A 113,230-nucleotide genomic window follows, 5' to 3' on the forward strand; every position below is an offset into this window, starting at 1 on the left:
GGAGAAGTTGAGGTGCACCTCGTAGCCGGCGGCCACGAAGTCGTCGATGGCGGCGATGCGCTCCGCGATGGGGCTGGTGCGCACGTCCAGCAGCTTCGCCGGCGCGTGCGGCATCAGGCTGAAGCGGACGCGCGTCTTCCCCTTCGGCTCGTAGGTGAGCAGCTCACGGTTCACCAGCTTGGTGGCGAAGCTGGCCTTGGCGTTGGGCAGCGTGGTGAACAGCCGCACCAGGTCCCGCACGTTGTCGCTGATGGCCGCGTCCGCGGCGCAGTCGCTGTTGCACCCGATGTCGTAGACCCACGCGTGCGGATCCACCGTGTTGGGCTCCCGCTTGGGCCCGCGCTTGTGCGCGTGCTTGCGGATGGCGTCCTGGATGCGGTCGATGTTCACGAACACCGTGACCGGGTTCGCGTAGCCCTTGTTGCGCGGCACGTAGCAGTACGCGCACGCCATCACGCAGCCGTTCGCCGTGGAGGGCGCGATGAAGTCCGAGCTGCGGTCATTGGCGATGAAGGACAGCGTCTTCTTCACGCCCAGCACCAGGGTGCTGCCCTTGATGCGGTTCCAGGCCTCCACGTTGCCTTCGTTGCCGAAGAGCCCGGGGATGTGCTGGTGCGAGGCCACCTCCACCCGCTCCGCATCCGGGTATCGCGCCAGAATCTCCCGGCCGCGCGCATGCTCCTGCACGGCGGGCTCCAGGTAGATGCGCGACACCTTCAGCAGCCGGTCGAGCGGGCCGGGGCCCGCCGGGACGGCGGCCGGGCGCGGGGCGGGGTCCGGGAGGAAGAGGTCCAGGTTCGTCACCTGGCGGATGTAACCGGCTTCCGTCTCCCATGCACCCGCGGTGGCCCACCCTGACGCCGGGCGGGCCACCGGACAGGGGCCTGCTGTCAGCGCTCGGACGGAACGGCGGGGCCCGTGGTGACCGGAGGCGGCGCGTCCAGCTGCTTCCACAGGGCCTCAGGCAGCGGGGCCCGTTTCTCCATCGCCGCCGCCACGCTCGCGGTGGGCGCGTAGACGCGGTGGTTGTTCACGCGGAAGTCGCTGTCCGTCACGACGGAGATGACCGCGACGCGGCCCAGGTCGTCGATGGGCGGCCCATCCGCCCGGAACGCGACCCGGTCCACGAGCTGCACCTCCGCGGCCCCGGGCGGCGTCACCCAGACGGAGTAGCGCTTCGCGAGCAGGTCCACGTTCATGCGGAAGTGGTACGTCTGGCCGCGCACGTACGGCACCCGGCGGATCCACGAGTAGCCCGCGCCGTTGCGCACCTGGAAGATGCCGTCCTCGCTCATGCGCAGGGCCATGTTCAGCCGGTTGAAGGCGGTCACCTCCGTGGAGCTGTCCGTCCAGCCCACCACGCCGCCGCCCAGGTTGTCCGCCAATGGCGTGAGGTCGAACTCCACGATGCGCGTGCCCGTGTTGGTGGTGCCCAGCAGGTGCTGCCCGCGCGGCAGGTCCAGCTTCGAGTACCAGGGGTAATTGGGGCGCGGGTTGAAGCGCAGCAGCGCCTCGAGGAAGTAGTAGTCGCCGTAGATGAGGCTGACGTTGATCTCCTGCCCGGCCGGGAAGTTGCCCACGCCGTGCAGCAGGAGGCCCGGGCTGTTGGTGCCCTGCGCGAAGTACGCGGGCGACGCCAGCGAGTCGAGCATGGCCAGCGCGGCGTTGCGGTAGTTCGTGCGCCGCGTGGCGTCCGTCTCCAGGGTGCTCAGCTCCAGCAGGGCGGACGCGACGATGGCCGCGGAGGAGGAGTCCTTGGACTGGCTGGGCGCGTTGAAGTCCCAGTTGGGCACGCGGTCCGCGGGCAGGTTCGCCAGGTAGTAGTCCGTCACCCGGCGGGCCGCGGTGAGGAAGCGCGCGTCCTGCGTGTAGCGGTACACCATCGTGTAGCCGTAGATGAGCCACGCCTGCCCGCGCGCCCAGGTGGAGCTGGCGGAGTAGCCCTGGAAGGTGCCCCGCGAACGGATGGTGCCGTTGTTGTTGTAGTCCACGTAGTGGAACGAGCTGCCATTGGCGCGCACCGCGTCCTGGAGCGTCCGGAGCGCGTGGTTCACCGCCATGGTGCGCCAGATGGCGGGGCCGCCGTTCTGGGCGCCCCAGAGCAGCAGCTCGATGTCCACCATGGTGTCGGTGACGAGCGGGATGTTCCAGGCCGAGTTCCAATCACAACAATCGATGATGCCCACGGTGCTGTTGTAGCGCGTGGCCAGCGACGCGGCGGAGGTGAGCAGCACGTCCCGGTAGTAGGGATTGCCCGTCAACCGATAGGCATTGCCGAAGCTGTTGTACATCTTGAAGCCCAGGTCGTGCGTCTCCGTGTTGGTCTTCTGGACCTCCAGGGGGCGCGTCCACAGGTCCGCGCGGTCACGCCAGTAGGGCTCGTTGGCGACCTGGAACATGTACCACATGCTCCCGGGGAAGAAGCCCTGCGTCCACGCGATGCGGTCCGTGTTGGCCACCGTGGTCCACGTCCCGCTGGACGTGGAGGCCTTGGGCGAGCGGTTCACGCCAGGCATCTCCGCGACGGTGTCCGCGAGCTGCGCCCGGGCGAAGGTGAACACGCGCACCGCGTCCGCGTCCGTGAAGGCATTCGCCACCGGCGCCACCAGCAGCGCCAACATCCACCACAACTTCACTCCCGGCTTTGGCAATCCCATACACCCTCCCCTGTCTGACCGGCGCGGAAGGTGTCGGTGTGCCACCCCGGGGACCAGCGGCCCCGGGGTCTCAAGCGGGCCGGCCCCCCCACCCTGGCGGAGGGACCGGATGTGCCCTACCCGACCCGGGGCGCGACTCCCGTGAACACGGGCTGTGAATAGCCCACGGGCTTGTCCCCCACCGGGGCGTTGCCGTGCAGGTTCAGCTGGTAGGGATTGGAGAACATGCCGTGGGGGAACGGCACGGGCGGAGCGCTGGCCTCGTCCAGCTGGCGGCGCAGCTCGGCGGGGATGCGGAAGTCGAGCGCGGCGAGGTTGCCGTCCAGCTGCTTGGGATTCGTGGCGCCGATGATGACCGAGCCCACCCCGGGCTGCGTGGCCACCCAGTTCAGCGCCACCTGGGACATGTCCCGGCCCAGCTCCCTGGACACCTGCTCCAGCGCGGAGACGATGCGCCAGTTGCGTTCCGTGAACATGCCCAACTGGTGTCCGCCGATGGCGGAGTTGAGGCGGCCCTCGCCCTGGGCACCGGCCTCGCTCGGCCGGTACTTGCCGGAGAGCAGCCCCGCGCCCAGCGGGCTCCAGGTGGTGATGCCCATGCCCAGGGTCTGGGCCAGCGGCACGTATTCGTGCTCCAGGCTGCGCTCCACCAGCGAGTACTGGAGCTGCAGGTTGATGAGCGGCGTGAGCGCGTGCGCCTCCGCCCAGGTCTGCGCGCGCGCCGCGTACCACGACGGCACGTCGGACAGGCCCGCGTAGCGGATCTTCCCCGCGCGCACCAGGTCATCGAACGTGCGGACCACCTCCTCCGCCGGGGTGAGGCGGTCCCAGGTGTGCAGCAGGTACAGGTCGATGTAGTCCGTGCGCAGCCGCTTCAGCGACGCCTCCACCGCGCGCAGCATGTTCTTGCGGCTGTTGCCGCCCGCGTTCGGGTCCCCCGGGCGGGTGGCGTTGTACGTGTACTTGGTGGCCAGGACGACGCGGTCCCGGTCGCCGCGCTCCTCCAAGAACCTCCCGATGAGCGTCTCGCTGGTGCCGTGCGTGTACAGGTCGGCGGTGTCCACGAAGTTGCCGCCCGCGTCCAGGTAGCGGTTGAACAGCGTCCGGGACACGTCCTCCGTGGAGCCCCAGGGCCCGCCGTAGGTCCCCTCCTTCCCGAACGTCATCGTGCCCAGCGACAGCGGGCTGACGCGCAGCCCCGAACGGCCCAGCAGGTAGTAGCGATCCATCGACATGGTGTGACTCCCTTCCAGCGGCTTATCTGGACTGAACAATCCAGATACAGACATGCGAAGACGGCGCGGGGAGCTTCCCGCGACCCAAAAGGACAGCGGGGTGGGTTACTGGGCCCTGAGGCCCGCCATCGCGAAGTCCACGACGTCGCGCAGGGCTTCCGGCGGGGTGCCGGCCTTGGCGCTCAGGCGCAGCCCGCCGATGGTGGCCAGGAGGAAGCTGGCGGCGACGCCCGGGTCCACCCTGGGATTGAGCTCGCCCTTGCGTTGGGCATCCTTCACCACGCGCTCCAGCGCGCCCTGGCCCAGGGCGCCTCCCGTCTTGAGCAGCGTGGCGACCTCCGCGTCCACGTGCGCGAGCTCCGCGGTGGCGTTCACGAAGAGGCAGCCCTTGGCGCGCACCTTCTGGGTGCCGTTGGGGATGGAGAGGAGATACTCGCGGATGGCGCCCAGGGGCGACGGGTGGGAGCGCAGGCAGTCCACCAGGTTGGCGCTGTACTCCGCCTGGTAGGCGCGCAGGGCCTCCAGGTAGAGGCCGTGCTTGTCCCCGAAGGTGTCGTACATGCTCTGCCGGCCAATGCCCATGGCGCGCAGCAGGTCGTCCGTGGAGGTGGCCTCATAGCCCTGCTCCCAGAAGACCTGCATCGCCCGGCGCACCGCCTCGTCCCGGTCGAACTCCTTCGTGCGTGCCATGCCCCCTACGTAATGATTCTGGACTGACCTGTCAAAACAATCGGTCCGGCGCCTAGAAGCCGGGAGGGCGCTCGCCGGCGACGCCGGAGGCCCGCTCCAGCGCGATGCCCACGCGGCCCAGGGTGCCCTCGTCGAAGAGCTGACCGATGAGCGTCACGCCGTGGGGGACGCGGCGCGGGGGGGTGAAGGTGGGCATGGGGCGCTTGGGGTCCGGGGCCCAGTCGCTGCGGGCCTTGGACACCTCCACGAAGCCGGTGCGCAGCGTGAGCGACGGGTGGCCCGTGTGGTTGGTGATGGTGAGGGCTTCATCGCGCAGCGAGGGCACGAGCAGCACATCCACCTGAGACATGATGCGCGCCATCTCCTGCGCCACCTTGCGGCGCAGCCGGTCCGCCTGGACGAAGTCCACCGCGGACAGGAAGCGGGACTGGCGGAAGAGGTTGGGCCACGCGTCGGGCGTCTGCATCTTCAGCGCGTCCACGCCGTGGGTGAGCGTGAGCTCCTCGAAGGCAGCGGCGGCCTCCGCGAAGAGGATGACGTTGAGGGCGGAGTACGGCCAGTCGGGGAACTGGACCTCCACTGGCGTCAGGCCCAGCCCCTTGAGCGCCTCCAGCGCCGCGCGGTCCACGTCCGTGGCGGGGCTCTCCTTCATCCACGCGGGCACGTAGCCCACGCGCAGCCCCTTCACGGGCGCGTTCGCGTCGAAGTCGAGCTTCGCGGTCACGCTCGCCACGTCCCCCGCGTCCGCGCCGTTGAGCGCGGCGAGCACCAGCAGCGAGTCCTCCACCCCGCGCGTCATGGGCCCCAGCTTGTCCAGCGACCAGCACAGCGTCATCGCGCCCGTGCGCGGCACGCGGCCGTACGTGGGGCGCAGGCCGGTGATGCCGCAGCGCATGGACGGCGACACGATGCTGCCGCCCGTCTCGCTGCCCAGGGAGAAGCCCACGAGCCCGGCCGCCGTCGCCGCGCCCGGCCCCGCGCTGCTGCCGGAGGAGCCTTCCTCCAACAGCCACGGGCTCTTCGTCTCGCCGCCGAACCAGATGTCATTGAGCGCGAGCGCGCCCAGGCTGAGCTTCGCCACCAGCACGGCGCCCGCGCGGTGCAGCCGCTCCACCGCGGCGGCGTCGGTGGTGGGGACGCGGTCGCGGAAGGGCTCGGCGCCGTAGGTGGTGCGGATGCCCGCGGTGTCCACCAGGTCCTTCGCTCCCCAGGGGATGCCGTGCAGCGGCCCCTTGTAGCGGCCCGCCGCGATGTCCTTGTCCGCCTGCCGGGCCTGCTGGAGCGCCAACTCCTCCGTCAGCGTGATGACGCACTGGAGCCTGGGGTCATGGCGCTTCAGCCGCTCCAGGTACAGCCGCGTGAGCCGCTCGGACGTGATGGCGCGCGACTGCACCCAGCGCGACAACTGCGTGAGCGGCGCGAAGGCGATGTCCTCCTCCTTCGCGGGCAGCGGCACCTTCGCGTCGCGGCTGCGCACGAAGCGCTCCTTGGCGGGCGCGGTGGGCTTGAGCCCTGGCAGCGACGGGTTCCACTGAGAGGCGGGCGACAGCGTGGGCTCCAGCGCCAGCTTGCGCGGGCCGGTGCGGCGCTCGTGCAGCGGAGCCAGGGACACGCGCCAGTTGCTCGCGGCCTGGGTGCGCTCGGCGGGAGTGAGCTGCACCTGCATCAGCTTTTCGGCCTCCGCGAAGGTGGTGGGGCTCACCTCCGGCCCCACCGTGGGGCCCGCGCCGAAGGTGGGCGGCGCTCCCGCCGGTGGGGCGGACGACGTGCCCGCGTCCGGCGCCGCGGAGACAGCGGTGCTCGCGAGTCCAATCACGGTGTGGGTCAGGAACTGCCGACGCGAGCTGCTCATGGCGCGACCTCACGGATGAAGCGAAGGGGGCGCCAGTGTGCCACCGCCTAGGAGCGATGCACGTCGCGGAAGGCGAGCATGTCCCCCAGCCGCTGCTCCTTCGCGTCGTCGAAGCCGCACGCGGCGTCCCAGGTGGCGGGGTTCTCGTAGGTGCCGAACACCATGTCCCAGATGGGCAGGTCGCCGTAGTTGTTCTTGTGCTTGCCGTACTCGTGGTGGATGCGATGCATCTCCGGCCGCTGGAAGAACCAGCCCACCCAGCGCGGGGTGCGGATGTTGGTGTGGTAGAAGTATTCGCCCAGCGCGCAGCAGGCCGTGTAGATGGCGCCCGCCGCCGGGCTCAATCCCAGCACCGTGTAGACGAGCAGCCCGCCAATGAGGCTGTTGGCCATCATCTCCAGCGGGTGCTTGTAGAAGCTGGTGATGACCTCCAGCCGCTGCGGGCTGTGATGGATTTGGTGGAAGAAGCGCCAGAGCACGTCGCTCTCGTGCCGGGCGCGGTGCCACCAGTAGAAGACGAACGTGGCGATGAGGTAGGCCAGCACCCCGCCCACCACCGGGTTCACGTGCCGGGACAGGTGGAAGACCGAGCGCGCGGAGAACCACCGGTCCCAGGTGTAGCCGCCCAGCACCACCACGCCCACCTGCGCCAGGTTGATGAGCACCACCCGCAGGTGCCAGCCGCGCACGCGGGGCAGCTTCCACCCCAGGGACAGCTGTTCAATGAGCAAGCAGAGACCAGCGACGAGGACGAGCCAGGGCAGCATGGAAATCCTTCCGTGACATCAGGCTGGCCCTGTCTACGAACGACGCGCCCGGAGATGTCTTTTCGGCCGGGCGGACACTGTCACCTGGGAAGGCTGGGACGGGAGGAACGGGGGCTGGCATCCTCACGGCCATGGCTCGGAACAGCACCCTGACGGCGCGGTTGGGATACATCGACACGCAGGCCACCTTCGTGCAGGCGGCGCTGCTGGCGGCGCACGGGGCCGGGGCTCGTGCGGGCGGCTTCCGCGTGTCCGACGTGCGCTTCTACTTCCTGCTGTTCACCAACTGGGTCGAGCACGATGTCACCCGGCCCTCGCAGGACATCGACCTGACGCAGGTGCGGCGGACGCTGGAGCGGCTGGTGCGCGGAGGCCACGCGGAGGCGAGCACCAGCGCGCCCGTGAAGGGGCTGCCCCGGGGACGCCGGTACGTGCTCACCGGCGAGGGCCTGTGCTCGCTGGCGGAGGGGCTCGCCGGGCGGGAGCGGGCGCCGTTGGAGGAGGCGCTGTTCGTGGTCTGCTTCGCGGCGAGCTACCGCGACGCGGTGCTGTCGCGCGTGGAGGGCCGGGCCCGGGCGCTGTCCCCCGCGGTGCGCCGTCGCGTGGAGCGGGCGTTGGATCCGCTGCGGCTGGTGAAGGAGGCGCAGCGCACGTCGGCGGCGGTGCTCGCGGACCTGGAGGAGCGGGTGGAGGCGGGCCTGCGCTACGAGGAGCAGTCGCGCAAGGCCCTGGCGCGCGCGGAGCCCGTGGCGGACGTGGTGCGCGCACTGGAGGCGGCGGGTTCGTACCAACTGCACCGCGTGCGGCCGCTGGGTGAGGTCCTGCTCGCGTTGCCGGAGGACCTGCGCCAGTTCGAACTGACGGAAGGCATGGGCCTGCGCTCGCGGCTGCTCTTCGCGCCCCTGGCGGAGCGGGCGAGGGCGGAGCATGCGGTGCTGGCGCGGCTGGAGGCGCGGCTCTCCCCCGGCAAGGCGCCGGGGTGAGCCACGACAGCAGGGCCTACCGCAGCGCCCGGGTGAGGCGGGAGCCCAGGGCCAGCGCGAGGCCGTCCTCGACCAGGCCCGCGGCCACGTTCGGCACGCGCAGCCTCTGCGTCAGGAGGCGGCGGAAGCCGACGAAGAAGTAGCTGGAGGCGATGGCGGCGGCGGCGCCAACGAGGGCGAAGCCAATCCGCGCGCCCTTGCGCTTGCGTGACACCGCGGCGGCGGTGATGGCCCCGGAGAGGATGCGGCCGGACAGGACCGGGAACACGGTGCGCGGAGGAGCCTTGGGGTTCTTGTCTCCCACCAACTCTCCGAGCGCCAGGAGGCCCAGGCGCTGCGACACCTTCTTCGACGTGAGGCCCGGCAGGGCCCGCTTCAACGCGCGCGTCGGCTTGCGTGACAGCTCACGCGTGAGGAACGCGGGCGCCGTCATGCTGCGCATCCCGGCGAGGACGCCGAAGCCCGCAGCCGTCCAGATTTCATTGTTCGTTCGCATGGATCCCAACCTCCAGCCAGGTGGTGAAAACTGGAGGGTGGGGGCGCGGCGCCCGTCTGGCCACGCCCGGCGAGCGGGCACTCAGGCGGACGGTGGCGCGGCCGGCTTGGGCACGCGGAGCATCAGCCCCACGAGCAGCGCGCCCACCGCGGCAGCCAGCGTTCCCCAGTGCTTGTACGCATCCGTGGGGAGCAGGCCCAGCGCGAGGCCCACGACACCGAGCCACAGGAAGGCGCGACGGGCCCGCTTGCGATCCCCCGCCGTCGTCGCGAGCGCCGTGGAGAAGTAATAGAGGACCACGGCGAGAGCGACCTGCCCCCAGGGCACCATGGGCCGCAGGGACCACCACACATCCTTCTCCAGCCGGATGAGGATGGCCTCCCACAAAGGCCGGTAGGGCGGAGGTTGCAGGGGCGCTTCTCCCGCCAGCATCTCGGCGGTCAGTCCCCGGAACAGGTGCGGCACGCTGTCCGCCAGGAAGAAGCAGACCGCCTGGACCCCGGTCGCGAGGCTCAACACCGTGAGCATCGCCCCCTTGGGCGCGGGCGGCACGGCGGGCTCCTGCTGCTGGCGCAGCGCCTCCAGGTGCTCCGGGGAGACCTCCAGCGGATGTGGATAGGACATGGCCAGCAGCGCCTGCGTCGCGGCGGCGCTGACGGGCATGCCCTGCTCGTCCACCAGTTGCTTCACGCCCTCCTTCGCCAGCAGCGTATGCAGCGCGGGCGCGAGCGTCGCCGGGTCCTCCGTCTGGACCCACCGCGCGATGACCGCGTTGAGGTACCCGGCCTTCAGGGCACGCGATGAGCCCGAGGCCCTCGCCGCCTCCTCGAACAGGGGCTCCAGTTCATTGAGGGACGGAGTGACGGTGGACGGCTGGAGCTGCGTGCTCATCCCGCCAGTCTATGCCGCGCCGGGGACACCCTCGTCCAGCCGCCGCTTCAGGTCCTTCAGCCGCCCCCGGACCTCACGGGTCAGGGTCCACTTCAGGAGCGGCGTGAGCCACCCGAAGGGGCGCCTGAGCTCGAAGGCATACGTGAAGGTGACGCGCGTGACGCCGGGGGCGTCCTCGTCGAACCGCCACGAGCCCGCGAAGCTTTGGAACAGGCGCGGGCCCCGCGTCATCTTCACCGCCGTGACGGCGGGCGGCTGGAAGGACACGTACTCTGTCTCCATCCCCAGCCCGTGCCACGACACGCACCAGGCCTTCACGCCCGGCCCGGCCTGCGTCGCGCCGTCCATCAGCACCGCCTCGCGCAGGAACGTGTCCCAGACGAGCCGCTGCCCGTAGTCCTGCGTGTACGCGAAGACGCGCTCGCGCGGACAGGTGATGCGGATGGACTCGGTGAACCTCATCCTTCCGTGTTGCGGAGGAAGTCCGCCACCTGGGCGAAGCGGTCATCCAGGAAGCTTCGCAGGCCACCGGTGATGCCCTGCTTATCCATTGCCTTCTGCATGCAGCGCAGCCACGCGTCCCGCATCGCCGTGTCCACCGGCAGGTGGCCGTGGCGCATGCGCAGCCGGGGGTGGCCGTGCGTCGCGCTGTAGTGCTGCGGCCCGCCCAGCCAGCCCACCAGGAACATGCCGAAGCGCTGGCGCGTGCCCCGGTTCACCTTGCCCTCGGCGTCCAATTCATGGATGGCCGCGAGCGCGGGCTCCTCCGCGTCCATCACGTCGTAGAAGGCCTCCGCCAGCGCGTGGACGGGCGCCTCGCCGCCCATGCGGGTGAAGGGGGTGTCGTCCAGCGTGGGGACCCAGCCGTCCGACGGTGGGGGCTTCAATTCCATGCTCATGGCTTCCTCATGCCGCCCAGCGCTTCGGCCGGCGCTGGAGGCTCTTCAATCCCAATCCTTCACAGAACGCCTTGAAGCGCGCTTCCGGCACGCCCTTCCATTCCATGTCCGCGAGCGACGTCGTGCCCGGCAGCGGCGCGTCCTCCACCAGCGTGGCCAGCGTGCGGTACAGCCGCGCGTCCTCGCGGTGCGCCTTCAGCGTCGCCGCCAGCTTGTCCGCGCCCCGCACCTTCACCGTCCACTCCGCCGCGTTGTCCGGGATGGACTCCAGATGTCCATACGCCTGGAGCACCGCCGCCGCGCCCTTCGCCCCGAAGCCCGGCAGCCCCGGGATGCCGTCCGCGTCGTCGCCCATCAGCGCCAGCAGGTCCGGGACGCTCTCCGGCGCCACGCCCAGCTTCGCCTTCACCCCGTCCGCGTCCACCACCTTCTGCTGCCGCCGGTCCACCTGCACCACGCGCTGGCCGCGCACGCACTGGCCCAGGTCCTTGTCCGGCGTGAGCAGCCGCACCTGTTCCACCTCGCCCGCCCAGCGCGCCGCCGCGGTGGCCAGCGCGTCGTCCGCCTCCTGGTCCTTCATGGACCAGACGCGCACACCCAGCGCCGAGACGGCCTCCTCCACCAGGTCGAACTGCGCGCGCAGCTCCGGCGGCACGCCCTCGTCCCCCTTGTAACCGTCGAACAGCGCGTTGCGGAACGAGCGGATGGGGTTGTCGAACGCGACCGCGACGTGCGTCACGGCCTCTTCCTCGTCGTGCAGGAGGGCGAGCAGGGAGTCCATGACACCGGCCGTGGCCTTCACATCCCGTCCGTCCGGCGCGGTGGTGCCCGGCCGGGGCGAGAAGTGGGCCCGGTACAGCTCATACGTGCCGTCCACGAGGTGCAGGCGCATGTTCCCCCTCTAGCGTCCCTCCCGCCGCACGGCCAGCAGCCCGTGCGTGCCTTGGCCTGTGCGCCTCGTTCCCTACACGACGCCTGTCAACCCCCTTGGCCAGCGTGCCTGGTGGGAACAGGTCGCCGATGCCGACTGGCCGGGCACCGCCCATTTTCCAAACCAACTCCCTCTGGGCCGCGCCGGAGCGTCCCAGCATTCCACCGGCATGAGGTGATCCATGCGCCCGAAGCTGTTCGCCGCCGCCCTGCTCTGCGTCGCGGCCGTTGGCTGTGCAGGCAAGCAGGTGATTGCTACGTCCACCCATCAGCAGCGCGTCCAGGCGGAAGCCGCGCTCCGCTCGGCGGAGAACTCGCAGGCGCCGAACGTGCCCGAGGCCGCCCGGCATCTGCAGTTCGCGCGTCAGCAGATCGCCGACGGTGAGCGGCTGATTCAGGAAGGCGAGCAGGAGGCCGCGGAGCTGCGCTTCCGTCAGGCGGCGGCGGACGCGGACCTGGCGTCGGCGTTGGCGCGCGCGGTGCCCCTGAAGAACGAGGCGCGGCGGGCTTCCGAGCAGGCCGAGTCCCTGCGCAACGGTCAGTGAGTCCCCCACTTCTAGCCTTGTGAGGAGCGAGTCATGCAGCGTTGGAAACTTGGATGGTTGGCGGTCGCGGGAGTCACGGCGCTCTCGGTGGGGTGTGCGCACGGTCCCCCGCCCAGCGAACTGACCGCGGCGCGCGAGGCCTACCGCGACGTCTCCACGAGCCCCGAGGGCCGCGAGCGCCCCGCGGACGTGGCGGCGGCCCGGGCGGCCCTGCAGGAGGCGGAGAACGAGTACGCGGAGAGCGAGAGCTCGGTGAAGACGCGCTCGCTGGCGTACGTGGCCCTGCGCAAGGCGGAGATCGCCTCGGCGCGCGGCGAGGCGGACCTGGCCGCGCAGCAGCGGGCCCAGGCGGAGGCGGCCCTGCGTGAGCAGCAGGAGGCGCGCGCCCAGAACCTCACGCGCCAGCAGGAGGAGGAGCGCGCGAGGTACGAGGCCCAGCGCCAGCAGTATGAGCAGCAGCGCCAGCAGTTCGAGGCCCAGCGTCAGCAGCTCGACGCCCAGCGCCAGGCGGAGGCGGAGCGCCTGCGCGCGGCCGATGCGCAGCAGCGTCAGCAGATGGAAGCGGAGATGCAGCGGCGCATGGAGCAGCAGCAGGCGGAGGCGCAGCGGCTGGCCGAGCTGAACCAGCAGCTCCAGCAGCGCACGCAGGAGTTGGAGCAGGAGCGGCAGGCGCGGCTCCAGGCGGAGCAGCGCGCGTCGCAGGCGCTGACGCGGCTGCAGGACGAGAACGTGAAGGTGCGGGAGGAGGCGCGCGGCACGGTGGTGACGTTGTCGGGCAGCGTGCTGTTCGCGACGAACGCGACGGAGCTGTTGCCCGCGGCGCGAGACCGGCTGTCGGAGGTGGCGACGGCGTTGAAGGAGTCGAAGAACCCGTTGCTCATCGAAGGCCACACGGACTCGCGAGGCGCGGAGGACTACAACGACCAGTTGTCGGAGCGCCGGGCGGAGAGCGTGAAGAACTTCCTAGTGAACCAGGGCGTGCCCGCGAACCGCATCCAGATCCGGGGCATGGGTGAGAACCGGCCGGTGGCCTCGAACGGCACGGCGGAGGGCCGCGCGAACAACCGCCGCGTGGAGATCGTGGTGGAGCGCAACGTGGCCGGAGCGCAGCCGTCGCGCAGCGGAGGCGTGGGCGGCAGTGGAGCGCAGCCGCCGGCCCAGGGCGACCAGGACCAGGGCCAGAACACGGGCGGCAGCGGCACGGACGCGAAGCCGCACGGCGCGGGCGTGAACCACCAGAGCCCGCAGCCCGAACAAGGCACGGGCGGCGGCGGGGCGCCGCAGCAGGTACCCCAGCAGCCCATGGACCACGGGCAGTAGCCGTTTGAGCCAAAGCGCAGTGCCGGGGCCCGTCGCGGAGAGAACGCGGCGGGCCCATCCTGTTTGGCGAACCGCCTTGAAGGAGCCCCAATCGGATGGGAGCGAACTCCTCACCGGGTACAATCTTTCGACGATGACTTCTCCAGGCACCGTACTGGTCGTCGACGACGAGCGACCCTCCTTCGAGACCTACCAGGACATCCTCGTCCCCGAGGGCTACCGCGTCGAATGGGCTCCCGACCGGAAGACCGCCCAGGTCCGCATCCAGGAATCCTCCTGGGACGTCGTCATCCTCGACCAGCGCCTCCAGGGTTCCTCCGGAGGCAACCCCGGCATCGACCTCATCTCTAAGATCGTCCCCACGGGCGCCAAGGTCATCGTCGCGACCGCCCATGCCGACGCGGAGATGATTGAACGGGCCTTCAAGGACGGCGCCTACGACTACCTGGAGAAGGTCCCCACCCTCCCCATGATGTTGCGCCTCAAGGTGCGCAACGCCTCTGAAGCCGTGCGGGAGCGTCGCCTCGCCTCGCTCACCCCCGCCCAGCGGGAGAAGGAGCTCCAGGACCTATGGGCCGCCTGCCGGTCCGAAACCCACGGCCACAGAAAGGGCCGCCTGCTGGAGGAACTGATGGTCCTCCTATTCAGGACCGTGCCGGGCCTGATGATCACCAGCGTCCGCCAGACCCATGCCGACGAAGAGATCGACATCACCCTCCGCAACGAAGCGCGGGGCCCATCCTGGGATGGCGAAAACGGCACCTACCTCCTTGTCGAGTGCAAGAACTGGTCGAAACACGTAGGTCCCAACGAATTGATCAGCTTCCGCGACAAGCTCGCGAAACGAATTCGACACGGCGGGCTTGGCTTCCTGGTCGCACCGGGAGGCCTCACCGGGGGCATCTACCCGCGCGCGCCCCCCCGCCGGAAGGACGACCCCCTGGTCGTCGCCATCGGCCCGACGGAGCTGGACGCGCTCGTGCGTTCCACGAACCGCGGTGAGACCCTCGAGAAGCTCCAGGAAGACGCCTTCGTGGGCCGTGACGACTTCGACTGATTCATACGCCCCTCGTCGCCAGCCTTGATGCAGAGATGAAGCCCGGCTCCGCCATGATCGACAAGTCGCCCGTCCTGCTCACCACCGAGCGCCTGCACCTGATGCTGCTGCCACCTGACGCGGCGGAGCGCGTGCTGGCGTACCACGTGGCCAACAAGGACCACCTGGGCCCGGTGTCCCCGGCGCGCCCGGCGACGTTCTTCTCCTTGGCCTACTGGCGCACGCGGCTGGCGCAAGACCGCGAGGACTTCCGCCACGACGTGTCCCTGCGCGTCTTCATCCTCCCCAAGGGACAACCCCTCGCGCTCGCGCCCGTCATCGGCAACGCCACGCTCGCCCATATCCGCCGGGGACCGCTCCAGGCCGCGGACCTGGGCTATGGCCTGGATCACCGCCACGAGGGCAAGGGCCTGATGACCGAAGCCCTCCGCGCCTTCTGCGACTTCGCCTTCAGCGCCATGGGCCTGCACCGGCTCCAGGCCAGCCACCTGCCGGAGAACCTGCGCAGCGCGGCCGTCCTCCGCCGCCTCGGCTTCATCCCCGAGGGCTACGCCCGCGACTACCTCCTCATCAACGGCCAGTGGCGAGACCAGGTGCTCAATTCGCTCGTGGCCCCCGCCGAACCCGGCCTCCGCGGCGGCCCCTGACCCTCTTCTAATTTTGTCGATATTGGGGAGTTGGGACTTTAATGGCCCTTTGTTCGAAGCTTGAACGCCAATATCGACAAAATTGAATGAAACCCGGGCCCCTCCATTTCCGTGACGAGTTCTGGCGGAATCCGCCGCCGCTGCCTCGTGGCGTCAAGCTGGTGCAGCAGGAAGCCATCGTGGTGCCGCGGGTGGGCCCTCGGGGGGAATCCCTCTACGACCTCGCGGAGGTCCAGCTCCCGGAGGCTCGCGTTCCCGTGTTGTTGGGCTATCGCGCCCCTCTGTTCCCGGCGGATGTGCTGAGCCAACGCGAGAAGCTCTTCGCCCTGCGCGAGCAGCTTCAACGCAGGGATGCGGATCCGCGCTCCCTGCCCGCCTTCCGACTCCCGATGCTCGTCACGGACTCGGCCTCCGCCAGCGTCATCGACCTCTGCGAGCGCGAGGAGGTGGGCCTGCTCGACATGCGCGGAACGTTCTTCCTGCGCACGGGTAGCGCCTTCATCCGGGTGCAGGGACATCGCCCCCTGGAGCGCACGCCTCGCGAGCCCTTGTTCCATGGCAAGGGATGCCGGCTCGTGCGCGTCCTGCTCCAGTCTTCTGATCAGCGCTGGACCATTCGCGCGCTCTCCGAGCAGACCCAGACGAGCTACTCCTATGCGCATGGAGTCACCACGAGACTCCTGAAGGAAGGCTTCGTCGAAGGAGGCCGTGGCACCGGCTTCCGGCTTCGGGATCCGATGTCCCTGCTGAGAGCATGGCTGACGAGCGACAAGCCGACAGCCATCACCCGGGAAGGCTTCAACGCTCCAGCCACGACTCCGGATCTTCTCGGCAAGGCCCATGCCCTGCTGACCTCCCAGGGCATCCGCTCGACCTTCACGCTGACGAGCGCCCTGCGTCCCGAAGAACGATCCGTCTCCGGGCTCCCCCACGGCATCTATCTTTCGGGATCCCTTGAGCCAGCCGTCTCGGCGTTCGGACTGCGCCGGATGACCCCGCACAACTTCTTCGTGCTTCGCCCGGAGCCAGCCGCCGAAACCGACGCGGGCGGCATCTACCATGCACAGCGACTGCTACCGCACGGTCCAGCGGTCGCGCTGCCCCAACTGGCCGTGGACTTCCATCAGAGCGGCGGCAGGGGAACCGAACAGGCGGAGGAGTTGGTGCGGCGCTTCGCGCGGGCCCTCCCCCTTTCGGATGAGACTTGATGACGGATGAAGAGCGTTTCGACGAAATCCTCGATGAGTTGGGCGAGCTGATGCTCGACCTGGGAGACCTTTCCAGCCGCATCATGCTCATTGGCGGTCAGGTCCTCGCGCTGGAATCCAGGCAGCGGGGTGGAACCGGGGTCATCTCCATCGAGACCGATACCGGCATCGTGGTCGAGCGAGGCTTCTCCTACGAGCCGGATCTGTTGTTCGACGTGGATGGCTCGGACTTCATGGCCGAGCGTCTTCCGGATGTCCTCCGCCATCGGGGCTATGCCAGGACCCGGCACTTCCGCTGGTCGAAGACCTTGCCCGGTGGGCAGATGGACGTGGACCTCTTCGCCCCCAAGGACGTCGACCCCAACGAGTTGCCCACCGGAATGACGCCCTTGCCGGATGCACGGCTGGCGCTCCGCCGCGGTCACGCCGTGGTCCTGGTCGCGGGAAAGCCGCTGCGAATCCTGCTGCCGGATGCCACGGGGTTCCTGACGATGAAGGAACGCGCCAGGCGCGAGCTGCGGCCTGACAAGACCAAGGACAGCTTCGACATGTTCGCCTACGTCAAGCTGGTGGGTCCCCAGGCCGTGCGCGCCTCGCTGCAACAGGCAGGTGAAGCAGGGCGCGCGCTTCGGGACAGGTTGCTCACGCTCTTCTGGAGCACGGAAGCGCCAGGCCCGCGCGATGTCATCCGCTACGCAGCGAGCCTCGATGCGGACGAGCAGTCCCTGCTGGCCCAGGCGGCGGTCGACCTGTTCTCGGAGCTCTGAACCTCACCGCGCCGGAGCCCGCACCTTCGGCTTCGACTCCGTCGCCGCCGGCAGGTTCGCGTCGAACCAGTCCAGCGTGCGCAGGAGCCGGTCCTTCTGGTGCTCGGGCTTGCGCAGGCTGTGGCCTTCATCCGCGTAGATGACCAACTGGGTCTTCACGCCCAGGGTCTTCAGCGCCTTGTGGAACTCGTAGCCCTGCGACGCGGGCACCTCCATGTCCCGCTCTCCGTGCAGCACCAGCGTAGGCGCCTTCACCTGCTTCACCCCGTTGATGGGCGAGGAGCGCGTGTACACGTCCGGCTCGTCGTACACCGAGGCTCCGAAGTACGGCAGCATCCATGTGTCGATGTGGTTCGTGCCGTAGTAGCTCTGCCAGTTCGCGATGCCCGCGCCCGCCACCGCCGCCTGGAAGCGCTGCGTCCGCGTCACCGCCCACATCGTCAGGAAGCCGCCGTAGCTCCACCCCGTGATGCCCTGCCTCGCCGGGTCCACCGGCGCGGAGGCCAGCACCGCGTCCAGCCCCGCCAGCACGTCGCTGAAGTCCCCGAAGCCGAAGTCGCGGCGGTTCGCCTGCACGAACGCCTCACCCTGACCATAGCTGCCTCGCGGGTTGGGCATGAACACCGCGTAGCCCCTCGCCGCGAACAACGCCGCCTGCGGATTGAACCCCGCCAGCACTCCCGCCGCCGGGCCTCCGTGCACCACCGTCACCATGGGCGCCTTGCGCCCGGACGCGTCCGGCACCGGCAACACCAGCCAGCCCTGCACCGGCTGCCCGTCGCTCGTCCACGTCACGCTGCGCACGTCGCCCACCGTCACGCGCACGTCCGAATTGAGGCGCGTCACCTGCCTCCACGCCCCCACCCGCCCCGTCCACAGCTCCGGCGCCTGGGTGATGGAGTCGCGCACCACCGCGCTCGTCACGCCGTCCCTCCCCAGCGACACCGTCACGCGCTCCGGGCCCTTCCACACCGTCTTCACGTCTCCGCCGCCCGGCGCCACCGCCATCAGCGCGGCCTCGCCCTGCGCCTGCGCCACGAACACCAGCCGCTCCGCCGTGGGCCAGAAGAGGTCCGTCGCCGTCGCCTTCAGCCCCTCCGTCACGTTCCGCGCGGGCGGCACCTTCGCGGGCAGCTCCGCCTTCTCCCCGAACCGCACCTTCGCCGCCAGCCGCTCCGGCACCGACACCACGAGCACGTCCCCGCCCGTGTTGCCCTCGTCGCTCATCAGCCCTTCGATGAACGCGAGCTGCCGGCCGTCCGGACTCCACGCGGGCTCCGCCACCTGCCACCGGGGCGTGTGCAGGAGCGACGTCTCTCCCGTCCCCGCCTCCACCGCGTACACGCGCGCGGTCCACCAGTTCGCATCCCCCGGGGGCTTCGAGGCCGTCACCGCCACCCGGGCGCCGTCCGGACTCCACGTGTACTCGTGGATGAACAGGCCCGCGGGCGACACCGGCCGCAGCCTCGCGTCCTCCACCGTCACCACCGCGAAGCGCTTCACCGGCGGAGACGTCTGCACCACGCCCGTCTCGCGCGCCGCGGGCCCCCGGGGCCCCAGCGCGTCCTCCGCGCCCTCGATGACGAGCAGCCCCACGGACCTCCCGTCCGGAGACCACTTCGGCGCCGCCAGCACGCCCTTCACCGTGGTGAGCCGCCGAGCGGGCCCGCCCGTCCCCGACGCGTCCGCCACGTAGAGCTGTTTCGCCCGGCCCTCGCCCGCGGTGGAGAGGAACGCGAGCTGCCGGCCGTCCGGACTCCACGACAGCGAGCCCTCCGCGCACGGCGCGCCGTCCTTCGACGCGGTGACGCGCACCGGGGCCCGCTCCGGATGCGCCAGCTCCCGCACCTGGAGCCTCGCGGCCTCCGCGGTCCCCGGCACCGACTCCACCCAGGCCACCCGCGTGCCATCCGGAGACAGCGTCACCTCGCGGATGCGCACCAGGCGCTGGAGCGCGTCGTACGTCGCGCTGGCCTCCACCCGCGCGGGCGCGGGCGCTGGCGCCGCACCGGACGCCAGCGCGCCCCACACCCAACAGCCCACCGCCACAGCCAGGCTTGCCGCTCGCATCCGCCGCCTCCCGAAAAGCACAAGGGGGCGGAGTGTAGCGGACCTCCCGCTCAGTGCAGCTGCGTGGGCAGCATGGGCAGCCCGTGGAAGAAGCGCCGCCCGCTCTCGAAGCGGTGGTGGAACGTCACGCGCTGGTCCAGGTACAGCCGCGACATCTCCTCCTCCCCGTACGCGCGGAAGAACGCGGCGCGCGCCTCGTCACAGGCCCGCTCGTACTCCACGCACAAGGCCTCCCAGTCCTCCGGTGGAAGCTCTCCCTCCGGCCAGCCCTCGCCGGTGAGGCCGTAGTCGCGCTCCATCGCGTCCAGCTCGCGAGCGCGCATCCGCACGCGCGGATCCTCCGCGATGGCCTCGTCCGCCATCGCCGTGAGGATGTGCGCCACCAGGAAGAAGCCCGCGTCCGGCGGCACCGCGCCCGCGTCCCGAGCGCTCCGGAACGTCACCAGCAGCTGCGCGTCCATCTCCTCACCGCCCAGCTCCGCCAGCTTCGCCGCCAGCCCGCGCCACCGGGCCTCGGTCTCCAGGGCCTCCCGCCGCACCCCTTCCAGCTCCTGCTCACCCGTCTTTTTCATGGTGTCCTCTCCGGCCGCGAAAGGCCCCTTCCCACGAAGGTTCCCATCCCCGTCTGACGCTCGGGCCCGGCAAACCGTGCTGTCCCCTTTTTCCGCGACGTCCCGGCGCGTCAGGTGCCGGACGCCCGAGCGCGGCGCCGTCGCGTGGCGGACGCGCAACCGTGCTCGGGGGGACGGACGGGCTGGCGGCCAGCCCGTCCATTTCGGGGCTGCCGGGGTGACGAACCACGCGGCCGGTGATTGCGTCCGGCAACGCCCCTTCGCGAACGCCGGGTGTCACCCGCAGGACGCTTGGGCGAGGCCCGGCCCCGGCGCGCACACTTGGAGGCGGACAGTGGTTGCCGCCGGGCGCGGGATGACGCATCCGCAAGACATGGGGCCCGAAGCCGGTGGCCCGCCCTGGGGAGCCCCACCGGTGTCCGAGCCCGTCGTCCCGCCGCAGACGAAGTCCCAGGTGTCTCCCCGCACGGTGTTCACCGTGTGCTTCGCGGTGCTGGGCGTGATGGCCCTGGTGGTGCTCATCGCCAAGACGCGCGTGGCGCTCACGCTCACCGGCATGGCGGCGCTCATCGCGCTGTCGCTGGAGCACGGCGTGTCGCGGCTGGAGAAGCGCGGCTTCAAGCGGTGGCTGGCCATCGCCGTGGTGCTGTTCGGGCTGTTCGTGGCCATCGTCGCGCTGGGCCTGCTGGTGATTCCGGACCTGGTGGAGCAGGTGGACGCGCTCGTCACCCAGTGGCCGCACCTGTGGAAGCAGATGCGCGGCACCGGCCTCTTGCGCGCGCTCAACCAGCGGCTGCACAGCCTGGGCTGGAACGAACGGCTGGAGGAGGCCACGCCCGCGCTCGCGGGGCCCCTGCCCGAGCTCCTGATGAGCGCCATTGGCGGCGTGGTGGGCCTGCTGGGCGGCGTCATCACCGTCTTCTTCCTGGTGGTGTTCATGCTGGTGTTCGGCGGCGGCGTGCTCAGGCGCCTGCTGGACCTGGCCCGCCCCGACCACCGCCTGCGCTACGTGCGCGTGCTGCGCAACGTGTACACCGCGACGGGCGGCTACCTGTCTGGCATCACGCTCATCTGCGCCATCAACGCCACGCTCACCACCACCATGCTGGCGGTGCTGGGCATGCCCTTCTATCTGCCCCTGGGCGTGGCCAGCGGCTTCTCCAGCCTGGTGCCCTACGCGGGGCCCATCATCGCGGGCGGCATCATCACGCTGCTCACGCTGGCCACCGGCGGGCTGTGGAAGGCGCTGGCGGTGTTCATCTATTTCCTCCTCTACGGCCAGTTGGAGGGCAACGTGATGGCGCCGCTCGTGTTCAAGCGCACCGTGCACGTCAACCCGCTCGTCACCCTGCTCGCGGTCCTCTTCTGCGTGGAGCTGGCGGGCATCGTGGGCGCGGTGGTGGCCGTGCCCGTGGCGGCCACCGTGCAGATCATCGTCCGGGAGGTCCTGCTCTTCCGCCAGGAGCGCCGCGCGGCGGCCGTCCTGCCTGAAACCCGATGACCGGCTCGCCCCTCCAGCTCCTCCTGACGCACGGCTCCGGCCCGCTGCTCTTCCTCGTGCTCGTGGCGGGAGGGTTGGGGCTGCCGTTCCCGGAGGACCTGGTGCAGCTGGCGGCGGGCGTGCTCTCGCACCGGGGCGCCATGCCGCTGCCGGCGGCCATCGCGCTGTGCTTCGCGGGCGTGCTGTGCGGGGACACCGTGCTCTTCCTCACGGCGCGCCGGCTGGGGCAGGCGCTCTACACGCACCGGCGCACCCGCCGCCTGTTCCCGCCCGAGCGCCGCGAGCGCATCCAGGGCCTGTACGCGAAGCACGGCTCGCGCGTCGTCTTCGTGGGCCGGTTCATGTCCGTGCTGCGCGTGCCGGTGTTCGCCATGGCCGCCGCGGAGGGCATGCCCCTGCGCCGCTTCCTGCTCTGGGACGGGCTGGCGCTGTGCGTGAGCTCGCCCCTGGTGGTGACGCTGGGCTACCTGGGCTCCGCGAGCGTGGACCGCGTGGCGAAGGGCGTGGGCCGTGTGGAGCACTTCGTCGCGCTGGCCGGCGTGGCCGCGCTGCTCGTCGTGCTCGCCGTGCGGCATGCCCGCGAGAAGCGGCAGCCCCGCCCGGTCCCCTGAACTCCGGGAGCGGCGGTCCCCGTCGCCCCACCCGAGGCTGAAGCAAGCAAGCTCACACTTGCTCTGGATGTCCCGGCGCGCGCCGCGCGAATCCGCTATCAACCCAACGGTTTCCCTGGACGAACATCCGAGGTCTCATGACTCCCCCCAGTCCCTCCCAGGCCGGTTCCATGGCGGTGTCATCCACCGAAGGGGGCTTGGACTGGCTGTCCGGCGGCGGGGAGATGGGCCGGTTGATCCGCTCCATGGACTGGTCGAAGACGCCGCTCGGGCCGGTGGAGACCTGGCCGCAGAGCCTGCGCACGACGGTCAGCCTGTGTCTGTCCTCCACGTTCCCCATCCTCATCGCGTGGGGGCCGGAGCGCGTGCAGCTCTACAACGACAGCTACCGGCCCATCTGCGGCGCGAAGCACCCGGAGTCCATGGGCCAGCCCTTCCGCGCCTGCTGGGCCACGGCGCTGGCGGCGGTGGGCCCCGTGTTCGAGAAGGCGGGCACGGGCACGGGTTCGTACATCGAGAACCAGCGCATGTTCCTGGACCGGTACGGCTACCTGGAGGAGGCCTTCATGACCTTCTCCTTCAGCCCCATCCGGGACGAGTCCGGAGGCGTGGGCGGGCTCTTCCACCCCATCACGGAGGTGACGGAGAAGATGCTCGGCGCGCGGCGCTCGCAGACGCTGCGCGAGCTGTCCGCCCTGCTGGGCAAGGTGAAGACGGTGGAGGACATCGGCGCCGCGCTGCCGCAACTGCATCCGGACGCCGCGCTCGACGTGCCCTTCCTGCTCTTCTACCGCCGCGACGAGTCCACCCCGCGCGTCCGCTGGGTGGCCGGCATGGGCCTGCCCCCGGGCACCGCGTGGAGCCCGGAGGAGGCGGGGCTGGACGGGCCGTGGCCCTTCGCCACCGCGGGCGCGGATCCGGCGAGCTCGGTGGACGTGCCGCGCGCGCCGCTGAGCCTGGACATGGGCCTGACGCTGGGGCCGTACGAGGAACCGCCGACGCACGCGCGCGTGCTGCCCATCCACCCGGCCGGCATGGCGGAGCCCTTCGGCTACCTGGTGGCCGGCGTGAGCCCCCGCCGCGCCATGGATGACGCCTACCGAAGCTTCTACGAGCAGCTCCAGGCCACGGTCACCAACGCCGTCTCCAGCGTGCGCGCCTACGAGGCGGAGGCGCAGCGCGCGGAGGCGCTGGCGGCCATCGACCGGGCGAAGACAGCGTTCTTCTCCAACGTGTCGCACGAGTTCCGCACGCCGCTCACGCTCATCCTGGGCCCGCTGGAGGAGTCGCTCGCGGACGCGTCCGCGCCCCTGCCGCCCACCCAGCGCGCGCGCCAGGAGCTCACCCACCGCAACGCGCTGCGCCTGTTGAAGCTGGTCAACTCGCTCCTGGACTTCTCGCGCATCGAGGCGGGCCGGGTGAAGGCCAGCTACCACCCCACGGACCTGGCGCGGCTCACCGAGGACCTGGCCAGCGTCTTCCGCTCCGCCATGGAGAAGGCGGGGCTCCAGTACACCGTGGACGCGCGGGACGTGGGCGAGCCCGTCTACGTGGACCGGGACATGTGGGAGAAGGTTGTCCTCAACCTGCTCTCCAACGCGTTCAAGTTCACGCTCCACGGCGGCGTCACCGTGCGGCTTCAGCGCGAAGGCACGCGGGTGCGGCTCACCGTGCGGGACACCGGCACCGGCATCCCGGAGGCGGAGCTGCCGCGCGTGTTCGAGCGCTTCCACCGCGTGGAGTCCTCGCACGGGCGCACGCACGAAGGCACCGGCATTGGCCTGGCGCTCATCCAGGAGCTGGTGAAGCTGCACGGCGGCACGCTGGGCGTCCACAGCGTGGAGGGTGAGGGCAGCACCTTCTTCGTGGAGCTGCCGCTGGGCCGCGCGCACCTTCCCGCGGAACAGGTCCAGGAGGACGCGGGGACCCCGCACGCGGGCAAGCTGGGGTCCGCCTTCAGCGAGGAGGCCCTGCGCTGGCTGCCGGATGCGCCGGAGTCCCCGCCGCCGCCGGGTGCGGAGCCGGAGCCGGTGAGGGCTTCCGTCGAGACCACCCTGCTGGGGGACACGGGCGCGGGGTTCGCGCTGTCCACGAGGCGTGGGCACGTGCTCGTCGCGGACGACAACGCGGACATGCGCGCGTACGTGAGCAGCCTGCTGTCGGCGCACTGGAACGTGCGCGCGGTGGCGGACGGCGAGGCGGCCTTCGAGGCGGCGCTCGAAGCGAGGCCGGACCTCATCGTCAGCGACGTGATGATGCCCCGGCTGGATGGCTTCGGGCTGATCCAGAAGCTGCGCGGCGACGCGCGCACGCACGGCATCCCCTTCATCATGCTGTCGGCGCGCGCGGGCGAGGAGGCCCGCATCGAGGGGCTCCAGGCCGGCGCGGACGACTACCTGGTGAAGCCCTTCTCCGCGCGCGAGCTGATCGCGCGCGTGGACAGCCAGCTCCAGCTGGGCCGGGCCCGGCAGCAGCTCTCCGACTTCTTCATGCAGGCCCCCGCGGCCATGTGCGTGATGTCCGGCCCGGACCTCGTCTTCACGGTCATCAACCCCCTGTTCGCGAACCTGATGGGCCGGGACATGCTGGGCCGGCCCGCGCGCGACGCGCAGCCGGCTGGGGGCCACGGCGTGCTGATCCAGCACCTGGAGGGGGTCTACCGCACCGGCGAGCCCTTCGTGGGCCGCGAGGTGCCGGTGCGCCAGCCGGACGGCCAGGGGGGCCTCAAGGAATTGCTGGTGGACGTGGACATCCACCCCCAGCGCGACGGCGAGGGCCGCATCCAGGGCCTGCTCGTCGCCGTGCAGGAGGTCAGCGAGCGGACCCGCGCGCGCCAGCAACTGGAGGCCCTCACGCGCGACCTCCAACACGCGCTGGCCGCGCGCGACACCTTCCTGGGCGTGGCATCCCACGAGCTGAAGACGCCCGTCACCGCGCTGCTCCTGCACCTGGAGATGACGCGCCGGCGCCTGTCCTCCAAGCGCGCCGAGCCGCCCTCCCTGGAGAAGCTCGCGTCGTCGGTGGAGTCCGCGCAGCGGCAGGTGGAGCGGATGTCGCGGCTGGTGGACGAGCTGCTGGACGTCTCCCGCATCCGCGCGGGCAAGCTCGACCTCCACATGGAGGAGAGCGACCCGATGGAGCTGGTGCACGAGGTCCTCGACATCTTCCGCGAACAGATGGAGCAGGCCCACTGCGTCCTGCAGCTGCGGTCGGAGCTGAACCTGCGCGTGTGGTGGGACCGCTCGCGCATGCTCCAGGTGCTGACGAACCTGGTGTCCAACGCCATCAAGTACGCGCCGGGCACGGCGCTCGGCATCGGGCTCCGGAAGCACGGCGACCGGCTCATCCTCTACGTGTCGGACGGCGGCCCGGGCATCCCGCGGGAGCACCAGGACCGCGTCTTCGAACGCTTCGAGCGCGGCGGCCCGCCCCGCTCCGTGCACGGCCTGGGGCTGGGCCTCTTCATCGCCAAGCAGATCGTCGAGGGCCACCACGGCAAGCTGGTCCTGAAGAGCGCCCCCGACCAGGGCGCCGCCTTCATCATCGACCTGCCGCTGCCGCCGCGGGTCCAGGCCTGAGCCAGGCGCCTTCAGTGCGCGACGCTCGGGGGCGTCACCGGGCCGGGCTGGATGTTCTGGTTCACGTGGAAGAGGTTGTGCGGGTCGTAGGTCCGCTTCACCTCCACCAGCCGCGCGTAGTTGTCACCGTAGGTGGCCTGCACGCGCTCCTGCCCCTCCTCCATCATGAAGTTCACGTAGGCGCCGCCCGCCGAGTACGGGTGCAGCGCGTTCCAGTATTCCTTCGCCCAGGTGGAGATGTCCGCCGCCCGCTCCGGTGACGGGTCGACCCCGACGATGACCTCCGACCAGCGCGCGTCGCGGAAGCGGAAGGCCGTGTCATGCGGGCCCACGCGGTGCGCCGCCCCGTCGATGGGGTACAGGTGCATGGTGGACTGCATGGACGGCAGGCGCTCCGCGAAGGACACGTGGCGCTCGATGGCCGCGTCCGGAAGCTCGCGCACGAAGTCCGCGCGCCAGTACCACTGGTGGCCCGGCGGATAGAGCGCGTCGAACGCGGTCTGCAGCATGGGGAACGGCATGGGCATCACGCCGTGCAGCGCGGGCTTGAGCGCCAGCACGGGCTTGAACAGCGCGTCCGCGCGCGCGGGGTCGCCCGTGTAGCACCACACCACGCCGCACATCTTCTGGAGGTGGAGCTCCTCCGGGAAGGGCGGCGCGGGTGGCACTGTGATGAAGGCGAAGAAGCCGTTGAGCTCGTCCGGCGCGGCCGGGAGGAACTCGCGGTACCAGCGCATCACCTCCGCCGCGCGGTCCAGGGGCCAGAGCGTGGGGCCGCCGATGATGGTGTCCACGGGGTTGGCGCGGAAGAGGAACGACGTCACCACGCCGAAGTTGCCGCCTCCGCCGCGCACCGCCCAGAACAGGTCGGAATGCTTCTCCTCGTTCGCGGTGACGAAGCGGCCGTCCGCGAGCACCATGTCCACGGCGAGCAGGTTGTCGATGGTGAGCCCGAAGCGGCGCGTGAGGTGTCCCAGGCCGCCGCCCAGCGTGAGCCCGCCCACGCCCGTGGTGGAGATGATGCCGGAGGGCACCGCGAGCCCGAAGGCGTGGGTGGCATGGTCCACGTCCCCCCAGACGGCGCCGCCGGAGACGCGCACCGTGCGGGCGTCCGGGTCCACGCGCACGCCGCGCATGCGCGACAGGTCGATGACCAGTCCGTCATCCACCAGCCCCAGGCCTCCGCCGTTGTGGCCGCCACCGCGCACGGCCAGGGGGAGCTTGCGCTCGCGGGCCAGGGCCACCGCGGCGATGACGTCCGCCACGTCCGCGCACCGGGCCACCATGGCCGGGCGCTTGTGGATCATCGCGTTGTACAGCTGGCACGCCTCCGCGTAGTCGGCGTCGCCCGGTTGGATGAGCGCGCCGCGCAGCTGCGCCCGGAACAGCTCCACGCTGTCCGGCGTCAGCCCGGCGGGCAGGCCGGGGCCTGTCTGCGGACGGTGGGTTTCGAGTGTCACGGCGGTTCCCTCCTCAAGAGCCAGCACCGGCACGGCGCCTGACTCAACGGATGCGCACGGAGGAGGTCCGGGAGGCACCGGGAAGCAGGAAGGGGCCTCCTGGCACGCGCCGGTGGCGAGGAACGACTCAGCCCGCCGCCACCTCGCGCAGGCTGTCCTCCACGCCCTGGAGCAACAGGTCCAGGTCCGCGTCCGGGATGTTGAGCGCGGGCGCGATGTAGACGGTGTTGCCCATGGGGCGCAGGTACAGGCCGCGGCGGCGGGCGGCCTCATAGACGCGCCAGCCGCTGTCCGCGAAGTAGCCTCCGCCGCCCAGGTCCACCGCGCCCACCATGCCCACCGCGCGCGGGCGCACGAGCCCGGGGAGGGTGGCGGCCATGCGCTCGAAGGCGGCCTTCACGCGCGGCGCCTTGCGCTGGACCTGCCCCAGCACGTCCTCGTCGCGGTACACGGCCAGCACCTCGCGCGCCACGGCCGCGCCCAGCGGGTTGCCGCAGTACGAGTGCCCGTAATACAGCGCCCGGTCCTTCGCCCCCAGGAAGCCCTGGAAGATGCGCTCCGACGCGAGCGTGGCGGCGAAGGGCAGCAGGCCCCCGCTGAGCGCCTTGGCCAGGCACAGTAGGTCCGGCACCACGCCGGCCAGGTCCACCGCGAAGCGCGCGCCGGTGCGGCCCATGCCGGTGAAGACCTCGTCGGCGATGAGGAAGGTGTCCACCGCGCGGGTGGCCTCGCGCACCTCGCGCACGAAGTCCGGCGACGACATCCACATGCCCGCCGCGCCCTGGATGACGGGCTCCAGGATGACGCCGGCGATGCCATCCGGATCCGCCGCGAGCGCGGCCTTCACCTGCTCCAGGGCACGCGCGTGGCCGCCGGGTTCGGCGGGGGACGGCACGTGCACCACGTCGAAGAGGAGCGGGCCGAACACGTCGCGGAACTCGTGCACGCCACCCACGCTGGTGGAGCCAATCGTCTCGCCGTGGAAGGCCCCGGTCAGGGTGATGAAGCGGGTGCGGCGGGGCCGTCCGTTCTGCGCCCAGTACTGCGCGGCCATCTTGATGGCCACCTCCACCGCGGTGCTGCCGTTGTCCGAATAGAAGACGCGCGACAGCTTCTCTCCCGAGGGCACGTCCGCCCGGTCCGCGCCCGGGGCCAGCGCAGTCAGCTCTTGTCCCAAGCGGGCCGCGGGGCCGTGGGTGATGCCCGCGAGCGAGACGTGGGCCAGGCTGCCCAGTTGCTCGGTGAGTGCGTGCACGAGGCGCGGGTGGCGGTGTCCCAGGGTGGACACCCACCAGGAGCCGTTGGCGTCCAGGTAGCGCCGTCCGTCCGCGTCATGGAGCCAGACGCCCTCCGCGCGGACGATGACCAGGGGGTCCGTCTTCGCGATGTACTGCTCCATGGCGGTATAGGGGTGCCAGACGTGCTGCTTGTCCAGTCCGACGAGGGTTGCCCGATCCACGGTGGAGGCTCCTGGGCGCGAAGGGGAGTGAAGCCCGGGGTGACGCGCCGCGTGCCCTTCTGCCCTCCCCGGGGACGGCCCGCAACGTCGCGGTGCGACACCTGGGACGGAGGCGAATGGGTGGCCGCACCGGGCCTTATCCACCAACGGACAGGCGCACGGGTGGGACGCTCAGTGGCGTGCGTCCGGAGCGGGACGGTGGGGCCCATCCGGTGCCGGTGACATGGGGAGCGCTGACATTGCCGTGACAGGGGGGGTGTTAGCCCTGGGTCTGTCATCACGGGAGAGTCATGGCCATCATCATCTTCTTCATCAGTCACTGGCTGCTCTGCGTCTTCTTCCAGAGCTTCTTCCAGCACCGTTACGCGGCGCACCGCATGTACAGCATGGGTCCGCGCACGGAGAAGGTGATGCACCTGCTCACCTACCTGGTGCAGGGCTCCTCGTACCTGTCGCCGCGGGCGTACGCCATCCTGCACCGCGAGCACCACGCGTACTCGGACACGGAGAACGACCCGCATTCGCCGCACTACTTCAAGGACGTGCTGCGGATGATGTGGCACACGAAGGAGCGCTACTCGGGCATCCTGACGCGCAAGATTCAACCGGAGCCGCGCTTCGAGGGTGGCTACCCGGAGTGGAAGCTCGTGGACGAGACGCTGGGCCAGTCCTGGTGGGCGGTGCTGGGCTGGGTGGCGCTGTACACGGCGTTCTACGCGACGTTCGCGACGTCGGCCTGGATGTTCCTGCTGTTGCCGGTGCACTTCGTGATGGGCCCGGTGCACGGCGCCATCGTGAACTGGTGCGGGCACAAGTACGGCTACCGGAACTTCAAGGGCGCGGACAAGTCGCGCAACACGCTGCCGGTGGACGTGCTGTGCATGGGTGAGCTGTTCCAGAACAACCACCACAAGTACGGCAGCAGCCCGAACTTCGCGGCGCGCGCCTTCGAAATCGACCCCACGTGGCAGGTGATGCGCGTGCTGTCCAAGCTGGGCGTCATCCGCATCACCACGCCCCAGCGCGCCGTCTACCCGGAGCCGCGCGAAGTGGCCCGCCAGAGCGGCGCCGGAGCACAGGTGGCCTGAGTTCCGGTCCAGACTTGAAGCAACGCGGGGGAGCCGTCCGTCAGGGACCGCTCCCCCGTGGTGTTTCTCAGGCCTGCTTGAGCGCTTCGGCCAGCGTCGTGGTGGGGCGGCCGATGAGGCGGCTCAGCGTGCGGCTCGTGTCGTTCAGGTCGCCGCGAGCAATGCCCTCGTCGGAGTTCGCCAGCACGTCGGCGTAGCCCTTGGGCAGGCCCGCCTGCATGAGCGCGGCGGCGAAGTCTGCCGGTGGCAGGTCCTGGTACGTCACCGTCCTGCCGGACTGGCGTGACAGCTCCGCGGCGTACTCCGCCAGCGTGAAGCCGGTGTCGCCCGCGAGCTCGTACACCTGGTTCTCGTGGCCCGTGCCGGTGAGCACCGCGACGGCGGCGTCCGCGTAGTCCTGGCGGGTGGCGGGAGCGACACGGCCGTCCTTCGCGCAGCCCCGAAGCACGCCCTGCTCCAGCGTCCGCATCGCGGCCTCCGTGTAGTTCTCCAGGTACCAGCTGTGGCGCAGGAACACGAACGGCAAGCCGGATGCGCGGATGGCCTCCTCCGTGAACAGGTGCTCCGGCGCCAGCACCATCCGCGACGTGTCCGCGTGCAGGATGCTCGTGTAGGCCAGCAGCTTCACACCGGCCTTCTTCGCCGCGTCCACCACGGTCTGGTGCTGCTTGCGCCGCTGGCCGACTTCGCTGGAGGAGATGAGCAGCACCGTGTCCCCGCTGGAGAACACGCCGTCCCACGTCTCCGGGCGGCTGTAGTCCGCCTTGCGCACCTGCACGCCGCGCGCGGCCCAGTCCTTGGCCTTGTCCGGATTGCGCACCGCGACCGCGACCTGGTTCGCGGGGACCTTCTTCAGCAGGCCTTCAACGACGAAACGGCCCAACCGGCCCGTGGCTCCCGTGATGACGAACATTGGAGGTCCTCTCCCTTTTCCGGATGGAAGCAACCGGCGACAGGCAGGTCGCCAGAAGTTCTCTAACAAATCGCGCAGCCAGAAGCCCTCGGCGAGAGGCGCAGCACCTCCCTCGCTTTCCTCCGTGCCTTCTGGAGCGTGCATCGCATGGCCTGGCCGACGTGTCGGACTTCGCGGCTATCACGGGGGTTCTGCACACCGCACCGGAGTGCAGTCAGGAGGCGCGAGCAATGGGCGACCGCTGGTGGGCGGTGCTGTGGCTGGGACTCCTTTCCATGCGCGGAGCGGCTTCGGCTTCGCCTGACTCCGAAGCTTCAGTCCCCAAGGAACCCTCTCGCTCCTGGTCTTCACTGGCACGGCTGGAGGTAGCGCCGCTCGCGTTCCTTCCGCGATCAGGTGGCGGTGAGACTGAAGGCTTCGTCCAATTGGAGCCCACCCTCATCCTCGATGGCGGTCCGGAGTTCGGGCTCAACCTCGGCGCACCGGTCAGATTGCGCGCGTGGGGCGGCACGGGTCTCGTGAGGAGGGAGGACTGGGACAGCCTCTCCGACTTCGGGCAGGTGGTGCGCGGACTCAAACTGGGCTCGGACAACGCGCCCGTGGGCGTCTGGTTCGGCGCGCTGGAGTCCTACAGCCTGCTGTCCGCGCACCTCGTGCGGCGCTACTCCAACCGGGGCAATCCCGACTACCACCCAGCGGGCGGCTTCCTCACCGGCACGCTGGGGCCCTTCTATACGCATGCGTTCGCGTCGGACGTGCTGGGCGCGCGCATCATGGGAGCGGAAGTCGCTCTGGACGTGCAGCACGTCCTCTTCGGCCAGCCCCATGAGCCGGGCCGCTACACGCTGGCGCTCTCCGCCGTGCATGACTGGGGACGGACAGGAGGACGCACGCCCTCGGTGACGCTGGCGCACGTGGACGGCACCGCCGTGGTGGCGGTGCGGCCAGGCTTCGAGGCGCATCTGATTGCGGGTTGGGGTGGACGTCCCGGAGAGGGCGGCGCCTGGGGCGCGGTGATGGGCATGGGCGCGGATGCGTTGACGCCCACGCTGGTTCTACGGCTGAGGTTGGAGGTTCGCAGGCAGCACGGTGGCTTCCGGCAGGGCTTCTTCGGCCCGGACTACGAACTGGCGCGCTTCAAGGCTGCAGGACCGAACAGCGTGCCACTGGCGAAGGCAGTCTTCCCGGACGGCTATTCCGTCTTCAGCGAGACGGAGGTGGGCTGGGACTCGGTCCGCTATGGCGGCCTCTACAAGCACCTGAAGCTATCACTGGGCGCGGAAGCCTTCTCGTGGGGCCGCTTCGACGTGGATGGGCGTGTGTCGATGCAGCTCTTCGCGCGCAGCCTCGAAGTGGCGGTAAAGGGGCTCGGGGTGGAGATGGGACAGCCGGGCGCACGCTATCTGGGGGCCGCCGAGGTCCGCTGGCGCTTCCTGGGCAGGAAGCTCTATGCGCTGGGGACGGGTGGCACGCTGCTGTTCCCCACGCCGGAACGAACGCTGCGGCCAGGGGCATTCGCCTCGGTGGGCCTGGGAGTGGACGATGCGCGCTGACGCCCTGGTGCTGGCCCTGGTACTGCTGGCCACGGGATGCTCCTCCGTGTCGCAAGCGCCTGGACATGGCCGAAGCTTGAGCTACGCGCCGCGCGAGGCCTCTTCGTCACCGTGGGCGGAAACTCCGAGCGATGAGCCCCCTCGTACCTGGAAATCCCTCCCGCACGCTCTTGCCGGGCCCGAGCAACGACTCCTGCGCCGCCAGCAGCAGCGCGATGACGTGACAGCAGTTGGAGACGGCAGCAGGGAGGGAGCTATTGGAGGCGGGGCTCTGAGCGCTGCGTTGACGCGTCAGGCAGTCCTCGACGCCACGGACGAGGTGAAGGGATCCCTGACGGGTGTTGAAGCCGCGTTCTCCAAACTGGCGGCCCGTCCTCCCAACCTCGGGGGATGGGGCATTACTGGCGACATCTTCACGCGGTACCTCGACCAGGGCTCCAAGCAAATGACGTGGCTTCATGGTGCGCTGGGGAGCGCCACCGCGTTGACGGCCGCGGCCTCGGAAGTCGGCGACACGGACATGGAGTTGGGCCTTCTGCGCATGACAGGGCCACGGCTCCAGGCGGCTCAATTCGGAACACTCCTGCTGGCCACCTGGGTGGACTTCCTGCACCTCGGAGACGCCGTGCTTCGCAACTGCCCGATGTGCAGCGTCGAAAAGCTCTTCACGGACCTGCATCGCGTGCAGGGAATGATGGAGCCCACGCTGAAGGAGCTCGCGTCACTGGACCCGGAGCGGGTGGAGGCAGCGACGACCGCGATGCCCGAGCTGATGGGGGAGCTGACCCGCGAGTTCAACACGCTCCAGCGAGAAACCCGTGCGACCATGAAGTTCGGCGGGCAGGTCATCGCGGCGATGCAGGCGGTGGAGATGGTCACGATGATCTCCACGATGAAGATGGCCATGCCACGCGTGCGTCCCTCAGCACCCGCCACGCTCGGCATGGGCCTCGTGATGAGTTCGGGCGGAGTCATGGTGGGCTCGCGGTTGGTGGTCTCCGCGGAGTGGGTGGAGATGATGCGAAGGCTCGTGCAGGCCGGCGTCATCTCCGTTCCCGCCGCCAGTGCCGCCGTCCTCATTCAGGGCGGACAGGTCATGATGGCTCAGTCACATCATGACCTGCCCAGGGGCGTACGCGACGCGCTGGGGGACAGCCCCGAAGTTCGTGGCATGCAGGTGACGGGCAGAGCGGGGGCGGGCATGTCGGACGCGCCGAAGCACCATGTGCTGCCGCAAGAGCACCGCGAGTGGTTCGAGCAGCGCGGTTTCAAGGGCGACATGGACATCGACCAGTTCTGCGTCCGGTTGGAGCAAGCCCACCACGAAGCGATTCACGGTGGCGGGAGCTGGCGCCTGGGGCGCACATGGCCCAGAGAATGGAACCGGATGATCATGAAGGTACTACGCGACGCGGAGGCCGAAGCTGGCCAGAGGCTGACACGGAGCGAGATCTTGAAGCTCGTCGCGGGATATCTGAAGGAGTACGACATCCCGATGAACTTCATCTCCGGGAGGAGGCGATGACCGACGGACGTTCGTGGCAGGGGAACTGGAAGGTCCGCATATACGAGCGTGTCCGCGAACGCGGCTACGACTCGCTGACTGCCTTTGCCGAAGCACGTCCCACCGCATCACTGGTGGCATTGGCCGAGGAACTTGGGGCGGACGACGTCGCCGGGGTGCAGGTGTTCAGCGGGTTGGTGGCGGAGGCGGAGCAGCGCAAGCAGGTGACACGCCTGGTTAGAGGGCAGTTCGTGCGCGAATTGTTCCAGCATCTTCCAGATGGATGGCCACCCGTGCTGGACGACACAAACCGATTCGATGTTGCCCAAGTACTCGCCCGTTGGAGCAGCTACACCCCCGAGACTCATGAGGAGCGCGTAAGGCAGGCGAGAGCTTCGCTCCGTGCCCATCCACCGCCCGCTGGCTGGCGTCCACTCGGACCTGACGACGAACTGCTCCGCACGCTCCTCCCTGACGAGGAAGCCTGACCCACGAAGTGACCTCGCGGGCCAGGGAGCGCCACCCGAACCTCAGCCCTGCTTCAGCGCCGCGCCAATCGCGTTCCCGAACGGCGCCGTGGGCCGCCCAATCAGCCGGCTCAGCGTGCGGCTCGTGTCATTCAGCTCCCCGCGTGACAGGCCCGCGTCCGCGTCCGCCAGCGTGTCCGCGAAGGGCTTGGGCACGCCCACCCCCTGGAGCGCCGCGGAGAACTCCGCCACCGGCAGGTCCACGTACTTCACCGGCTTGCCCGACTGGCGCGACAGCTCCGCCACGTACTCCGGCAGGCTGAAGCTCGCGTCTCCCGCCAGCTCGTACACCTGGTTCTCGTGGCCCGTGCCCGTCAGCACCGCCACCGCCGCGTCCGCGTACTCCTGACGCGTCGCCGTGGCCACCCGGCCCTCCTTCGCGCTGCCCTGCACCACGCCGTACTGGAGCGCCGGCCCGATGTGCTCCGTGTAGTTCTCCACGTACCAGCCGTTGCGCAGGAACACGTACGGGATGCCTGACGCGCGGATGGCCTCCTCCGTCGCCTTGTGCTCCCCCGCCAGCGACAGCCCGCTCCTGTCCGCGAACAGGATGCTCGTGTAGGCCAGCAGCTTCACGCCCGCCTTCTTCGCCGCTTCAATCACCGCCGAGTGCTGCGGGAAGCGCTTGCCCACCTCGTTCGCGGAGATGAGCAGCACCGTGTCTCCCTTGGAGAACGCCCCGTTCAGCGTCTCCGGACGGTCGTAGTCCACCTGGCGCACCTGCACGCCGCGCTCGGCCCAGGCCTTCGCCTTGTCCGGATTGCGCACCGCCACCGCCACCTGGTTCGCCGGCACCTTCTTCAGCAACCCCTCCACGACGAACTGGCCCAGCTTCCCCGAGGCTCCCGTGACCACGAACATGGCTCCGCCCTTTCCTTCCCGCGCTCCAGGCGCGAAATCGAACTGGCGCTTACCGTAACGGGGGTACTCACTTTTCGTAAGTACGCACCTCATGGTAAGTGTCCCGTCATGAAGGCAAGCAAGGGCAGTCCACTGCTGGAGAAGGTGAAGCAGCGCGGGGACCTGTACGCGCCGATGTGTCCCTCGCGCGGCGTCCTGGAGCACGTCACCAGCCAGTGGGGCGTGCTGGTGCTCGTCGCGCTCAAGGAGGAGGGCACCCACCGCTTCAGCGAGCTGCGCCGCAAGGTGGGCGGGGTCAGCGAGAAGATGCTCGCCCAGACGCTCCAGTCCCTGGAGCAGGACGGCTTCGTGCACCGCGAGGCCCACCCCGTGATTCCCCCCCACGTCGACTACAGCCTCACGCCCCTGGGCGAAGAGGTCGCCGTCCACGTGGAGGCGCTGACCTCCTGGATCGAGGACAACCTGGCCCGGGTGATGACCGCCCGGACCCAGGCGCCGCCCCGCAAGAAGGCCTCCTGAGAGGCCCCGGGCCCGCTCGCCCGGGTGCCCTCCAATGGGACGAACGGGAGCGAAGGGGACAGGCCCGCGTTAAGACTGCTCCCGTGCCCGCCGACACCCCGCTCAAGGTCCGCATTCTCGATGCCATCCGCGATGTCCCGGCCGCCCAGTGGGATGCCCTGGTCGCCGACGGCGCGCCCCCCTTCGTGCGCCACGCGTGGCTGTCCGCCATGGAGGAGAGCGGCAGCGCCACCGAGGACACCGGCTGGGCCCCGCACCACCTGACGCTGTGGCGGGGCAGGAAGCTGGTCGCCGCCGCGCCCGCCTATCTCAAGTTCCACAGCATGGGCGAGTACATCTACGACTTCGGCTGGGCCAACGCCGCCGCCCAGTTGGGCGTGGAGTACTACCCGAAGCTGCTCGTGGGCGGCCCCCTGTCCCCCGCCACCGTGCCGCGCTTCCTCACCGCCCCGGGCGAGGACGCGAAGGCCTTGCGCCTCGCGCTCCTCCAGGCCGCCGTGGACAGCGCCCAGGAGCAGGACTGCTCCGGCGTGCACGTGCTCTACCCCACGGATGAAGAGGCGGACTTCCTGGAGGAGGCCGGGCTCGCGCGCCGCATCACGCTCCAGTTCCATTGGAAGAACCCGGGCTACAGGAGCTACGACGACTACCTGGCCCGCTTCGACTCCAAGCGCCGCAACCAGCTCAAGCGCGAGCGCGGCGCCGCGGCCACCCAGGGCATCCAGCTGCGCACCGTGCGCGGCGCGGACCTGACCCCGGAGCACGCCCAGCGCGCGTACACCTTCTACACGTCCACCTGCGAGCGCCACGCCTGGGGCCAGGTGCAGCTCACCCCCGGCTTCTTCGAGCGCGTCTTCCGCGACCTGCCCGACACGGTGGAGATGGTGGAGGCGGTGAAGGACGGGAGGGTCATCGCCGGGGCCTTCAACCTGGCCACGCCGGAGCGGCTCTATGGCCGCTACTGGGGCTGCACGGAGGAGCACCCCTTCCTGCACTTCAACGTCTGCCTGTATCACTCCGTGGACGACTGCATCCGCTCGGGGCGCAAGGTCTTCGAGCCCGGCGCGGGCGGCGAGCACAAGGTGTCCCGCGGCTTCGAGCCCACCGCCGTGCACAGCGCCCACCTGATTTTCGACAAGCGCCTGGACAAGGCGGTGCGGAGCTTCCTGCGCATGGAGCACGCACGGCTGGCACCCGCCGTGGAGGAGGCGGAGCGCATCTGCGGCCTCAAGCCGTGGGCCTCCAACCCAGCCCCCGGGTCCACCGGCACCTGAAAAACCCGGACGTCTGTCCGCCAGCCCACCGGCCAATGGGCATCCGGGCTCGGTTCAAGTTGTGAAATCGGGGTGAACCTCTAGAGTCCGCCCCCATGAAAGTCCCGGAGACCGACGAAGACTTCATCCAGTGGTACGAAGACTGCTGGGCTGACCGCGACGAGGTGGAGTACCCCAAGCTGTTCGGCGCCATCCGCGAGGAGGTGGACCTCCTGGAGGGCACCGGCGTGCTGGAGGGGTGGCTGGAGAGCGAGCTGGCCCAGGGCACGGAGATGGATCCGAACTGGTTGCCCATGGGCGTGCGCGTGGCGCCTCCCAGCCCGGAGCACCCGTACTGGACCTACGTGACGAGCGGCCTGTCCAACCCCTTCACGGTGGCCCCCGGCGAGGACCTGCCGGACGACGCCCGCAGCGGCCTGGGCTACGAGATGGTCATCCACACGCCCGAGGAGGAGCGCTGGCCCATCCTGCGTCTGCTGGACATGATGGCCTACAACCTCGTGTGCGCGCGGCTGTTCGCCATGGGGCACCGCTATCCGGTGGACGGCACGCTCACCGGCGGTGAGACGAAGCTCGCGGGCTTCGTGTTCGTGAAGGACGCCAACCGCCCCAGCCACTTCACCCTGCCCAGCGGTCAGGTGGAGCTGCTCACGCTGGTGGGCGTGACGAAGAACGAGATGGCCTTCGCGCGCTCCAACGGCATGGACAGCCTGCTGAAGAAGCTGGCCGACCCCGCGAACCCCACCACCGCGTACATCACGCGGCCGGAGCGCGACGAGGTGAAGCTGTAGTTCCCACGCTCTCGCCGCCCGCGCTCAACCGGCGCGCGGCGGCGAGGACTCCACCAGCGAGTGCAGGAGGCCGGGCTCGAAGGGCTTCTCGATGCGCGGCAGCGGCACGACCTGGAGGAAGGCGCGGGCGCGCTCCGTGAAGCTGCCGCCCGTCATGAACACGAAGCGCGACAGGAGCTCCGGCCGGCGCCGTGACAGCTCCGCGTGCACGTCCATGCCGGTGAGGTCCGCCATCATCAGGTCGCAGAAGACACGGTCGAAGGCGTCGTCCTGCTCCAGCAGCGCCAGCGCCTCCCGGCCGCTGTGCGCCACCACCACGTCATGCTGCCGTCCGAGGATGCGCCTTAGCACCGAGGTGAGCTGAGGCTCGTCGTCCACCACCAGCACGCGCTTGCGGCAAGGCCTCTCGTCCGAGCGCACCGCGGGGACGACCGGGTGCACGATGGGCTCCAAGACGGGCAGCCGCACCTGGAAGGTGCTGCCCAGGCCGGGGATGCTGGTGGCCGTCAGCTCGCCGTGCATGCTGCGCACGAGCCCCAGGCAGATGGACAGCCCCAGGCCGCTGCCCTCCCCCACGGGGCGCGTGGTGAAGAACGGCTCGAAGGCGCGCTGGAGCACCTCCGGCGTCATGCCCAGGCCGGTGTCGGACACCTCCGCCAGCACCCACGCGCCCTCGCGGCGGGTGGTGAGCGTCACGCGGTGGCGGTCGAAGGCGCCCGCGGGGATGGCGTGCGCGGCGTTGATGAGCAGGTGGAGGAACACCTGCCCCAGGCGCGCCTCGTGCGCCAGCGCGGGCGGCACCTGGCCGAAGTGGCGCTCCACCTGGGCGCGGCTGCGCAGGTGGGTCATCGCCATGGAGATGCCGAACTCCAGCGCCGCGTGCACGTCCACAGGCCCCAGGCGCAGCTCGTCCGCGCGGGCGAAGGTCTGCAGGTCGCGCACGATGACGCGGATCCGCTCCGCGCCCTCCTTCGCCTCGCGCAGCGCCTCCAGCGCCTCCCCCACCACGTCCTGGAGGCCGGGACGGCGGGCGAGCGCCGTGAGCTGCTCCACCGCGAACTGAAGGTTGCCGGCCACGTAGGACAGCGGGTTGTTGATTTCGTGGCCCACGCCCGCGGCCAACTGGCCCGCCATGGCCAGCTTCTCCGACTGGACCAGCCGCTCGCGCGCGGCCATCAGCTCGTGGGTGCGGCGCTGGGCCAGGGCCTCCGCCTCCAGGCGGCCGGAGTGCTCGCGGGCGAGCAGCGCGTCGCGCTCCGCCTGCACGCGCTTCTTGTCGGTGATGTCGCGCGCGTAGGTGGAGATGTTGCGGCCGCTGGACCAGGCGTGCACCTCGTGCCAGCGGTCCCTGCCGGTGCGCAGCTCGAAGAGGCGGTAGCTCTCCTCGGCGGCCACCTCGCGCATCGTGCGCTCGAACGGGGTGCCGCACAGCTCCGGGCACGCATCCCACAGCACGCGGCGGAAGAGCTCCTCCTGGGGGCGGCCGGTCAGCGCGGCGGCGTTGCGGTTCACGTAGGTGAGGCGCCAGTCCGTGTCCACGGTGAAGAAGGCGTCCGGCATGCTCTCCAGCACGTCGCGCACCCAGTCCAGCGTCTCGCGCAGCCCCTCCTCCACCCGCTGGGCGCTGGTGATGTCACGGAGGCGCAACAGCACCCCGTCCCGCAGCGGCACCGCCGTGCCCTGCAGCAGCACCTCCCCTTCGGAGAAGTGGTCCGCGTGCGGCCGGCCGGACTCCACCACCTGGCGCAACAGGTCCATGCGGCCGGCGATGCCGTCCTTCGAGGAGACCTCGCCCAGGCGCCGGCCCCGCAGGTACTCCGGGTCCCGGCCCAGCGCGCGCGACGCGGCGGGGTTCGCCCACAGCCACTCGAAGTCCAGGATGGCCCCACCCGGGGAGCGCACGGCCCGCAGCACCATGCACGCCTCGGGATGTTCGCGCTCGGCCTCCTCCAACGCGGCCAGGAGCGCGTCCGGGAGCGGGAGGGCCACGGTCATGTCAGTCGCGGACATCCGGCTCCTCGCGCCCCAGGCGCCGCCCAACCCCCGGGGAGCCCGCATGTCGCCACGAATCGCACGGCGGCTCAAGCCAGCCCCGGTCTTCGTATCTTTCTTAACCTTCTCGAATTACAGACGCGTGAGAGTGAAAGCCGGAAGGAGGGGAAAGATTCCCCTCCGGAGGGGAACGTCGGCCAGACTCATGCCTGCCCATGCGCCCTACCCTCATCACGCACGTCTCGTTCGAAGCGTTGCACCTGTCCCTGACGGAGCCGTTCGCCATCGCCACCGGCGCGCAGCTGGCGGCGGAGAACGCGCTCGTGCGCGTGACGCTCGCGGACGGCACCGTGGGGTTGGGCGAGGCGGCGCCCTTCACGGCGGTGAGCGGAGAGACGCAGGCCAGCACGCTCGCTTCGTTGGAGCCGGTGCGCGAGCTGCTCGTGGGCCGCGACGCCCAGGAGTGGCGGCCGGCGTCGGAGGCGCTGGGGGACGCGCTGGCGCTGGCGCCGGCCGCGCGGTGTGGCGTGGAGATCGCGCTGCTGGACGCGCTCACCCGGCACCACCGCATCCCCATGTACGCCTTCTTCGGCGGGGCGGGGACGGAGCTGGACATCGACATGACGGTCACCGCCGGAGACGTGGAGCACGCGGTGGCGTCCACGCGGGCCATCCTGGGGCGGGGCATCCACACGGTGAAGGTGAAGGTCGGCGCGTTGGACCCGGACGCGGACGCGGCGCGGCTCGTGGCCATCCACCAGGAGGCCCCGAAGGCGCGGCTCATCGCGGACGCCAACGGGGGCTATGACGTGGCGGAGGCGCTGGCGTTCCTCAAGGAGCTGGAGCGCGCGGAGGTGCCGCTGTCGCTGTTCGAGCAGCCGGTGGCCGACGTCGCGGGGCTCGCGGAGGTGACGCACCGCTCGAGGGTCGCGGTGTGCGCGGACGAGTCGGCGCGCTCGGTGAAGGACGTGCTGCGGCTCATCCGTGAGAACGCGTGCCACGGCATCAACATCAAGACGATGAAGTGCGGGATGGTGGACGCGGTGACGATGTGGAGCCTGGCCCGCGCGGCGGGGCTGGAGCTGATGGTGGGCGGGATGGTGGAGAGCGTGCTCGCGATGACCGCGTCCGCGCACCTGGCGGCGGGGCTGGGCGGCTTCACCTACGCGGACCTGGACACGCCGCTGTTCATCGCGAACCACCCGTTCCAGGGCGGCGGTCAGTACGCGGGCGGGCGGCTGACCCTGGACCCGGACGCGCCGGGGCACGGCGTCACGCTGCGCTGAAGGCCCTCAGCCCTTCACGAGGGAGGCGGCCACGTCCAGCGCCCTCTCCCTCTGCGGGTCCGCGCCGGCCGCGTACGGCAGCGCGTCCGGGACCTCCACGTCCACCGGGACGCCCACGCCCTCCAGCCGCTCGCCGTCCACGGTCACGTCCATGACGGCGAGGTAGAGCAGGTCCCCGTTGGCCAGCTTCTGGGGACCGCCGGCCAGCACCGCGCCCGCGGTCCTTTCGCCCACGAGCGTCGCCAGCCGGTGGCGCTTCATCGCGAAGGCCACCATCTCCTTGCCGCTGCGGGAGTTGCCGTTGACGAGCAGCACCACCGGCTTGCGCCAGGACAGCGCGTAGGGGCGCGTCCTGCCATCGCGGCCGGTGTTGAGGAGGAGGGAGACCTGGGGGTTGAAGAGGTTGATGAAGGCCGGGCTGCATCCGCCCCAGCCGTCGCGGAAGTCGATGACGAGCGCGTCCGCGTCCGCGAAGGTGTCCTGGAGCGCCTCCTCCAACGCTCGCTGGTACGCCTCGCCCGCGCACGCGTAGACGTGCTGGTAGGCGACGCGGCGGCCCTGGCGCTCCACGACCTGCCCACTGGCCCTCTGGACCGCGAGCCACTCCTTGCGCGGGTTCATGCGCCGGGGCGTGACGGTGAGGGACAGGGGCGCGGCGCCCTTCACGCGCTCCACGGTGAGGCGCGTGGGTTTGCCCGCGCGGTTCGTGAAGGCGTGCCAGGGGTGGAAGGGCCTGCCCTCCACGGTGACGAGCCGGTCCCCGCGCAAGAGGCCTGCCTTCGCGCCAGGGCCGTCCGCGAAGACGTGGCGGACGAAGAAGCCGTCCGGCGTCTCCCGCACGTCCACGCCGATGCCGGTGGCCTGCACGTCCTCCTTCTTGAGGAAGACCTCGAAGATGGAGGTCACCTCCGCGTGGGCGGGGCTCTGCTTCGGGTAGTAGGCCGTGTGGGAGGTCTTCAGCTCCGCGAGCGCCGCGTTCGTGCGCCGGGTGAAGTCCTCCACGTCCTTCGCGTCGGCGGCGTAGCCCTGGTGCGCGTCCGCCCAGGCGGCGCCCTTCGCCGCGTCGACGTAGCGGGTGCGCACGAGGTTGACGATTTCATCGCCGCGCTTCGTGAAGGGGGACGTGGCGGCCTGGGCGCTCGCCACGAAGAGCAGCCCCGCCACCCACCACCGCGTTGTCCGAATCGTCATGGCGCGCCCCTCCCGGGAGGACTTCACGATTCTTCACAGGGGCGCGTCCCCGAGGGAAGGAAAGGCGCTCTGGCGCCGCGCGGTGTGGCGAACGCGGCGGGCGCGGTTAGGGATGAGGGGCTCATGTTGGATGCGCCCTCGTCATCGCCCAGGCTCGCGCTCGTGTCGGAGGACCCCCTGGCCCGGGGTGCGCTCGCACGGGCGCTGAGCGACCAGGCGGAGGCCTGGACCGTGGTGGCGGCGGGCACGCAGGTGGAGCTGGAGGCGGCGCGGGGCGAGCCGCCCGACGTGGTGCTCTGGGACACGGGCTTGCGGCTGGAGGAGGGCGCGGCGCCGGACCTGGGCGCGCCGGTGCTGGCGCTGGTGGCGGACGAGGCGGCGGGAGAGCTGGCGCTGGGCGCGGGTGCGCGGGGCCTGCTCTTCCGCGACGTGGCCCCGGGGATGCTGGGAGCCGCGCTGCACGCGGTCTCGCGAGGCCTCGCCGTGTTCGAGCCGGGGCTGTCCCACGTGCGCGCCGCGCCCAGGAACACGGCGCCTACGGGAGCCCCCGGGCCGGACACGCTGACGCCGCGCGAGCGCGAGGTGCTGGGGCTCCTGGCGGAGGGCCTGTCCAACAAGGCCATCGCGGACCGGCTGGACATCAGCGAGCACACCGCCAAGTTCCACGTGAATGCGGTGCTGGCCAAGCTGGGCGTGCAGCGCCGCACGGAGGCCGTGGTGCGCGCGGCGCGGATGGGGCTGGTGACGCTCTAGTTGCTCAGGGCGCGACGAGAGCGCTCAGGTTCTTCCATTCATCAGCCAGGGAGGCCTGCACCAATTCGCGAACGACGGATGGCAGAGGCCACGCTTCCCCCGGAAGCAAGGAGACGGCCTGGAACACAGTCCGGGCATGTTCGAAGTCCCGGGCCACCTGGGCAAGCTTTGCCTTGTCGTCCATCAACTCCGCGCCCTGCTGCATCAGGCTGAGTCCCACGACGTGGTCCACCAATGCAGAGCTCGCGACGATGCGTCCGCCCAGGGTGAAGAGCACCTGCCCCAGTCGGCTCCGCTCCTCGGGGGAGAGGCGTTCCTTCGTCGCATTCACCCGGTGCTTCAAGTTGAACGGCGCATTCGTGCCCAGCGAAAGCGCAGCTGCCTGGAAGAGGAGGGAGGGCCGCGGAGTGATGCCCGTGGACTCCAGGCGTCGTTTCGCGGCGGCACCCGCCTGGGCCAGTGAGGTGCTTCGAAAGCGCGGGAGGGCCGCGATCCGCTCCAGCGCCTGGATGTCCTCCCGAGTGAGCGGCACATCCTTCGCGGAGTCGCCCACCAGCAGCATCAGCGGTCCTTCGAAGTCATTCGCACCAGCGACAAGCGGCTCGAGCCGGCGGCTCAGCGACTCGCGCGCCTTGAGGCGTACGTCCTTCAACGCGTCGTCGGGACGGGGCTGGAAGTAGTCATAGGCGGCGAGCAACAAGTCAGGGGAGACGATCTCCGAGACATGCTCCGCGAGCCACTGCTGCTGGGCGTCCGAGGCCTTGTCCGCGAGCGCCGCCGTGAAGCGGACCTCGACGGACTGCGTCCGTTCCCACACCTTGTCGATAAAGGACTCCGGGTCAGGAAGGGGCTCCGGAAACCCATTGGCGGCCTTGAGGTCCGGACGTCCCGCGTGTTTCCACGCCAGAATCATGGCTTCTCGCCAGTCCGGCGCCAGCAAGCGGCGGCGCTGCTCCACGAGCTCCGCGAGCACCACGACCTCCGGCTGTTCGGGGGCCAGCGCACGAAGCCGGGTCACCGTTCGGGCGGCTTCGTCCAGCGCCCCCAGTTCCATCTGCACGCAGGTTTTGACTTTCAGCGCCCCCAGATGCTGGGGAGCCTCGTCCAGCACCACGGCAAGCTCCGTGAGGGCCAATACCAGCTTACCCGACCAGACATGGGTCACAGCCTGCTGGACCTTGGCATCGGCGCGCTTCTGGATCGCTTCTGGATCCGGGCGCCGGCAGGACACGCTGGTGAGGAGCAGCCCCAGGGCCAGCAGGTATAGGGACCTCATCGGACGCGAAGCTCGCGCAGGTGCTCGACAACCCAGAGGTATACCGGCTCGACGTCCTTGAACTGGTTGTTGGAGATGGCCATCACCAGCGCCTCCGCTTCATCGATCGTGGCGTCCACCTCCAGGCCCATGCACGCCAGGGCCTCGCACATGGCGAGCCAGGAGATGCGCTTGTTCCCGTCCACGAAGACCTGCTTCGTCGCGATGTAGAAGAGCAGGTAGACGGCGAACAGCAGCCCCGGCACCGCCTCTGGCGGAGCACCGTACTCCTCCGCCGTCCAGGCCGCGCCCAGGGTCGCGCCAGGGCCCAGCGCATCGCGGACGCCCACCCTCCCGCCGTGCGCGGCGATGCCCTTGGCCTGCAACTCCTGGAGCCGGGCCAGACTGCAGAACCGGTCATACGGCTGCGCGTCACTCATTGGGCAAGCCTCCGCAGCAGCTCATTCCACTTCCGCAGGGCATGCGCATCACGCGCCTCCGCGGGAGGAACCGGCACGTCCACGCCCTGCTGGCGGATCCAGATGAGCCGGGGCTTGGGCCCCATGGCCACCATCGCGGAGATCTCCTGGAGGCCAGAGGCCAGCGCCACCTGCTCCGCCGTGGCGGTCACCGTGACGGTTCCGCCCTCCCGGCGCGAGATGTGGATCTCCGGCGCCTTCAATACACCAGGATCGATTCCCTCGATGACGCCATGAACCACTTCCAGGTGCGGCAACACCATGAACACCCCCCACGAGCATCCGCTGCTCGAACACCACTGGCCCCCAGCCTAGCGGGTCTCCGGACAGGCGCCGACGGATGATTGCCCGTCCTCCCCATCCGCGCTCCCGCTGCTACACTCCCGCTCCTCCATGGCCAACCAGGATTGGGTCTCGCGCCTGCTCACCGGGCGTGCGTCGGCGGACAAGGGCCTCAGCGTCCACCTCTCCGAGCGCGACGGCGGCAGCCTCCACGACAAGATGCGGCAGGCGTATTGGTGGATCACCAACAACGCCGTCATCTGCCCCTACTACGACATCGAGTTCGGCGGCACCGCCGCGCTCAAGAACACCGCCGGGGACGAGGTCCACCTCCCGGAGGACATGAGCTACAGCTCCTTCGTCCTCATCCCGCTGCTCACCCTCTTCACCTGCCGCCGCGCCCTGCTCGTGGGCGGTCCGGGCCGGGGCAAGACGACCTCCGCCATCCTCATGGCCCTGCTCTCCGGCATGGGCCGCGAGGACGTGCACCGGGGCATCCAGCGCGGCCACCCGCAGCTGTCCATCGCGGACCTGCTCGGCGCGCCCCTGCCCTCCGACATGCTCAAGGCGGAGGACCTGTCCGCCGTGAAGGTCAGCTGGCGCAAGTGGATCAGCCAGCGCGTGAAGATTATCGACGAGTACAACCGCATCCCCACCAAGACCCAGTCCGCCCTGCTGTCGCTGCTGGGCGAGGGCTACGCGGAGATGATGGACCAGTACGTGTACACGGGCCGCTCGTCCTGGTTCCTCACCGCCAACGACGACCAGGGCGGCGGCACGTTCCAGGTCATCGAGGCGCTCAAGGACCGCCTGGACGTCGTCGTGCGCGCCGTGCCCTTCAACTCCGGCTTCGTGGACACGCTGCTCCAGCGCATCGAGTCCGACAAGTCCCCGGAGGAGCTGCTCCCCAAGGACATCGTCTTCACGCCCGGCGAGCTGGAGAAGGCCTACAACTCCATCCTCGCCGTGGAGGTGCCCAAGGGCGTGCTGGAGCGCGTGGCCTTCTTCCTGGGCCAATTGGACTTCTGCCGCATGGCGTCCCCGCGCTTCGAGTTCAAGCACAAGGACACGCTGAAGCTCGCGGGCCAGACCGTGTCCGCCGTGTGCAACGAGCAGTGCCCCCTGGACAAGAAGGTGCACCTCTGCACGCAGACGGAGAACGGCACCAGCGTGCGCGCGTACCAGACCATCCTCCACTTCGCGAAGGCGCTCGCGTTCTTCCGCGGCCACCGCGTGACGGAGCTGGAGGACTTCCGGCAGATCATCCCCTGGGTGCTGCACGAGAAGCTCACCCCCAACGCGCGCAGCCCCTTCTTCGAGGTGAAGGGCAACAAGCTCCTGCTCCAGGACCGCGTGGCGTGGATCCGCAACATGTTCGACATGGCCATGGCCCGCTACGGCACGCACGCGCCCGTGCGCCAGAAGGTCGCCGCCCTGCGCGCGGAGCTGGACCTGGGCCTGTCCGGCGTGGATCTGCGCACCACAGAGAAGCGCCTGTCCGCCGTCACCGTGCTGATGAATGACCTGATGACCCGTCAGGAGCTGTCCGGTCCGGTGTACGAGGACCTCATCCACTTGAAGTCCCTCTACAGCCGCTACCGCAACTACGCGACGTGGCTGAAGGAGAACCCGGGCGGTCAGGGGCAACAGCCATGAGCGAGTTCGTCGACGAGTTGGAGAAGCAGGCCCGCGGCCGGTTCGTGCGCTGGGACCGCGCGCTGTGGGACGAGTTCCTCAAAGGCCCGGGGGTCCGCATGGGCCGGGCGCTCACGAGCGGTGACGCCGCGGCGGGAGAGGAGACCTTGCGCGACTACCTGCGGCTGGGCGCCGAGGGCATCGGCCTGGGCTACCTGTATCCGGTGTCCGCCGGCAGGGAGAACTTCTTCACGCTCGCGTGGACGGACCTGCTGCCGCGCCTGCTGCCGGACCTGCGCCGGGAGGAGCAGGCCCCGGCGCTCGCGCGCATGTGGAACCTCGGCGAGAACCTGGAGTCCGCGCCCCCCTGGGTGCAGCGGCTGTTCTGCCGCCTGGGCTCGAGCCTGTCCTCGCTGGAGGGCCTGGAGAGCCACCTGCACACCATCGCCAACGAGGCCATGGAGCCGCCCACCCAGACGCTGGGCGACACGTCCACCGCGCAGTGGGTGGACCTGTCCCAGGAGGACGCGCGCTTCATGCCCGGGGAGATGCACTTCCTGGCGCCCGCCGTCGTCTGCGTGCACGACCGGCACCGCGCCACCGCCGCCGGCGGACGTGACGCGGCCACCCAGGGCGTGTGGCTGGTGAAGAAGCCCATGCTGCTGGGGCCCATGGGCTGCAACGAGCGGCTGGAGCCCTCCACGGGCAAGCCCTCCAAGGCGCTCACCTCGCTGGCGCAGCGTGACCCACGCGCGGGGGACTGGTACAGCACCCACCACAACGAATGGCGCGCGGTGGCCACGATGCATACGTCCCAGTGGCTGGCGGTCATCCTGCCGGCATGAGCGCGGGCGCGGCCTTCACCCGGGAGGAGGTGGAGCGGTGCTGGCGCGACGCGCTGGCGCTGTGGGACGTGCACGTGCAGCTGAGCCCGCCCGAACCGCACCAGCCGTTCCGGCCCGGGGAGTCCACGCCGGATGAACCGCTCGCGTACATCGACCTGGTGCGCCGGCAGGTGTTCGTCCACTTCGACCTGCTCGTCCGCATGGGCGCGCGCGAAAGCCTCACCGCCGTGCTGGCCCACGAGATTGGCCACCACGTGCGCTTCCCGCACACGCTGGGCTGGGACGCGGAGCTGCGCGTGCTGGAGCAGCGCCTCATCCCCGGCCTGCGCCAGTCCCTCACCAACCTCTTCTTCGACCTGCAGGTGAACGAGTTCGTGGGGCGCACCCACGCCGAAGCCCTGTGCCAGGTCTACCAGGGCTTCCTGCGCACGCCCGACGGGCGCAAGAAGAACAAGAAGAAGAAGGACGGCGACACGGGCACGAGCGGGCCGTCACCGCTGTTCTGCTTCTACCTGGCCATCTACGAGGAGCTGTGGCGCCGCGAGCCCGGACACCTGGTGCCCGAGGCCCTGCTGCCGAAGCTGGAGGAGGTCTACCCGGGCTTCCGCGCGCAGGCGCGCATGTTCGTGCAGACGTTCTACACGCTGCACGACGGACGGCTGCAGTTCCTCTACTTCTGCGCCGCGTTCATCCGCTTCATCGACCTGCCCTCCGAAGTGGGTTTCTGCATCCCGTTGGCCGGCGACCTGGGCACTCCGGACGAGGCGGATCTGGACGCGGCGGTGCAGTCCGGCGGCCGGTGGGAGGACGCGCTGAACGAGGCCCGCGCGAACGGGTGGCTGGACGACTCGCACGACACGAAGGAGTCGGAGCCGCTGGAGGCCATCCGCCGCGCGACGGCGCACCTGCCCGGCAACGACGGAGGCAGGCTGCGGCGGGCGCTGGTGGGCCGGTACTACCGGCGGCTCGTGGACCCGTACATCCTCAAGCTGCCCTCTTCGCCCTCGAAGCCGGAGCCCTACCTGCGCACGATTCCGGAAGCGTGGGAGTACGGCGACGACCCGACCACCATCGACTGGACGCTCACGGTGATTGCACAGGGGCACCTGGCCGCCGTGAACCCGCTGCGCCGCGAGTTGGAGGCGGACCTGCCGCCGCCGTCGGACCTGGGCGTGCCCGCGCTGGAAATCTACCTGGACACCAGCGGCTCCATGCCCAACCCGCAGCAGGACCTCAACGCGATGACGCTGGCCGCGCAGGTGCTGTCCGCCTCCGCGCTGCGCAAGGGCGCCACGGTGCGCGGCATCATCTACTCGGCGGACAACCCCATCGTGTCCCCGTGGATGTACGACGAGGAGACCGCGCGCGACTTCTTCCTGCACTACATCGGCGGGGGCACGTGGTTCCCGGTGGAGCTGATGGACGGGCTGTCCCAGGAGCGGCCGGACGTGCTGCGCGTCGTCATCTCCGACAGCGACTTCCTCCACAACATGCGGCAGGAGGACGCGCTGCCGCGCTTCGTGCGAGGGATGAACCGGTCGCGCCGGGTGGTGGCCTTCCTCGCGCTGCCGGATGACGCCCCCGCGCGGCAGGTGCTGGCGCCGGTGCTGGGCAGCCCACGCTTCCGGCTGGCGACCGTGCAATGGATGTCTGACTTTGGCCGTGCCGCCGCGGCACTGGCCGATGCCCTGTTGGAGAAATGATGGCGGTCTCGATTCCCCACCTCCGTGAGCAGTTGGCGGCCATGCCCATCCTGTCGCCGTATCCGCACGACCTGGCGGTCGCCGTCGTCTGCGACACCTTCCGCATGGCCAGCCAGCGGCCCCCGTCCCAGGCCGAGTGGGCGAAGCTGGAGCAGCGCGTGAAGAACCCGCTGTTCCGCGAACAGGTGGGCATGCTCGCGCACGTGCTGTTGGTGTCCGACCTGCGCAAGAAGACGGTGCTCTACCTCACCGCGGACCGCACCCCGCAGGCTCGGCTCCAGCAGTTCTTCGAGGAGATCCATCCCCTCACCGCGGAGATGATCCGCTCCAACGCCTTCCGCCAGGAGGAGTTCCTGCGCAAGTGGCTGGACGCCCTGGGCGCGGACATCGAGGGCGAGACGACGGCCGAGTCGAAGCGCCGCCTCAAGGACCTGGACTACCGGCAGGCCGTGACGGACCTGCGCAAGGTGGAGGAGGCGCGCAAGAAGGAGGCGGACCGGCGCCAGGAGATGCTCCAGGAGGCCCAGCGCAAGGAAGCCGAGGCCCGGGGCTGGCGCGAGTGACGCTCGGGGTCGCGCCCAGGGCCCGCATCCGCCGCGACAGCCACACGCAGCGCCCGCACCTGCCGTGGGCGCTGGACGTGGCGGCGGGCCTGGCGCGTGGCACGGCCACCGTGGACGAAGCCGCCGCCCGCGCGGAACTGGAGGCGCGCCTGCCCGCCTTGCGCGAGGCGCTCCTGGGCTCGCCCTACTACGTGCGCGTGCTGCGCGAGTCGGGCCTGCACCCGGGCGACCTGCGCCGTCTGGAGGACCTGCGGCACTTCCCCGCGCTGGACCGCGCCACGCTCGCGCGCCACTGGGAGGACGTGCCCACGCTGCCCGCCGCGTCCGACGAGTGCGTGGTGGTGAAGAGCTCCGGCACCACCGGGGACCCGGTGAACGTGCTGCGCGACCGGCGCGACTGCCTGCTCATGTGGGCCGTGCTTCGCTTCTTCACCGAGCGCACGAACACCGTCCCCCCGCCGCGTCCGCGCGTGGTGCTGCTGGACGCGCTGCCGGGAGGATTGGAGTACTCGGTGCGCCTGCCGCTGTTCCACGACGGCGCCCTGCACCGCGTCTCCGTGCTGCGCGACGACGCGGTGGCGCGCCTTCAACGGGTGAAGGCCTCCATCGTCTTCTCCGACCCGGAAGGGCTGCGCTGGCTGCTCGCGCATCCGGAGGTGCCGTCCCCCCGGCTGGTGCTCACCTCCGCGCAGCACCTGCCGCACGCGCTGCGAGACGCCTGGAGACAGGAGCGCGGCGTGCCGGTCCTCAACTACTACGCCGCCACGGAGACGGGGCCGCTCGCGTGGGAGTGCCAGGAGGACGCGAACCGGGGCCGCTTCCACGTGCTCACGCCGGACGTCTGGCTGGAGCCGGACGGGGACGAGGTGGTGGTGACGCGGCTGCGCCCCAGCGTGCTGCCGCTGTTGCGCTACCGGCCCGGAGACACCGGCACCGTGCGGCGCGACGCCTGCGCCTGCGGCTTCCACGGCTGGACGCTGACGGGCTTCGGTGGACGCGGGGCCTGCGCGTTCCACACGCCTTCAGGCCGCGCGGTGGACGCATGGTCGCTGGCGTGGGTGTTCAAGCACCACCCGCTGCGCGCGTTCCGGCTGACGCAGGTGGCGCCGGAGCGCTTCACGCTGGAGCTCTCGGGTGCGCCCGCGGACAGCGTGGCGGCGCTGTGCGAGCGGCTCGCCGCGGCGCTGCGCACCCTGGGCTGGACGGCGCCGGTGGTGGAGGCGCGCGGAGCGGAAGGGCTGGCACCGGCCGCCAAGCCGCTCCCCTTCCGTTGCGAGCTGGCGCTTCCTGGATGAGCCGGGCCTTCGCCTGGTCGTTTGCCCTGGATTCCCACGCCTCGCGTGAAGATTCTCCCAGGGAGGGTGCACCCGCACGGAGGACACATGGAGACTCGGAAGCTGGGCAGGCAGGGCCTCACCGTTTCGGCGCTGGGCCTGGGCTGCATGGGTATGTCGGACTTCTACGCGGGCCGCGACGACGCGGAGTCGGAGGCCACGCTGCTCCATGCGCTGGACCGGGGCATCACCTTCTTCGACACGGCGGATGCCTACGGCCCCGGCCGCAACGAGGAGCTGGTGGGCCGCGTGCTGGGCCCCCACCGGCAGAGAATCGTCCTGGCCACGAAGTTCGGCCTGGTGCGTGACCCCGCGAATCCGCAGTCGCGCGGCGTCAACGGCCGGCCGGACTACGTGAAGCAGGCGTGCGACGCGAGCCTGAAGCGCCTGGGAATGGACGTCATCGACCTCTACTACCTGCACCGCGTGGACCCGAAGACGCCCATCGAGGACACCGTGGGCGCGATGGCGGAGCTGGTGAAGGCCGGCAAGGTGCGCTTCCTGGGGCTGTCGGAGGTGAACTCGGAGACGCTGCGCCGCGCGTGCGCCGTGCATCCCATCACCGCGCTCCAGTCGGAGTACTCGCTGTGGAGCCGGGACCCGGAGGACGGTGTCCTCCAGACGTGCCGCGAGCTGGGCGTGGGCTTCGTCCCCTACAGCCCGCTGGGTCGCGGCTTCCTCACCGGCCAGTTCAAGCGCTTCGAGGACCTGCCGGAGGACGACTACCGCCGCCACTCGCCCCGCTTCCAGGGGGAGAACTTCCAGCGCAACCTCAAGCTGGTGGAGCACATCGACCGGCTCGCGGGCCAGAAGCGGTGCACGCCCGCGCAGCTGGCGCTCGCCTGGGTGCTGTCACGTGGGCAGGACGTGGTCCCCATCCCCGGCACCAAGCGCCGCAAGTACCTGGACGACAACCTGGGTGCCCTGGACGTGAAGCTGACGAAGGAGGACCTGGCGGCCATCGAGTCCATCGCGCCGCCGGGCGTGGCCGCGGGCGAGCGCTACCCCACCGCCATGCAGGGCTTCCTCCAGACCGACACCCGGAAGGAGACACGCTGACGGCCGGCCCCTGGCCCGTCCGCCCCGCGCATCCATGACCGCGCCCGCTCCGTCCCGCCCGCCGCATCCGCCGGTGCCTCCCTCTTCCCCGTCTCCGCGCGCACCGGAGTCGTTCCAGAAGGAAGAGGGCTCCGCGCTGCTGAGCTACGCACTGGCGGTGGCGGGCGTCCTGGTGGCGTTCTTCGCCCAGCAACTGCTGTGGCCCTACATGTCCAGCGGCCCCTTCCTGGCCTTCTTCGCCGCCGTCGCGTTCGCGGGCTGGCGGGGAGGCTGGGGGCCAGGACTGGTGGCGACGGCACTCTCGCTGGTGATGGTGGACTACTTCTTCCTGTCCCCCTTGGGGGACTGGGTCATCCACCCCGGCAACGTCATCGCGCTGAGCTTCTTCCTCGCGCTGTCGCTGTTCGTGACGCTGCTCAACGTGCGCCTGCGCAGGGCCAACGCGGAGCGCGCGGACCTGCTGGAGCGCGAGCGCGCCTCCCGCGCCGCCGCCGAGTACGAACGCGCGCGCCTGCACGAACTGTTCATGCACGCGCCCGCGCACCTGGTCATCTTCCGCGGGCCCGAGCACGTCTTCGAGCTGTCCAACCCCCTCAACTCCGCGATGCTGGGCAACCCTCCCAGGCTGTTGGGCGTGCCCGCGCGCGAGGTGGGGCCGAAAGAGGAGGCCGAGCGCGTGGCCCGGATCCTCGACCACGTCTACACGACGGGCGAACCCTTCGAGGGCCGGGAGGTGTCCCTCAAGCTGCCGCAGCCGGATGGCTCCCTCCGGGAGTACATCTTCAACATCACGTACACGCCCACGCACGACACGCACGGGCAGGTGGACGGCATCGCGGGCTTCGGCTTCGACGTGACGGACGTGGTGCGCGCCCGCTCCCGGGCGGAGCGGCTGGCGCGCGAGCTGTCGCACAACGAGGAGCACCTGCGCCTGCTGGCCGGGGCCAGCTCCTTCCTGGCCACGTCGCTGGACTACAAGGCCACGCTGCGCAACGTGGTGCGCCTGGCGGTCCCCACGCTGGCGGACTGGTGCCTCATCGACAGCGCGCTGGAGGACGGCACCTTCCAGCGCATGGAGGTGGAGCACGCGGCCTCGGAGCCGGAGTCGCTCGCGGAGCCGCTGCGGATCCGCACGACGTACGTGTCGGGCCTGCCCAAGCTGGCGGGCGCCGAGCCACGTCATCACGGGCAGCCCTTCTTCATCGAGAACTTCAACGACGACATCCTCCCGCAGCTCACGGATGACCCGGAGCGCATCGCGCTGCTCAAGGAGCTGCGCGTCCGCTCGCTGGTGGTGGTGCCGCTGGTGGCCGGGGAGCGCTCGCTGGGGCTGCTCAGCTTCGTCACCACGCACCGCTCCGGGCGGCGCTACACGACCGCGGACCTGCCCTTCCTCCAGGAGCTGGCCAACCGCGCCGCGCTCTCCATGGAGAACGCGAGGCTGTACCGCGAGGCGCGCGAAGCGGTGCGCCTGCGCGACGAGTTCCTGTCCATCGCGAGCCACGAGCTGAAGACGCCGCTCACGCCGCTCAACCTCAAGCTCCAGGCGCTGCGGCGCGAGATGGACCGCCACCCGGGCCCGGTGCCGCGCGAGCTGGTGGAGCGATACCTGGAGGTGGGCTCGCGGCAGATGAAGAAGCTGGCGGAGCTGGTGAACGACCTGCTGGACGTGTCGCGCATCGCGGCGGGACGGCTGTCGCTGGAGTGCGTGCCCATGGACCTGGCGGAGCTGGTGCGCGACGTGGTGGCCGCCTACGAGGGCCCCGCCATGCGCTCCGGCTCCGTGCTCCAGTTGGAGTGCACGGACGCCACGATGATGGGCGTGTGGGACCGGCCGCGCCTGGAGCAGGTGGTGGTGAACCTGGTGGACAACGCCATCAAGTATGGCCAGGGGCGGCCCATCCACGTCCGGCTGGAGACGCGAGACGGCAAGGCGGCGTTGACGGTGCGGGACCAGGGCATCGGCATCTCGGAGGAGTCCCTGCCGCGCCTCTTCGGCCGCTTCGAGCGCGCGGTGAGCGACCGCCACTACGGAGGCCTGGGCCTGGGCCTCTACATCACCCGCACGCTGGTGGAGGCCATGGGCGGCACGGTGCGGGTGGAGAGCCGCCTGGGCCACGGCTCGCTCTTCACGGTGGAGCTGCCGCTGCGCGCGCTGCCGGCGGACGTGGGAGCTCCGGCGCCCTGATCAGGAAGCAGCGCGAGCGCGCGGCAACTGCGCGTGGGGTTCCCAGGGGCCGCTGGAGCCCAGGCAGTGACGGCAGGTGGCGAGCGGCGTGTCCCGCTCCAGGTAGCCCAACAGGCGCGTGAGCAGGTCCGGGTCATCGAGCGGCACGCCGTCGTGTTCGACGAGCGCGGGCAGGTGGGGATGCTCCGCGGCGAGGACGGTGGCGACGTGGGGTGGCCGGGTGCAGGTGAAGAAGCGGCCCTGGTGGACCAGGTGGCAGCGCTGCTTGAGCCAGCACTTGTCGAAGACGTCGCGCACCTCCGCGTCGGACGTGAGCGGCGCGTCCGGGGTGATGCGCTGGAAGCGGTCGATGGCCTTCACCGTGAGGTGGACTCCGTGCCGGTCGCAACGCTCGGTGATGCGGGCGATGGAGCGCTCGGGCAGGGGCGCGGACGTGTAGAACGACAGCGTCATCCGGTCGAGCCGTTCATACACGGCGTCGGGAGCGCTCTGCGCGAGGAAGCCGTTGGTGGTGACGGACACCTGCTCGGTGAGCCCGGAGGCGCGCACCACGTCCAGCACGGCGGGCAGGTCCGGGTGGAGGAAGGGCTCGCCGCCGGTGAGCTTGAAGACGTTGGGCCTGAGCACGCGCGAGAGGCGGCGCAGGTCCTCGGCCAGCGCCTGCGGGGACACGGCCCACGCGGGCAGGTGCGGTGACAGCGGGCAACACTGCGCGCAGCGCAGATTGCAGTGCGTGGTGACGTGCGTCTCCAGGGACCAGGTGAGGACGCGGCTGTCGTGAAGCTCGTAGCGCACGGCGCGGGAGTCTAACCGACACACCCACCGCACTGGAGGTCCGTATCCCGCCACGAAGTCCCAGGGGTACAGGTGCGCTCCCATGGCGCCGCCCGAGCAATTCGAGTCCTCGAAGCTCCGCACAATCGACGTCCTCCTCCGTGAGGGTTTCGACCGGGCCTCCCTGGAGAAGACCGTGGCGGCGCTCGTCGGCGCGGAGCAGTGGATCATCCGCCCGGTGCCGTTCGAGCACACCGGCCGCTCGTTCGACCTCCTGCCTCCCGGCATCATCGAGCCGGCCCAGGCGTGGGAGCTGGCGCGCCGCCTCCAGGCGGACCCGAGCGTGGAGGACGCGGACCCGGCCTTCGAGGCAGTCTACGCGGAACAGAGCGAGGCCCCCGACACGGTGCCCACGCTCCTCAAGGCACAGCGGGCGGAGCCTGGACCCAAGGCGTTCAACGAGAACGACTGCGATTGGAGCCCGCGCTTCGTGAAGGCGGACGAGGCGTGGCAGCTCACCGGCGGCGCCAGCCAGGGTGAGGGCATCCTCATCGGCCATCCGGACAGCGGCTACCTGCCCCACCCCGAGCTGGGACCGAACTTCACGCCCAGGTTCGGCTGGGACTTCATCGACGATGACCCCACGACGGAGAACCCGGGCGGAGGCCACGGGCTGGGCACCGCGAGCGTCATGTCGAGCCCCTACAACGCCCCGAGCGTGGACGGCCCGAAGCTGTTCGTGGATGGAGTCGCGCCGAAGGCCGAGGTCGTCCCGCTGCGCGTCGCGAAGCCCACGCTCTTCGTCCCCTCGCCGGTGCTCTTCAACGTGGGCGTCGACCGGCTGCGCGACTCCATCGGGTTCGCCATTCAGCGAGGGGTCCACGTCATCAGCATCAGCCTGGGGTGGCTGCCCAATGCGGGATTGCACCGGATCATCCAGCAGGCGGTGCGAGAGAACATCATCGTCATCGCCGCCGCGGGCAACTACACGGGCCCTATCGTCGTCTGGCCGGGCGCTTATGACGAAGTCGTCGCGATGGCCGCGTGCAACGCGAGCGCGCAGCCCTGGGCCTTCTCCGCCTGGGGCAAGGCCGTCGACGCCACCGGCCCGGGCGAGAACGTCTGGGTGGCGCAGCCCGCCGACAAGGTCGGGCAGAGCAGCGGCACGTCCTATGCGACCGCGACTGTCGCGGGGATCGCCGCGCTCTGGCTGGCGCACCATGGCCGGGACACCCTGCTCGCGAAGTACCAGGGAGGACCGGCGCTCGCGCAGGTCTTCCGCCATGTGCTCCGCGCCACCTGTGACAGCTGGTCTCAGAATCCGCTCGCGTGGGGCGCCGGCCTCGTCAACGCGAAGGCGTGCCTCGAAGCCCCGCTCCCGGACGTGACGGAGCTGGAGTCATTCACCGCGAGGGCGCTCCTCCATGAATCCTCGGACACCGTGGCCTCGACCTTCAGCGGCCTCCAGCAAGCCGAGGTCCTGAGAGGCCTCGCGACCACGCTCGGGGTCGATGAACAGAAGGCGGTGCGGCTCGATTCGGAGTTCGGGCGCGAGCTGCGCTTCTGGGCGCTCACCCATGCCCCCTTCCGCCGAGCACTCCAGGAAGGCTCGGGCAGGGACCGTCAGGCGCTCAAGGCGCGCGCTCCAGCCGCCCTGCCCCCCTTCTCACCGAGCCTTCGGGCCGCGCTCGCTTAGGGCGCCTCACAGAACGCCAGCACCTGGGCGAACGGATATTCGGCCAGGACGCCGAAGAGCTTGTGACCGCTGAGCTTCGCCTTGGAGAGCGCGGGGCTGCTCAGGCCGCAGAGGAAGCGCGCCGCCTGCCTGGGATGCCCCAGCGCGTCCGGGTGCTTCGCCACGAGCGACTGGAACGTGGCCACGTCCAACTGTTCGCGCAGGTCCGGCCGGGGATGCGGCGGCGGCAGCACGCGCGCCACGCCCGTGCGGCAGAAGGTGCAGTGGCCGCACGGGGCTTCGCGCTGCTCGCCGAAGTGGGCCACCAGCGCGTTGCTCTGGCAGCCGTCATGCGTGACCAGCCGGAGCACGTCGCGCACGCGTGACACCTCCTGGACCTCCCGCTTCTGGAAGCGCTCCTGCAACAGGGCCACGAGCGCCTTCGCGTCCTCGTGCTCGCGCAGCCGCGTGTAGCGCTGACGCGGTTCGGCCACCTGCACCTCCGCGTAGCCCTGCTCCTGGAAGTAATCGAGCGCCTTCACCACCCGGTCTCTCGGCTGGCCCAGCGCCTTCGCGACTTCGGCGGGGTCGAACGTGTACCAGGTGCGTCCCTTCTTCGCGTGCTCGAACAGGTCCTTCACGAAGCGCGCGCGCTCCCCCTGGAACCTGCCCACGAGCTCGTCCACCGAGCCCGCGGGCTGCACCTTGTAGCCCGCGTAGAACGGCGTGCCCTGGCGCAGCACGCCCTCCAGCTCCAGGTACGTCAGCGCCGTGCGCAGCACCAGGGGCCGCAGGTCGTGGCGGTTGCCCAGCGCGTACATGTCCAGGTGCAGCTCCGGCCCCGAGGACAACAGCTCCTTCACCAGCGCCGCCAGCGCCTCCGGCAGCGGCGTGTCCCCGAGCGCGAAGTTCTCCAGCGTGGGCACGTCATCCGGGCACGCGAGCAACTCCACGACGGAGGGCTTGCCGTCACGGCCCGCGCGGCCGATCTCCTGGCTGTAGCTCTCCAGGCCCTTGGGCAGGTTGTAGTGATACACGGCGCGCACGTCCGCCTTGTCGATGCCCATCCCGAACGCGATGGTCGCCACGACGATGCCCTTGTCGGAGTGGGTCCACGCCTCCTGCACCCGCTCGCGGTCCTCGGATTCCAGGCCCGCGTGGTAGGCGCTGGCGGGCAGGCCCTCCGCGCTCAAGAGCGCCGCCACGCGCTCCGCGGTCTTCTGTAGCGTGACGTAGACGATGGTGGTGCCGGGCGGGCGCGACTTGAGCCGCTCCACCAGCAGGGCATCGCGAACCTCCGGGCCCGTGGGCGTGGTCTCCAGCGTGAGGTTGTTCCGGTAGAAGCCGGTGACGACCGCGTGTGACTCCGGGATGCCGAAGCCCTCGCAGATGTCGTGCACCACCTGCGGCGTGGCCGTGGCGGTGAGCGCCAGGATGCGCTCGGCCTGGAGCGTGCGGGCCGCCTGCGCGAGCTTGAGGTAGTCCGGCCGGAAGTTGTGGCCCCACTCGGAGACGCAGTGCGCTTCGTCCACCGCGAAGAGGGAGATGGGGAGCTCGCTCAAGAGCCCCATGAAGCGCTCGTTGTTGAAGCGCTCGGGGGCCACGTAGAGGAGCTTCAGCGTCCCGTCGCGCAGGGACTCCGTCACCTCGCGTGACTCCTCCAGCGACAGGGACGAGTCCAACCGCGCGGCGCGGATGCCCCGCCGCTCCAGCGCGTCGATCTGATCCTTCATCAACGCGATGAGCGGTGACACCACCACCGTGAGCCCTTCGAGCAGCAGCGCGGGGAGCTGGTAGCACAGCGACTTGCCCCCGCCCGTGGGGAACACCGCGAGCGCGGAGCCATGGGGCTCGAGCAGCTTCGTGAGCACCTCGCGCTGTCCGGGCCGGAAGGACGCCAGTCCGAAGCGCTCCCGCAACACGACATCCACCGCATCCGTCCTCATGTCCCGCCCTTCCCTGTTCGCGCTGTCCAGGAGGGTTATCTCACCCTCCCCGACTTTCCGCTGGCGACGCCCGGCTCGCTGGCCTGGCAGGCACGATAGGTGCGGGCGCGCGTAGAGGCGGCACCTAAGATGCGGACCCCATGCCGACCCGAGCCCCCAAGGCGTCTCCCGCGCGCGGCCTGTCTCCCCGGGCGGTGAACGACCTGCTGCTGCATGTCCGCGCGTCCAACGCGGGCCTGCAACCGGGCACGGAGCCTCTCCGAGTGACGTTGCCGCGGATCGTCCGTGAGGCGGAGGCCCGGGACGAGGAAGCACTCGCGGCACGGCTGCTGTCCGCCTGGTCCGACACCGTACGGGCACATGTCGAAGCGGGCACGCACGAGATGAGCCTGAGCGGCGGCGTGGACAGCGCGGCCCTGTGCGCGATGGCCGCGCGCCACGCACCTGGGAAGGTACGCGCGTGGACCATGGACGTGCACTTCGCGGACGCGGTGGAGCGGAGCAACGCGCAGCGGATGGCGAAGGTGACGGACGCGGAGCTGGTGGACGTGCCCATCCCGGACGCCGTGCTCCCGGACCTGTTCGAGCACGCGGTCCTCGCCAACCAGGCAGTCATCCTCAACGCCCGCGCCGTGGCCAGCTACGTGTTCTACCTGGAGGCCCGGCGGCAGGGCGCGGGACCCGTCCTCCTGAGCGGCGCGGGGGCGGATGAAGTGCTCCAGGGCACGCCGGGAGTACTCGTCTCGGCGAAGGCTCGCGTGGACGAAGACCGGGCCCTGGCCGCGCAGGTCCTGGCGCCTGTGGACAACTCGTGGGCGTCGCCCCGCGCCGACTCGCACGATCATGGAGCGGCACGGGGGGCTGTGGACAACTCGGGCAGGGCGCGGTCCGAAGCCCCGGATGGCGATCAGGAATCAAAGCCATCCATCCCCTCTGGAAACCGAGGTTCCGATCAAGCCGTGGGCCCCCCTGAAGACTCCACACCTGTGGACAACTTGAGGACTGTTTCCGAGAGGGGAAACGACGATCACGCCCCCCGCTCACCCCCTGTGGACAACCTGGGGACCGGGCTCCCCGCGCCGTGGGAGCTGCCCCAGGAGGATGCGCTTCCGACCGAGGAGCTGCGGTACGCGAAGTGGGTGCTGACCGAGCTCATCCTCCCGCCCGAGCTGCGGGGCGCCCGGGCCCATGGGCTCACGGTCCGCACGCCATATCTGGATGAAGGCTTCGCGAGGGTGGCGCTGGCCCTGCCGGAGTCCGTGCTGATGCGGGACGGGTTCGGCAAGTGGCTGTTCCGGAACGCAGTGCGGTCCCTGGTGCCGGAGGAGGTCCGCCTCGCGCGCAAGACGCCCCGGTATGGCCACACCGCCCTCTCCAGTCCGGTGCGGTCACGCTGGCTGGAGCTGTATCGCGCCTGGCTGTCTCCCGCGCGGCTGGAGCCCCTCCAGGTCATCGACTCGAAGGCGGTGCTGGGATTGCTGGAGCGCTATATCCACCTGTCGCCCGACGACCCGAGGGCCGGACCGATGGATCGGTTGTTGATGCGCCTCATGTCCCTGGCCATGCTCCAGGTCCACACCAAGGCGCCCCCCTGAATGTCCCGAGTCCTCATCGCCACCTCTCCTGAGAAGGGCCACCTCAACCCGATGGTCGGCGTGGCCCAATGGCTGCGCCGCCTGGGGCACACCGTCGGCTGGCTGTGCATCCCCGAACCGGCGCCACAGCTCGAATCCCTGGGCGTGGAGGTGCTGCGATTGCCACACGTCGAAGCCGCGCCACCGGGCATCGAGACGGGAGGCGAAGCGCTGGCGAAGCTGGTGCTCGACGACGTGGCACTGGGGAAGTGGATCCGGGGCCTGTTGCTGGATTCGGTCCCCGCGATGCTGGAGCCCGTGCGCGAGGTGGTGCGCGCCTTCCGTCCCGACGTGATGGCGCTGGACGGAATGCAGTACGCGGCGGTGCTCGCGGCGCACACGGAAGGCATCCCGTGGGCGGGCGTGTCCTCCGCGCTCACGCTGCTGGAGCCGAGGCCGGAGATTCCCCTGCTGCGCAACGTGCGGGCGCTGAAGGACGACCGTCAGGCGCTGTTCCGCCGTCACGGCTTCGACGCGCGCTTCCGCACCTGCGAGTGCCTGTCGCCCCGGCTCAACGTCATCTTCGCCACCGAGGCCTTCCTGGGCCCGGACGCGGGAGTGCCCCCGGACACGCTGCTCGCGGGCCCGTCCATTCCGCCTGCCCCCCGGGGTGACGAGGTGTCCTTCCCCTGGGAGCGGCTGGGCGAGAAGCCAGTGCTGTACGTGTCCTTCGGCAGTCAGATTTCGTATCAGCCGGAGCTGTTCCGCCTCATCGCGGAGGCCGCGAAGCCCTTCAACGTGACGCTGGTGCTGTGCGCGGGCGAGCTGGCGGACACGGACTTCCCGAGCACGCTGCCCGGTGACGTGGTGGCGGTGCGCTACACGCCGCAGCGGCAGGTGCTGGAGCGCGCGGCGGCATTCATCTCCCACGGTGGAGCCAACTCCGTGATGGAGGCGATGACGGCGGGAGTGCCAATGCTGCTGCTGCCGGTGTGCAACGACCAGCCCGTGCAGGCGCACTTCCTGGAGAAGTCCGGAGCAGGGCTCGCCAGGGACCCGAGGACCCTCACGGTGGAGTCGTGCCGCGAGGCCATCGCGCAATTGCTCGCACCGGAGTCACCGATGCGTGACCGCGTGGCGGAGATCTCCCGTTCCTACCGCGCGCATGATGGCGCGAAGACCGCCGCGGAACGCATCGCCGGGCTCGTGGCATGAGTGCCTCCAGGTGGAGTCCTCGACGGCATCACCCTGAGGGCATCACACCATTGGAGGTGTGGAACCTGCCCGTGTTTGGCCGCGAGCTGTGGGAACTGCTGGGCTCTCCGTGGGTGGAGGACGACCGGCGCGCGGGAGTTCCCGGAGCCACGCTCGCTGCCCGCGTGATGCTTCCGCTGGCGGAGGCGCTCGCGTTGCTGGTGAAGCAACACGCACCGGATGCGGCGTACCTGAGCGGAGGCCTGGCGGAGCTGGACGGCTTTCCCGCCGCGCTGAGGGAGGCCACGGCGTCGCTGCGCCGCCCGGTGCACATCGCGCTGTCACCGCGCTTCGCTCCCGTGCGCGCGGGGCTGCGCATGCTGGAAGCAACAGGCGCACGAAGTCCGCTCTGCGTGGACGTGGGCCAGACGAGCATCAAGCTCGCGCGAGCCGGAGCCACGCGTGTCGTTGAACGGGACCTCTCCACCCTGCCCCCGCTGTTCATCGGTCAGCCGCGGCCCGCGGACGGCCATCACATCCGGGACACGGTGGCGTTCATCGCGGGAGCGCTGCGGACATTCCTCGCGGAGGACAGCCGCGAGCCGCCGGACGCACTGTGCCTGGCATTGCCGTGTCCGCTGACCGATGACCTGCTGCCCGGAGGTTGCACCTACGGCTTCGAGGGCACAGCGTCGTTGGTCCCGGACATCCTCGCCCAAGCGGGTCTGCCGGACATGGGAGGCCCGGTGCTCGTGCTCAACGACGCGGAGTTGGCGGCCGAATCCGCGCGGCGAGCCCCCCAGGTGAAGGGACGCCGCGTGCTGTGCCTGTCCCTGGGCTTCGGCCCGGGGGGAGCCCTGCTCGACCGGGGCTGAGCCTGGTAACCTGGTCGTGGACCGTGCCCACGCCCTCCGACAACGACCAGGCCATCCGAGTGGCCGCCTTCAATGCCTTGCAGGCGTTGGTGGAGCGGCACGGTGAAGTGCTGTCGTGGGAGCGCATCGCGGACGGCTTCCAGCTCCACGGCGAGCAACACCTGTTCGCCAACCGGACGCGCGGCATCTTCTGGCCCCGGCAGATGCAGGAGACCGCGCTGTCCATCAAGACCACCGTGCCGCGAGGAACCCGCGTCGCCCGGTATGACGATGACAACATCGCCTCGGACGGGGCCTTCCTCTACAAGTTCCAGGGCACGGACGTGGAGGCACGAGACAACCGTCGACTGGTGCGCGCGCAGCAACTGGACGCACCGCTCATCTACTTCTACGGCATCGAGCCCGGTTTCTACCGGCCCCTGTGGCCCGTCTACATCTCCGACGTGGACCTCGCCTCGCACTCCTTCCACGTCATGGTGTCCGAGCCCGAGACGGTGAAGCAGCGCTTCGTCGCGGACGCGAAGCTGCTGCCCCTGGAGCGGAGGTACACGACGGTGCAGGCCAAGAAGCGGCTGCATCAGGCGGCCTTCCGTCAGCATGTCCTGCGTGCCTATGAGCACCGTTGCGCGGTGTGCGGCTTTCCACGGACGGAGCTGCTGGACGGCGCGCACATCCTTCCCGATCGCGACGCACGAGGCCACGCGGAGGTCTCCAACGGTCTGGCCCTGTGCAGACTCCATCACGGTGCCTTCGACACGAACCTGATGGGCATCCGTCCCAATGGTGTCATTGAACTGGCGCCGAGCCTGCTCACGCTCCAGGACGGCCCCACGCTGGAGCACGCGTTGAAGGGCTTCGTCGGCAAGACGCTGCAAATGCCCCGCGCGAACGACCTGCGTCCCAACAGGGACTATCTCGAGGAACGCTACGAGCGCTTCCGCAAGGTGGGCTGAAACCTCCTGCCCGAAGCATCAGGATCCTGACCGGAAGGAGAGGCGTCCTGCCTGAATGGGTAGGTCGCCGTCCTGCCCGGTCCGCCGATGTGGCGCGATTTCGAGCCCTTTAGTTTCAGGCTCGAAAGGAACACGCCATGTCCACCGACGCCCTCCAGTCCCTCTCGCAGTCCATCTCCACCGTCGTCGAGCGCATCGCTCCCTCCCTCGTCCGCGTGGAGGCCCGCCGTCGCCGGGGCGCCAGCGGCATCGTCTGGGACGCCGACGGTCACATCCTCACCACCAGCCACGCCGTCGAACACGAGGGCTCCATCCAGGTGGGCCTCGCGGACGGCCGCTCGGTGTCCGCCGAGCTCGTCGGCCGCGACCCGAGCACCGACCTCGCGCTCCTCAAGGCCGACGCCACCGGGCTCACCGCGCTCGCGCCCGCGCCGCTCGATGACGTGAAGGTGGGCAACATCGTGCTCGCTCTCGGCCGGCCGGGACGCACGGCGCGGGCCACACTGGGCATCGTCAGCGCGTTCGGCGGCGACTGGCGCACGCACGCGGGCGGCCAGGTGGACCGCTACCTGGAGACCGACGCGGACCTGCCTCCGGGTTTCTCCGGCGGCGCGCTGGTGGACGCGCAGGGCCGCTTCCTGGGCATCCCCACGGCGGCCTTCTCGCGCACCGCCGCGGTCGTGATTCCCGGCGGCACGCTGACGCGCGTGGCGAACTCCCTGCGCGAGCACGGCGGCATCCGCCGCGGCTACCTGGGCGTGGGCGCCTACCCGGTGCGCCTGCCGCGTGAAATCGAAGGCACGAAGGCGGGCCTCATCCTGCTCTCCGTGGATCCGGACGGCCCCGCGCAGAAGGCCGGGCTGCTGCTGGGCGACGTGCTGGTGAGCCTGGGCGGCCAGACGCTGCACGGCGTGGAGGACCTGCTGGGCTACCTGGGCGACGAGAAGGTGGGCGCGTCCATCCAGGCGAAGGTGTTGCGCGCGGGTGAGCTGCGCGAGGTGCCCATCACCGTGGGCAAGCGTTCTTGAAAGGAGCCGGCGATGAAACTGTTGCAGCAACTCTCGGATGACCTGGAAGGACTCGTGGCCGGCGCGGCTCCGGCGGTGGTGGGCGTGGAGCACGCGCGGGGGCACGGCACCGGCCTGTTCCTCACACCGGATGGCTACGTGCTCACCAACCGGCACGTGGTGATGCGCACGCCCAAGCGCCTCACCGTGCAGCTCCACAACGGCGAGGAGCGGCGGGCCACGCTGGTGGGCGCGGATGCCCCCACGGACCTCGCGGTGGTGCGCGCGGAAGGCGATGACTTCCCCACGCTGCCGCTCGCGGATCCGGAGACGGTGCGGGTGGGGCAACTGGTGATGGCCATTGGCAATCCCTTCCGCCTGGAGCAGTCGGTGTCGCTGGGCGTGGTGAGCGCCATCAACCGCAGCATCACGCTGCCTGACGGCGTCATCCTGGAAGGCATGCTTCAGACGGACGCGGCCATCAACCCGGGCAACTCCGGCGGGCCGTTGCTCGACACGCGAGGGCGCGTGGTGGGGCTCAACACGCTGGTGCTGCCCTTCGCGCAGGGGATTGGTTTCGCGGTGAGCGCCACCACGGCGGCCTGGGTCGCGAGCCTGCTCATCCAGCGAGGCCGGGTGGACCGGAAGTTCCTGGGCATCGCCGCCACGGCGGTGAACCTGGAGCCCGCGCTCGCGAAGGACACCGGCCAGCCGCGAGCCGTGCGCGTGTTGAAGGTGCAGGAGGGCACACCCGCGGACGACGCCGGTCTCCAGCCAGATGATCTGCTGCTCGGCATCAACAGCCGGCCGGTCAGCAGCGTGGACGACCTCCAGCGGCTGATGGCGCTCGCCTCCGAGGAAGAGGTGCACCTGGACGTGCTGCGCAAGGGCCGCCGCAAGGACGTCTCCGCCCGGGCCCGCCACCGCCGCGAACCGGTGGCGGCCTGATGCCGTTATGCTGGCGCCGCGATGGCCTCATCGACGGCGCACAGCATGACCTCGGGTGAACTGGCCGCGCGCATCGAGCGCGAGGGCTTCGCCATCCTCCCGCACGGCATCACGCCGGACACCGCAGACGCCCTTCTCCACGCACTGCGCGCCGTGAGCGAAGAAGCCACGGTCTCCCAGCGGCGTGGAGGCGTGCGCAACCTGCTGGAGAATGTGCCCGCCGTGCGGGAGCTGGCCCGTTCCAGGTCCGTGCGCGAAGCCGCCGAGTCCGTCCTGGGACCGCACTGTTTCGCGGTGCGAGGCCTGCTGTTCGACAAGACCCCGGACGCGAACTGGAAGGTCATCTGGCATCAGGACCTGACTCTCGCCGTGCGCGAGCGCCGCGACGTGCCCGGCTTCGGTCCATGGTCGGAGAAGGCCGGTGTGCCCTGCGTGCAGCCGCCCACGTCCGTGCTGGAGGACATGGTCGCGGTGCGAGTGCACCTGGACGACTGCGGCGAGGACAACGGCCCCGTGCGAGTCGTCGCGGGCTCACACCGTGAAGGACGGCTGGCATCCTTGAGCATCCCAGGCTGGCTCGAACGCGGTGCACCCGTGGACTGCCTCGTGCCCCGCTGTGGCCTGCTGGTGATGCGGCCCCTGTTGCTGCACGCCTCGTCACCTGCACGCGCGCCCGCGCATCGCCGGGTCATCCACCTGGAGTTCGCGGCGCGGCCCCTGCCTGGTGGGCTCCAATGGCACGCGAGCGTCTGAGGCTCACGGCCACGTCAGCATCAAGCCCACCCCGTCCGGCGCGGGCACCAGGCGCGCCGTGAGCTGCCCGTTCAGCTTCGCGTTGAGGAACGTCAGCACGCCGTCGAACACCAGCAGGAACGCGCCCTGCATGAGCACGCTCTTGCCCCAGCCTCTCAGGCGCTCCGAGTCCTTGCGCATTCCGCGCTCCCACAGGAACCCGCCGAAGGCGATGTAGCCCACGTCCAGGCCCGCGTTGAAGAGCAGCAGCTTCTCCATCCGCTGGCCTTCGGCCAGGCTGCGCGCTAGGTCCCATGAGGCTGGATCCGCTGTCGCCTGTCCGTGATAGCCAAGCCCCGCGATGACCAGGTTCACCACGTTCCAGGCCGCGTTCGCCTGGAAGAAGGCCTGCGTCTCGCCCTCGCTCGCGAAGTGTCCGGCGACGCCCGTGCCGATGTTCAGCACCGCCCAGCCGAACAGGATGCCCATCGCGGTCTGGTTCACGCGCACCGCTTCCGCGTTGTGCTCCGCGAGCCACGCCTTCGCATCTGGAGTCGGCGTCTCCTGCGCCACTCCTGGCATCGCGAAGAACAACAGCACCAGGACGCAGCAGGAACGCACAAGGCGGGCGGAGGCCATGGCGGCACTCTAAGCACGCCAAGGCCCCGTCCGCCGTGCGGCAGCCAGCGCTACCGTTCGCCATCGTCGCTGAGCGGCGGCGCCTCCCTCGCGGGCTCCGTGCCCTTCTGCGCGCCGTAGCCGCCAATGCCTTTCTGGAGGATGCGGTCCTCGCCCACGTCCTCGTCCGTCACGTCGCCCCGTTCGGTGCCCGGGCGCTGGTGTCTGGCTTCACGCTCCAGTTCCTCCGCGCTGTGGGTATCCGTGCGCTCGGGCCCCTTCACCGGCGGCCCCTTGTTGCTGGCCATGGTCGCGTCTCCTGTCTGATTGTCCTGCCCTCCAGGACAAGGTCCGGCGCGTCCCATCCCCCGACAAGGCCACTGGCGGGGTAGCATCGCCAATCGCCTTGCTTCCCGGAGCCGACCCGCCATGACCGACCCGGCCGACGCTGTCCCCTCCAGCTGTCCCTTCAGCGGCGCGGGAAAGCCCTCCGCCGCTCGCGTCCCCGGCCCCGTCTACCGCAAGCCTTTCTGGCGCGCGCGTCTGCCCGACGTGAGTCGGGAGATCGCCTCCCTGGATGCACGGCGCGACTGCCAGCGCATCGTGCACCTGCTGACCAACTACGAGTTTCCGTTCGACATCGTGCGGTCCACGGAGATCGCCCTCTTCCACACCTACGGCAGCCGCTCCGTCTCACGCCTGTTGGACCGCACGGGTGAGTTCAACAAGCGGGACCAGAAGCGCTACGACGACACGCGGCTGCTCATCGCGCGCTTCATGGAGTGCGGCTGGGAGGGCGAAGCAGGGCGCCGCTCCCTGGAGCAGATGAACCACATCCATTCCTTCTTCCGCATCCCGAACGAGGACTTCCTCTTCGTGCTGTGGACGTTCATCGACTTCCCCATCCAGTGGATGCAGGAGTTCGGCTGGCGCCCCTTCACCGCGCACGAGCAGGAGGCCTGGTTCCATTACTGGTGCGAAATCGGCCGCCGCATGGGCCTGAAGGACATCCCCGAGGACAAGCCCGCCTACGACGCCTTCATCCGCGACTACGAAGCGCGCGAGTTCGTCCCCAACGAGGCCAGCCACCGCGTGGCCCAGTCCACCGTGGACATCCTCGCCGGCTGGGTGCCGCGCCCGCTGCGTCCGCTGGTCGCGCCCATCAGCCTCAGCCTGGTGCCGCCGCGCCTGCTCCCCGCCATCCAGTTCGACTCCCCACCCGCCTGGGTAGGCGGTCTGGTGAAGGGCGCCCTCAAGCTGCGCAAGCGCGTCAAACGCCACGTCTCCCTGGAGCGCTACCCGTCGACCCTGGACACGACGCTCAACCGCACCTACCCCGGCAACACCTACCGCATCGAAGGCCTGGGCCCGGACTACGCCCACCGCGACGCGGAATGAAAAGCCCGCGTCCCTTCTCAGGGACACGGGCCTTCGAACCTCATGACTCGGACAGCGCGGCTCAGCTCTTGTACTTCACGGAGCAGCCGTACGGCTCGGAGGTCGCGGTCGGGACCTGCTTGCCGTTGAGGAGCGCGTCCACCGCCGTCTGTACGTAGTTCACCTTGGTGGCTTCCTTGCCGCGCGGGTCGTTGTCGATGGCGCCCGCGTAGCGGACCACGCCCTCACCGTCGATGACGTACATGTGCGGCGTCGTCTTCGCCGCGTAGCTCTTGCCCACCGTGCCGTCCGTGTCCAGCAGCACCGGCTGGCTGAAGCCCTCCTTCTTCTTCCAGTCCGCGGCGCTCTTCGCGTTGTGCGTGGCGGACGAGTCCACCGTCAGCCACACCACCTTCTTCGCGTCGAAGCCCTTCTGCGTGGTCTGCATCGTCTTGGCCTCGTAGTGCCGCTTCACGAACGGGCACTCCGGGTTGGTCCACTCGAGCACCACCACCTTGCCCTTGTACTCGGACAGCGAGTGGGCCTTGCCGGCCTCGTCCTTCAGCGTGAACGCCGGAGCGGGCTTGCCCACCTCCGCGGTGTCCGCGGCGAAGACGGGAGCGGACACGAAAGCCGCGGTGAGAGCGAGAGCCTTGAAGACCTGCTTCATGACGGAACCTCCAATGAGTTGAACGCCGCGCAACGAACAGCCCTGCCGCCACTTCACTCCCGGCTCAAGGCCGGGCACACACCACCGAGCCACCCTTCAACGGTGACCCACACTCCGCCGCGCGCTGCACCGCCGTGATGACGCTGTCCGCGGTGAGCAGCTCGTTGAGCACTTCCGGCTTGTCCGGCGCGCCAGGGCTCAACACCAGGTACATGGGAACACCCGCGCGGCCATGCTCCGCCAGCTTCGTGGTGATGCGCGCGTCCCGCCGCGTCCAGTCCGCCACGAAGAACGCCACGTTGTGCTTCAGGAACGCCTGCCGCACGTCATCGCGCGACAGCACGGTGCGCTCGTTGAACTTGCACGTGAGGCACCAGTCCGCCGTGAAGTCCACGAACACCGGCTGCCCCGCCGCCAGCGCCGCCGTCACCGCCGCCTCGTCCCACGCCTGCGCGCCACCGTGCGACGCCACCGCCGCGCCGCGCGTCTCCAGCGACGCCTGCGCCTCCTCGAAGCGCAGCGCCACCGCGCCCGCGCCCACCAGCACGAGCACCGCCAGCGCCACCGTCACGCCCCGGCGCCCGCCCTCCAGCGTCTGCGACTGGCCGTACAGCCACGTGACCAGACCCACCGCGATGAGGAACGCGAGCAGCCGCGCCATGCCGTCCACGCCAGCGAGCCCGCCCATCACCCACACCAGCCACACCGTCGTGCCCAACAGCGCGAAGCCCAGGAACTGCTTGCCGCGCTCCATCCACATGCCCGGCTTGGGCAGCCGCTTCGCCAGCCCCGGCACCAGCACCAGCAGACAGAAGGGCAGCGCCAGGCCCAGCCCCAGCGCCATGAACACCGCCACCACCGTGGCCGGGCCCGCCGCGAACGCGAAGCCCACCGCCGTGCCCAAGAGCGGCGCCGAGCAGGGCGTCGCCAGCACCACCGCGAGCACACCCTCGCCCGCGCTGCGCATCAGGCCGTGGCTCTGGTCCACCTTGCCCGCCAGCGCCGTGCCGTCCGCGCCCAGCGTGTAGACACCGAAGAGGTTGAGCGCGAACGCCACCAGCACCGCGCTCACGCCCGCGACGAACAGCGGCTCCTGGAACTGGAAGCCCCAGCCCACGCTGGCACCGCCCGCGCGCACCGCCAGCACCGCGCCCGCGAGCAGCAGCATCGTCGCCAGGATGCCGCCCGCGTACGCCGCCGCGTGCGGCGCGACCTTGCCCTTCTCCTCCTGCACCATCCGCGTGAAGCCGTACGCCTTGAGCGCCAGCACCGGGAACACGCACGGCATCAGGTTGAGCAGCGCGCCGCCCAGGAACGCGAACAAGAGAGCGACGCCCAGCCCCAGCGGCGACTCGCCCGACGCCACCGGAGCCGCCGCCACGGGCTGCACCTTGCCCATCGCGTCCTTCACCGACGGGACCTTCAGGGGCGCCGGGCCCGCGGCCGGAGACGCAGCCCCGGCCGCCGCCACCATCGGCGCGAGCGCCGTGTCCACGTCCACCGCCGTGAAGCCCGTGGCCTTCGTGCCCAGGCGCAGCGCGCCCGTGAGCCGGGGCTCGCCCTTGGGCACCACCGACGAAGCCTGGCCCTCCAGCGCGAACGTCCCCGGCGCCGTCTGCTTCAGCTTCACGCTGTCCACGCCCAGGATGCGGCCGGGCACGAAGAAGTCACCCTCCACGTCGCCCGCGAGCGGCTTGCCGTCCGCCGCCGTCACCGTGAGCTTGCCGGTGAACGGCTTGCCCGCCGTCAGCGTCGTGCCGTCCAGCGCCAGGGCCACGCGCGGCGCGCCCTGCGCTCCCACCGGCGACGGCACCTGGGCCTGCGCGGCGTCGAATTGCGGCGCGAACTCCGGATCCAACACCGTCTCCGGCCCCACCGGCAGCGTGCGCGTCAGCACCAACTGCGCGGGGATGCAGTGCACCTTGCACGCGAGCGCGTCCACCGCCGCCGACACGTTCAGCGTGCCCGTGGCGTCCTTGGACACGTGCGCGGGCGCGAACAGCAGCACCTCGTCGTGGTAGCCGTGCGTGGTGATGAAGCCGTCCGGCGTGCGGAACGTGCTGGGGAAGGGCCAGCGCAACTCCCCCACCGTGACGCCCGGAATGTCCCACGACACGTCCGTGGCCAGGCCGGAGTCTCCCGGGTTCTTCCAGTAGACGTGCCACTCCGGGTCCATCTTGAGGCGCACGCCCACGCGGAAGTCGCTGCCCGCCTTCACCTGCGTGGCATCCAGGAGCAGCGCGCCCTCCAGGCGCGGGTCGCCCTCGTCCGGCGCGGTGCTGCCCACGGCGGTGGGCGGCAGCGCGGCCTGGGCCCACGTCGCCAACAGCAACGCGCCCACCGCGCCCAGCCCACCGAGCCGGCTTCCAGACCTCTTGCTCCACGGATGCGTCATGCGACTCCCGTTAATCCACCTGGAAACGCCGTGCTACCTGGGATGCGTCCCCACAGGGTGCACTCAACCTTCCGGGCAGCCGGGCATTCCGCATGCCCGCACGCCCGGCGTCAGGGGCCACCCTCTGGCCCCGCGCCTTCCCCATACGCTCAAGGAGTCCGGGCGGTTACGGCTCGGTGTTGCCCGTCTTCCAGGGCAGCAGCGCCGCGCCATCCAGCGTCCCCGCCGGCGCGCCGCCGTTCGCCGGAGCAGGCAGGGCCGGCCGCGGAGGCGGACCCACATTCACCGCGGCCGGAAGCGCCGGCCCGATGCGGCTCATGGTGATGCGCGACACCTCCGACTGGGCCCGGCGCACCCCCAGGGCTGACGGCTGGGCGGCACGGCGCTCCACGGCCCGGCGCAGGTCCGCCAGGCGGTCCACGTGCCGCTGCGCGGGCACCTCCGCGGAGCCCAGGCGGGCCAGCTTGTAGAGCCCCTTGTCCGCGCCCTCGAGCGCCCGCTCGGCCGCGTCCTGCTGACGGCGGGAGAGCGCCTTCCAGGCGGCGGCCTCGTAGGAGACCAGCTCCAGCTCCGCGGATACGGCGCGCACGAAGCGGCCCTCGTCGCTGTCCGGCAGCAGGCGCGTCACCGGCACGGACACCCGCCGGGTATCGCCGTGCTCCGTGTACGAGGTGCTGACGGTGAGGTTCCAGTCGCCCTTCTCCAGCACGCCCGCGAAGAGGACGCGGCGCGGGAACGCGTGCGACACCGCCCCCAGCGCGGCGCTCATCGCGTCCCCCTCCACGCGCGACGGGTAGCGGTGACGGCAGCGCAGGTCCGCGAAGCCCGTGGGCAGCACGTACACGCGCGCGTCCGCCACCACCTCGCCGAACAGCTCCGCGCCCAGCGCGCCCACCGCCAGCGGCAGGCCCTCCGCGTCGTCCACGTGCGTGAAGCCCGTGCCGGACGGGCCGGTGAGGGCCTCCAAAATCTCCGGCAGGTAGTGCTTGCCCAGCCCCAGCGCGTGCAGCGCCACGCCGGAGTCGTGCACCCGCTGGCCCAGCACCTTGAACTCGCCCAGCGCGGTGGGGCCCACGGAGGGCTCGCCGTCCGTGAGCATCAGCAGCTGCGGCCGGGCGCCCGGCACCAGCACGCGCCGCACGGCCTCCGCGCCGTTCTCCACGGCCTCGTGCAGCGCGGTGCCCTCACCGGAGTCCAGGCGGGAGAGCGTCTTCAGGAAGGCCGACTTCGCGCCCGGCTCCATGGCGCGCACGGGCAGCACCTGCTCCGCGTCCGCGTCGAAGGTGAGCAGGCCCACGTAGTCCTTGGGCCCCGCGCGCTCCACCAGCGCGCGCGCCGCCTCCACCGCCGCCGCCAGCGGCGCGCCCCGCATGGACGCGCTGCGGTCGATGACCAGGTTCACCGCCACCGGGGCCCGAGGCGTCTCCGCTTCGGCCTCCAGGGTCACCAGCAGCAGCACTTCGCGGCCGCCCTCCGCGTCGCGCTCCACTGCCCAGGCCGTCTGCTTCATCCGCACTCCCGCATGGTGGGTGGGCCCCATCCTGCTCTTCGCGATTGCCGTCGCGACGACCCCCTGGCCCCGGACGCCCCTGCACGGGCCCGCGTCCGCCCGGAAATCCTGTCGCTTGTTCCTGGAGGATGTCGGGTTTCCGGTCGTGAAAGCAACGTGTCCGGCCCGACCGGCCCCCGGTGTCCCAGGCTCCGCCCGGCACCGGCGATCACCCCGCCACGAGCGCCTCGGGACGCCTTGCGTCACCTACAAACACGCGGATTTCGGCGGGTTCATTCGTCGCTTTACGGATTTACTTCTGGAGGTTCCGGCACCGGGCATTTCCGGGGACCGCTTCCGTGGGGCTCGACCCGGCCTTGGGCGGGGAGCGTCACGACTGTCCAGCGCACTGCATCAGCGTCCGGGAGTGTCAGCTCCCCAACCTGTCCGACGGTCCGACAGGTCCGACAACGAAGGCCCCCGCGCAGGCCACGGGCCGCGGGGGCAGGGCGTCACTCCGCCACGTTCCAGCCGCCCCAGGCCTCTTCGTCCAGGTGGCCCCAGCGCCGCTCATCCGTGGGGTCCAGCGGAACCGACCGGCCGTGTTCACCCGTCGCGGACAGCTCCAGGTCATCCAGCCCCTCGTCCAGGTACGTGCTCTCGTCGTGGCTCATGTCCGGCTCCTCGGCGCTCCATTCACGGGGTGTACGGCCAATGACGGCTCGCGTCCCCTTGGACGCCCTGCGTCGGTCACCGGGCCCGCCCCATGCGGGACCCTTTACAAGCACTGCTTGACCGATTTACGAACATGTTGGGAGCCCGCCCGGCTTTTGTAAAGCCCTCGGGACAGCAAAGTTCTGGGAGCGTCCGGCGGGCCACGCCCGGCCGCCTGCCTTCCAGCACGCCAGGCGCGGGGATTTCGCGCACGACAGGTCCTGGATGGAGGGTGGGTGGGCGCCACCCTGGACGGCGGCCTGGAAGCGGTGAAGGAAACGCTGCGGAACATGGCCCCCGCAGAGCGCTTGATTCGCGAATCACCCCTGCTAGGGTTGACAATCACTCCAGAATTGCCGCGTCGCAGCAACCGGCGTTGCCGCCGTGCGGCCTCAGAGGGTCCCGAGGTTCCATGAACCCCATCATCACCGGCCTGCTGCTGGCAGGCGCAGTCTCAATCTTCGTCATCACGATGTCCGGCCGCGTGGGCGTGCTGCTCGCGATGAAGAAGGAGAACCGGCTGGACCACATCCCCTACCGCGTGGCGCAGCTGGTGCGCTTCGGGTTGGGCCAGAAACGCATGGTGGATCCGGAGGAGTTCACGCCGGGCCTGTTCCACATCTTCATCTACGCGGCGTTCATGGTGCTGGCGGTGCGCACCATCATGCTCTTCGTGATGGGCTTCTCGTCCACCGCGCTGGACGTGCTCACCGACCTGTCGCACCCGGCGTGGGACGCCGCGCCGCCGCTCTTGGGCCTCTACAAGGTCTACCTGCTGGTGAAGGACATCGTCGCGGCGCTGGCGCTCGCGGGCGTGGCGTACTTCGTGTGGACGCGCTGGAAGGTGAAGCCGGACCGCATGTCCCAGTCCTGGGAGGCCTACCTCATCCTGGGCTTCATCGCGGGCCTGATGATCACCGAGTTCATGTTCGGTGGCAGCCACATGGTGGCCGCGCACGCCGCCGCGCAGCAGGTGCCGGTGGGCGCCACGCAGGTGCCCGCGGCGCCCTCCGCGATGGTGTGGTGGGAGCCGGTCACCAGCCTGATGGGCCTGGCGATGATGCCCCTGGGCGTGACGGCGTCGCACGTGCTGGGCGTGGCGGGCTTCTTCATCCACCTGACCATCATCCTGGCGTTCCTGAACTTCCTGCCGCTGGGCAAGCACTTCCACATCATCACGGGCCTGCCCAACGTCTTCTTCCAGCGCACGCACTCCACCGGCAAGCTGCCCACGCCCAACCTGGAGAAGGAAGAGTTCGGCGCCGCCACGGTGAAGGACCTCACCTGGAAGAACGGCCTGGACCTGTACTCCTGTACGGAGTGCGGCCGGTGCCAGACGCACTGTCCCACGTACATCACGGGCAAGCCGCTCACGCACAAGGCCGTGAACCAGGACCTGAAGCACTGGCTCTGGGACAACGAGCGCTGGGTGGAGGAGGGCTACGGCCCCAACGGCGTGAAGGAGCCCCTGCCTGAAATCGTCGGCAGCGCGCTGAAGGCGGAGACGGTGTGGGCGTGCACGAGCTGCGGCTGGTGCGAGCAGGCCTGCCCTGTGTTCATCGAGAACGTCCCGCGCCTCATCGACATGCGCCGCTACCAGGTGCAGGTGAAGGCGGAGTTCCCGCCCGAAATCCAGCGCGTGTTCGAGGGCATGGAGCGCCAGGGCAACCCCTGGGGCCTGGGCCAGGACCGGCGCGACGAGTGGGCGGAGGACCTGGCGCTGCCCACCTGGGGCGACGGCGGCGAGTACGAGTACCTGTTCTTCGTGGGCTGCGCGGGCAGCTACGACGACAAGCAGAAGAAGGTCAGCCGCGCGCTGGTGAAGATCATGCGCGAGGCGGGCGTGTCCTTCGCGACGCTGTCCAAGCAGGAGATGTGCAACGGCGACTCCGCGCGCCGCATGGGCAACGAGTACCTGTACCAGACGATGGCCAAGACGAACGTCGAGTCCTGGAACGCGATGGGCGTGAAGGCGGTCATCACGCAGTGCCCGCACTGCTTCAACACCATCAAGAACGAGTACCCGGAGTTCGGCGGCGAGTACCGCGTCATCAACCACACGCAGCTCATCAACGAGCTGCTCAAGGACAAGCGCATCAAGCTGTCCTCGGTGATGAACGCCGGAACGAAGCTGACCTACCACGACCCCTGCTACCTGGGCCGGCACAACGGCGTGTACGACGCGCCCCGCGAAGTGCTCAACGCCATCCCGGACCTGGAAGTGGTGGAGATGCAGCGCAGCAAGCGTGAGGGCTTCTGCTGCGGCGCCGGTGGCGGCCGGATGTGGATGGAGGAGCACATCGGCACGCGCATCAACCACAACCGCATGAACGAGGTGGCCCTCACGCTGAAGCACGCGGAGGACCCGAACACGCCCTACCCCGACGCCGCGGACAAGAAGAAGCCGGGCATGGTGGGCGACTACAAGGAGCCGGGCGGCAAGGGCATCGTCGCGGTGGCCTGCCCGTTCTGCTCCACGATGCTCAACGACGCGAAGAACGACACCGGCCGCGAGCAGATCCAGATCAAGGACATCACCGAGCTGGTCGCGGACTCGATGGAGACGAGCAACAAGGGCGGCACGGTGGCGCCGAGCCCCGTGGTGAGCGCCAAGCCGGAGTAACGCAGGACCGGCTCTGGATGTAGCGAGGGCCCGGTGGCTCCCCGAAGTGGGAGTGGCCGGGCCCTTCGCCTTTCCGGGCTTCGGAAGACTACTTGCGGCCCTTGGGCGTCTGGCCCTCCGAGCGCAGCACGCGCTCCAGGCGCTTCGTGGCGCCGTCGTCGCCCAGCTTGCCCGCGACGTAGGCGCCCGCGGAGGCGAGCTTGCGGCGGAAGCCACCGGGCGGGACCTCGGACGGGCGCGAGGGGCGGGCGGGGATCTCCTCGATGCCCTGGTTCTTGAGCAGCGTGCGCGCCATGTCCTTCTCATCCGAGCTGGCGTGCGGGAACAGGAGCGCGCAGACCTGGAGGTGGCCGTAGGCGGCGGCGGCGACGAACGGCGTCTCGCCCACGGAGTCCGGCAGCGAGGGGTCCGCGCCGGACTCCAGCAGCACGCGCACCAGGTCCTCCTGGCCCGCGCGCGCGGCCACCATCAGCGGTGTGCGGCCCTCCTCGTCGAAGGGGTTGGGGTCCGCGCCCGCGTCGAGCTGGGCGCTCAGGGCGGCGCGGTCACCCGCGGCGACGGCATCGAACAGGGACACGGTGCGTACCTCCGGACAGGACGCGCGGGAGCATGGCGGTTCGGCGGACGCGACGCCAGGGAGGGGCCCACGCGCTCGCTCTACGGCGGAGCGCGGAGGGCATTGCCGTTTCGCGTCGCCGGGTGCCCGCTTAAGAGCGGGTGGTACGCTTCGCGGGAGGCCCCCAGGCCGCCTGCCATCCCCGCTTCCCGTATCCCGAGGTCGCATGCACTCCCTCAACGTGGTCCTGTTCACGGTGTTCTTCGTGCTGGCACCTCTGGGAGTGATGGCGCTGCTGGTGCGCCAGCACCGGCTCACCCTGGCGCTGAGGGAGCGCGGACGGCTCGCCCAGGGCAAGGTGGTCCACATCCGCGAAAGCTGGCTGAAGAGGAACGTCTTCGTCGTGGAGTACGTCTTCCGCCCGCCGGGGAGGCCAGAGATCCGCGGCGAGTACAAGGTCCACAAGCACAGGCTGCAGTCGCAGTCCGTGTTCGAAGGCATTCCCGTGGAGGTCCGCTACCTGCCGGAAGACCCCTACCGGCACCAATGCGCGGAGGCGGAGGTCGAGCGGCACACCGTCATGGCCGGGATCTTCGGCCTGGTGGTCCTCATGACCGTGGCCCTCGCCAGGGTGCTTTACACGCCCTGAAGGGGACCGGCTCGCACGCGACGGCGGAGCGTAGCGGGCATTGCCGTTTCGCGCCGCCGGGTGCCCGCTTAGAGGGCAGGCAGGAGGCACGGCGTGGCTCTCTTCGCGGCGCGAGTGCTGGGCGCATCGTTCGTGGTGCTGGGCGTATCCATGCTGGTGATGACCTGGGGGTCGTACCGGCGGGACCTGGGCATCCTGCGCGAGGGGCTGCACGCGGAAGGCACGGTGGTGAAGAAGGAGTTCCTGGCGGCCTCCGACGACAGCGACTTCGTCCTCGTCTATGCGTTCACGCCCCAGGGCGGTGAGCGCCAGGAGCACCGGCGGAACATCTCCAAGGAGCTGTGGAAGCGGCTGCGCCCCGGGGACCGCATCCAGGTGCAATACGGCCAGAGCGACCCGCGCCGCAGCTTCCCGGAGGGCCATGGGGTGATGTCGCTGGGGCTCGCCGTCTTCCTCAGCGTCGTGCTGGTGTTCCTCACCCTCATCGGAGCGGTGGCGCTGCTGGCGAAGGCGGCGCCGGTTGCTCCTGAGTCCCCTCCCCCGTCATCCTGAGGCGGCCATGCCCCTGAACGCGGTCTTGATGCTGGTGCTCCTCATCGGAACGCCCCTGGTGATGATGGTGCGGCTGTGGCGCCAGCATCAGCTCACCGAGGAGCTGGAGGAGAAGGGAGTGCACGCCTGGGCCGAGGTGGTCGGCACCCGCACGAACTGGCTGAACACGAAGTACCGCATCGTGGAGTACGTCTTCCCCCTGCCGGACGGTTCGTTGGTCCACGGCGAGTTCAAGCAGTCCCGGGGCGGGTTCTGGTCCCGGGGCACGGCCGAGGGCGAGCAGATTGAGCTCCACTACCTGCCGGACAACCCCCACCGGCACCAGCGCGTGGGCACGGAGGTCGGACTGCTGGCCGTCCTGAGCCTGGGGCTCGCCACGGTGGTCTTCTTGTGCCTGGCCGTCACCCTGGTGATGAACGCGCCCTCGAAGAAGGCCCCGGCGCCGCACGGGCCCACGCCCTCGGGGAGGCTGCGGAACTACGACGAGCCGCCTGCGCGCACGAAGCGGGTCACCGGTTCACTGAACCGGACGAACGATTACTAGGGAGACCGCGGTGGGTTCCACGAGCGCGTTCATCCTCCAACTGGGAGTCTTCGCGAGCTTCCCCCTGCTGCTGTGGGGGTGGTTCATCGGGCGTCCGTGCGCGCTCACCCTGAGGCTGCGCATGCGTGGCGTGCACGCGCGGGCCAAGGTGCTCCGCGCCGAGTACGAAGCCGATGACGGTGACGGCTACTCCTCCTGGACGGTGGAGTACGTCTTCAGCACTCCAGAAGGCCGGCAGGTTCGCGACACCTGGCGGCACCAGGAGAAGCAGTCCCCCAAGAAGGGGGACCTGGTGGAGCTGCGCTACCTGCCGGAAGCCCCCTGGAAGCACCAGCTCGTGGCCCGGGAGCCCGGCCTGGTGCCGACGGTCTTCTGGACGTGCGTCCTGCTGCTCTTCGTCGTCCCCCTGGTGCTCATCGCGGTGAAGAGCCTCCGGCAGGGCGTGGACTAGTTGGGTCCGTAGAAGGGCTCGTTCGCGGCGGGCACCGCGAGCGTCACGGAGCTGGCCGTGGAGGACACCGGCGCGCGGTAGATGCTCGGGTCACCGCCGGAGTCGTTGAAGAGGAAGCCCAGCTCCGTGCTGCTCGTCCAGCTGGGGAAGCTCTCCTCCACGGTGCTCGCCGTGTAGTCCGTCAGCCTCCGCAGGGAGCCGCCCAGGCCCGTGGCCGTCACGTTGGCCACGAAGATGCGCGTGCTGCCGTTGGACAGACGCCCGTCCAGCGCCACCTGCCGTCCGTCCGGGGACACCACCGCGCGGTTCGCGATGGCCAGCACCTCGTTGCCCAGCGACACGAAGTTGGCGCTGCCGCCCGCCGCGGGCACGAAGCCGAGCTGGTTGTAGAAGGAGGGGCTGCTGCCCGCGGGCGCCACCACCGTGTTGCCGCTGGGGAAGAAGGACGGCGACCCGAAGGCGATGCCCGCGTTGGGCGTCAGCTCCACGAAGCCGCTGCCATCCACCGCGATGCGCGCCAGCGAGCTCAGCGACCCCGACGTCCGCTCGAACGCGAAGACGATGAAGCGGCCATCCGGGCTGAACGTGGGCCCGCGGAAGCCGGTGCAGCTGCCGCAGGCCGCGTCGTTGGTGCTCAGCAGCGTGGCCACCGCCCCGCCCGTGGTGGGCACCGTCTGCAGGGAGTACGTGTTGCCGGAGCGCTGCACGAACACGATGCTGTTGCCGTTCTTGGAGATGGCCGGCGTGTACGCGCCACCCGCCGTCGTCAGCCGCTGCGGGCTGTTGGGGTCGCCGTCGTCGTCCACCACGTAGATGTTCCGGTCGCCGCGCACGAAGGCGAAGCCCCGGTCGAAGAGGACGTCACCCGTGGTGCCACCGCCGCCAAAGTCCGTGGGCTCGCACGCCCCCAACAACCCCACCGCCACCACTCCGCCGAGCCATCGCCGCATGCCCATCATCGCTGTGTCTCCCGCCGTGCCGGCCCTGTCACACGCGCTTCGCGCCCGAACACTACAGGGCGCGCCGGACAGGACGTCAACGCACACGCGGGCATTCACGCGCGCCCGTGTCCGGGAGCGCGCACGGGCCCTTCAGCGGTTGAGGCGGTTCAGCTCGTTGCGGCAGACGTTGCAGGGGCCCAGCGACTTGCGGTCGATGTCCTGCGGGGACTGCGGGAAGAACATCACGCAGCGCGAGTCCTCGCAGTAGGACAGGCCGATGAGGTGCCCGGCCTGGTGCACCGCCTCCACCTGCACGCGGCGGCGCAGCGTTTCGCCCTCCGCGCCCTGGCGCAGCCGGAACAGGCTCATCACCGCGACCTTGGACTCCCGGTCCGCCTGCCCGAAGACGAAGGGCGAATCCGGTTCGAAGAGGTCGGCGTCCGTCACGCCCATCACCAGCTCCTGCGGCGACTCATCCAGCACCGTGCCCAGCCGGCGCATGATGGCGTTGCAGTGGTACTGGCCGCGGTCCTTGTTGAAGGCGTAGGCCGGCGACGACAGCGCCATCCGGCTCACGACCGCGCTGACGCCCAGATGGGTCGCCAGCGGTTCCTGCAAGGCGTTCACGAGCGCGGACGGTGGACTGCCCACGGTGACCAGCAGGAGCGTCTTCTGCGGCATCAGCCCACCGCCTTTGCTTCCGGACGGACGACGTTACCGCGTCCCCCCGGAGCGGAGTGGCTGGGGCGCAAGGATTCGAACCTTGATAATCAGAGTCAAAGTCTGACGTCCTGCCATTAGACGACGCCCCAGCAGGTTCGCACGCGTACTCGTGGGCTGATACTACGGCACTTTGACGGGCGCGGGAACCCACTCTGACGCTGGCCCCTTCAGTCCGTGGAGTGCGGGGGGTGGATCACCTCCCCCGGACGCCACTCGGGAGGCTGCCGGGGGGACGGGCTGTCATCCACCCGACAGGTGCGCCCCCCTTCAGCCCTTCAGCACGGCCAGGGGCGTGAGCCGGACGCGGGGCGTCACGAGGTCCGCCTCGTCCTCCAGCACCTCGGTGAGGTCCCGGTAGGCGGCGGGGGCCTCCTCCACCAGGGCGTGCGTCCGGCCCGGGTCGAACACCACGCGGCGCAGGGCGTGGACCAGGGCGTCCGGGCGGATGCGGGCGCGGGCCTCCGTGCGGGTGAGCACGCGGCCCGCGCCGTGCGAGCAGGAGCGGAAGGCGCGGGGCTCCCCCAACCCCTCGACGACGTAGGAGGCCGTGCCCATGGAGCCGGGGATGAGCCCCCGGGCTCCGGCCTCCAGCCCCACCGCCCCCTTGCGGTGGACCCAGAGCGCGCGGCCGAAGTGGGTCTCGGAGGCGACGTGGTTGTGGTGCACGTCCACGGTGCTCCCCGGGTCCGGGGCCACGCCCAGCACGTCCGCCAGCACCGCCAGGGCCCGGACCGCGAGCTGATCCCGGTTCGCGCGGGCGAAGCGGCACGCCAGGTCCAGGTCATCCACGCAGGCCCGGCCCGCTTCGGTGCCGGTGTCGAGCGCGGGCGGCGTGCCCTGCCCCAGCGCTTGGGCCACGCGCTGGTGGTGTTCCCCCACCGCGCCCCCCACGCCCCGAGAGCCGGAGTGGATGAGCAGCCACAGGTCCCCGGCCCCGTCGCGGTCCAGCTCCAGGAAGTGGTTGCCCCCGCCGAGCGTGCCCAGGTGGCGCGGCGCCAGCCGTTCCCAGGCATGCGCGAGCTTCTGGGTGGACAGCGGTGGCGCTTCGAGCCCCGGCGGCAGGGGCAGCCCCCGTCCCCGGTGCACCGCGTCTCCCACCGGGATGACCCGGGCGAGCTGGGACAACAGCCGCTCCAGGTCCGCGCGCGAGAGTGACGCGGCGGGGAAGGCGAAGCGGTGCGCGCTCACGCCGCAGCCCAGGTCATTGCCCAGCGCGCCGGGGACGACATGGGCTTCCGTGGCGAAGACGGTGCCCACCGCCACGCCCGACGCGAGGTGCACGTCCGGCATCACCGCCACGTGCTCCGTGACCCAGGGCTGCGCGGCGAGTCGCTGGAGCTGCTTCAAGGCCGCCAGGGGCACCGTGCGTGCCCAGGCGAGGAGGGGCACCGCGCCCGGTGGGACTTCGAGGACGCGGGGCATCATGCGTCACCCCCTTCTTCGGCTTCCGTGCGTGGGGCGGTGCCCACGAGGACGAAGCGCAGGTGCGGGGTGCGCTTGAGGTTCAGGTGCTGCGCGAGCCGCGAGCGCAGGAAGCCCTCCGCTCGGGCGAGGGCCTCCTTCACGGTGGCGGGGTCCGCGTCGTGCGGCAGCGAGTAGCCGATGCGCACGGTGCGGCCTTCGGGGGACAGCTCGCACGACGTCAGCGTGATGTCTTCGAGTCTGGGGTCGGACAGCTCGCTCCGGAAGAGCAGCGAGACGTCCTCGGAGAGGGTGGACTGGACGCGCAGGTGACGCGCGGACGGGGCTTCGGAATGGAACAGCGAGGAGCCCGAGCGCCGGATGGACGCGCGGGTACGGCGATGCCTGGAAGAGGACATGAATGAAGACGGATTCCTGCGGGCCGTGCCGGAGCACGGCCGGGGTGTGCACGCGAACGACTCCGCGCGGACACGCCGTCTGGACCTCACGGCACTGGCGTCCTCCACGGCCGCGACAGCGCTCGGACGGGCGCTGCCTTCGGACGGGCGCTGGACGCCGCCGGTGACGCTAGAAGCGCGACCCCGCGGAGCGGACCGAGACCACCTTGGCGACACGTCCCATGGCACACCTCCCGCCGCGCAAGCCGATGCGCGGACCCTCCACGGACGCGGGGGCCTTCCAGGTCCTGACAAGGGGCGGTGCTGTCCTCTGGTGACCAGCCGTTCCATCCACCATCCGACGCGCGGCGCCAGTCGGATTGGCGGGACGGCCGTCCCCGGGCAAGCAGGGGCCAGGAGGCGTCATGGCCGAGACTTTCGACGTGGTGGTGATTGGGGCGGGTCCCGCGGGTGAGAACGCGGGCGCGCGCGCGGCGGCGGGGGGGTTGAAGGTCGCGCTGGTGGAGCACGAGCTCCTGGGTGGCGAGTGCTCCTACTGGGCCTGCATGCCCAGCAAGGCGCTGCTGCACCCCAGTGAGACGCTGTGGCTCGCGAAGCACACGCCCGGCGTGCGCGAGCTCATCCAGGGCCCGCTCAAGGCGGACGCCGTGCTCAAGCACCGCGACCAGATGGTGTCCGGCTACGACGACAAGTCCCAGGTGAAGTGGGCGGAGGGCGCGAAGCTCACCGTCATGCGCGGCCACGGCCGGCTCACCGGTCCGCGCAAGGTGGCCGTCACGGGCAAGGACGGCAAGGTGCGCGAGCTGGAGGTGAAGCAGGCCGTCGTCATCGCCACGGGCAGCAAGCCGCGCCTGCCGGACGTCCCGGGCCTCAAGGACTCCAAGCCGTGGGACAACCGCGAGGGCACCGGCGCCAAGGCCGTGCCGGGACGGCTGGTGGTGCTGGGCGGCGGCGTGGAGGCGGTGGAGCTGGCGCAGGCGTGGCGCGAGCTGGGCTCGGAGGTGACGCTGGTGCAGCGCGGGCCGCGCGTGCTCAAGCGCTTCGAGCCCTTCGTGGGCGAGCAGGTGGCCGAGGCGCTGCGCGACTCCGGCGTGCGCGTGTTGCTGGAGACGCAGGCCACCAAGGTGCAGCGCTCCGGCGCCCAGGGCGAGTACACCATCACGCTGAACGGCGGGGACACGCTGCGCGCGGACGCGCTGCTCGTCGCCATGGGCCGCACCGCTCGCACGGACGACCTGGGCCTGGACACGGTGGGGCTCAAGCCCGGCGCGTCCATCGAGGTGGATGATCAGCTTCGCGCCACGGGCGTGGACGGCGGCTGGCTGTACGCGTGCGGCGACGCGAACGGCCGCAACCTGCTCACGCACATGGGCAAGTACCAGGCGCGGCTGCTGGGCGACGTCCTGCTGGGCAAGCCCGCGAAGGCGTGGGCGGACGCGAAGGCCACGCCGCAGGTCATCTTCACGCACCCGCAGGTGGGCAGCGTGGGCCTCACCGAGGAGAAGGCGCGCAAGGCGGGCGTGCCGGTGAAGACCGTGCAGTACGAGCTGGGCAACGTGGCCGGCGCGTCCGTCATGGGCAAGGACCTGAAGGGCACGGCCAAGCTGGTGGTGGACGAGCAGCGCCGGGTCATCGTGGGCGCCACGTTCACCGGGCCGGGCGTGGGCGAGATGATCCACGCGGCCACCATCGCCGTCGCGGGCGAGGTGACGCTGGACACGCTCTGGCACGCGGTGCCGTCGTACCCCACCGTGAGCGAGGTGTGGCTGCGGCTCTTGGAAGCCTACGGCCTGTGATTGCGGCGGGGCGCCCCCGCGTGGAATGGTGCGCGCCCCACCGTGTCCCCGTCCGTGAATGAGCCCGCCCGCCACCGCGCGTCCCTGAAGGTGGAATGGGCGCTGTTGCTGGTGCTCGCCGTGGCGGCCGTGGCGGTGGGGCAGCATCCCCGGCGCGGCGCGGACTTCCGCGTCTACCTCACCGCCGCCGAGCGCTTCCGCGAGGGCACGGACCTCTACCGCGCCGAGGACGGCACCATGCCGTTCAAGTACGCGCCCGTCACCGCGCCCCTGTTCCTGCCCTTCACCGCCGTGCCACCGCGCGCGGCCGTGGCGCTGTGGAACCTGGGCTCCGTGCTCGCGCTCGCCGCCGTGTCCGTGCTCACGCGTCGCGCGATGCCCCAGGGTGCGGAGGCGACGCCGTGGCCGTGGGCTCCCGTGCTCGCCACCGCCGCGCTCCTGCCCGCGTTCTCCTTCGAGATCTTCTACGGCCAGGTGGACGTCGTGCTGCTGTGGCTCCTGGTGCTCGCGGCCGTGGGTGCCGAGCGGGGCCGAACGTGGGGCCCCGGCGCGGCCTTCGCCGTGGCGTGCCTGCTCAAGCCTCCGGCCGCGCTCCTGGGACTGTTCTTCGTCGCGCGCCGGCACTGGCGCGTGGTGGGCACCACCGCCCTCTTCGGCGTCCTGCTGGTGCTGCCCACGCTGGGCCGTTACGGCTGGACGGGCACGCTGTCACAGATGCGTGACTGGACGGAGACCCTGGCGCGCACCACGCCGCCGTGGGCGCTGGGCCACAACCCGCAGGGCCTGCCCACGCTGCTGCTGTCGCTGGTGCTGCCTCCGGAATCCATCCCGCCTTCAGGTGCGATGACGCTGGCGCAGGTCGTGGCGCTGGGGCTGTTCATCGGTGCGCTCGTGTGGGCGCGGCCCGGTCCGGTGGAGCTGCTCGCGTTCTGCTGCCTGGGCGTCACGCTTCTGTCACCGTTGGCGTGGCGCGCGAACTACCTGCTCGCCTGGCCGGTGATCCGCGCGGCGCTGGAGGGACGCTCGCGGCTGGGACAGGCGTGCGTGGCCTGCGTGGCCCTCATCGGCATGGCCGTGTCCGACGCGGTGTTGGGCGCGGACCAGGCCCGGCGCGTGTTGCTCTTCCGGCCGTTCGCGGTGGCTTACGCCGTGCTGCTGATCGCGCTGTTGTGGCAGACGCGGCGGCACGGAACGCCCACGGCGGTGATTTCCGACAAGACCGTGACTCACCTGCCGCGCGGATTTTTGAACGCTCGCGGTTCGTGACCCAATCGAGACATCGCCGGGGGCAAAGTGTCACGGAGCCTGAACCTTCGTGACACACGGTGTCGCTATATGCGTCCCCGTCATGTTCGAAACGTTCGACAGCGCCTCCAGCGCCCCCGCCGCCCGGCGGTTCGCGCTCTCCACCACCGCGTCGGTCGCCGTCTTCGGACTCATCGCCGTGGCGGCGATGACCGCGGCCAACACGGTGAAGGAAGTCATCAAGGAGAAGAAGGTGGACGTCGTCTTCCGTCCCCCTCCGCCTCCGCCGCCTCCGCCGCCTCCCGTCGTGGAGGCGAAGCCGCCGCCCCCGCCGCCTCCTCCCGTCGCGAAGCCTCCTCCGCGTGCCGCGCCGCCTGTCGCGAAGGCCGCGCCTCCGCCCGCGGCGGTGCCCACCGTCGCTCCCGCGCCGCTGAAGGCCCCGGACGCGGTGCCGCTCGACAAGCCGCCCGAGGCTGAGAAGGAAGTCGTCGCCGCGGCGCCCATGGCCGTCGGTGGCACGGGCACGCTCGTCCCTGGTGGTGTGGTGGGTGGCACCGGCAGCGGCGAGGGCATGGCCATCGGTGGTGGCCGCGCGCAGCCCATCAACCTCCCGGAGACGGGGACGCCGCCGGAGCCGCTGGCCGCGAACCTCATCCCCGAGTACCCCGCCGACGCCCGCTCCAAGGGGTTGGAGGGCCTGGTCATCCTCAAGGGCGTCGTCGAGGTCGACGGCCGCGTCACCGGTCTCAAGGTGATGCGCGGCGATGAGCCCTTCGCCAGCGCCGCGCTGGCCGCCGTTCGCACGTGGCGCTTCAAGCCCGCCGTCGTGTCGGGTCAGCCCACCGCCGTCTTCCGCATCTTCAAGGTCCCGTTCCGCCTCAAGTCCTGACGCCTTCCTCCCCCCTTCGGAGAGCCACCGCCATGAACTTCAATCTCAAGGAAATCTACGCGCACATGGGCGTCTTCGCCCTGGGCATCGCCTGGACGCTGATCGCCTTCGCGGTCGCGTCGCTGGCGGTGTTCTTCGAGCGCCTGTTCGTCTTCTTCCGCTCGCGCGCCGCGTCCCGCCAGTTCGCGGGCCGCGCCGGTCCGCTGCTCGCGCAGCAGCAGCACGACGCGCTGGTGAAGGAGGCGGACGGCAACAAGAGCAGCCACCTGGCGATGATGCTGGGCGGTGGCATGAAGACGTTCCTCGCGAAGTCCCGCGCTCCCGCCGGGAAGCTGGGCGCGGTGGAGCTCACGCGGCGCGACCTGGTGCGCATCAACGAGCGCATCACCGCGGACGTGCGCCGGGGCATGTCGGTGCTGGCCACGGTGGGTTCGGTGGCGCCGTTCGTCGGTCTGCTCGGCACGGTGGTGGGCATCATCGAGGCCTTCGCCGGCATCGCGAAGGAGGGCTCCGGCGGCCTGGGCGCGGTGTCCGCCGGTATCGCGGAGGCGCTCGTCGTCACGGCGCTGGGCCTCTTGGTCGCCATCCCCGCGGTGCTGATGTTCAACTTCCTGTCCACCCGCGCGGACGCGCTGCTGCTCTCCCTGGAGCAGGCCCGCAGCGAGTTCATGGACCACCTGGAGGACATGGCCGGCGACAAGCGCGCGGTGGCGGCCCACGGCGGCTCCCACGCGGGCGCCACGGATGTCGTCTCCACGCGGACCGAGGCGGGCGATGTCGGCCACGCGTAGGAGCCTCACGCCGGAGATGAACGTGACGCCGCTGGTGGACGTGGTGCTCGTCCTCCTGATCATCTTCATGGTCGTCACGCCCCAGCTGGAGGCCGGCGCCGCGGTGGACCTGCCCGCGGCGATGAACCCGGACGCGGAGAACAAGAACCTGGAGCCCACCACGGTGAGCCTGGCGGCCAACGGGTCGTTCTACCTGGACCGCAAGCAGCTGAACCGGGACGCGCTGGTGGTGGAGCTCAAGGCACTGCACCAGGCGAAGCCGGACGCGCCCGTGGTGCTCAAGGCGGACAAGGGCGTGGCGTACGCGCAGGTGCGCGGCGTGTTCAAGGCGATGCAGGACATCGGGTTCCCGGGCATCAGTCTCCAGGTCATCGACCGGAAGAAGAACTGAAGGGGAGGCACGCGCCATGGCTTTCGACGTCGGTGGCAACAAGGGCGGCGGCGTCCGCCCCACGATGAACGTGACGCCCCTGGTGGACGTGGTGCTCGTCCTCCTCATCATCTTCATGGTCGTCACGCCGCTGATGACCAAGAACCTGTGGATGAACGTGCCCGCGAAGCCGGACAAGAAGGAGGAGGCCACGCCTCCGCCTCCGGACGCGAAGCCGCCGGTGGTGCTCACGGTGGACAAGGCCGGCACGCTGCGCATCAACCGTGAAGAAGTCCCGCGCGACCAGGTGGTGGTCCGCCTGCAACGGATGCTGAACGCGCGCGCGGACAAGATCGTCTTCTTCGACGCGGGCGACGCGGTGCCGTACGGAAGCGCGATGGAAGTGCTGGACCTGGCGCGGGGCGGGAACATCACCGTCGCCGTGCTGCCGGAACGACTGGCGGACTGACTCCAGGCGCCCCGCGCGCGGCTTCGTGAAGCCGCGCGCGGTTCGTGACGCCGAGTTTTCCCGCCGCCGCCACAGACGTCACAAACCCTTCATCCCAATGCCACGGGCGTCGCGTTGAGTGCGCGTCGCTGTCGGCAAGGAGAGCCGTGTTGTCTCGTTCAAGCTTCGTGCGCGCCTTCGTGGCGTCACTCGTGCTCATCACCCTGCCTGCCTTCGCGCAGGCGCCCGGCGCGGACTCCACCGCGCCCGCCGTGCCTTCGCCCTCCGCGTCCCCCGGCCAGCAGCCGGCCGGAGAGCTTCCTCCTCCGCCGGGCACCACGCCCGCGACTTCCGCGCCGTCGCAGCCGGACGGAGCGCTGCCCACCAGCCCCGCGCCGTCCCTGGGCACGCAGCCCGGCAGCGCCGCGAACCCGCTGCCCGCGCAGCCCGGCAACACCGAGCCGTCGCAGGTCGCGGATCCGGCCGCCGCCCAGCCGGGAAACGTGCCCGCGAGCGGCTCGCCCGCGCAGGCCGCGCAGCCGGGAAGCACGCCCGCGCAGGCCGCGCAGCCGGGAAGCACGCCCGCGCAGGCCGCGCAGCCCGCGGATCCCTCCGCTCCGGCCGCCGCGCAGTCCGGCACGCCGGCCGAGGGAGCCGCGCCCTCCGAGGCCACGGCCGCCGACGAGGCCGCCATGGGCGATGAGGCCCTGGCCGAGTCCGCCACGCCGCCCCCAGGCTTCACCGGCATCTACGGCCGGCTGACGGACGAAGCCAACGGCGAGGGCCTCATCGAGGCCACCGTGAAGGTCGTGACGGGCGCCGACAAGCAGGCCCTCACGGACCTGGACGGCAACTACCGGCTCGCGCTGCCGCCGGGCAAGTACGACCTGCGCGCCTTCTACGACGTGTACCAGGGCCGCCGCATCACGGGCGTCGTCGTCACGCAGGGCAAGGCCACGAAGCTGGACGTCGCGCTCAGCGCGGACGTGGGCGCGGTGCAGGAGGTCGTCGTCGAGGCCCGCTCCGACCGCCGCGCGGAAGGCGCCCTGCTCCAGGACCGCAAGAAGGCCGCCGCCGTCTCCGACGCCATCAGCGCGCAGGAGATTGCCCGCACGCCGGACTCCAGCGCCGGTGACGCCGTGAAGCGCGTGGTCAGCGCCACGGTGGTGGACGGCCGCTACGTGCTCTTGCGCGGCCTGGGTGGCCGCTACGCCACCACGCTCCTCAACGGCGCGCTGCTGCCCAGCCCGGAGCCGGACGAGCCCAGCGTGCCGCTGGACCTGTTCCCCACCAGCCTGCTCGCGAACCTCAACGTGGTGAAGAGCTACACGCCGGACCTGCCGGGCACCTTCGGCGGCGGCACGCTGCTCATCGAGACCAACACCTACCCGTCCCAGTTCGAGTTCAAGCCGCGCCTCACCCTGGGCGGCGACACCGTCACCACCTTCCGCGAGCGCAACTCGCAGGCGCAGGGCGGCTTCGGTGAGACGCTGGGCTTCGCCTCCTCCGACCGCGCCCTGCCCTCCGCGCTCCCCCGCGACCACCGCCTGGGCGCGGGCGGCGAGTCAGCGCAGCAACTGGAGAGCCAGTGGGAGAGCTTCTCCAACATCTGGGAGCGCCGCACCACGCGCGCCGCCCCCAACCTGGGCCTGGGCGCGTCCCTGGGCGACACGCTGCGCTTCGGCAACCAGCGCCTGGGCTACCTGGCCACCGTCAACTACGGCCACCGCGACGGCGTGCAGACGGGTGACTTCGCCCGCGCCGCCCGCGACGAGTCCGGCAGCCTCATCTCCCAGGACGTCGCACGCACCACGCAGGGCTTCTCCACCGCGAACCTCAGCGGCCTGGCCAGCGTGGGCTACCAGTTCGACCGCGACAACGAGCTGACCCTCTTCAGCCTCTACACGCGCGGCACCGACACGCGCACGTACACCGCCAACGGCAACAACAACGTGCGCGGTGACACCTACGCCAGCACCCGCCTCCAGTTCATCACCCGCGCCCTGTCCTTCACGCAGCTGCGCGGCTTCCACCGCCTGGGGCTGCTGGGCGATTCGGAGGTGGACTGGCAGGCCAACCTCTCCCGCGTGGACCGCGACGAGCCGGACACGCGCGACACGCTCTACAGCGCCGCCCTCAACAACCCGGACGCGCAGCTGTCCTTCCCCAACCAGCCCAACAGCGGCGAGCGCTTCTTCGCGGAGCTGGGCGAGACGTCCACCGGCGGCAGCCTCAACCTCACCCTGCCCTTCAGCTCCGACCTCCGGTTGAAGGTGGGCGGCCTCACCCAGGTGTCCTTCCGTAACTTCAACGCGCGCCGCTTCCGCTACCTGCTCACCGAAGAGCCGGTGGACCGCACCCAGACTCCGGAGCAGCTCTTCTCCCCGGACAACGTGGGCACCTCCATCAGCGTGCGCGAGACGACGCGCGCGGATGATGCCTACAACGCCTTCCTGGGCATCTACGCCGGCTACGTGTCCGCGGACTACAAGCCCGTGGAGCCGCTGCGCCTGGTGGGCGGCGTGCGCCTGGAGGCGTCCAACCAGCAGCTGACGCTCAAGGACCCGTTCACCGGCGTGGAGAGCGACTCCGGCGGCGCGGACCAGAGCTACCTGGACGTGCTGCCGTCGCTCAACGCGACCTACGCGCTGTCCCCGGAGGTGAACCTGCGCGCGGGCTACAGCTACACGCTGGCGCGCCCCACCTTCCGCGAGCTGGCGCCCTTCATCTTCTTCGACTTCGTGCGCCGCCGGAACGTGTCCGGCAACCCCGACCTGCTGGAGACGCGCATCCACAACGTGGACGTGCGCGCCGAGTGGTTCGTCGGTGAGAACGACGTGCTGGCCGCGAGCGCCTTCTACAAGCGCTTCCAGAACCCCATCGAGCGCGTCATCCGCAACCCGGACTCGGGTGACCTGGGCTTCGAGAACGCCGCGGGCGCGGACAGCTACGGCGTGGAGCTGGAGGCGCGCACGTCGCTGGCGCGCTTCAGCCCCGCGCTGCGTCCGGTGCGCGTGGGCGCGAACCTCACGCTCATCCAGTCGCAGGTGGACCTGGGTGACTCCGCGCTGGGCGCGCAGACGAACAAGGACCGTCCGCTCCAGGGCCAGTCCCCCTACGTGGTCAACGTGAACGTGGGCTACGAGCGGCCGGAGAGCGGCACGGAAGTGGCCCTGCTCTACAACGTGTACGGCCAGCGCATCAGCGAGGTCGGCGTGCAGGGCCTGCCGGATGTGTACGAGCGGCCCTTCCACCGCGTGGACCTCAGCCTCACCCAGAAGCTCGGCGCGACGCAGCTGAAGCTGACCGCCGCGAACCTCCTCAACGCGTCCGTCACCCTCCGCCAGGGAGACGTGACGGTGCAGACGTACAAGCCCGGCGTGGCGTTCACCGCGTCGCTCGGCTGGGCCCTGTAGCTCCTCCCCTTCCCCTGAAAGGACGCACCGATATGAAGAGCCTCTTTGCCTCCGTCCTCACCCTCTCCAGCCTGACGCTGCTCGCCGGCTGCGGCGACGACGAGCCCAACAACACCCCGGACGGCGGTGATCCGCAGGCCACCGAGCAGGACGTGAAGGGCAGCATCACGGGCGACACGACCTGGAAGGCCGGCACGACGTACACCCTGAAGGAGTATGTGTTCGTGGAGAGCGGCACGCTCACCATCGAGCCGGGCGTCACCATCAAGGGCGACCAGGGCAGCGCGCTGGTCATCACCCGTGAGGCGAAGCTCAACGCGGTGGGCACGGCGGAGAAGCCCATCGTCTTCACCAGCTCGCAGGCGGCGGGCACGCGCGCGGCCGGTGACTGGGGCGGCGTGGTGCTGCTGGGCAAGGCGAAGATCAACGTGGCCGGCGGCGAGAACACCATCGAGGGCTTCTTCGCCACGAGCGGTGACACCCGCACCAAGTACGGCGGCCAGGACGACGCGCACGACTGCGGCAAGCTGAAGTACGCGCGCATCGAGTTCGCGGGCTACGAGCTGGCCGAGGACAACGAGCTCAACGGCCTGACGACGGGCGCGTGCGGCAGCGCGACGGACATCGACTACGTGCAGGTGCACAAGGGCGCCGACGACGGCGTGGAGATGTTCGGCGGCACGGCGGGCCTGAAGCACATCGTCATCAGCCAGCCGGACGACGACGGCCTGGACTACGACCTGGGCTGGCGCGGCAAGGTGCAGTTCCTGGTGGTGCAGCAGAACGCCACGGTGGGCAACCGCGCCATCGAGGCGTCCGGCAACAAGAACGACAACGTCGCGCAGCCGCACTCCGTGCCGGAGATCTGGAACGCGACGTTCTTCGGCTCCGGCCGTCCGGCGGGCACGGCTCCGGCGCAGGAGGGCCTGGTGTTCAACACGGGCGCGGGCGGCCTCTTGCGCAACGTCATCGTGGCGAACTTCGCGGACTCGGCCATCGACGTGGACGGCACGGCCTCCGCGGCGCTGTGGAACGCGGCCACCCCGGAGCTCTCCATCCAGAACGCGCTCTTCTGGAACAACAAGGGTGACTCCGTCTCCATCCCGAACGCGCCGAACCCGAAGAAGGACGCGTCGGGCACGGTGACGGATCCGGACGTGAGCAAGTTCGCGGAGGCGGAGAAGGTGCTGGCCACGGGCCTGAACAACAAGGTCCTGGACGCGCAGCTGACGGCGGCGGCGAACCTGGAGGCCCCGAACTTCACCCCGGCGACCGGCTCCCCGGCGCTGAACCCGGACAACGCGGCCACCCCGGGCGCGGGCTTCGACACCAGCGCCCGCTTCGTCGGCGCGGTGGGCACCACCAACTGGCTGGCCGGTTGGACTGCGTTCCCGAAGAACTAGCCCTTCGGTGAACGCATGGCCGCGTGCTCCCGGTGACGCCGTCCGGGGGCACGCGGTCTTCTTTTTCGCGGGCTACGACTGAAGGCTCGCCGGGGCCTCGTCCTGCGCGCCGTCCGCGCCGTTGCCGCCGTCCGCGAAGAGGTTGGCCACCGGGCGCAGCTTGGGAGGACGGCCGCGGCGGCGGGGGGCGTTGTCGTCGTTGCCCGGCGCCGCGCCCACCGGATCCACCGGGACCTGGCCGCCCTTGCGCACCGGACGCGGCAGGTGGATGGCCTCCAGCTTCGAAACCAGCTCCGCGTCGTCCTCCGCGAACACCTTCGCGTACGCCAGCGCGCGCTGGCCCTTCTGGAGCAGCGACTCCTGGCTCTCGTTCAGCGCCTGCCTCGCCGCGTCCAGCGCCGCCTGCGCCCGGGCCACGGCCTCCGCCTTCTCACGCACGTGCGCCGCGGACTCGCCCAGCACCGCCGTGTCCACGTCCGGGAACTTCACGTCCGCCAGGTCCGTGGCGAACAGCTCAAGCAGCGCGCGCAGCGCGGGGGAGATGGAATCGTTCTCGGGGGTTTCGAACATGGGCAGGCCTCCTCACAAGGCGTTTGAACGGCGCCTATCTGCCCAGATGTTCAGTGCCCTTTCAAGGGGGTCTTCTAACCAGCCGGAAATTCGGTGCTGATCAATCCACCCGCACCAGGCCCACTTCTCGCACACCCGCCGACGGATCCACGTCCACCGCCAGGAAGTGCCGGCCCACCCCGTCGAAGCGCTCCGGGATGGCTCCGCCCCCTCCGGAGATGTACGCGGGGATGCCCGCGTTGGAGAACGAGTAGTAGCTGTGGATGTGGCCGTAGAGCGTGAGGTCCACCCCCGCCCGCGCCATCTTCCCCACCAGCCCGGCGGCCTCGTTGCGCACCGCGAAGCCACCGCCCCGGACGCCAATCGGATCCAACGGCGGGATGTGCATCGCCACGATGTGCACCGCGTCGCGCCCCTCCTCCAGCCAGCCGTCCAGCGCCTCCTCCACCATCGGATCCACGGTGCTGCTGCCGGAGTCCACCAGGCTGAAGTGCACGCCATGGAAGGTGAAGTGCTGGCTGCCCCGGCCCACCAGCCGCTGGTACTCGCGCGCGTCGTCCGTGAAGGTCTCGTGGTTGCCCAGCGTGGCGTACAGCGGGATGCGCGAGTCCGCCTCCAGCCGCTGCTGGAACTCCTCCAGCTGCTCGCGCGTGCCGAACTCCGTCAGGTCCCCCGCGAAGAAGATGAAGCGCAACGTGGGGTCCTGGTTCAGCTTCGCGTAGATGTCCCCCACCTTGGACAGCGCCTCCTGAACGTCCGCCAGCGCCGCGAAGCGGAACGGCTGCCGCGCGTCCCAGTCCGGCGGCGCCACCGTCAGCCGCATGGTCGTCCCGGGCCGCAGGGCCACGCGCCACGCCTTCACCGTGGGGTGCGCGTCCGGCATCGCCACCACCGTCAGCGGCGTGCCCGCTTCGTCCACGGCGTCCAGCACCGCGTCCGGCATCGCGTTGTGCACCATGAACAGCCAGTCCGTGCGCGCGTCCGCGCTCGCGGTGACCTTCGTGGTGAACACCGGCGCCTGGCCCCACAGCTCCAGCGTCCCCGACGCCAGCGTCCGCACCGACGCGAGCCCGCCCTCCACCTCCACCGTCAGCGCGTCCGCCTCCGCCTGGCCCACGCGCGTGTCCCGCACCGCGCGGTCCTCGCTGGGGCGCACGCAGCCCGAGGACAGCAGCGCCGCCGTCAGGCCCAGCGCGCCCAGTGCACGCCAGGAACGCGCGCCCGTGGATCCGCGCTCCACCCGCGCCATCTGTCGCGCGCCCACCGTGTCCTCACGCGTCCCGCTCACGTGTCACCTCCCACCGCGTACACCAGCGACAGCCGCCCCATCAGCGCGCCACCCGCCTGCGCCTCCGCCGCCACGCCCCAGCGCTCCGTCAGCAGCACGCGCCCCTTCAGACCGAACGACCCCACCATGCCGCCGCCCCGGCCGCGCAGCCCGCCCACCAGCCCGTCCTTGCGGTGGTCGTAGAAGAGCACCGCCTCGCCACGGAGCGGCCCGCCCCGCCCCAGCCACACGCCGTAGCCGAAGGTGTAGAGCAGCTGGCCGTAGAGGTTGTCGTCGTCCACGCGCCCCGGGTAGCTGTACGCCTGCGCGGACAGCCCCACGCCGCCCTCCACGAACGAGCCCGCGAAGCGCGGCCCGAAGCGCGCCATCGCGTAGCGGCCCTTGAGCGCCACCTCGCCGCCGCCCAGGGTGAAGCCCTCCGTCGGGTAGCGGTGGTAGGTCGCGAAGCCCTCCACGTCCAACGACGTGCCGTCTCCCAGGCCTGGCGTCCGCTCCGGCGCGCCCCACAGCCGGTACGCCGCGCCCGCGCGGATCAACGTGTTGCCCTCGTCCGGCGCGAGCCGCGCGGATGCCTGGAGCCGAACCTTCGACAGGCGCGCCACCGCGCCCAGCGCGAAGAAGTTCCGGTAGTCCGCCGTCGCGTCGTGCACGTACTGGTAGCCCAGGTCCAGCTCCAGCGGCGGCAGCGTGTCCGGCACCCGCCCCGGGTCGAACGCGGGCGACGTCACCGCGTACAGGTTCGCCAGCATCGACAGCGAGAACACCCCCGCGCCCGTCAGCGTCACCGCGTACAGCGGCCCGATGGTCTTGCGCGACGCGCCCGTCAACGCGATGGGCACCAGCCCCGCGGCGATGAGCCCCAGCCCCGTCGCCTCCGCCGCGAACAGGCCCCGCGCCGTCTCGGAGTCCCCCGCCGTCCATGCCCCCAGGCCGTGCAGCAGCAGCCCCGGCACCACCGCGACCACCACCGGCACCGCCTTGAACGGGGGCCTCGGCGCGTCCTCCGTCAGGCGCACGCGGGGCTCCGACACCCGGCCGCCCTCAGGCGCGCCCTGGGACTCTGGAGCCACCACCGGACCGGACTCCGCCGCGGACGCCGTGGGCACCGGCCGGGGCCCTTCTTCCGTCAGCACCCGGGCCATCACCTCCGGCGGCACCACCGACGCGTCCGAGCCCCGGCGCTTCGGCACGTCCCGGGGGATGTCACTGCCGCCCAGTTCGGGACCGCTCGCCAGCAGCTCGAAGGCGGACAGCCAGCCGCCGCCGTCCTGCGCCCGCGCGGGCCCGGAGACGAGCCAAAGCCCCAGCACCACCGCGAAGGTGGCTCGCGCACTCCACACCGGGCGCCCATGCCCCATGACCGTCGTCTCGCTTCCCTGGGAGCGGCCTTCCACCCCTCCCACCCCGGCCCGAAGCCCGGAATGGCGCAGGTGATAACCCCGCCCCCGGAATGCGCTGAACGAAGCAGCGTGAAGAAGTGTGAACCGGCGCAACAGTCCGCCTCACGCCCCCCACCTGGAGCGTCTCCTCCCCCAAGGGTGGTTCCGACCCACCAGGACGTACCTGACTGGCCAGTCAGCACTCCGAGCGAAATCTTCGCATGCCATGCGAGCGCGGTCGGGACTTTCGATGGAAGGGGAGTATGCTGGGGCTTCCCCAATCCCGGCCCCGCCTCCCCGCCCGTGGCAGAACCCAGTCCCCAGCAATTCGGCAAGTACGTCCTGGTCTCCAAGCTTGCCGCGGGGGGCATGGCGGTCACCTACCGCGCGCGTTTGACGGGCGCGATGGGCGTCACCAAGCCCTGCGTCATCAAGCAGATCCTCCCGCACTTCGTGGACGACCACGACTTCGTGGAGATGTTCATCAGCGAGGCGCGCCTGGTGGCGGACCTGACGCACGGGAACATCGCGCAGATCTTCGACTTCGGTGAGGTGGACGGGCAGTACTTCATCGCCATGGAGCTGGTGCACGGCCAGCCCCTGTCGAAGGTGCTGCGCCGGGCGTCGCGCGCGGGCATCGGGTTCTTCCCGCAGCCTTTGGCGCTGCACATCGCCAGCAAGCTGTGCGAGGGCCTGGACTACGCGCACCGCCACGTGGGCGAGGACGGCCAGCCGCTGGGCCTGGTCCACCGCGACGTGTCCCCGGACAACGTCCTCATCTCCTATGAGGGCGAGGTCAAGGTCATCGACTTCGGCATCGCCAAGGCCACGAGCGCCGTGGAGGCCCGGACGTCTCCGGGCACGCTCAAGGGCAAGTACCCGTACTTCTCCCCGGAGCAGGCGCAGGGGCGGCAGGACCTGGACGCGCGCACGGACGTGTACGCGGCGGGCATCGTCCTCTACGAGATGCTCTGCGGCCGGCGCCCCTTCGAGGGCGAGTTCGTCACCGTCCTGCCCCGCATCATCAACGGCGACTGCCTGCCCCCGTCCGCCGTCAACCCGGCCATCGGCGAGGAGCTGGAGACCATCGTCGCGAACGCCATGGCGGTGGACCGCGAGGCCCGCTACCAGACGGCGAAGGACCTGAGCGAGTCCGCGGTGGAGCTGCTCTACCGCGACACGCCGCGCTTCACACCCGCGATGCTCAGCCAGCTCATGACGTACCTCTTCGCGGAGGAGCTGGCCGCCGAGGGACGCAAGGTGGAGCTGCCGCCCGGCTTCAAGGAGCAGCTGGCCGCGTGGCAGTCGCCGTCGTCGGAGCCGTCCCAGGGCCGCGCGCGGCTGCCGTCCAGCAACGGCCGGTCGCCCAGCCCTGGCAGCCCCGGCGTGGCCCGCCCGTCCAGCCCGGGCGTGGCGCGGCCCTCCAGCCCCGGCGTGCGCGCGTCCGGCAGCGCGCCGGGCCTGCGCCCCTCGACGGATGGCGCCCCCCGCCGCTCGGCCACCCAGGCCACCGCCGTGCGCAGGAGCACCACCGGCGTGCGCCGCGTGACGCCCGGGGGCACCCGCGAGAACACCGGCACCGGCCGCCGCCCCCTGCCGCCCGAGCTCCCGCTGGAGCCGGACACGGACGGTGGCACGGAGCCCACGGCGATGCCCCGGGCGCTGCCCACGCTGGCGGCGCCGCATGACACGCCGGTGGAGACGGCCATCGCGACGGAGCCTCGGGAGTCGCCCGACGCGCCCGAGCCGGAGGAGAAGCAGGCCCCGCGCGCCCGCACCACCGCGGACGACGCGCGCGAGCAACTGGCCGCCGAGGCCGCCGAGCGCGAGCAGAAGCGCGCGAAGCAGGTGCGCCAGCTGAGCGTGGTCGTGTTCGGCATCACCGGCGTGCTGCTCGTCATCGGCCTGCTGTTCCACTTCCTGTCCCCGGCCGAGGAGGGCGAGGTCTCCAACGAGCCCGTCGTCCTGTGGGTCACCTCCAAGCCGGAAGGGGCCGCCGTCGTCGTCAATGGCCGGCCGGTGGGCAACACGCCCAGCCGCGTGCTCGGCGCGGATCAACGCACGTCCCACACCATCGTCGTCACCAAGCCGGGCTACCGCGCCTGGACGCGCCGCTTCACGCCCAACCAGGCGGAGGTCCACCTCAAGGCGGAGCTGGAGGTGGCGGCCGGCACCACCCAGATGGCGTCGGAGATCCCCACCGCCACCACGCCCGACGCGGGCGCCCCGTCCCCGGACGCGGGCACGGGCGCCGTCGTTGCCGCCGTTGGCACTGGCGCGGACGCGGGCAGCACCCTGGAGCTGGACGGGGGCCTGGCCTCCACGGACGCGGGGACGGAGGCCGCCGTGGCCACCGGGTCCGAGGCCGATCCGCTGGCGAACGACAAGGACCGCGAGATGCGGCGCATGGACTACCCCACGCGCCTGCTGGTGCTGCGGCCCATGTACAACGCGCTGCCGCTGCCGGAGTACCCCACGGCCACCATCGACGTGTCGCCCGGCGCCGCCTACTCCGTGTGGACCGAGGGCAGCGCGGCGTTCGCGGAAGGCGACGGCACCGCGTCCGGCACGCTCGTCTACTACGCGGAAGGCGACCTGCCGGCGGACAACGCCGTGGGCTTCGTCAGCAGCGCGCCGCGCACCATCAAGGGCGCGAAGAAGCTCCACTTCTTCACCCTGGACGACACCGGGCTCGAGGACAACCGCGGCTCCATCCGCGTGCACCTGCGGCAGTCCGCGTACATCCCGCCCCGCTCCGTGCTCTTCGAGCCGGAGAAGAACGCGCTGAACGTGAAGCCCCAGCACCAGATGCTGCTGCGCGGCCTCAACCCCAAGTCCACCTACGCCTTCACCGTGCGCGACGACTTCGCGGAGGTGGGCTCCGGCGCCAACGGCCGCGTGCACACGGTGCTGTGCGTGGAGAAGGGCCCCAAGGCCCAGTCCGTGCGCAGCTCGCACCGCCTCTTCGAGACGGGCAAGCGCTACCAGGTGTCCGGCGTGCAGGACCTCCGCTGCGTCTTCCCCGACCTGCAATTGGGGGACAACCAGGGCGCGCTCGACTTCGACATCGTCGACGTGACGAACATGTCCCGCAAGGAACGCGCGGAGGCGCTGCGCGGCGCCAAGCGCGCGGACCGGTAGCGGGCGGGCACCCGGGCCCCCGCCCGGGAGCACGTCCAGCAGGCGGGCGTCTGATCCACTCCCGGTGCCGCCCTGACGCGCTGCTCCCGCGCGAAGGGGCAGTGCCTACCCTCACGGACATCCACTTCTTCTCCACTGGAGTCCGTCCATGATGCCTGTCCTGTCCTCCACCGGCCTGGTGCTGCACAACCTGGGGCTCGCCGTCGGGTTCGGCGGTTCGCTCTTCGGCAAGGTGGCCCTCAACCCCGCGGTGAAGGTGATTGGCTCCACCGCGGAGCGCGGTCAGGTGGTGAACGCCGCCTGGAATGGCTTCAACATCGTCAACGCCGCGTCCGTGGGGCTGGCGGCCATCACCTGGCTGGTGGGCCGCTCGCGGCTGACGGGCCGGGAGATCGACGGCACCACGCGCGGGCTGGTCATCGCGAAGGACGTGCTGCTGGGCGCCAGCGTGGCGCTGGGCGCGGCCAACATCTTCGGCGGGGCCTTCCTGGCGAAGCAGGCGCCGGAGGGCGCCGTCCCCTCGGAGACGGGCCTGACGCCCACCGTGGGCACGCCGGAGAAGGCCGCCAAGACGATGAAGGCGCTGGACGTGGGCGGCATCGTGAACCTCGCCACCATGGCGGGCGTCATCGGCATCACCGCCATCCTCAACATGCGCGCGGGGGCGTCCTCGCGCTGGTCACTGGTTGCCAGGTTCCTTCCGTAAGGGCTCACGGGGGCCGCCGTGCTGCATCCGCGGCCCGGCTCGAAAAGGATGGGAAGGGCACGTGGGCGCGGAGCCGAAAACGGCACCGGGCCCACGGGTCTTTTCCATGCTTCAGATGTCCAGGTTCTGCACGTCCAGCGCGTTGCGCTCGATGAACTCGCGGCGCGGCTCCACCGCTTCACCCATGAGCAGCGAGAAGATCTCGTCGCTCTCCACCATGTCCTCCACGCGCACCTGGAGCAGCGTGCGGCGGGTGGGGTCCATGGTCGTCTCCCAGAGCTGCTCCGGGTTCATCTCGCCCAGACCCTTGTAGCGCTGCAGGCCCAGGCCCTTCTGCGCGTCCTTGCGGACCGCGGCCAGCACCTCCTGCACGGAGAACGCGGACACCTCACCGCCGTCCACCTGGACGCGGTACGGCGCCTTGCCCAGCGAGTGGAACACTTCGCGCAGGGCGACGAGCTCCAGGTACTCCGGCGAGGACAGGTAGGCGTGGTCGAAGACGGACTCGCGCATGGAGCCGTTCACGTCCGTGGTCACCACCAGCCGCTGGGCCTCCTGCTGCTCCGCGTCCTTCTCCAGCCGCGTGGACAGCCGGCCCACCACCTCCGGCATGCGCCGCTGGCAGTAGTCGCGCATGGTGACGAGCTGCGCCTCCACCGCCGCCGCATCCGAGAGCAGCTCCGCGCGCAGCTCGGTGGCCTGCACCAGCGCGTCCACGATGCGCGCGTCGCGGCGCTTGGCCTGCTTCTCCAGCCGCTCCTCGTAGGTGATGACCTTCTCCAGGAGCGTCTTGAGCTCCGCGCCGCCCAGTTCGCCGGCGGGCGTCTTCACCCGGCAGTGCTCCGCGGCGATGCGCAGCAGGTACTCGTTGAGCGCGCGCTCGTCCTTGACGTAGGTGTCCTTCTTGTTGCGCGTGACTTTGTAGAGCGGCGGCTGCGCGATGTAGACGAAGCCCCGGTCGATGAGCTCGCGCATCTGCCGGTAGAAGAACGTGAGCAGCAGCGTGCGGATGTGGCTGCCGTCCACGTCCGCGTCCGTCATCAGGATGATGCGGTGGTAGCGCGCCTTCTCCGGGTCGTAGTCCTCCGCCCCGATGCCCGTGCCCAGCGCGGTGATGAGCGTGACGATCTCGGCGCTGGTCAGCATCTTCTCGAAGCGCGCCTTCTCCACGTTCAGGATCTTGCCGCGCAAGGGGAGGATGGCCTGGTTGCGCCGGTCCCGGCCCTGCTTCGCGGAGCCACCTGCGGAGTCACCCTCCACGATGTACAGCTCGCTCTCGTGCGGGTCGCGGCTCTGGCAGTCCGCGAGCTTTCCGGGCAGGCCGCCGCCGTCCAGCACGCCCTTGCGGCGCACCGTCTCACGCGCCTTGCGCGCGGCGAGGCGGGCGCGACACGCGTCGCCAATCTTCACCACGACCTTCTTGGCGAGCGGCGGGTTCTCCTCCAGGAAGGACGCGAGCTGGTCGTTCACCATCTGCTCGACCAGGCCCTTCACCTCGCTGTTGCCCAGCTTCGTCTTCGTCTGGCCCTCGAACTGGGGGTTGGAGAGCTTCACGGAGATGACCGCGGAGAGGCCTTCACGCGCGTCCTCGCCGGTGGGCGTCTCCTTCAGGTCCTTCCAGAGGCCGCCCTTCTCCGCGTAGCTGTTGAGCGTGCGCGTGAGCGCGGCCTTGAAGCCGGACAGGTGGCTGCCACCCTCGTGGGTGTTGATGTTGTTGGCGAAGGTGAAGATGCGCTCGTCGTAGCCATCGTTCCACTGCATGGCGATTTCGAGCGACACGCCCTCGCGCTCCGACTTGATGTAGACGGGCTTGTCGTGCAGCGCTTCCTTCGCCTTGTTGAGGTACTCCACGAAGGAGGAGATGCCGCCGTCGAACTTGAAGTCGTGCTCCTTCTGGGTGCGCTCGTCGCGGATGGTGATGTGCAGGCCCGCGTTGAGGAACGCGAGCTCGCGCAGACGCTGGCTGAGCGTCTCGAAGTTGAAGTCCACCGTCTCCATCACCGTGGGGTCCGGCTTGAAGTGGATGGTCGTGCCGCGCTTGTCCGTGGTGCCCACCTCCTGGGGCGAGCCGTTGGACACGCCGCGCGCGTAGGACTGTTCGAAGACCTTGCCGGCGCGCTGGACGCGGACCTTGAACCACTCCGACAGGAAGTTCACGCAGGTGACGCCCACGCCGTGCAGGCCGCCGGAGACCTTGTACGCGCCGTTGCCGAACTTGCTGCCGGCGTGCAGCTCCGTGAGGACGACCTCCAGCGTGTCCTTGCCCTTGAACTTGGGGTCGGGGTGCGGGCCCACGGGGATGCCGCGGCCGTTGTCCTGGACGCTGAGCGAGCCGTCGACGTGGATGATCACGTCGATGTCCGTGCAGTGGCCGGCCAGGGCCTCGTCCACGGAGTTGTCGACGACCTCGTACACGAGCTTGTGGAGCCCGTAGGTCATCGTGTCGCCGATGTACATGCCGGGGCGCTTGCGGACGGCCTCCAGCCCTTCGAGCTTGGTGATGGCGTCCGTCCCATACTCGGCGGGCGGCGCGGCCGGCGCGACACCGGTAGCGGGGGTCTTTTCCATGTGAAGCGTGTCCTTGGGAAAGGCTGCCGTTGCGACAGGGCTCAAGCCTGTTGTGCCTACCACCACCGGGCATCCCGGACAAGCTCCGGGAGCCCACGCAAGGCTGCGAAAAGATTCATGAATCAGGCGTCAAAACGCGAGGGCGGAAGACGGTCCTCCAGCGCCGCGATCAACTCTTCATAAACAGCCTTGCGGGCGAAAAGATGTCGCGTGACGAGCACCCTTCCCTCTTCCTTGAGGAACAGGCCCAGCACGCTCCCTTTGCGGCCGACCCGGCGCACGGAATCAATCTGTCCCCAGTGCAACTCCAGCGGCTGGCCGCTGAAGGGGCGGGCCACCCGCACGCCCGCGGCGTCCAGGGTGATGCCCCACTGCGCGCGGGGGCGCAGGCGGTGGACGGAGACGAGGAAGGTCAGCATCAGGCCCGCGCTGATGCCGGCCCGCGCCATGGCGACCAGCCCGCCGCCGCCCCGGTAATCCGCCAGGGCCCACGCGGTGAGGACCGCCAGGAGGCACGCGCCCAGGATGAGGGCGATTCGGGTGGGACGCGGATCGAACGAGAAGAAGCGCGGGGTCATGGTGGCGGGCGAAAGGAATGAAACCTAACCCCCTGGCGCACGGTGTGCGCGTCCTTTCCTCCAGGGCTGTTCTTTGGCCGTCGTCCCCGCGCATAGGCTGCCGGCACGCATGACGGATGCCGAACTCACCTCTCGACTTCACACCAACCTCATCGCCTTCAAACGCCTGCAAGCGGAGCGCGGCCCGCTCCGCCACCTGAGCCTCCCCGGAGTGGAGGCCTTCGCGATGCCCGGCTACCAGGACGCGCACTTCCAGCAGGTCCTCTTCACGGACGCGGACGCGCTGGCGGACGCGCTGCCGGCCGTCACGGACTTCTACCGGGGGCACGGGCTGTCGCAGTGGCGCGTCACCCTGACACCGGGGCAGCGGGACGCGACGCGCGTGCTGGGCGCCAGGGGCTACCGGCCGGACTTCACCGTGGTGGCCATGGGGGCCTGGCTGAAGGAGCTGCCGGACGCGCCGCCCGGCGTGCCGGTGGAGCCCGTGGAGGACCTGAACGAGCTGGTCGAAATCAACGTCCAGACCTACGGCCCGGAGTGGCGGGACATCCTCTCCGTGTGGCAGCGGCCGCCCCGCCTGCCGGTGCACACCGTGGTGGCGCGCGAGAAGGGCCGGGCGCTGTCCTGCGGGCTGGTGGTGGACGTGGCGGACACGGCGGGCGTGTACCTGGTGGCCACCCACCCGGAGGCCCGGGGGCTGGGGCTCGCGTCGGCGGTGATGCGGGGCATCATCGCCCAGGCGCGCCAGCGCGGGTGCACCGCGATGGTGCTCCAGTCCACCCCAGCGGGCCTGCGCGTGTACCGGCACCTGGGCTTCCGCGACATCGGTCCCTGGGAGCACTGGGTGCCCCCTCCCAAGGCCCTGAAGCGGCCCTGACGCCGCGCGGACTCAGCGCAGCGCCTCCAGCTCCTCCAGCGTCTCCAACACCCGCTGCGGCTCCTCCACGCCGAGGAGCCGATCCGCCAGCCCGCGTCCGGCGAGCCGGGCCACGTGCGCCAGCCGCATCAGCCGCGCGCGCCCCACGTGGCCGTCCACCAGCGCCACCACCAGCCGCAGGGGCTGGCCGTCCGGGGCCTCCACCTTGAGGGGCCGGGCCAGCGTCACCAGCGCCGCCAGCGGGGCCGCGCCGGGGACGAACGCGTGCGGCACCGCCACGCCGTTGCCCACCTGGGAGGGGACTTCGTCCTCGCGCTTGCGCAGCCCCTCCGCGAGCGCCGCCGCGTCCACGCCGGGCAGGGCCGCCGCCAGCCGTCCAGCCGCCACGTCCAGCGCGTCCTCGTAGTCGCTACAGGAGAGCCGCACCACCACCCGCTCCGTGCTCAGGAGCGGCACCAGCGGGGGCACGGGCTCGTCGCCGCGCACCTCGCGCAGGGGGAACTCCGCGTCCAGGAAGGCCCGCACGCGGGCCAATTGCGCGCCGGTGAGCTTGCGGCGCGCGATGTCCAGCATCAGCGTCCCCGCCGCGGGGACGTCCTCCAGGTAGCCCGCCACGTACGGGCTCACCCGGTTGGCCACGTCCATGAGCAGCCCCGGGGGCACGTCCAGTTCCCGGGCGATGGCCGTCAGCCGCTCCTGCGTGGGCGGCGCGTCCACGCCGTTCTCCACGCGGCTCAGGTACGCGCTCGACACGCCGATGCGCCGGGCCAGGTCCCGCAGGGACAATCCGGCATCCACCCGCAGCAGCCGCAGTGTCGCTCCCAGGTGCATGGCGGTCAGCTCCGCGCGCCGAGCGGCTGCGTCGTCGGGTTCGCCTCCGGCTCCGTCTCCCGCGCCCGGGCCTGCTCCGGGGAGCGGGCCAGCACCGTCGCCGCCTCCGGGTGATGCACGAGCAGCAGCGAGGCGGGCGCGTCGCGAACGATTCGCTCGCGCTGCACGCCGAACAACCGGTCTTCCAGGCCCCATTCGGCCCCCAGGCCCACCACCACGAGGTCGTAACCCGCCTTCGCTTCTTCCAGCGCCGCGTCCTCCGGCGACGCGTGGCGCACCACCTTGAGCCTCACGGAGGCGCCCTCGTCCGCGGGGAACAGCTCCTCCACCTGCGCGCGGCCCGCGCCCGAGCCCGAGTCCCTGGGCGACGTCACGTGCAGCACCGTCACCTCCGCGCCGGCCTGCTTCACCAGCCGCCGCGCCAGGCCCAGCGCCGCGCGGTCATGCCGGCTGCCCACGAAGGGCACCAGCACCCGGCGCACCTGCGACAGGCCGCGGTCCACCAGCACCGCCACCGTGCCGCCCGCCTCCTGCATCACCTCGTGCACGGTGCCGCCCAGCACCGTCTGGCTGAAGAGCGGCTTGTGCCAGCCCAGCAGCACCAGGTCCGCGCGCTTGGCCTGCGCCGTGCGGCAGATGTCCCGCGCGGGCTCGGAGGACACGAACGACAGCGTGCGCACGGACAGCCCCAGCTTCTCCGCGCGTCCCACCAGGGGCGCCAGCGCGCCGCCGGACGCGGCGGTGGGGTCCAGCGCCTCCTCCGCGCGGGCCTTGAGCGAGCGCTCCGGGGACAGCAGGTGCAGCGCGTAGAGGCTCGCCTCGTTGCGCTCGCCCGACAGCGCGCGCGACAGCACCGCCATGCCCGGGCCGGCCTGCCCGTGCGACACGCACAGGAGCACCGTGTACGCGGACGGGGCCAGCGCCGGCTCCGACACCTGCACCAGCTTCTCCCGCGCCTGCTCCTCCGGCGAGTACATCAGGCGCAAGAGCGGCGTGGTCATGAAGGTCGTGACCAGCGCCATGATGACCATCATCGTGAAGAGCGTGGGCGAGATGACGCCCAGGTCCAGGCCCAGGTTGAGCACGATGAGCTCCATCAGGCCGCGCGTGTTCATCAGGATGCCGATGGCGCCCGCCTCCCGCCACCGCAGGCCCGTGAGGCGCGCGGCCACCGCGCTGCCGCCGAACTTGCCCAGGCACGCCAGCAGGATGATGGCGCCGCACGTGAGCCACGCCTCCGGCGTGTCCAGGAGGCCCATCTGCGTGCGCAGGCCGCTGAAGGCGAAGAACACGGGCAAGAGCAGCACGACGGCCACGTCCTCCAGCTTCTCCGCCAGCGCCGCCGCCAGCCCGCCCTCCTTGGGAATCACCGCGCCGAACATGAAGGCGCCAAAGAGCGAGTGGATGCCGATGTACTCGGTGGTCCACGCGGAGCCGAGCAGCATCACCAGGGTGATGGCCACCACGTTCTGGGTGAGCCCCTCGCGGTTGGCCACGCGCGCGCCCAGCCGGGCGAGGAACGGCTTCACCAGCAGCAGCATGAAGCCGATGTAGAGCAGCGCGAACACCGTGGTGAGCCCCGCCTGCGCCAGGTCCGACGCGCGCACCAGCGACACCACGAACGCCAGGATGCACCACGCCGTCACGTCATCCACCGCCGCGCACGCGATGGCGATGGCGCCCAGCTTCGACTGCATGAGCCCGCGCTCGGTGAGGATGCGCGCCAGCACCGGGAAGGCCGTGATGCTCATGGACACGCCCATGAACAGCACGAACGAGGAGAACGGCACGTCCGGGCTGGACAGCGACTTGTACAGCCACAGCGCGCCCGCCGCCGCGCCCAGCGCGAACGGGGCGATGATGCTGGAGTGGCTGATGGCCACCGACGCGTGGCCCCGCCCCTTCAAGAGCTTGGGGTCCAGCTCCAGGCCAATGAGGAACATGAAGAGCACCAGGCCGACCTCGGCCAGCATCTTCAGGAACGGCATGGACTCCGGCGGGAACAGCCAGTGCATGGCGCCAGGCGCCAGCCAGCCCAGGAGCGACGGGCCCAGCGCGATGCCCGCCACCACCTCCGCGATGACCAGGGGCTGGCCTATCCAGCGCGCGCCCCGGCCGATCAACCGGGACACCGCGATGATGACGATGAGCTGGACCAGGAGCTGGGCGAGCATGTGGGGATTCATCGGACAGGCCTCGCTGGGAAAGTGTTAAGGATGCACTTACCAGGGCGTCTCGCGCAGCGTCAACCCGGGCGCGCACGGGCGGCGCCAAGGCAGGACATACGCTGGGTGTCAGGCGGCTTCGGGGGCCTTGTTGGCCGCCACGGCCTTGAGGAGCGTCTCCACGTCCACCGGCTTGCGCAGGTAGCCGCAGGCGCCCATCTCCTCGGCGACCTGGCGCGCGTTGGCGGAGGCGGAGAAGACGAGCACGGGGATGTCCCGCCACGCCTCCACCTGGCGCATCTGCCGGCCGAAGGTGGCGCCGTCCATCACCGGCATCATCATGTCCAGCAGGACCAGGGACGGCGGCACCGGCTCCCGGCGGAGCACCTCCAGCGCCTGAAGGCCGTTGCCCGCGCCGAACACGGTGTAGCCCGCGTCGCGCAGCACCTCCTCCAGCGCCTCCCGCAGGTCCGTGTCGTCATCCACCACCAACACCGGCCGACTCACTCGCGCGTCTCCTTCTCCAGCGGCAGCTCCAGCGTGAAGCGCGCGCCCTCTCCCGAGGCGGGCTCCGCCCAGGCCCGTCCGCCGTGCGCCTCCGCGGCGCGGCGGGCCAGGTAGAGCCCCAGCCCCAGGCCCCCATACGAATGCGAGCTGACCGCGCGGCCGAAGCGCTCGAAGATGCGCTCCACCTGGTCCACGGGCACGCCGATGCCCCGGTCGCGCACCTGGATGCGCGCGAAGCCCCCTTCCCGCCCCACGTCCACCTCCACCGGCCGGCCCGGACCGAACTTGAGCGCGTTGGATATCAACGCCGCCACCGCCTGGTCCACCCGGAGCCGGTCCCACGTCCCCCACAGCCCGCGGCGGGGGGACTGGCGCAGCTCGCACCCGGCCGCGCGGGCCTCGGCCTGGTAGCGCTCCAGCACCTCGGAGACCAGCTCCTCCAGGTCGAATCGCTCGGGCATCAGCGACAGCTCGCCGCTGGACAGCTGCGACACGTCCAAGAGCCCCTCCACCAGCGTGCCCAACCGGCGCACCTGGCGCACGCTGCGCTCCAGGCGCGTGACGACCTCCGGCTCCAGCCTGTGCGACTCCGAGCGCTGCAGGAGCGTGCCCAGTTGAAGCCGCAGCGTGGTGAGCGGCGTGCGCAGCTCGTGCGCGGCCACGGTGAGGAACTCGTCGCGCAGGCGCACCGCCTCGCGCGCCTCCTGGAAGAGCCGCGCGTTCTCCAGCACCAGCCCCGTCCTGCGCGCCAGCTCCTGCGCCAGCGACAGGTCCACCGGCGCGAGCGTGCGCTCCCCCAGCGTGCCCATGGACAGCACGCCCAGCCGGCCCTCGTTGCCGGGCAGGGCCACGTTCACCACCGAGCGCAGCCCCAGCCCCTCGATGGCGCGCTGGTGCGCCACGTCCCTGGTGATGGGCTCCGGGCGCCGGCGCACGTCCGGCATGAACTCCGGCTGGCCGGTGCGCAGCACGTGCGCGGGACCCGCCGCGGCCTGGGGGTCCAGCGGGAAGCGCTGGTCCAGCTTCCAGGCGTGGGCGCGCCGCTCCGCGTCCGGGTGCGCCAGCGCCACCAGCCTCAGGCCGCCCTGGTCCGGATCCTGGAGGAAGAAGGCGCACCAGTCCGCCACCCGGGGCACCATCAGCTGCACCAGTTGGTCCAACCGCGCCGCCTGCTCCAGGGACGCGGTGAGCAGGTCGCTGGCCCTGGACAGGATGTCGCGGTCCACGTCTGCCCGCGCGCGCTCGCGCCGCACGCGCGTCTCCTCCAGCTCGCGCGCCACCGCCGGGCCCAGCCGGGCCATCCGGTCCTTGGAGAAGCAGTCGCGCGCGCCCGCCTTCATCAGCGTGACGGCCTGCTCCTCGCTCAGCTGGCTGGACAGGACGATGAGGGGCACGTCCCGCCCCTGCGCGTGCAGCAGCGACAGCACGTCCAGCGCGGTGAAGCGCGGCAGCCGGTAGTCGCACAGCACCAGGTCCCACGGCTCATGGGCCAGCGCGTCCCGCAGCGCCTCCAGCGTCTCCACGCGCCGGGCCGTGGGCAGGTAGCCCGCCTGCTCCAGCTCCGCCGTCACCAGCGCCGCGTCGTTGACGCTGTCCTCCACGAGCAACAGCCGGAAGGGCGTCATGCCCGGGCTCCGCCGGTCAGCCCCGGGGCCTGACATCGCCCCTCCGGCCGGGAGCCTCGTGCTGCATCCATTCGCGTTGCTCCTCCCGTGGGGTGTGGGCCTCTTTCAGCACATGCTAGTGGCCCTCCCTGTCACGCCAGCGGGAGAAATGGCGGACGTTCAGCACCGAGCGCTGGCTGGTGAACGTCCCCAGGCCAGCACCCGATGCCGCGGGGCGCAACAGCCCCGGATTACCAGGAAACGTCGTACTCGGTGTCCAGGAGGGACAGCTGCCGCCCGTGCACCTGGACATCCTGGGCGCCCACGGCCTCCAGGGCCGCCTGGAGCACGCCCTCGTGGTACGGCGCGGGCATGAAGTCCCGGCGCATCACGAAGCGGGCGCTGTGGTCTCCCGTCCAGAGGACGCCGCGCTCGCCGTAGCTCACCGCGACGCGGTAGTTCTCGACCATGTGATGCAGCATCTTCCGGGGGTTGCGGCCGGCCGCCTGCATCAGGTCCCGGCCGAACATGGAGCCCAGGAAGTCCACCGTGGCCTGCGTCCCGATGTAGCGCAGCGCCTGCTCCCAGTCGCCCAGTTGGGGGCGCAGCAGACGCGTCGCCTCGGCGGACATCTCCAGGAAGCGCGTCACCGGGTACAGCTCCGCGGCGTTCAGCTCCTTCAGCCCGGACGCCGCCAGGCACTTCGCCGCGGCCTCCTCGCCCTGGAGGAAGTTCACCACCCCCACCACGCCCTGGAAGAACATCCCGCGCGCCCCGTCTTCCGGGGTCGCGGCCAGGCACCGCTCCGTCAGGTGCCACGCCGCGTACTGCTCCGCCCAGCCCGCCGCCCTCGTCGAACCTTCCACCGGTCCGCGATCCATACCGACCTCACTTCCACCTCAGGCGCTGGAATCGGCCCCCCCGTTTCGTGGTGCCATCCGCCAGCGCAGCCCTTCCCCCTCACAGGTGCCGGGGCCCACGCCCCGCTCACACCGTGCAGCCCAATCACACAATTCCGCCAAAACGACAAGAAATCCCCGTAAGCCTGGAAGTACCTGTCATTATCCAGCAGCTTACACAAATCTAATGGGAGCGCGGATGAGATTTCTTGTGGCCTGAGAAAGAATTGGGGGTCAGGGCCCTCACTCCAGGCCCTACCCGGAGAGGGCGGCCTGGGCGGCGGCGACGGCGGTTCCAGCGCCAGCGGCGCGGTGGCCGGCGGCGTGGAGGGCGCGCTCGATGGCGCCCACGGTGACGAGCACGTCCCCGGGGCTGACGCGGTTCATGTGGCCCACACGGAAGTAGCGCGCCTTGATTTCAGGGTGGAGGCCGCCGGCGATGGCCACCCCCTGCGCCTTCACGCGGCCCACGAGCGTCGCGTCCACGCCGTCCGGGTAGTACACGGCGCTCAGGGTGTTGGCGGCCACGGCTTCGGACGTGGGGACGAGCTTGAGGCCCAGCGCGCTCCAGGCGGCGCGGAAGGCGCGGGCCATGCGGCGGTGGCGCTCGAAGCGGGCCTCCATGCCCTCCGCGAGAATCTGTCCCAGGCTGACGTCCAGCGCGCACACCAGGGACGTGGGCGGGGTGGCGAAGTAGGCGGGCTTGCCGGCCTCGTAGGCCTCCATCACCGGGAGCCACTCCGCCCAGTCCGCGTACACGCTGGCGACGGGCGCCTTGCGCGCCTTCCACGCGGCGATGGCGCGAGGGCTCACCGTGAGGAGCGCCAGGCCCGGGGGCACGCCCACCGCCTTCTGGCTGGCGGTGAGGTACACGTCCGCGCCCCACGCGTCCTGCTGGAAGGCCTCGCCGGCGGTGGCGCACACGCCGTCCACCACGGCCAGGACGCTGTGCTGGCGCGCGGCCTTCACCAGCGGCTCCACGGGCGCGAGCACCGCGGTGGAGGTGTCCACGTGGGTGACGGTCATCAGCTTGAAGCCGCCGCTCCGCAGCTCCGCCTCCACCTGGGCCACGTCCGGAGCGCTGCCCACGCTGGCGGCGCGCACGTGCGTCACCTTCGCGCCGTGGCGCTCCAGGATGTGGGCCATGCGGTCGCTGAAGTAGCCGGTGTTCACCACCAGCGCGCGGTCGCCGGGCTCGATGAGGTTGGCCACGGCGAGCTCCATGGCCAGGGTGCCGCTGCCGGAGACGACGAAGGGCTGCGCGCCGGGGGCGAGCGACACCTCGCGCAGGCGCTTCAGGGCGCGGCCGAAGGTGGCGATGAAGCCCGCGTCCAGGTGCCCGGGTACCGGCCCGGACAGCGCCTGCAACACGTCCGCGTCCACGTCCACCGGCCCGGGAATCATCAACAGGTCTCTCACGGCGCCACTCCTCCTGAAGGCCCCCTCCGGACAGCCGGAGGGCGGTCCCCCACTGTGGCCAGCGCGTGCCCGGCTTGTCCACGCCGGAAAAAGGAGACGCCGGAGCCCCGTACAGAGGGGACTCCGGCGTCATGGACTTCAGGAAGCGAAGCTCTGGACTAGCGGTACGTCGCGGTCACGCTGTCCGCGCGGGCCACCTGGCCGGCGGTGAACGTGTTCATGCAGTTGTCGTCGGTGTAGTCCATGAAGTTGTAGATGGGGTCCGCGCCGCCACCGGCGCAGGTGTCGCGGTTGGCGGGGCAGCCGTACGCGGGCGAGGCCTCCGGCGGCGTGTCGCTGACGGAGTCGCCCGGGTTGTTACAACCGCCCTGGAACGTGTGGTACAGGCCCAGCCAGTGGCCGACCTCGTGCGTGCCCGTGTCACCCTCGTTGTACGGGACCGCAGTGCCGCCGGGGACGCTGCTGTAGAGGATGACCACGCCGTCCATGGAGGGCTGGCTGGTGTAGCTGGAGGGGAAGGTCGCCCAGCCCAGCAGGCCGCCGCCCAGGTTCGCCGAGTAGATGTTCAGCGACTCCGGGCCACCCTTGCGCAGCGCGGCCTTCATCTTCTTCTCCGCGGCGGAGCCGCTGCGCAGGCTGTACCACTGGCTGTTCGTGGTGCGGTCCGTGCCGGCCAGCGTGAACTTGAACGGGGTGTTCGCGTACGCCGCGTTCAGCACGTTCATCTGCGCGGTGATCTGCGAGTCCGGGATGTCGCCGTTGGCGATGCCCGTCCCGGCGCGGATGACGTGGAAGTACACGGGCACGTTCACCGAGCCCACCGCGCGCTTCGCGGACACGCCGCGGGCCGCGATCGCCGCGTCGACCTCCGCCTTCTCGTCGGCGGACAGCTCCTCGGTCGCACAGCCGCGGTGCGGGGTGGCCTGGGCGTTGGTCTCTTCGGTGGGAGCCGGAGTCTGCTCCTCGGTGGTCGGGGCGCTGCTGCTGCAACCCGCCAGGGACATCAGCGTGCCAAAGACAACCGCGATACGGCCACTGCGCTGCGCGATGTGACGAAGCATCGGTTCCCAACTCCTCAGGAAAGGGGTGAAACAGTGATACGCGGATGAAACAGCGTATGTCAAATCACGCGATAAAATTGAACTCTCAGCAAAACACTGAAGACAAACCAAGCGTCACAGGGCCGGGAGACGGCCTGTCCGTGAATCCGCCTGGAAATGGAAAATGCCGGAGCCCCCTGGACGGGGACCCCGGCATCGGAAAAACGGCCACAGCCCTGCGTGATTTTTCTAGCGGTACGTGGCGGTGAGGCTGTCCGCGCGGGCGCTCTGACCGGCGGTGAAGGTGTTCATGCAGCTGTCGTCGGTGTAGTCCATGAAGTTGTAGATGGGGTCCGCGCCGCCACCGGAGCAGGTGTCACGGCCCGCGGGGCAGCCGTACGCGGGCGAGGCCTCCGGCGGCGTGTCGCTGACGGAGTCACCCGGGCTGGCGCAGCCGCCCTGGAACGTGTGGTACAGGCCCACCCAGTGACCCACCTCGTGCGTGCCCGTGTCGCCCAGGTTGTAGGGGGACGCCGTGCCGCCGGGGACGCTGCTGTACAGCATGACCACGCCGTCCATGGACGGGCTGCTGGTGTAGCTGGAGGGGAAGGTCGCCCAGCCCAGCAGGCCGCCGCCCAGCTTCGCCGTGTAGATGTTCAGCGACTCCTTGCCGCCCTTGCGCAGGGTGGACTTCATGGAGCGCTCGGCGCTGCTGCCCTGGTTCAGGTTGAACCAGGTGCTGTTGGTGGTGCGGTCCGTGCCGGCCAGCGTGAACTTGAACGGGGTGTTCGCGTACGCCGCGTTCAGCACGTTCATCTGCGCGGTGATCTGCGAGTCCGGGATGTCGCCATTGGAGATGCCCGTGCCCTGGCGGATGACGTGGAAGTACACGGGCACGTTGACGGAGCCCACCGCGCGCTTCGCGGACACGCCACGGGCCGCGACCGCCGCTTCAATCTCCAGCTTCTCGTCGGCGGACGGCTCCACGGTCGCGCAGCCGCGGTGCGGGATGGCCTGCGCGTTGGTGGTCTCCTCCGCGGGAGCGGGAGTCTGCTCCTCGGTGGTGGGGGCGTTGTTGTTACAGCCCACCAGGGACATCAGGGTGCCAACGACCACCGCGAATCGACCGCTGCGCTGCGCGACGTGACGAAGCATGGTTTCCCAACTCCTCGAAAAGTAGGGGGGAGCGGGAATACGATTCCAATGACTTCCACGTCAATACGCGGACAGTCATGGAAACAAAGCAAAACCTTACGAACCCGTAGGATGTCTCGCCGGGTGAAGCCTCCGGGTCTGTTCTTCACCCGGGAGGCGTTTCGCACTCCGGCAATCCCTGACGCGCGCTGACGGCTCAGGGCGTCGGCGCGGGAGCGTCGCCCCCGTCCGGGACGGGCGTGAGCGGGGTGGGCGCCGTCTGGGGGGCTCCCACCTGCTCCAGGGACTCGCGGTTGCTCACGGAGAAACGCACCAGGGCGCGGAGGATGCGGTTGCGCTTCACGTTGCCCAGCACCTCGCGCAGGTCGTCGTAGACGGTGGGGTCGTTGACGAGCGCGCCCAGGGTGCCGTCGCCCTTGGCCACGGTGGCGGTGATGGTCTTGATGTCCGCGGCGGCGCTGCCCAGGTCCGCGAACATGCCCTTGGCGTCGCCGTAGACGAGCTGGTGCACGGCGCCGTTGGGGCTCTTCTTCGCGTCCTCCAGCAGGCCCGCGA

Annotated in this window: 100 protein-coding genes and 1 tRNA gene (2 of these 101 only partly in view); 51 read left to right on the forward strand and 50 right to left on the reverse strand. The window is 70.6% G+C overall.

Going from position 1 to position 113,230, the window contains the following annotated elements; genetic code table 11:
* The 6 genes from ACX114_RS38170 to ACX114_RS38195 form a co-directional block, all read right to left on the reverse strand.
* Positions 1-873, reverse strand: the 5' portion of a protein-coding gene (locus tag ACX114_RS38170; protein WP_459292705.1) for a spore photoproduct lyase family protein. 327 nt of this gene lie to the left of the window's left edge; the window shows 873 of its 1,200 coding nt (coding positions 1-873); it begins with the start codon at positions 871-873; the stop codon falls past the left edge of the window.
* 17 nt (positions 874-890) lie between these two features.
* Entirely contained in the window at positions 891-2,621 is a 1,731-nt protein-coding gene (locus ACX114_RS38175) for an alpha-12C2-mannosidase (protein ID WP_459292707.1), read from the reverse strand.
* A 152-nt stretch (positions 2,622-2,773) separates the two neighbouring features.
* Complete coding sequence (locus ACX114_RS38180; protein ID WP_459292708.1) at positions 2,774-3,892, reverse strand: aldo/keto reductase; 1,119 nt, start codon at positions 3,890-3,892, stop codon at positions 2,774-2,776.
* 105 nt (positions 3,893-3,997) lie between these two features.
* A complete protein-coding gene (locus tag ACX114_RS38185) occupies positions 3,998-4,582 on the reverse strand; it encodes a TetR/AcrR family transcriptional regulator (protein WP_459292710.1) in 585 nt (194 codons plus the stop codon).
* A 52-nt stretch (positions 4,583-4,634) separates the two neighbouring features.
* Entirely contained in the window at positions 4,635-6,434 is a 1,800-nt protein-coding gene (locus ACX114_RS38190) for an amidase (RefSeq protein WP_459292712.1), read from the reverse strand.
* 47 nt (positions 6,435-6,481) lie between these two features.
* Entirely contained in the window at positions 6,482-7,201 is a 720-nt protein-coding gene (locus ACX114_RS38195) for a sterol desaturase family protein (protein WP_459292714.1), read from the reverse strand.
* A gap of 131 nt (positions 7,202-7,332) precedes the next feature.
* Here ACX114_RS38195 and ACX114_RS38200 point away from each other — a divergent pair, with 131 nt between their 5' ends.
* Complete coding sequence (locus ACX114_RS38200) at positions 7,333-8,184, forward strand: hypothetical protein (RefSeq protein ID WP_459292716.1); 852 nt, start codon at positions 7,333-7,335, stop codon at positions 8,182-8,184.
* Between the two features lie 16 nt (positions 8,185-8,200).
* Here the strand turns inward: ACX114_RS38200 and ACX114_RS38205 are convergent, their stop codons facing one another.
* From ACX114_RS38205 to ACX114_RS38225, 5 genes are all read right to left on the reverse strand, one after another.
* The gene (locus ACX114_RS38205; RefSeq protein WP_459292718.1) at positions 8,201-8,680 is read right to left on the reverse strand and encodes a hypothetical protein; all 480 of its coding nucleotides are present in this window, start codon (positions 8,678-8,680) and stop codon (positions 8,201-8,203) included.
* Between the two features lie 81 nt (positions 8,681-8,761).
* Complete coding sequence (locus ACX114_RS38210) at positions 8,762-9,571, reverse strand: hypothetical protein (RefSeq protein WP_459292720.1); 810 nt, start codon at positions 9,569-9,571, stop codon at positions 8,762-8,764.
* Between the two features lie 9 nt (positions 9,572-9,580).
* Positions 9,581-10,033 carry a type II toxin-antitoxin system RatA family toxin gene (locus tag ACX114_RS38215; RefSeq protein ID WP_459292722.1) on the reverse strand — a complete coding sequence of 151 codons (453 nt, stop codon included), beginning with the start codon at positions 10,031-10,033 and terminating at the stop codon, positions 9,581-9,583.
* Positions 10,030-10,470, reverse strand: coding sequence for a group II truncated hemoglobin (locus tag ACX114_RS38220; protein WP_120578803.1), 441 nt, complete (start codon positions 10,468-10,470; stop codon positions 10,030-10,032). The genes ACX114_RS38215 and ACX114_RS38220 overlap by 4 nt, the downstream gene beginning before the upstream one ends.
* Positions 10,471-10,477: 7 nt before the next feature.
* Positions 10,478-11,362: a 5'-3' exonuclease gene (locus ACX114_RS38225; RefSeq protein ID WP_459292724.1), complete on the reverse strand. Its 885-nt coding sequence runs from the start codon at positions 11,360-11,362 to the stop codon at positions 10,478-10,480.
* Positions 11,363-11,582: 220 nt separating this feature from the next.
* Here ACX114_RS38225 and ACX114_RS38230 point away from each other — a divergent pair, with 220 nt between their 5' ends.
* From ACX114_RS38230 to ACX114_RS38255, 6 genes are all read left to right on the forward strand, one after another.
* Entirely contained in the window at positions 11,583-11,945 is a 363-nt protein-coding gene (locus ACX114_RS38230; protein ID WP_459292726.1) for a DUF4398 domain-containing protein, read from the forward strand.
* A gap of 33 nt (positions 11,946-11,978) precedes the next feature.
* Positions 11,979-13,265 (forward strand): OmpA family protein, encoded by a 1,287-nt coding sequence (locus ACX114_RS38235; RefSeq protein ID WP_459292728.1) that lies wholly within the window; start codon positions 11,979-11,981, stop codon positions 13,263-13,265.
* Positions 13,266-13,284: 19 nt separating this feature from the next.
* The gene (locus ACX114_RS38240) at positions 13,285-14,322 is read left to right on the forward strand and encodes a response regulator (RefSeq protein WP_459292730.1); all 1,038 of its coding nucleotides are present in this window, start codon (positions 13,285-13,287) and stop codon (positions 14,320-14,322) included.
* A 35-nt stretch (positions 14,323-14,357) separates the two neighbouring features.
* Positions 14,358-14,969 carry a GNAT family N-acetyltransferase gene (locus ACX114_RS38245; RefSeq protein ID WP_459292732.1) on the forward strand — a complete coding sequence of 204 codons (612 nt, stop codon included), beginning with the start codon at positions 14,358-14,360 and terminating at the stop codon, positions 14,967-14,969.
* Between the two features lie 257 nt (positions 14,970-15,226).
* Positions 15,227-16,177: a hypothetical protein gene (locus tag ACX114_RS38250; RefSeq protein ID WP_459300390.1), complete on the forward strand. Its 951-nt coding sequence runs from the start codon at positions 15,227-15,229 to the stop codon at positions 16,175-16,177.
* Positions 16,177-16,944, forward strand: coding sequence for a hypothetical protein (locus tag ACX114_RS38255; RefSeq protein WP_459292734.1), 768 nt, complete (start codon positions 16,177-16,179; stop codon positions 16,942-16,944). Before ACX114_RS38250 ends, ACX114_RS38255 begins: the two co-directional genes overlap by 1 nt.
* Positions 16,945-16,947: 3 nt before the next feature.
* On the opposite strand, the gene ACX114_RS38260 is transcribed toward ACX114_RS38255, so the two are convergent.
* Together ACX114_RS38260 and ACX114_RS38265 are read right to left on the reverse strand one after the other, a co-directional pair.
* Entirely contained in the window at positions 16,948-19,014 is a 2,067-nt protein-coding gene (locus tag ACX114_RS38260) for a S9 family peptidase (protein WP_459292736.1), read from the reverse strand.
* A 50-nt stretch (positions 19,015-19,064) separates the two neighbouring features.
* Complete coding sequence (locus ACX114_RS38265) at positions 19,065-19,586, reverse strand: hypothetical protein (protein WP_206786995.1); 522 nt, start codon at positions 19,584-19,586, stop codon at positions 19,065-19,067.
* Between the two features lie 415 nt (positions 19,587-20,001).
* Between ACX114_RS38265 and ACX114_RS38270 the strand changes: the two genes are divergently transcribed.
* The 3 genes from ACX114_RS38270 to ACX114_RS38280 all read left to right on the forward strand — a co-directional run bounded on the left by ACX114_RS38270 (position 20,002) and on the right by ACX114_RS38280 (position 25,276).
* The gene (locus ACX114_RS38270) at positions 20,002-21,087 is read left to right on the forward strand and encodes an AI-2E family transporter (RefSeq protein ID WP_459292738.1); all 1,086 of its coding nucleotides are present in this window, start codon (positions 20,002-20,004) and stop codon (positions 21,085-21,087) included.
* The gene (locus tag ACX114_RS38275; protein WP_459292740.1) at positions 21,084-21,698 is read left to right on the forward strand and encodes a DedA family protein; all 615 of its coding nucleotides are present in this window, start codon (positions 21,084-21,086) and stop codon (positions 21,696-21,698) included. The genes ACX114_RS38270 and ACX114_RS38275 overlap by 4 nt, the downstream gene beginning before the upstream one ends.
* A 170-nt stretch (positions 21,699-21,868) precedes the next feature.
* Positions 21,869-25,276 carry an ATP-binding response regulator gene (locus ACX114_RS38280; RefSeq protein WP_459292742.1) on the forward strand — a complete coding sequence of 1,136 codons (3,408 nt, stop codon included), beginning with the start codon at positions 21,869-21,871 and terminating at the stop codon, positions 25,274-25,276.
* Positions 25,277-25,287: 11 nt separating this feature from the next.
* Here the strand turns inward: ACX114_RS38280 and ACX114_RS38285 are convergent, their stop codons facing one another.
* Both ACX114_RS38285 and bioA read right to left on the reverse strand, forming a co-directional pair.
* Positions 25,288-26,736 carry an FAD-binding oxidoreductase gene (locus ACX114_RS38285; protein ID WP_459292744.1) on the reverse strand — a complete coding sequence of 483 codons (1,449 nt, stop codon included), beginning with the start codon at positions 26,734-26,736 and terminating at the stop codon, positions 25,288-25,290.
* 127 nt (positions 26,737-26,863) lie between these two features.
* Positions 26,864-28,195, reverse strand: coding sequence for an adenosylmethionine--8-amino-7-oxononanoate transaminase (gene bioA / locus ACX114_RS38290; RefSeq protein WP_459292746.1), 1,332 nt, complete (start codon positions 28,193-28,195; stop codon positions 26,864-26,866).
* A 290-nt stretch (positions 28,196-28,485) separates the two neighbouring features.
* Here bioA and ACX114_RS38295 point away from each other — a divergent pair, with 290 nt between their 5' ends.
* The gene (locus tag ACX114_RS38295) at positions 28,486-29,283 is read left to right on the forward strand and encodes an acyl-CoA desaturase (RefSeq protein ID WP_459292748.1); all 798 of its coding nucleotides are present in this window, start codon (positions 28,486-28,488) and stop codon (positions 29,281-29,283) included.
* Positions 29,284-29,350: 67 nt separating this feature from the next.
* Here ACX114_RS38295 and ACX114_RS38300 read toward each other — a convergent pair whose 3' ends face one another.
* Positions 29,351-30,196, reverse strand: coding sequence for an SDR family oxidoreductase (locus tag ACX114_RS38300; protein WP_459292750.1), 846 nt, complete (start codon positions 30,194-30,196; stop codon positions 29,351-29,353).
* Between the two features lie 275 nt (positions 30,197-30,471).
* Here ACX114_RS38300 and ACX114_RS38305 point away from each other — a divergent pair, with 275 nt between their 5' ends.
* From ACX114_RS38305 to ACX114_RS38315, 3 genes are read left to right on the forward strand one after another with little or no spacing between them, the layout of a single operon-like run.
* Entirely contained in the window at positions 30,472-31,749 is a 1,278-nt protein-coding gene (locus ACX114_RS38305; protein WP_459300391.1) for a hypothetical protein, read from the forward strand.
* Positions 31,739-33,274: a DUF2380 domain-containing protein gene (locus tag ACX114_RS38310; protein WP_459292752.1), complete on the forward strand. Its 1,536-nt coding sequence runs from the start codon at positions 31,739-31,741 to the stop codon at positions 33,272-33,274. Before ACX114_RS38305 ends, ACX114_RS38310 begins: the two co-directional genes overlap by 11 nt.
* On the forward strand, positions 33,271-33,741 hold the full coding sequence (locus ACX114_RS38315) for an NUDIX hydrolase (RefSeq protein WP_459292754.1): 471 nt from the start codon (positions 33,271-33,273) through the stop codon (positions 33,739-33,741). Before ACX114_RS38310 ends, ACX114_RS38315 begins: the two co-directional genes overlap by 4 nt.
* Before the next feature lie 42 nt (positions 33,742-33,783).
* On the opposite strand, the gene ACX114_RS38320 is transcribed toward ACX114_RS38315, so the two are convergent.
* Positions 33,784-34,641, reverse strand: coding sequence for an SDR family oxidoreductase (locus ACX114_RS38320; protein ID WP_459292756.1), 858 nt, complete (start codon positions 34,639-34,641; stop codon positions 33,784-33,786).
* 108 nt (positions 34,642-34,749) lie between these two features.
* Here ACX114_RS38320 and ACX114_RS38325 point away from each other — a divergent pair, with 108 nt between their 5' ends.
* From ACX114_RS38325 to ACX114_RS38335, 3 genes are all read left to right on the forward strand, one after another.
* Positions 34,750-35,160 carry a winged helix-turn-helix transcriptional regulator gene (locus tag ACX114_RS38325; protein WP_459292758.1) on the forward strand — a complete coding sequence of 137 codons (411 nt, stop codon included), beginning with the start codon at positions 34,750-34,752 and terminating at the stop codon, positions 35,158-35,160.
* A gap of 83 nt (positions 35,161-35,243) precedes the next feature.
* Positions 35,244-36,434: a GNAT family N-acetyltransferase gene (locus tag ACX114_RS38330; RefSeq protein WP_459292760.1), complete on the forward strand. Its 1,191-nt coding sequence runs from the start codon at positions 35,244-35,246 to the stop codon at positions 36,432-36,434.
* A gap of 95 nt (positions 36,435-36,529) precedes the next feature.
* The gene (locus ACX114_RS38335; RefSeq protein ID WP_459292762.1) at positions 36,530-37,225 is read left to right on the forward strand and encodes a suppressor of fused domain protein; all 696 of its coding nucleotides are present in this window, start codon (positions 36,530-36,532) and stop codon (positions 37,223-37,225) included.
* A 24-nt stretch (positions 37,226-37,249) separates the two neighbouring features.
* Here the strand turns inward: ACX114_RS38335 and ACX114_RS38340 are convergent, their stop codons facing one another.
* Positions 37,250-39,235, reverse strand: a complete 1,986-nt coding sequence (locus ACX114_RS38340) for a PAS domain-containing sensor histidine kinase (protein WP_459292764.1) — start codon at positions 39,233-39,235, stop codon at positions 37,250-37,252.
* A 197-nt stretch (positions 39,236-39,432) separates the two neighbouring features.
* Here ACX114_RS38340 and ACX114_RS38345 point away from each other — a divergent pair, with 197 nt between their 5' ends.
* Positions 39,433-40,503, forward strand: coding sequence for a dipeptide epimerase (locus ACX114_RS38345; RefSeq protein ID WP_459292766.1), 1,071 nt, complete (start codon positions 39,433-39,435; stop codon positions 40,501-40,503).
* Positions 40,504-40,509: 6 nt separating this feature from the next.
* Here the strand turns inward: ACX114_RS38345 and ACX114_RS38350 are convergent, their stop codons facing one another.
* The gene (locus ACX114_RS38350; RefSeq protein WP_459292768.1) at positions 40,510-41,694 is read right to left on the reverse strand and encodes a S41 family peptidase; all 1,185 of its coding nucleotides are present in this window, start codon (positions 41,692-41,694) and stop codon (positions 40,510-40,512) included.
* Between the two features lie 123 nt (positions 41,695-41,817).
* Here ACX114_RS38350 and ACX114_RS38355 point away from each other — a divergent pair, with 123 nt between their 5' ends.
* A complete protein-coding gene (locus tag ACX114_RS38355; protein WP_459292770.1) occupies positions 41,818-42,447 on the forward strand; it encodes a response regulator transcription factor in 630 nt (209 codons plus the stop codon).
* A 4-nt stretch (positions 42,448-42,451) separates the two neighbouring features.
* Here the strand turns inward: ACX114_RS38355 and ACX114_RS38360 are convergent, their stop codons facing one another.
* Genes ACX114_RS38360 through ACX114_RS38370 form a run of 3 tightly spaced genes read right to left on the reverse strand, consistent with a single transcriptional unit; the run spans position 42,452 to position 44,444 of the window.
* The gene (locus ACX114_RS38360; protein ID WP_459292772.1) at positions 42,452-43,678 is read right to left on the reverse strand and encodes a hypothetical protein; all 1,227 of its coding nucleotides are present in this window, start codon (positions 43,676-43,678) and stop codon (positions 42,452-42,454) included.
* A 41-nt stretch (positions 43,679-43,719) separates the two neighbouring features.
* Entirely contained in the window at positions 43,720-44,142 is a 423-nt protein-coding gene (locus ACX114_RS38365) for a type II toxin-antitoxin system death-on-curing family toxin (protein ID WP_459292774.1), read from the reverse strand.
* Positions 44,139-44,444 (reverse strand): hypothetical protein, encoded by a 306-nt coding sequence (locus ACX114_RS38370; protein ID WP_459292776.1) that lies wholly within the window; start codon positions 44,442-44,444, stop codon positions 44,139-44,141. Before ACX114_RS38370 ends, ACX114_RS38365 begins: the two co-directional genes overlap by 4 nt.
* Before the next feature lie 130 nt (positions 44,445-44,574).
* On the opposite strand from ACX114_RS38370, the gene ACX114_RS38375 reads away from it, so the two are divergent.
* From ACX114_RS38375 to ACX114_RS38405, 7 genes are all read left to right on the forward strand, one after another.
* Positions 44,575-46,119, forward strand: a complete 1,545-nt coding sequence (locus ACX114_RS38375) for a P-loop NTPase family protein (protein ID WP_459292778.1) — start codon at positions 44,575-44,577, stop codon at positions 46,117-46,119.
* Positions 46,116-46,943, forward strand: a complete 828-nt coding sequence (locus tag ACX114_RS38380) for a hypothetical protein (protein ID WP_459292780.1) — start codon at positions 46,116-46,118, stop codon at positions 46,941-46,943. The genes ACX114_RS38375 and ACX114_RS38380 overlap by 4 nt, the downstream gene beginning before the upstream one ends.
* Entirely contained in the window at positions 46,940-48,646 is a 1,707-nt protein-coding gene (locus ACX114_RS38385) for a hypothetical protein (RefSeq protein WP_459292782.1), read from the forward strand. Before ACX114_RS38380 ends, ACX114_RS38385 begins: the two co-directional genes overlap by 4 nt.
* The gene (locus tag ACX114_RS38390; protein ID WP_459292784.1) at positions 48,646-49,209 is read left to right on the forward strand and encodes a hypothetical protein; all 564 of its coding nucleotides are present in this window, start codon (positions 48,646-48,648) and stop codon (positions 49,207-49,209) included. The genes ACX114_RS38385 and ACX114_RS38390 overlap by 1 nt, the downstream gene beginning before the upstream one ends.
* Positions 49,206-50,504, forward strand: coding sequence for an AMP-binding protein (locus ACX114_RS38395; RefSeq protein WP_459292786.1), 1,299 nt, complete (start codon positions 49,206-49,208; stop codon positions 50,502-50,504). The genes ACX114_RS38390 and ACX114_RS38395 overlap by 4 nt, the downstream gene beginning before the upstream one ends.
* 87 nt (positions 50,505-50,591) lie before the next feature.
* Positions 50,592-51,602: an aldo/keto reductase gene (locus ACX114_RS38400; RefSeq protein WP_459292788.1), complete on the forward strand. Its 1,011-nt coding sequence runs from the start codon at positions 50,592-50,594 to the stop codon at positions 51,600-51,602.
* 73 nt (positions 51,603-51,675) lie between these two features.
* Complete coding sequence (locus ACX114_RS38405; protein ID WP_459292790.1) at positions 51,676-53,790, forward strand: sensor histidine kinase; 2,115 nt, start codon at positions 51,676-51,678, stop codon at positions 53,788-53,790.
* On the opposite strand, the gene ACX114_RS38410 is transcribed toward ACX114_RS38405, so the two are convergent.
* Complete coding sequence (locus ACX114_RS38410) at positions 53,791-54,585, reverse strand: radical SAM protein (protein ID WP_459292792.1); 795 nt, start codon at positions 54,583-54,585, stop codon at positions 53,791-53,793.
* An 82-nt stretch (positions 54,586-54,667) separates the two neighbouring features.
* Between ACX114_RS38410 and ACX114_RS38415 the strand changes: the two genes are divergently transcribed.
* Positions 54,668-56,260, forward strand: coding sequence for a S8 family peptidase (locus ACX114_RS38415; RefSeq protein WP_459292794.1), 1,593 nt, complete (start codon positions 54,668-54,670; stop codon positions 56,258-56,260).
* Here ACX114_RS38415 and ACX114_RS38420 read toward each other — a convergent pair.
* Positions 56,257-58,185, reverse strand: a complete 1,929-nt coding sequence (locus ACX114_RS38420) for a RecQ family ATP-dependent DNA helicase (protein ID WP_459292796.1) — start codon at positions 58,183-58,185, stop codon at positions 56,257-56,259. The two genes, ACX114_RS38415 and ACX114_RS38420, sit on opposite strands and share 4 nt — an antisense overlap.
* Positions 58,186-58,325: 140 nt before the next feature.
* On the opposite strand from ACX114_RS38420, the gene ACX114_RS38425 reads away from it, so the two are divergent.
* From ACX114_RS38425 to ACX114_RS38455, 7 genes are all read left to right on the forward strand, one after another.
* Positions 58,326-59,780 (forward strand): asparagine synthase-related protein, encoded by a 1,455-nt coding sequence (locus ACX114_RS38425; RefSeq protein ID WP_459292798.1) that lies wholly within the window; start codon positions 58,326-58,328, stop codon positions 59,778-59,780.
* Positions 59,781-60,974, forward strand: coding sequence for a glycosyltransferase (locus ACX114_RS38430; RefSeq protein ID WP_459292800.1), 1,194 nt, complete (start codon positions 59,781-59,783; stop codon positions 60,972-60,974).
* 71 nt (positions 60,975-61,045) lie between these two features.
* Positions 61,046-61,828, forward strand: a complete 783-nt coding sequence (locus ACX114_RS38435) for an ROK family protein (protein ID WP_459292802.1) — start codon at positions 61,046-61,048, stop codon at positions 61,826-61,828.
* 23 nt (positions 61,829-61,851) lie between these two features.
* On the forward strand, positions 61,852-62,781 hold the full coding sequence (locus tag ACX114_RS38440) for an HNH endonuclease (protein WP_459292804.1): 930 nt from the start codon (positions 61,852-61,854) through the stop codon (positions 62,779-62,781).
* A 137-nt stretch (positions 62,782-62,918) separates the two neighbouring features.
* The gene (locus ACX114_RS38445) at positions 62,919-63,809 is read left to right on the forward strand and encodes a S1C family serine protease (RefSeq protein WP_459292806.1); all 891 of its coding nucleotides are present in this window, start codon (positions 62,919-62,921) and stop codon (positions 63,807-63,809) included.
* 12 nt (positions 63,810-63,821) lie between these two features.
* Positions 63,822-64,736, forward strand: a complete 915-nt coding sequence (locus ACX114_RS38450; protein WP_459292808.1) for a S1C family serine protease — start codon at positions 63,822-63,824, stop codon at positions 64,734-64,736.
* Positions 64,737-64,781: 45 nt separating this feature from the next.
* On the forward strand, positions 64,782-65,489 hold the full coding sequence (locus tag ACX114_RS38455) for a phytanoyl-CoA dioxygenase family protein (protein WP_459292810.1): 708 nt from the start codon (positions 64,782-64,784) through the stop codon (positions 65,487-65,489).
* A 3-nt stretch (positions 65,490-65,492) separates the two neighbouring features.
* Here ACX114_RS38455 and ACX114_RS38460 read toward each other — a convergent pair whose 3' ends face one another.
* Together ACX114_RS38460 and ACX114_RS38465 are read right to left on the reverse strand one after the other, a co-directional pair.
* The gene (locus ACX114_RS38460; protein WP_459292812.1) at positions 65,493-66,107 is read right to left on the reverse strand and encodes a DUF6992 family protein; all 615 of its coding nucleotides are present in this window, start codon (positions 66,105-66,107) and stop codon (positions 65,493-65,495) included.
* Positions 66,108-66,157: 50 nt separating this feature from the next.
* Complete coding sequence (locus ACX114_RS38465) at positions 66,158-66,394, reverse strand: hypothetical protein (RefSeq protein ID WP_120565340.1); 237 nt, start codon at positions 66,392-66,394, stop codon at positions 66,158-66,160.
* Between the two features lie 121 nt (positions 66,395-66,515).
* Between ACX114_RS38465 and ACX114_RS38470 the strand changes: the two genes are divergently transcribed.
* Positions 66,516-67,484 (forward strand): oxygenase MpaB family protein, encoded by a 969-nt coding sequence (locus ACX114_RS38470; RefSeq protein WP_459292814.1) that lies wholly within the window; start codon positions 66,516-66,518, stop codon positions 67,482-67,484.
* Between the two features lie 61 nt (positions 67,485-67,545).
* Here ACX114_RS38470 and ACX114_RS38475 read toward each other — a convergent pair whose 3' ends face one another.
* The 4 genes from ACX114_RS38475 to ACX114_RS38490 all read right to left on the reverse strand — a co-directional run bounded on the left by ACX114_RS38475 (position 67,546) and on the right by ACX114_RS38490 (position 72,691).
* Positions 67,546-68,133, reverse strand: coding sequence for a redoxin domain-containing protein (locus ACX114_RS38475; protein WP_459292816.1), 588 nt, complete (start codon positions 68,131-68,133; stop codon positions 67,546-67,548).
* 64 nt (positions 68,134-68,197) lie between these two features.
* Positions 68,198-70,528, reverse strand: coding sequence for a protein-disulfide reductase DsbD family protein (locus ACX114_RS38480; RefSeq protein WP_459292818.1), 2,331 nt, complete (start codon positions 70,526-70,528; stop codon positions 68,198-68,200).
* 166 nt (positions 70,529-70,694) lie between these two features.
* Positions 70,695-72,038: a vWA domain-containing protein gene (locus tag ACX114_RS38485; protein WP_459292820.1), complete on the reverse strand. Its 1,344-nt coding sequence runs from the start codon at positions 72,036-72,038 to the stop codon at positions 70,695-70,697.
* 491 nt (positions 72,039-72,529) lie between these two features.
* Positions 72,530-72,691 carry a hypothetical protein gene (locus ACX114_RS38490; RefSeq protein ID WP_459292822.1) on the reverse strand — a complete coding sequence of 54 codons (162 nt, stop codon included), beginning with the start codon at positions 72,689-72,691 and terminating at the stop codon, positions 72,530-72,532.
* Positions 72,692-73,143: 452 nt separating this feature from the next.
* Here ACX114_RS38490 and ACX114_RS38495 point away from each other — a divergent pair, with 452 nt between their 5' ends.
* On the forward strand, positions 73,144-75,354 hold the full coding sequence (locus tag ACX114_RS38495) for a (Fe-S)-binding protein (RefSeq protein WP_459292824.1): 2,211 nt from the start codon (positions 73,144-73,146) through the stop codon (positions 75,352-75,354).
* 88 nt (positions 75,355-75,442) lie between these two features.
* Here ACX114_RS38495 and ACX114_RS38500 read toward each other — a convergent pair whose 3' ends face one another.
* Entirely contained in the window at positions 75,443-75,931 is a 489-nt protein-coding gene (locus ACX114_RS38500) for an ankyrin repeat domain-containing protein (protein WP_459292826.1), read from the reverse strand.
* A gap of 205 nt (positions 75,932-76,136) precedes the next feature.
* On the opposite strand from ACX114_RS38500, the gene ACX114_RS38505 reads away from it, so the two are divergent.
* The 4 genes from ACX114_RS38505 to ACX114_RS38520 all read left to right on the forward strand — a co-directional run bounded on the left by ACX114_RS38505 (position 76,137) and on the right by ACX114_RS38520 (position 78,106).
* Positions 76,137-76,559 (forward strand): hypothetical protein, encoded by a 423-nt coding sequence (locus tag ACX114_RS38505; protein ID WP_459292828.1) that lies wholly within the window; start codon positions 76,137-76,139, stop codon positions 76,557-76,559.
* A gap of 93 nt (positions 76,560-76,652) precedes the next feature.
* Positions 76,653-77,111 carry a DUF3592 domain-containing protein gene (locus tag ACX114_RS38510; protein ID WP_459292830.1) on the forward strand — a complete coding sequence of 153 codons (459 nt, stop codon included), beginning with the start codon at positions 76,653-76,655 and terminating at the stop codon, positions 77,109-77,111.
* A gap of 7 nt (positions 77,112-77,118) precedes the next feature.
* Positions 77,119-77,655 (forward strand): hypothetical protein, encoded by a 537-nt coding sequence (locus tag ACX114_RS38515; RefSeq protein WP_459292832.1) that lies wholly within the window; start codon positions 77,119-77,121, stop codon positions 77,653-77,655.
* 10 nt (positions 77,656-77,665) lie between these two features.
* The gene (locus tag ACX114_RS38520) at positions 77,666-78,106 is read left to right on the forward strand and encodes a DUF3592 domain-containing protein (RefSeq protein WP_459292834.1); all 441 of its coding nucleotides are present in this window, start codon (positions 77,666-77,668) and stop codon (positions 78,104-78,106) included.
* On the opposite strand, the gene ACX114_RS38525 is transcribed toward ACX114_RS38520, so the two are convergent.
* The 5 genes from ACX114_RS38525 to ACX114_RS38545 form a co-directional block, all read right to left on the reverse strand.
* Positions 78,103-79,056: a TolB family protein gene (locus tag ACX114_RS38525; protein WP_459292836.1), complete on the reverse strand. Its 954-nt coding sequence runs from the start codon at positions 79,054-79,056 to the stop codon at positions 78,103-78,105. The genes ACX114_RS38520 and ACX114_RS38525 overlap by 4 nt on opposite strands.
* 141 nt (positions 79,057-79,197) lie before the next feature.
* On the reverse strand, positions 79,198-79,728 hold the full coding sequence (locus tag ACX114_RS38530; protein WP_459292838.1) for a non-proteolytic archaemetzincin-like protein: 531 nt from the start codon (positions 79,726-79,728) through the stop codon (positions 79,198-79,200).
* A 57-nt stretch (positions 79,729-79,785) separates the two neighbouring features.
* A tRNA-Gln gene (locus ACX114_RS38535) sits at positions 79,786-79,859 on the reverse strand.
* Between the two features lie 178 nt (positions 79,860-80,037).
* Complete coding sequence (locus tag ACX114_RS38540; protein WP_459292840.1) at positions 80,038-81,195, reverse strand: RtcB family protein; 1,158 nt, start codon at positions 81,193-81,195, stop codon at positions 80,038-80,040.
* Positions 81,192-81,590 carry a ribosome-binding factor A gene (locus tag ACX114_RS38545; protein ID WP_459292842.1) on the reverse strand — a complete coding sequence of 133 codons (399 nt, stop codon included), beginning with the start codon at positions 81,588-81,590 and terminating at the stop codon, positions 81,192-81,194. The genes ACX114_RS38540 and ACX114_RS38545 overlap by 4 nt, the downstream gene beginning before the upstream one ends.
* 404 nt (positions 81,591-81,994) lie before the next feature.
* On the opposite strand from ACX114_RS38545, the gene ACX114_RS38550 reads away from it, so the two are divergent.
* The 8 genes from ACX114_RS38550 to ACX114_RS38585 all read left to right on the forward strand — a co-directional run bounded on the left by ACX114_RS38550 (position 81,995) and on the right by ACX114_RS38585 (position 91,948).
* Positions 81,995-83,386 carry a dihydrolipoyl dehydrogenase family protein gene (locus ACX114_RS38550; RefSeq protein ID WP_459292844.1) on the forward strand — a complete coding sequence of 464 codons (1,392 nt, stop codon included), beginning with the start codon at positions 81,995-81,997 and terminating at the stop codon, positions 83,384-83,386.
* A 42-nt stretch (positions 83,387-83,428) separates the two neighbouring features.
* Positions 83,429-84,652, forward strand: a complete 1,224-nt coding sequence (locus tag ACX114_RS38555) for a glycosyltransferase family 87 protein (RefSeq protein ID WP_459292846.1) — start codon at positions 83,429-83,431, stop codon at positions 84,650-84,652.
* An 82-nt stretch (positions 84,653-84,734) separates the two neighbouring features.
* A complete protein-coding gene (locus tag ACX114_RS38560) occupies positions 84,735-85,520 on the forward strand; it encodes an energy transducer TonB (protein WP_459292848.1) in 786 nt (261 codons plus the stop codon).
* Between the two features lie 32 nt (positions 85,521-85,552).
* Positions 85,553-86,311: a MotA/TolQ/ExbB proton channel family protein gene (locus ACX114_RS38565; protein ID WP_206786910.1), complete on the forward strand. Its 759-nt coding sequence runs from the start codon at positions 85,553-85,555 to the stop codon at positions 86,309-86,311.
* Positions 86,295-86,702, forward strand: a complete 408-nt coding sequence (locus ACX114_RS38570) for a biopolymer transporter ExbD (protein ID WP_120552042.1) — start codon at positions 86,295-86,297, stop codon at positions 86,700-86,702. The genes ACX114_RS38565 and ACX114_RS38570 overlap by 17 nt, the downstream gene beginning before the upstream one ends.
* 16 nt (positions 86,703-86,718) lie before the next feature.
* On the forward strand, positions 86,719-87,150 hold the full coding sequence (locus ACX114_RS38575) for an ExbD/TolR family protein (protein WP_459292850.1): 432 nt from the start codon (positions 86,719-86,721) through the stop codon (positions 87,148-87,150).
* Between the two features lie 146 nt (positions 87,151-87,296).
* Positions 87,297-90,545 (forward strand): TonB-dependent receptor domain-containing protein, encoded by a 3,249-nt coding sequence (locus tag ACX114_RS38580; RefSeq protein WP_459292852.1) that lies wholly within the window; start codon positions 87,297-87,299, stop codon positions 90,543-90,545.
* Positions 90,546-90,577: 32 nt separating this feature from the next.
* Positions 90,578-91,948 (forward strand): hypothetical protein, encoded by a 1,371-nt coding sequence (locus ACX114_RS38585; protein ID WP_459292854.1) that lies wholly within the window; start codon positions 90,578-90,580, stop codon positions 91,946-91,948.
* Between the two features lie 72 nt (positions 91,949-92,020).
* Here the strand turns inward: ACX114_RS38585 and ACX114_RS38590 are convergent, their stop codons facing one another.
* From ACX114_RS38590 to ACX114_RS38600, 3 genes are all read right to left on the reverse strand, one after another.
* Positions 92,021-92,518 (reverse strand): hypothetical protein, encoded by a 498-nt coding sequence (locus ACX114_RS38590; RefSeq protein WP_459292856.1) that lies wholly within the window; start codon positions 92,516-92,518, stop codon positions 92,021-92,023.
* Between the two features lie 100 nt (positions 92,519-92,618).
* On the reverse strand, positions 92,619-93,767 hold the full coding sequence (locus tag ACX114_RS38595; RefSeq protein ID WP_459300392.1) for a metallophosphoesterase family protein: 1,149 nt from the start codon (positions 93,765-93,767) through the stop codon (positions 92,619-92,621).
* A gap of 35 nt (positions 93,768-93,802) precedes the next feature.
* A complete protein-coding gene (locus tag ACX114_RS38600) occupies positions 93,803-95,164 on the reverse strand; it encodes a hypothetical protein (protein WP_459292858.1) in 1,362 nt (453 codons plus the stop codon).
* A gap of 324 nt (positions 95,165-95,488) precedes the next feature.
* On the opposite strand from ACX114_RS38600, the gene ACX114_RS38605 reads away from it, so the two are divergent.
* Positions 95,489-98,326, forward strand: a complete 2,838-nt coding sequence (locus tag ACX114_RS38605; protein WP_459292860.1) for a protein kinase domain-containing protein — start codon at positions 95,489-95,491, stop codon at positions 98,324-98,326.
* Positions 98,327-98,474: 148 nt separating this feature from the next.
* Entirely contained in the window at positions 98,475-99,032 is a 558-nt protein-coding gene (locus tag ACX114_RS38610) for a hypothetical protein (RefSeq protein ID WP_459292862.1), read from the forward strand.
* Positions 99,033-99,143: 111 nt separating this feature from the next.
* Here the strand turns inward: ACX114_RS38610 and gyrB are convergent, their stop codons facing one another.
* Both gyrB and ACX114_RS38620 read right to left on the reverse strand, forming a co-directional pair.
* Complete coding sequence (gyrB, locus tag ACX114_RS38615) at positions 99,144-101,600, reverse strand: DNA topoisomerase (ATP-hydrolyzing) subunit B (protein WP_459292864.1); 2,457 nt, start codon at positions 101,598-101,600, stop codon at positions 99,144-99,146.
* Between the two features lie 122 nt (positions 101,601-101,722).
* A complete protein-coding gene (locus ACX114_RS38620) occupies positions 101,723-102,178 on the reverse strand; it encodes a hypothetical protein (RefSeq protein ID WP_206786897.1) in 456 nt (151 codons plus the stop codon).
* Between the two features lie 109 nt (positions 102,179-102,287).
* Between ACX114_RS38620 and ACX114_RS38625 the strand changes: the two genes are divergently transcribed.
* Positions 102,288-103,055, forward strand: coding sequence for a GNAT family N-acetyltransferase (locus ACX114_RS38625; protein ID WP_459292866.1), 768 nt, complete (start codon positions 102,288-102,290; stop codon positions 103,053-103,055).
* A 12-nt stretch (positions 103,056-103,067) separates the two neighbouring features.
* Here ACX114_RS38625 and ACX114_RS38630 read toward each other — a convergent pair whose 3' ends face one another.
* The 9 genes from ACX114_RS38630 to ACX114_RS38670 all read right to left on the reverse strand — a co-directional run.
* On the reverse strand, positions 103,068-103,886 hold the full coding sequence (locus tag ACX114_RS38630) for a helix-turn-helix domain-containing protein (protein ID WP_459292868.1): 819 nt from the start codon (positions 103,884-103,886) through the stop codon (positions 103,068-103,070).
* A 5-nt stretch (positions 103,887-103,891) separates the two neighbouring features.
* On the reverse strand, positions 103,892-106,072 hold the full coding sequence (locus ACX114_RS38635; protein ID WP_459292870.1) for a cation:proton antiporter domain-containing protein: 2,181 nt from the start codon (positions 106,070-106,072) through the stop codon (positions 103,892-103,894).
* Positions 106,073-106,180: 108 nt separating this feature from the next.
* Positions 106,181-106,558, reverse strand: a complete 378-nt coding sequence (locus ACX114_RS38640) for a response regulator (protein WP_459292872.1) — start codon at positions 106,556-106,558, stop codon at positions 106,181-106,183.
* Complete coding sequence (locus tag ACX114_RS38645; RefSeq protein ID WP_459292874.1) at positions 106,555-108,183, reverse strand: sensor histidine kinase; 1,629 nt, start codon at positions 108,181-108,183, stop codon at positions 106,555-106,557. Before ACX114_RS38645 ends, ACX114_RS38640 begins: the two co-directional genes overlap by 4 nt.
* A gap of 230 nt (positions 108,184-108,413) precedes the next feature.
* Positions 108,414-109,043 (reverse strand): DUF2378 family protein, encoded by a 630-nt coding sequence (locus tag ACX114_RS38650; RefSeq protein WP_459292876.1) that lies wholly within the window; start codon positions 109,041-109,043, stop codon positions 108,414-108,416.
* 273 nt (positions 109,044-109,316) lie between these two features.
* Complete coding sequence (locus ACX114_RS38655; RefSeq protein ID WP_459292877.1) at positions 109,317-110,480, reverse strand: pyridoxal-phosphate-dependent aminotransferase family protein; 1,164 nt, start codon at positions 110,478-110,480, stop codon at positions 109,317-109,319.
* Between the two features lie 158 nt (positions 110,481-110,638).
* Entirely contained in the window at positions 110,639-111,541 is a 903-nt protein-coding gene (locus tag ACX114_RS38660) for a zinc metalloprotease (protein WP_459292878.1), read from the reverse strand.
* 228 nt (positions 111,542-111,769) lie between these two features.
* Positions 111,770-112,675: a zinc metalloprotease gene (locus ACX114_RS38665; protein ID WP_459292879.1), complete on the reverse strand. Its 906-nt coding sequence runs from the start codon at positions 112,673-112,675 to the stop codon at positions 111,770-111,772.
* A gap of 196 nt (positions 112,676-112,871) precedes the next feature.
* On the reverse strand, positions 112,872-113,230 hold the final stretch of the coding sequence (locus ACX114_RS38670) for an MlaD family protein (RefSeq protein WP_459292880.1). 826 nt of this gene lie beyond the right edge of the window; 359 of the gene's 1,185 nt are visible here — the last part of the coding sequence; its start codon lies off the right edge, out of view — the gene reads right to left on this strand; it ends in the stop codon at positions 112,872-112,874.

This window comes from Corallococcus sp. M7, from assembly GCF_054512695.1.

Excerpts from the sequence above, each read along its gene's own strand:
- ACX114_RS38175 (WP_459292707.1), bottom strand. The coding sequence starts at position 2,621 with ATGTTGGCGCTGCTGGTGGCGCCGGTGGCGAATGCCTTCACGGACGCG.
- ACX114_RS38180 (WP_459292708.1), bottom strand. The coding sequence starts at position 3,892 with ATGTCGATGGATCGCTACTACCTGCTGGGCCGTTCGGGGCTGCGCGTC.
- ACX114_RS38185 (WP_459292710.1), bottom strand. The coding sequence starts at position 4,582 with ATGGCACGCACGAAGGAGTTCGACCGGGACGAGGCGGTGCGCCGGGCG.
- ACX114_RS38190 (WP_459292712.1), bottom strand. The coding sequence starts at position 6,434 with ATGAGCAGCTCGCGTCGGCAGTTCCTGACCCACACCGTGATTGGACTC.
- ACX114_RS38195 (WP_459292714.1), bottom strand. The coding sequence starts at position 7,201 with ATGCTGCCCTGGCTCGTCCTCGTCGCTGGTCTCTGCTTGCTCATTGAA.
- ACX114_RS38200 (WP_459292716.1), top strand. The coding sequence starts at position 7,333 with ATGGCTCGGAACAGCACCCTGACGGCGCGGTTGGGATACATCGACACG.
- ACX114_RS38205 (WP_459292718.1), bottom strand. The coding sequence starts at position 8,680 with ATGCGAACGAACAATGAAATCTGGACGGCTGCGGGCTTCGGCGTCCTC.
- ACX114_RS38210 (WP_459292720.1), bottom strand. The coding sequence starts at position 9,571 with ATGAGCACGCAGCTCCAGCCGTCCACCGTCACTCCGTCCCTCAATGAA.
- ACX114_RS38215 (WP_459292722.1), bottom strand. The coding sequence starts at position 10,033 with ATGAGGTTCACCGAGTCCATCCGCATCACCTGTCCGCGCGAGCGCGTC.
- ACX114_RS38220 (WP_120578803.1), bottom strand. The coding sequence starts at position 10,470 with ATGAGCATGGAATTGAAGCCCCCACCGTCGGACGGCTGGGTCCCCACG.
- ACX114_RS38225 (WP_459292724.1), bottom strand. The coding sequence starts at position 11,362 with ATGCGCCTGCACCTCGTGGACGGCACGTATGAGCTGTACCGGGCCCAC.
- ACX114_RS38230 (WP_459292726.1), top strand. The coding sequence starts at position 11,583 with ATGCGCCCGAAGCTGTTCGCCGCCGCCCTGCTCTGCGTCGCGGCCGTT.
- ACX114_RS38235 (WP_459292728.1), top strand. The coding sequence starts at position 11,979 with ATGCAGCGTTGGAAACTTGGATGGTTGGCGGTCGCGGGAGTCACGGCG.
- ACX114_RS38245 (WP_459292732.1), top strand. The coding sequence starts at position 14,358 with ATGAAGCCCGGCTCCGCCATGATCGACAAGTCGCCCGTCCTGCTCACC.
- ACX114_RS38255 (WP_459292734.1), top strand. The coding sequence starts at position 16,177 with ATGACGGATGAAGAGCGTTTCGACGAAATCCTCGATGAGTTGGGCGAG.
- ACX114_RS38260 (WP_459292736.1), bottom strand. The coding sequence starts at position 19,014 with ATGCGAGCGGCAAGCCTGGCTGTGGCGGTGGGCTGTTGGGTGTGGGGC.
- ACX114_RS38265 (WP_206786995.1), bottom strand. The coding sequence starts at position 19,586 with ATGAAAAAGACGGGTGAGCAGGAGCTGGAAGGGGTGCGGCGGGAGGCC.
- ACX114_RS38275 (WP_459292740.1), top strand. The coding sequence starts at position 21,084 with ATGACCGGCTCGCCCCTCCAGCTCCTCCTGACGCACGGCTCCGGCCCG.
- ACX114_RS38280 (WP_459292742.1), top strand. The coding sequence starts at position 21,869 with ATGGCGGTGTCATCCACCGAAGGGGGCTTGGACTGGCTGTCCGGCGGC.
- ACX114_RS38295 (WP_459292748.1), top strand. The coding sequence starts at position 28,486 with ATGGCCATCATCATCTTCTTCATCAGTCACTGGCTGCTCTGCGTCTTC.
- ACX114_RS38300 (WP_459292750.1), bottom strand. The coding sequence starts at position 30,196 with ATGTTCGTCATCACGGGAGCCACGGGCCGGTTGGGCCGTTTCGTCGTT.
- ACX114_RS38305 (WP_459300391.1), top strand. The coding sequence starts at position 30,472 with ATGCGCGGAGCGGCTTCGGCTTCGCCTGACTCCGAAGCTTCAGTCCCC.
- ACX114_RS38310 (WP_459292752.1), top strand. The coding sequence starts at position 31,739 with ATGCGCGCTGACGCCCTGGTGCTGGCCCTGGTACTGCTGGCCACGGGA.
- ACX114_RS38315 (WP_459292754.1), top strand. The coding sequence starts at position 33,271 with ATGACCGACGGACGTTCGTGGCAGGGGAACTGGAAGGTCCGCATATAC.
- ACX114_RS38320 (WP_459292756.1), bottom strand. The coding sequence starts at position 34,641 with ATGTTCGTGGTCACGGGAGCCTCGGGGAAGCTGGGCCAGTTCGTCGTG.
- ACX114_RS38325 (WP_459292758.1), top strand. The coding sequence starts at position 34,750 with ATGAAGGCAAGCAAGGGCAGTCCACTGCTGGAGAAGGTGAAGCAGCGC.
- ACX114_RS38335 (WP_459292762.1), top strand. The coding sequence starts at position 36,530 with ATGAAAGTCCCGGAGACCGACGAAGACTTCATCCAGTGGTACGAAGAC.
- ACX114_RS38340 (WP_459292764.1), bottom strand. The coding sequence starts at position 39,235 with ATGTCCGCGACTGACATGACCGTGGCCCTCCCGCTCCCGGACGCGCTC.
- ACX114_RS38345 (WP_459292766.1), top strand. The coding sequence starts at position 39,433 with ATGCGCCCTACCCTCATCACGCACGTCTCGTTCGAAGCGTTGCACCTG.
- ACX114_RS38350 (WP_459292768.1), bottom strand. The coding sequence starts at position 41,694 with ATGACGATTCGGACAACGCGGTGGTGGGTGGCGGGGCTGCTCTTCGTG.
- ACX114_RS38355 (WP_459292770.1), top strand. The coding sequence starts at position 41,818 with ATGTTGGATGCGCCCTCGTCATCGCCCAGGCTCGCGCTCGTGTCGGAG.
- ACX114_RS38365 (WP_459292774.1), bottom strand. The coding sequence starts at position 44,142 with ATGAGTGACGCGCAGCCGTATGACCGGTTCTGCAGTCTGGCCCGGCTC.
- ACX114_RS38370 (WP_459292776.1), bottom strand. The coding sequence starts at position 44,444 with ATGGTGTTGCCGCACCTGGAAGTGGTTCATGGCGTCATCGAGGGAATC.
- ACX114_RS38375 (WP_459292778.1), top strand. The coding sequence starts at position 44,575 with ATGGCCAACCAGGATTGGGTCTCGCGCCTGCTCACCGGGCGTGCGTCG.
- ACX114_RS38380 (WP_459292780.1), top strand. The coding sequence starts at position 46,116 with ATGAGCGAGTTCGTCGACGAGTTGGAGAAGCAGGCCCGCGGCCGGTTC.
- ACX114_RS38385 (WP_459292782.1), top strand. The coding sequence starts at position 46,940 with ATGAGCGCGGGCGCGGCCTTCACCCGGGAGGAGGTGGAGCGGTGCTGG.
- ACX114_RS38390 (WP_459292784.1), top strand. The coding sequence starts at position 48,646 with ATGGCGGTCTCGATTCCCCACCTCCGTGAGCAGTTGGCGGCCATGCCC.
- ACX114_RS38400 (WP_459292788.1), top strand. The coding sequence starts at position 50,592 with ATGGAGACTCGGAAGCTGGGCAGGCAGGGCCTCACCGTTTCGGCGCTG.
- ACX114_RS38415 (WP_459292794.1), top strand. The coding sequence starts at position 54,668 with ATGGCGCCGCCCGAGCAATTCGAGTCCTCGAAGCTCCGCACAATCGAC.
- ACX114_RS38420 (WP_459292796.1), bottom strand. The coding sequence starts at position 58,185 with ATGAGGACGGATGCGGTGGATGTCGTGTTGCGGGAGCGCTTCGGACTG.
- ACX114_RS38425 (WP_459292798.1), top strand. The coding sequence starts at position 58,326 with ATGCCGACCCGAGCCCCCAAGGCGTCTCCCGCGCGCGGCCTGTCTCCC.
- ACX114_RS38430 (WP_459292800.1), top strand. The coding sequence starts at position 59,781 with ATGTCCCGAGTCCTCATCGCCACCTCTCCTGAGAAGGGCCACCTCAAC.
- ACX114_RS38445 (WP_459292806.1), top strand. The coding sequence starts at position 62,919 with ATGTCCACCGACGCCCTCCAGTCCCTCTCGCAGTCCATCTCCACCGTC.
- ACX114_RS38450 (WP_459292808.1), top strand. The coding sequence starts at position 63,822 with ATGAAACTGTTGCAGCAACTCTCGGATGACCTGGAAGGACTCGTGGCC.
- ACX114_RS38455 (WP_459292810.1), top strand. The coding sequence starts at position 64,782 with ATGACCTCGGGTGAACTGGCCGCGCGCATCGAGCGCGAGGGCTTCGCC.
- ACX114_RS38460 (WP_459292812.1), bottom strand. The coding sequence starts at position 66,107 with ATGGCCTCCGCCCGCCTTGTGCGTTCCTGCTGCGTCCTGGTGCTGTTG.
- ACX114_RS38465 (WP_120565340.1), bottom strand. The coding sequence starts at position 66,394 with ATGGCCAGCAACAAGGGGCCGCCGGTGAAGGGGCCCGAGCGCACGGAT.
- ACX114_RS38470 (WP_459292814.1), top strand. The coding sequence starts at position 66,516 with ATGACCGACCCGGCCGACGCTGTCCCCTCCAGCTGTCCCTTCAGCGGC.
- ACX114_RS38475 (WP_459292816.1), bottom strand. The coding sequence starts at position 68,133 with ATGAAGCAGGTCTTCAAGGCTCTCGCTCTCACCGCGGCTTTCGTGTCC.
- ACX114_RS38480 (WP_459292818.1), bottom strand. The coding sequence starts at position 70,528 with ATGACGCATCCGTGGAGCAAGAGGTCTGGAAGCCGGCTCGGTGGGCTG.
- ACX114_RS38485 (WP_459292820.1), bottom strand. The coding sequence starts at position 72,038 with ATGAAGCAGACGGCCTGGGCAGTGGAGCGCGACGCGGAGGGCGGCCGC.
- ACX114_RS38490 (WP_459292822.1), bottom strand. The coding sequence starts at position 72,691 with ATGAGCCACGACGAGAGCACGTACCTGGACGAGGGGCTGGATGACCTG.
- ACX114_RS38495 (WP_459292824.1), top strand. The coding sequence starts at position 73,144 with ATGAACCCCATCATCACCGGCCTGCTGCTGGCAGGCGCAGTCTCAATC.
- ACX114_RS38505 (WP_459292828.1), top strand. The coding sequence starts at position 76,137 with ATGCACTCCCTCAACGTGGTCCTGTTCACGGTGTTCTTCGTGCTGGCA.
- ACX114_RS38515 (WP_459292832.1), top strand. The coding sequence starts at position 77,119 with ATGCCCCTGAACGCGGTCTTGATGCTGGTGCTCCTCATCGGAACGCCC.
- ACX114_RS38525 (WP_459292836.1), bottom strand. The coding sequence starts at position 79,056 with ATGCGGCGATGGCTCGGCGGAGTGGTGGCGGTGGGGTTGTTGGGGGCG.
- ACX114_RS38530 (WP_459292838.1), bottom strand. The coding sequence starts at position 79,728 with ATGCCGCAGAAGACGCTCCTGCTGGTCACCGTGGGCAGTCCACCGTCC.
- ACX114_RS38540 (WP_459292840.1), bottom strand. The coding sequence starts at position 81,195 with ATGATGCCCCGCGTCCTCGAAGTCCCACCGGGCGCGGTGCCCCTCCTC.
- ACX114_RS38545 (WP_459292842.1), bottom strand. The coding sequence starts at position 81,590 with ATGTCCTCTTCCAGGCATCGCCGTACCCGCGCGTCCATCCGGCGCTCG.
- ACX114_RS38550 (WP_459292844.1), top strand. The coding sequence starts at position 81,995 with ATGGCCGAGACTTTCGACGTGGTGGTGATTGGGGCGGGTCCCGCGGGT.
- ACX114_RS38560 (WP_459292848.1), top strand. The coding sequence starts at position 84,735 with ATGTTCGAAACGTTCGACAGCGCCTCCAGCGCCCCCGCCGCCCGGCGG.
- ACX114_RS38565 (WP_206786910.1), top strand. The coding sequence starts at position 85,553 with ATGAACTTCAATCTCAAGGAAATCTACGCGCACATGGGCGTCTTCGCC.
- ACX114_RS38570 (WP_120552042.1), top strand. The coding sequence starts at position 86,295 with ATGTCGGCCACGCGTAGGAGCCTCACGCCGGAGATGAACGTGACGCCG.
- ACX114_RS38575 (WP_459292850.1), top strand. The coding sequence starts at position 86,719 with ATGGCTTTCGACGTCGGTGGCAACAAGGGCGGCGGCGTCCGCCCCACG.
- ACX114_RS38585 (WP_459292854.1), top strand. The coding sequence starts at position 90,578 with ATGAAGAGCCTCTTTGCCTCCGTCCTCACCCTCTCCAGCCTGACGCTG.
- ACX114_RS38590 (WP_459292856.1), bottom strand. The coding sequence starts at position 92,518 with ATGTTCGAAACCCCCGAGAACGATTCCATCTCCCCCGCGCTGCGCGCG.
- ACX114_RS38595 (WP_459300392.1), bottom strand. The coding sequence starts at position 93,767 with ATGGCGCGGGTGGAGCGCGGATCCACGGGCGCGCGTTCCTGGCGTGCA.
- ACX114_RS38600 (WP_459292858.1), bottom strand. The coding sequence starts at position 95,164 with ATGGGGCATGGGCGCCCGGTGTGGAGTGCGCGAGCCACCTTCGCGGTG.
- ACX114_RS38610 (WP_459292862.1), top strand. The coding sequence starts at position 98,475 with ATGATGCCTGTCCTGTCCTCCACCGGCCTGGTGCTGCACAACCTGGGG.
- gyrB (WP_459292864.1), bottom strand. The coding sequence starts at position 101,600 with ATGGAAAAGACCCCCGCTACCGGTGTCGCGCCGGCCGCGCCGCCCGCC.
- ACX114_RS38620 (WP_206786897.1), bottom strand. The coding sequence starts at position 102,178 with ATGACCCCGCGCTTCTTCTCGTTCGATCCGCGTCCCACCCGAATCGCC.
- ACX114_RS38625 (WP_459292866.1), top strand. The coding sequence starts at position 102,288 with ATGACGGATGCCGAACTCACCTCTCGACTTCACACCAACCTCATCGCC.
- ACX114_RS38630 (WP_459292868.1), bottom strand. The coding sequence starts at position 103,886 with ATGCACCTGGGAGCGACACTGCGGCTGCTGCGGGTGGATGCCGGATTG.
- ACX114_RS38635 (WP_459292870.1), bottom strand. The coding sequence starts at position 106,072 with ATGAATCCCCACATGCTCGCCCAGCTCCTGGTCCAGCTCATCGTCATC.
- ACX114_RS38645 (WP_459292874.1), bottom strand. The coding sequence starts at position 108,183 with ATGACGCCCTTCCGGCTGTTGCTCGTGGAGGACAGCGTCAACGACGCG.
- ACX114_RS38650 (WP_459292876.1), bottom strand. The coding sequence starts at position 109,043 with ATGGATCGCGGACCGGTGGAAGGTTCGACGAGGGCGGCGGGCTGGGCG.
- ACX114_RS38660 (WP_459292878.1), bottom strand. The coding sequence starts at position 111,541 with ATGCTTCGTCACATCGCGCAGCGCAGTGGCCGTATCGCGGTTGTCTTT.
- ACX114_RS38665 (WP_459292879.1), bottom strand. The coding sequence starts at position 112,675 with ATGCTTCGTCACGTCGCGCAGCGCAGCGGTCGATTCGCGGTGGTCGTT.